Genomic DNA, 112899 nt, shown 5'->3' with positions numbered 1-112899 from the left:
GATTCGGCAGTGTTGGAAAATAAAGTGGTGCCACTGGATGGCGAATGGTTATTTTATAAAGATCAGCTATCGGATAGTAGAGATGGCGGTTTGTCGACAGCGGAAGCTCCCATACGGACGGAGGTTCCGAAAAACCGAAAGACTGACTTTTTCGATAGCGGAGCATCAGAGGTGTATGGGACATACCGCTTAAAAATATTATTGGATGAAAACCAGCCGGAGTCGTATGTCTTTTATTTTCAAGAGGTTGTTTCGGCATTTGCTGTGTATGTCAATGATGAAAAGATGTTGAAACTAGGGGAAGTCGCGTCGACCCCTGAGGAAGCAGTACCGGATTATCGGCCGATTGAATTGTTAGTGGATGGCCGTGCGAAGGAGCTGGATCTTGTCATTCAGGTGTCCAACTTCATGCCAAACCGAGCGGGCGGGATTGTGAAATCCATTGAATTCGGAAAACAGGGTGAAGTAAAAAGAATGATGACGGTCAATTACTTCCTGCAGTTTATGACAGTTACGATTGTTTTGCTGCATAGCTTCTATTCTCTTATCATTTTTTTGTTTTTTGATAGAAGACGGGAGACGCTTTACTTGGCTTTGGCATTCCTGATGATGGGCCTTTCGATTTTGGTGGATGATGATAAGATTCTGCTGTATTTGGTCCCTTCCATATCTTTTGAGATGTGGCGGGCCATGATTAGCATTTCTTACGTCAGTGCGGTGTTCTTTATTTTGTTGTTTTTTAGAGGCATTATAAAGGAATCCTTTCCAGGCTGGAAATTCGCCCGTCGCTATTTTGATATTTTAGTTGTGCTATATATCGTGTTCTTGGTTGAAAAGATAAAGGACGTCAATCTATTTCCGCCCTTTCCGGTATCTTCGATCATCATGCTCTTCCCAGTTGTTCTTCCATTTTTTCTCTTTAGGCTCGCCCTAATAGGTAGAAAGGATGTTGTCTATCTGTTGTTGGCAGTGACCGCTTTGGCGAGCAGCATTATTTGGGCTTCCATTAAAAACAGAATGTTCGCTTCGCTCCCTTATTATCCATTTGATTTGGTGATTGGCATTGTCCTGTTTGGGGTTTATTGGTTCAGGCGCTTTTTCCATGCAAGTGATATGAGCAATCGCTTGTCCGTACAATTGCAGAAGGAAATCGAGCGGAAAGACGATTTTCTTGCAAACACATCACATGAACTTCGGAATCCGCTGCATGGAATCTTGAATATTTCGCAAGCCATCCACGACAGTGGGAGGGATCAATTATCCAATGAGAATAAAAAGAATTTGGAAACGTTGATGGCTGTCGGACGTCAAATGGCCATGGTCTTGAACGACCTGTTGGATATGTCCAAGTTGAAGGATGCCTCCATCCGGCTGGACATAAAGGAAATTCACACTACTTCCGTAATTTCCAGCGTATTTGATACACTGCAATTTATGAAGGAAGGAAAAAAGGTTTCTTTTGTAAATGATATCCCGGCAGACTTCCCGCTTGTCATGGCGGATGAGAACAGATTATTCCAGATATTTTTCAATTTGATTCATAACGCGGTGAAGTACTCGGAAGAGGGGGGCGTACGGGTTTCCGCTACTGTGAGGAAAGGATGGGCTGTCATTGAAGTCTCCGATGAAGGCGTCGGAATGGATCAGGAGACCGCTGAATTGGCTTTTCACCCTTATGAACGTGCCGATGGCGGCATGACGGCGATGAGTGGGGGGATCGGTTTAGGGCTGAGCATTTGCAAGGAGCTTGTCCAGCTTCATGGAGGTACAATTTCAGTAAAAACAGAAGTTGGGGAAGGTTCGACTTTTACCTTTACTTTGCCTATCGTTGAAAAACAAAGTTCCGTTCCCCTTCCTTTGCAGCCTGCCCAGGAAAAATCAGAGGAGCGGATTGAACAGAATAACAGGTTGGAGCCTAATATAGGAACGTCCCGTTTTCTCGTAGTCGATGATGATCCACTCAATCTGGCTATTGTCGAACGGATTCTGACGATGGAACAGCATGAAGTGGTTACATGTGCTAGCGGAAAAGATGCGCTGGGATTATTGCAGCAAGGGCAATGGGATCTCGTCATTTCGGATGTCATGATGCCGAATATGTCCGGTTATGAATTGACAAGGAAAATCAGGGAGCGTTTTTCGATTTCCGAACTCCCTGTCATTTTATTGACGGCACGAAGCCAACTGGAAGACATTCAAACGGGCTTTTATTCCGGAGCTACCGACTATGTCACAAAGCCGGTGGAAAGACTGGAGTTGATAGCCCGGATACATGCCCAGACGGCGTTGAAACGTTCCATCGATGAACGCGTTCGAATGGAGGCGGCTTGGCTACAAGCACAAATCCAGCCCCATTTTCTTTTCAACACTTTGAATACCATAGCTGCTTTAAGTGAGATCAACCCTGCGAAAATGGTCAGGTTATTGGAGCAGTTCGGAACCTACCTGCATGCCAGCTTTGCGGCCCAAAATCTTGATCAAGTCGTTCCGTTGGTTAGCGAGCTCAGTTTAGTCCGTTCGTATGTTTTTATCGAGCGGGAACGTTTTGGTGAAAGGTTGAAAGTGGTGGAGGATTTTGAACAGGTCCCCGATATTCACATACCTCCCTTCACAATACAAACCATTGTGGAAAACGCCATTAAACATGGTATTTTAAAACGGCCAGAAGGGGGAACGGTCCGTATCGAGATTCTTGACCATCCGGAATCCGTAGACATTATTATTTCGGATGATGGGATGGGGATGAATGCGGATCAATTGCAAGGATTGCTGACAGAGCATTCTGGAGAAAGAAGAGGCATCGGGTTAAGAAATACGGAGAAACGCCTACACCAACTGTATGGGCAAGGGCTGCGTATTACAAGTACCCCATATGTTGGAACAGTTGTCCATTTTTCCATTCCGAAGAAGTGAGAAAGTCCAATAAGCCTCCCGTCGGGGGAGCTTATTGGACTTTTTGTGGTGAAGAATTACTGTGACTCCTCAAAACCGTTTCATATAATTCATTTGTGGAGGCATCCGGTAAAATACCCAAATCTTCCATCAAAAGCGACTTTAAATCATGATAAGCGGCCAACGCCCCGGCCCGGTTTCCGATATCGATATAATGCTGCATCAATTGGCGTACGCCATCCTCTGAGTAGGGGTTTAATTGACACATCCTCTGCAAATAGTGCTGTTTTTTATGCGACTCATGGTGGTTCGAATAGTAATGGACCATCGTTTGCAGCAGTTGCAAAATCGATAGGCGAAGCTCTTGCGCTTTCGTGATCGACCAGTCGTAGCTGTTGAGCTCCAGGAAATCCCCTTGGTATTGTTGGATGATGCGTTCAACTACTTGCACATTGTTTTCTTCCAGCTTGGGCATATCATCGACAAGCTGCTCCAGCTCATGTGCATCGCATTGAAATGCCGGTAATTGCAGAGAGTAGCTTTGATTTGAAAAAGTGATGGCATTCGGATAGCCAAGCGCATTCAATGTTTTTCGCAAATGGGAGATGGAAGTATGCAACTGGATTTTTGCCTTTTGATAGTCCGTTTCTGGCCATAACGTGTCAATTAGGCTATCCCGATTGATAGGTGAATTATAATTCATAATGAAAAAGGCAAAAAGCTCCTTCACCTTTGCCGTTTTCCACTTGATCGGTTCATTCTGATGGTACACGGCAAATTCACGGAAACACTCTATTCTCAACGAGGGAGGAATTTCTTGAACGGGGAGTTCTGCTGTCAAAAGAATATGGTCCCGTATCCGTGTAATCGTTTTATCAATCCGGTCTTTTATAATAGGTTTGAGAACATAGTCGATGGAGTGCAATTCAAAAGCTTGGATTGCATAGTCCCGATAGGCAGTAGCAAAAACAATATAAATAGAAGGATTCCATTCCTGAATATACTCTGCTAAATCCAACCCACTTAATCCGGGCATTTCGATGTCGAGAAAGGCGACATGGAAATCTAGTTTTTTCATTTCTTCTAAAGCGGCAAGCGGATTGAAAAAAGTTTGGATTACTTCAACATGGCCGGTTTCAATCAATTTTAGCTTCATATGCTGCAAGGCCAACGGTTCATCATCGACAATGATGGCACGAATCATAGAAACCCTCCCCCTGATAGCGACTTTTACCCTTCATTGTGCCAAAAAATTCCTGATGTTGCAACGATGGTGCCTATGGTGACAGTGTCACCTTTACAATTTTATCTTCCACAAGTGAAATGATTTCCTTCGTCAACCCGTTATACTTAGTGAAATACCCAAACGACTCATGCGCATGTTCGTTTACTGGAGAAAGGGGGATCTGCCCAATGGAAGAGGAGTTGCAGTGGATCCGAGAAGTGGTGGCGGGCAATAAACAAGCCTACGCCCACATTATCGATAAATATAAAAATCCTTTATACGCCACCATTTTACGTATGACAAAAAATCCGCAAGATGCACAAGATTTTGTACAGGAGGCATTCATCAAAGTCTATCAGCGATTGGATCAGTATAAGGAAACCGGTTCGTTTTCCAGCTGGCTATATCGGGTGGCCATCAATCATTGTCTGGACCAATATCGAAAAAAGTATTATCAATCGGCATCTCAGCAGATTGACGAGAACCAAGTTGTCAATCCGCAGCATCCGGAACTCATTTTTCTAAAAAAGGAAAAGAGCCGGCAATTGGAGCGGTTAATCGCGACTTTGCCGGAGGATGAGCGGTTGATCATTCTTTTACGCTATGCGAATGAATTGAGTTATGACGAAATTAGTGAATTGGCGGATGTCCCGGTCTCGACCGTCCGCAATAAACTGCATCGGGCGAAGAAAAAAATGAGGGCTACGGTAAAACGTGAAGGAGGGGATTACCATGAACTGTCCAACGGCGGATAAGTTGTCACAGTATGTAGACGGACTATTGCAGGAAAATGAAAAAAAGCAGATGCAGTCTCATCTTGCCGGCTGCTCATCTTGTCAAGAAGTGCTGGAAATGTTGCAAGGAGAACAGCAATTTATTAAAGACACCTTGCAAACCCCGGAATTGCCGGCGGATTTCACATCAAACATTTTAGATCAGTTAGATCCTTATCCGGCTCAACAGGTAAAAAAGAAAAAGCGATGGAGACGAATTGCCGCAACGGCAGCTGGTCTGTTGCTCGTTGCAGGTATCACGGTGTCTTATCCAAGTTTTGCGCAATTGATCGGAGGGATGTTCGCTACGGACCAAGTGGATGAGGGGTTGCGGCAGGCGACGGAGGAAGGCTTGGTCAACCGAGTGGATCTGTCCGTGACAGACCAAGGCCTCACTTTTAAAGTCGAAGACATCGTGGCTGATTCTTCGCGTGTATCGCTTTCTTATCTCATTTTGAATCAAAATGGAAAACCGCTGGACGCTTACTTGGATTTTCCTAATTTAAAAAGTAAAGTGACGGTGACGGATCAAAACGGCAATCCGATTGATTCCTTCAGTGGCGGCTGGAGAGACGACAGTGATTATGGACAGTTGGAATTCTCGCTGAGGGAGTATGAGAATGTTGAACAAGTGACGATTTCTTTTGATATTCGCGAAATGAAAGGGAAAACGGGGAATTGGCAACTGGACATCCCGGTGGATTTACGGGAAAATAGCCAACTGACCCAAACGATTTCATTAGAGAAAGAACAGGCGGAACATCATGGCGTCGCCATTCAACTGAAGAAGTGGCAAGCGGCCCCTTCTTCGAATGAACTAAAATATGAAACAATGCTGACTGAACAAGAGCAGCAGCGGATTGAGGAACAGGTCAACAAAATGCGGGAGAAGTTTAAAGGGAATGGGGATTTTCCCCCAATCCATACAGATACGGCTATTGCTTACCATATCGAAAATGCACAGCAGAAAATTATCTATCAATGGAACACCCTTTCACAAGGCAGCGAAGGCAGTATGCTCCAATCTACAGGGCAAAGCTTGGATAATATAGGGCATATGGCGTGGATTGATTCTTTTATTCCCCAAAAAGATCCGTCTCCGATGACGTTTGTACTGGAGGGTGTCTATAAGGCAGAGCCGGCGGATTTTTCGATTTCATTCAAGCCGAAGGTGCTCAAAAAAGAGCCGGTGTCGTTTGAGTATGAAGGGAATTTCCTGACAATCCAAAAGGCGGCTAAAAATAATACGTACGAACTGCGCAAATCATGGAACCCGATCGAGAAACAAACGACCTTCCTAATCGAAATGGAAGGCGGCAAAGAAGCGGGGGCGGCGGAGCTCGGCAATTGGATGCTGACGGATCCCCAAGGAAACGCCTATCCTGTGTATGCTAGCGGCTCAACATTGACGGAAACCGATGACAACGCTCGTTATAAAAAAACATTGGAACTGAGGGCATATGGACTGGACGCGGTCCCAGAAGAAGTGACACTGCACCTATTGTCGGTAACCCGGTACTATCCGGTTGAAAACGGATGGAAAGTCCCTCTGCAAAAGTGACAGGCACCCAAACAAACACGATAAACATGAAAGTATAAACAATCGTGAAAGTTTGAATAAACATGAATGTTTGAGTGCCTGGCACCAAAACAGGCAGGCCCAAAACAGAACCTCCCGAGGAATTTTTCCCCCGGGAGGTTCTCTTACTTCATATTGACGATCTTGCCTGGATTCAACAGGTTATTTGGATCGAGAGCTGTTTTGATCTTTTCCATGACATGGAACGCTTCGCCGTGTTCCATCGCTTGGTACTTTTGCTTTCCGACGCCTACGCCGTGTTCGCCTGTGCAGGTGCCGCCCCGTTCCAAGGCATACATGACGATTTTTTCATTAAATTGGTCCGCCGTTGCGACTTCTTCGGCATTTTCCATATCAATCATGACGAGAGCATGGAAGTTTCCATCGCCGACGTGGCCGACGAGTCCGCCCGGCAGTCCGGCTTCGTTCAATTGCTCCCGTGCGAATAAAACCGCATTTGCCAGTTCTGAAATAGGTACGCAGACGTCCGTCACCATCATTTTCTTCCCTGGATACCCGTGAATATACGCATACGCCAACGCATGGCGCGCTTCCCACAGTTTATTGCGGGCCGCATTATCCTTTTCGAAATCGATCCGACTGCAATTATGGTCTTCCACAATATCTCGCATGAATTCGATGTCCTGTTTCAAACCTGCTTCGTTCCCGTGGAATTCCATGAAGAGCGTCGGCACTTCCTCATAATCGGTTTCACTATGAATATTCGCCTGTTTCATCGACGCTTCATCTACCAGTTCCACGCGGGCGATTGGGATGCCGGCTTGTAAAATGGAGACGACCGCTTCGACGGCGTCTTTCATTGTAGAGAAGGACGCTCTTGCCGCGACGACATGCTCGGGAATTCCGTAGACGCGTAGTGTCAATTCGGTAAAGCAGCCGAGTGTTCCTTCCGAACCGACAAACAGTCCGTTCAAGTGGTAGCCCGACGAGGATTTGGCAGCCAAGCTCCCTGTCTGGATTACCGAGCCATCCGCCAAGACAACTTCCAAATTGCGCACCTGATCCCGCATGACGCCGTATTTGACGGATGTCGTCCCACTCGCGTTCGTGGCAGCCATACCGCCTAGCGTGGCGTCCGCCCCCGGGTCGACGGTGAAGAACAGCCCGTACTTTTTCAATTCCTGGTTCAGCTGGGATCGGGTGACGCCCGGCTGCACTGTGACAAGCAGGTCATCCTCCTTAATCTCCAACACTTTATTCATCAATGAAAAATCGATTGTGATTCCGTGGTTATACGGGATGACATGCCCTTCCAAGCTGGATCCGAGACCGAACGGAACGACGGGAATCTCGTATTGTTGGGCGATTTTCATCACTTCGCTTACGTCTTGAGTCGTCTCGGGGAACACGACGATGTCCGGCAGGCTCGGTGTGTGATAGGATTCATCCCTTCCGTGCAGCTCCCGCACCGTCTGGTTTACTGTCACTTGACTCACGGTCAGTACGTTTTGTAAGGATTGGACAATTTGTTCGATCGTTGCTGTCATGTTGCTACCTCCTTTGAAAATTAAATTGATTCAACGCCGTTCAATTACTTCAAAGCTTTCCAACATGTGATAAAATCGGCTGCCATGACCTTCTGCCGCTTCAAGGAAATAATTTGCCGTAATTAGAAAACTTCCTTCTTTTCCATCAGACACGATATATATGTCAATAATTTTGCTATTCCATTCGTTTCCGGCTGCACCATGCAGCCCGTACCCTTCGACGGGGGAGATGACAGTTTCAACAGGAATCGGTGCGATGTCCGGCAACTCCGTTTCCAAATCCATTTGACTTTGTTTGGCTACTTGTTCAGGGGTTTGATCTTCCAGATGTTTGACTTCTAGGAACACTTCAGGATAATTATCGGGCAGCGGTTCGATCGGAGTAATTTTATCGGATTCGGATTCTTTGCTCATTTGGTAGCGTGTTACATCCAAATATATGACATAATCCGCAACGGTTCCTTCATTTCTATGGACGTCGGTCTTCTCCTCCATTCCTTCGATCAATTGGGTGATCTCCTTCTTGGCTGGGAAGCGGTCCTGAACTCCTTGTATGAACTCCGTACCTGAATCCGTCAATAACGTGAAAAAGATAATCACGAATGCCGTGGCGATGATGAAGATAAGAAAGGAACGCTTTTTCAATTTATTCACTCCTCCTCTCTATGCGATTCATCATTACATCTCTCTCCATTTATATCCGGATGCGCTCGAATTGCTACCGGGACGGCAGGGATTTTCTCGATTTCAATCGCCGTTGCACAATGCTTGGCAAGACCATACCTCCTAGGATGATCAAGATACCGATCACCTGTAGGGAGGTGAGTGTTTCGTGCAGCAAGATAACGGAAGCCGTCACTGCAACCGGCAATTCCATAGCGCTTAAGATAGAAGCTGTTCCTGTCCCGACCCGTGGAACGCCGATTGAAAATAAGAAAATCGGGAGCACGATTCCGAATAAACCTAGGATCAAACCATAAACCCATAGGCCGTTCCCAAAACTGCCGTTCCACATGATTTCAGGCGATTGGAAGAACGTGATGGCAATTGCGGCGAAAAAGGACATGAACAATAACCGGGTAATCGTATCCATCCCCGCTACTTGCTTCTGATTCACCATGATGAAAGAGGCAAACGAAATGGCTGCTGCCATGCCCCATGCCCAACCTTGCCAAGGAATGGCGCTAATATCTGCATCGATGACCCCCGCCGCCAAAATCGTTCCGCCGAAGAGAAAGACCAAGGAAATGACTTCAATTCGTTTCGGCAATCGCCGGTTCGCCACGCAGTCGAATAACATGCCGATCCAAGTGAACTGGAATAGCATGACGACGGCTAGAGAAGCGGGCATATAGCTGACTGCTTGTCCATACACCGTACCTGTAAATGCTGTGAACAGGCCGGCGAGCACAAGCGTCCACCCACCGCCGAATTTCGGGAGTTTCCTGTGAATGACGGTGAAAATAAGGAGAGACAGGCAAAAGCCAACGTAGTACTGGCTCGTGACGGCTTCCGCTGCCGTATAGCCGTCCTGTATGGCGAGCTTGATAATAGTCGATAGAATTCCATAACAACTTGCTCCGATGACGATAAATATGGGGTACATCCATTGTTTCATGTGCCGTTATTCCTCCTGTTCCATCCATTAAGTATAGCACGGTTGCCTATGAAAAAAAGCAGGGTGAAGGAAGTCATTTCCTTTTCCCTGTCGAGATTTCCAAAACTTTATTACAGTAAAGTTAAATATTAAATTAATGAAAAAAATAAACCAATACAAATAAATAATGCGGTTCCCATTATTCAGTTTTTGTTGTATAGTAATTATGCTAGTCTAATAATTTGTAAAGCAGAAAGAGGGGGAACACAAAATGAACAAAAAACTACGATTAGTCTTTTCGCTAATGATGGCGTTCGCGCTTGTTGTTTTAGCTGCTTGTGGCGGCGGCAGTAATTCAGGCACGTCGGAGAGCGGCTCTGGAACTTCCGATTCAGCCGGTGAAGGGTCCAATGACTCAGGCGGAGTTGTAAAAGCCAAAGTTGGTGTCGTTTCTTATTTGACGGGACCAGGAGCTAGTTATGGTGAGGCTATTACGAACGGTCTAAAGCTTGCGAATAAAGAAATTACAGAAGCGGGCGAAGTTGAACTCGAGTTGAAAATTGAGGACTCCGCTGGTAAGCAAGAAGAGGCATTGTCTGCTGCCCAAAAATTGATGAACTCGGAAAACGTCGATATTATCGTTGGACCGACGTTAAGTACAGAAATGCAGGTTGTAGCGCCAGAAGCTGATTTGAATGGTGTGACAATCATTGGTACATCCACTACTGCAGCGGGAATTCCGCAGATCGGTGACTACGTATTCCGTAACTCCATCCCTGAATCTATGGCAATTCCTGCCGCTGTTCAAAAAGCAGTGGACGAGTATGACGTGAAAAAAGTCGCAATCCTATACGGAAATGACGATGTATTCACAAAAGCCGGTTATGACGTAATGAAAGAAGTTGCGGAAGACATGGGCTTGGAAGTTGTTACAACTGAAACATTCCAATTGGGCCAGTCCGACTATAAAGCCCAATTGACTAAAATCAAAAACTTGAACCCGGATCTTATCCTAGCATCCGCATTGTATAACGAAGGTTCCGTAATCTTGGACCAAGCCCGTAAGATGGGTATCGACGTGCCGGTTGTTGGAGGTAACGGATTTAACTCTCCTGAGGTTATTAAAATTGCGGGAGACGCATCCAATGGCTTGATCGTTGCTACACCTTGGTTTGGAAAGAAAGACGACGAAAAAGTCAAAAATTTCGTAGAAAAGTACAAAGCTGAATACGGCATGGAGCCGGATCAGTTCGCAGCACAAGCGTACGATGCTCTCTACCTTGTGGCAGAAGCTGTGAAAAATGCAGGCGAAGCAGATCGTGATGCGATCCGTGACGCAATGGCCGAAATCAGAGACTTCGAAGGGGTTCTTGGAACTATGTCCTTTGACGAAGAAGGGGACATCGTTATGGAACCGACTGTGTTAATTATTAAAGACAATGAATATGTCGTTTTTGAGTAATTCGTAGTTGCATGAATGTCACGATGCAATCAGGTTGGGGGGAGCACTCCTCCAGCCTGGTTGTTCTCATTTCAAAAATATACATATGGATAAGGAGGGGGAAACGTGCTAGTCGAACAATTGATAAATGGTCTGACGTTAGGGAGCATTTATGCCATTGTTGCTTTAGGATATACGCTTGTGTTCGGCGTATTGAACATCGTTAACATGGGGCATGGAGAAATTTTTATGTTTGGTGCCTTCATGGGTGTGGCGGTGACCAATATACTAGGTTGGCCTCTATACATCGCGTTTATTGTCGCTATCGTCGTGACAGCTATATTAGGATATTTTCTGGAGCGTTTTGCATTACGGCCATTAAGAGGTAAAGAGGGAGTTTCACACCTTGCCCCCCTTATTAGTACGATCGGTGTTTCCATTTTTCTTGAAAACCTCGCACATCAACTCTTTGGAGCCGGGAATCATCCATTCCGGACGTCTTTGTCAGAATTGAAAGTAACAATTGGTTCTACCACCATCTATTATGTCCAAATTCTCATTTTCATCATTTCCATTGTGCTTATGGTCGGTTTGATTTTCTGGCTTTCCAAAACGAAGGCAGGAAAGGCTTTACGTGCCAGTGCGGAAAATCTTGATGTGGCCAGCCTATTAGGTGTAAACACAAAGAGGATGATCACGAGTACGGTCATTATCGCTTCCGCAATGGGAGGGATTGCTGGGATCCTTGTCGGGATTGCCTTCAACTCGGTTAACCCGCAAATGGGATTATCATTCGGTTTGAAAGGGTTGGCAATTATTATTCTTGGTGGCCTTGGGAATGTCAAAGGCGCCATGGCGGGCGGATTGATCCTCGGATTGTCCGAAACGTTCGTTGTAGCATATGGTGATTCAGGCTATCGTGATGCCATTGCATTTCTTGCCATTATCGTCATCCTGATTGTCCGGCCACAAGGCCTTTTCGGGAAGTCGACAGAAGGTGCGAAGTGATGAATGGCGGTCGGGGAATGCCAAGCCTTTCCTGACTTGAGGATGGTTGAAAATAAGAATTAGGAAGATCAAAGCAAAAAAGAACAAATGCTTTGATGGATATTCATAGAAAGGGTGGAAATAGACTTATCACATTCCTTCCACATAAGAGAGAGATCATGTGGACTTCCTGTGACTAGGATCTGTAACTATATGCTAGGAGATATTGTAAATCCGTATTATCTACAAGTTGCATCTTTTATATTGATCAATATCATTCTCGGTGTCAGTATTTACATAACGCTTGCGACAGGCCAATTGTCATTGGGACATGCAGGTTTTATGAGTATCGGTGCCTATACTTCCGCCATTCTGACATTGAATTATAATGTGCCGATCGTGCTTGGATTGTTAGCCGCGGCTGTTCTTACCGGACTTGTCGGCGTGTTGGTCGGCTTTCCCGCACTACGGCTTCAAGGCGTCTATCTAGCCATTGCGACATTAGGGCTCGGGGAAGTTATCCGGGTTTTATTCATAAACTGGGAAGGTTTGACGAACGGGGCTGTCGGGATTGCCAAAATCCCGCATATGGGGCGTGAAATCCTCCAATTTAGTAAGGACATTGGGTTCGATCCAGGTGTTCTCGGTTTGAGAAGCAACCAGTTTAGCAGTCTTTCTGTATTTCTCGTGTTGTTGATCATTGCTATTGTCGTCATTTGGTTTTTCATCCGCCAAAACAATTCAAGGGTGGGTCGTGCGTTTGCCTCCATTAAAATGGACGAGCAGGCATCCGAAGCGATGGGGATCAATATCACTTATTACAAAATCCTCGCTTTCGGACAGGGGGCCCTTCTTGCAGGTTTTGCGGGCGGTCTCTATGCTCACGTGACGGCGTATATCAGCCCGTCTGACTTTGACTATCACCGGGCTGTTGAAATTTTGATCTTCGCAATTTTCGGAGGAAGCGAAGTCATTTGGGGTCCTATCTTCGGGGCTACGTTCCTATCGGCAGCGCCAGAGTTCCTGCGGGCTGTCAGCGAATACCGTTTTATGATCTACGGGGCATTGCTCGTCTTATTGATGGCCTTCCGTCCGCAAGGGATCATCGATGTCAATATGGTGAATCGTTTTAAACGGAAAAAGAAAAATAAGAAGAAGGAGGGGTAACATAACATGGTTCTGAATGTGAACAAGATCAGCAAAAACTTTGGTGGGATCCAAGCATTGACAGATGTGTCTTTTGCGATAAAAGAAGGCGAAGTGCTTGGCCTGATCGGTCCGAATGGCGCCGGAAAAACAACGATGTTCAATATGATTACTGCTATGTTTCCTCCCTCTTCGGGTGAGATTTCATTCAAAGGCGATACGTTAACTGGCTTGAAGCCGCATCAAATTACGGAAAAAGGCATTTGCCGTACATTCCAGAACATCCGTCTGTTCGCGGATATGACAGTCCATGAAAATGTCATGGTCGGCAATCATTGCCGCTTGACGACAGGCGTCTGGCGCAGTGTATTCCGCACGAAGTCGCAGAAGCAGGAAGAGGCTGCGGTCAACCGGAAGGCGGATGAGATTTTGGAAATCGTTGGACTCTCCGAGTTCAAGGATTCCATTGCCAAAAACCTTTCCTATGGTCAGCAACGGAGACTCGAGATCGGCCGGGCGCTCGCTAGCGATCCGCAACTGATTTTGCTGGATGAGCCCGCTGCCGGGATGAATGAAAAAGAGACGAAAGATCTTTTTGACTTGATTAAAAAAATCCAGTCCTTGAATATCACTGTCTTGCTGATTGAACATGACATGCCGCTCGTCATGAAAATCTGTGACCGGATCGTTGTGTTAAACTTCGGAAAGAAAATCGCGGAGGGTACTCCTGAAGAGATCCGAAACAATAAAGAAGTAATCGAAGCCTACCTTGGTGTCGAGGAGGAAGATGACATTGCTTAAGCTGAAAAACGTCAACACATACTACGACAAGATCCAAGCACTAAAAGGCATCGATATTGAAGTCGAACAAGGCTCGATCGTCACCATCCTCGGAGCCAATGGTGCCGGGAAAACGACGACGATGAATACGATCGCCGGCCTCTTGAAAGCAAGAGAAGGATCGATTCATTATTTGGGTGAAGACGTCACTAACCATCGTCCGGACCAATTGTTGCGGAAAGGGCTGGCCCTCGTACCGGAAGGTCGAGGCATTCTTTCGACGATGACTGTCATGGAAAATTTGGAAATGGGCGCGTATCACCGGAATGATAATGAAGTGGAAGCTGACTTGAAGAAAGTGATGGAGCGATTCCCAATCCTTGAGGAACGAAAAGAGCAGCTCGGTGGAACGATGTCGGGCGGTCAACAGCAGATGCTTACTATCGCCCGGGCTATCATGGCCCGCCCGAAGCTTCTCTTGTTGGATGAACCTTCGATGGGACTCGCACCATTGATTGTCGCGGACATTTTCAATATCATCAAAGAAATTAATGAAGCTGGTACGACTGTCCTGCTTGTAGAACAGAACGCGCGGCAAGCTTTGAAAATTGCCGATTACGCATATGTCCTTGAAACAGGCCGCGTAGTTGCCAGCGGAAAAGCGCAAGACTTGTTACAAGACGATACGATCCAAAAAGCGTATTTGGGTCATTGATCGGAAAAGTTGTCCCCCTATGCTGAAACACGGCAAGGGAGGCAGCTTTTTATTTTTGTCTGAATTCATTAGTATAGCAACAAACGTAAGGAAAGGGCCGGCTGGTGCAATGATGCTAGAGTGCAAGCGAATCGCTATTACTGGTAAATTCAGGAAACGCATTATCGAATGGTAAGCATTCCTACGTCAATCGAGAAAAATGAATTTTTTCTCTTCTTGTTCTATACAATATATAACAAAGGTGATATAGTTGTTATATACCTTATAGAACAAATAGGAGGCTAAAATTGTGATGTCGGAGCTCGCGAATATACCTTGGAGACTAATACTGCCTTTGATTGTTCTTCAACTCATCTTGATGGCGATTGCGCTGTTTGATGTCTTCCGCCATAAAAAGACGAATGGGCCTTATGTAATGTGGATTTTCATTATTATATTTGGGAATCTGCTTGGACCGATTCTGTACTTCGTGCTCGGGAGGCGGCAGGCGTGACGATTTTATTGCAAGTGGATCGGTTGTCGAAAAGATTTGGGGAGCATCAAGCTACGGAAAATCTATCTTTTGAACTGGAAGCGCACACTTCTACAGCGCTAATCGGGCCGAATGGGGCCGGGAAGACGACGACCTTGTCAATGTTGGCGGGTTTAGTGTCACCTTCTTCCGGAACGCTGCGCTTGCTGGGAGAATCACAGCAGGATTTCCGACCGTATATCGGGTTTCTCCCGCAGTATCCGAAATTCTTCCCATGGCTTTCCGCTTTGGAGTTCACCGAAATGGCAGCTCGATTAAGTGGGGTGGAGGCGCGAAGGGCTAGAATGGAGGCCCAAAAGACGTTAGAATTCGTTGGGCTTGGGGATGCGATGAACAAAAAGTCAGGTGTTTTTTCAGGGGGAATGAAGCAGAGGCTGGGGCTGGCGCAGGCGATTGTCCATAAACCGAAATTGCTTTTGCTGGATGAGCCGGTATCTGCGCTGGACCCGGTCGGCCGCCGTCAAGTGATGAATTTGCTGAAGGATTTGCAACAGGAAACTACAATCTTGTATTCCACCCATATTCTGAATGATGCGGAAGAGATGACGGATCAGCTGCTATTTCTTCGGAAAGGTTTGCTTGTGGAGCAAGGCTCGCTGTCTGATGTGCGGGATGCGTATGCGGAACCGCGAATTGTCATCGAGTTTGAAACTGCTCATGAACTGCGGCGTTTTGCGCAAGAGGCCCCGTGGAAGATGACGGCGTCCAGATGCGTGGCAACGATTGATGTCTTGTCGCAAAAGGTCCATATGTCGGATGTTCTATCGGTTCTCAACAAGGGTTCATTTTCCGTCCTAAAAGTAGAATTGCAAAAAGCGAGCTTGGAAGAAATCTTTATGAAGGTGGCATTGGCAGAATGAAAGAATTTACAGTGCTCGTTCAAAAGGAATGGCGGGAGCATATCCGGAACTTTAAGATACTTTGGATCCCGCTTGTCTTTATCATTTTCGGTATATTGGAACCTGTGACGAATCATTTCCTGCCGGAGATCATGAAAAGCGTCGGCAATCTTCCGGAAGGGGCGGAGTTTCCATGGCCGGAGTTCCGCGGAGAGGACATTTTCGTTTCGTTGCTCGGCCAATATCAATTGATCGGTGTTCTCGTTATCGTGCTCGCCTTCATGGGCTCCATAGCCGGTGAACGAAAAAGCGGCAATGCGACGCTGCTTTACGTACGCCCGATTTCCTTCGCAAGCTACTTTCTCAGCAAGTGGCTCGTTGTGAGCGTCATCGTATTACTCAGTGTCTGGAGCGGCTTCTTCGCTGCTTGGTACTATATTGATATTTTGTATAATCAGGTGGACGCCGGAGCTGTATTTGCTTTTATCGCGACATACAGTGTATGGATTCTCCTTGTCGTGACAGTGGTGCTCGCCTTGAGTGCTTGGCTCCCAACGGGCGGAGCCGCAGGTTTGTCACTCATTATTGTCTTGCTGTATCCGGTATTGGACTCCTTGATTGGCACGTATTGGACCATTTCTCCAGGGAAACTTGGATCGTATGCGGCATATTGGTTTGATCAGGATATGGATCAGAGCGGGCTTTGGGGCAGTATCGGGATGTCAATCCTGCTAATATTGCTGCTGACGGCATTTGGCATTTGGGTATCCAAGCGCAATGCCGCCAAAACGACAGTTTGATTTAGGTGCACGGTCGTTTGACACCATTTGTAAATTTGCTTCAAACGTGACAATTTCACCCGAAAGCAGGACCAGTTTCCCATGTTCTTATGCTATAATTCTCTTATTCTATTCATACGCGAGGGATTGCAAATGACAGCACGAAATTCGGATCGCTTTATCATTGCCTATAACCGAATTGAAAAGGCGATGGAGAAACTGTCCGGCACTAATGGGCATTTGCCGTTTTCCCGGCTGCTCGATAAATCGAAAAAAGTGAGCCCGATTATCCGGAAGTTCGAACAGGACCTCCGGGAGTATGGGGATTTGCGGAATGCCATCGTCCACCATCGTACTGAATTCAATTATGCCATCGCCGAGCCGCATGATGATGTGGTGAGATTGATGGAATATATCGAACAGGAACTTTCAAGGCCGCATACGGTTGGAGATTTATTTACACGGAAAGTGTTTACCCTCCGCGCTTCTGACAAACTGGCCACGGGTTTGAAGGTGATCCGAGAGAAGCGATTCAACCAGATCCCTATTTATGAGGGTGGTCATTTCATCGGACTTGTTACCGCGATGGGCATTACCTATTGGCTGGCTGATAAATCGACAGAAGAGAACATTTCCCGGGAAATGCCGACGCTGCTCGACATTTATCATCATGAAAAGCGGAAGAAAACTTATCGTTTCGTCCCGATGGGTTTGTCTGTTTACGGGGCGGAAGAGTATTTCAAGAAAGCGGTCGAAAGTGGCAACCGCCTGGAAGCATTGCTTATCACAGAGAATGGTCAGCCCCATGAAAAGCTGCTCGGCATCGTCACCCCATTGGATTTGATGCAAATTGACTGAAAAACAGCGTTCCCGCGGGAGCGCTGTTTTTCAGATTTAATATCTTCCTTGGTATTTCTCTTCCGTGGAGGAATTGCTTTTCGTATCATGGTGTCGCTTTTCCTCCTCCCATTCCATCCGCGCGTCTTCCATTGGGATCGCATCTACAGTCTGCATGTCTTCATGCATATCGTAGATGCTTTCCTTGTCTGTGCGAAGATGTTCAGGGTTATCCATATAGGGTCCATCCGCGTCTTTCCGATCGCGTTCCGTGAAAGATCTTTTCTTCTCATCCATGGGAATCACTCCTTTCGGATTTACGCTTCACGTGCCATTTTCACCAGCATATGGGCTAGCATATGTTGCTCCTCTTTATTTCCAACTCTCCAAAGCTCTTGCAGTAAATATTGTTCCCGATTTCGAGGTTCTTCGTTTTGGGATAAATAATTGGCGGCAATCTCAGCCGTTTTAGCCAATTGTTCTTCACTGAGCCCGAGACTTTCGCCTTTGCTTACTTTATCCGACAAAAATTGTTTGAATCGGTTGAAGTTCTCCAAAATCTCATCTTTCTTTTCGGTATCCAACTGATTCAGTTCCTTTTTGACCTCATCCTGCATGCCCAATCAATAACACTCCCTTAACGTTGTACTATATATAATTGACTTTTTGGAATGAAACTAAACATCCTGTTTGCCGGGGAGGTGTGTGAAGACGAGTGGGAGGGTAAAGTAACGGTAGGCAAAAAAATGAAAGGAGTTCGACTCATGGAGAAAATGAGGCATGTTGGTACATTTCATTCGATTGACACTGTATTGGCCAAGATTGTGGAATTGGAGTCACAAGGGTATCCGAAGAACAACATTTACGCGGTAAGCAATGTCCAGGATAACTTTGACATGCTCCAGGCGGATGCGGAAGTGAATCTTATGGATTTGTCGAAACGAAGTTTATTGGATCATACAAGGGAGTTGTTTGTCGGAAAAGGCCGGATGCTACAAGCGTTCGAGGAAATGGGGTTTTCGGAACAGCAGGCGCAGGCTTACTATAATGAGCTGGAAGAAGGCGGAGTGGCCCTTTTCATCGAGGCCCGTTGGAGTGGCCCCGGTTCCAGTATTATGATGGACAGCCAAGCGGAGAGAGGAATCAGCGGTGAAACGCTAGATGGACAAGCGGATGATGGAAAAGTGCATCAGAATGAAAATACGGTTCCTAAAATCAATACGACAAATCTATGAAGGCAGATGAAATGCCCGGACACTGGTAGTACCGGGCATTTCATCTGTCCGCAAAAGACGGGCCTGGTTACGGTTTCAACAGTTGAAGGACGGATTGGGCTTGCTGCATATGCAAGGAAAGGACATATTGACCGGCTTGATAGAGGATATTCGCTTTCGTCAAGGCCATCATCTCTTTGGCGATATCGACATCCCGGATCCGCGACTCGGCAGCTGTTAAATTCTCTTCCATTGTCAACGCATTGGAATAGGCATGTTCCAGTCGGTTGACATATGCACCCATGCGGGAACGTTCGGAGGAGACTTTTTGGATGGCACCGTCCAACAGGGAGATGGCTTCGTCGGCTTTCTCGCGGGTTGCGATGGAGGCATCCTTCAGATTTAAGGCATCGCTTCCCATATCTCCGATCGTGAACTCAATCGTCTGTCCCGCGTTCGCGCCAGCTTGGATCTTGATAGAACTTCGACTGCCATCCAACAAAGGCATCGTATTGAATTCTGTTTGCTTGGAGTTTCGCTCAATTTCTTTCTTTAATTCCTGAAATTCGAGGTCCAGTAATTTACGATCGTCATCCGTCAACGTATCACTCGCGGCTTGGACACTTAACTCACGCATCCTTTGCAACATAGCGTGGGTTTCATTCAGCGCCCCTTCAGCCGTTTGGAACATGGAGATGCTGTCCTGAATGTTCCGCTGGGCCACTTGCAGACCACGGATCTGGGCCCGCATCTTTTCTGAAATGGCTAGACCTGCGGGATCGTCAGCGGCCCGATTGATCCGTTTACCGGAAGATAGGCGTTCCATCGAAAGCGCAATCTGGTTCTGTTGGATACTCATGTTCCGGAGTATGTTTAATCCAGTCGCATTCCATTTACCAAGCATGCCCCTTCCTCCTTTTCCTCATTTATCCTTATATCGTCCTAATAACAGGAAAGATAAGTCTACTGAGTGGTTTTAAGGAACGGTCATAAGTATGGCGGTGGAGAAAGGGGGGAAGAATGCTTTCAAAACCGTTGCACAAATGGTGCCTACGGGAGATTCCTGACAACTAAGGGAGGCATCGGAAGTGGGTGGATTTGCAAGTATCGGAGTACCGGGACTAATTATCCTTTTGGTGATTGTGTTGGTTTTATTTGGCCCTCGTAAATTGCCTGAAGTCGGTTCGGCAGTCGGCAAAACGCTTGCAGAATTCAAGAAATCGACCCGGGACATTATGGATGACGAAGAGTCGCCAGCTCAGAAGGATCCGAAGAAAAAGGAATTGTCTTGATGGATTCGAAGAAAACAGACAAACGAAAAGGTGAACAGAAAGTGGTCGCACGCATTCAGCCGGCCATAAACGGGGAAGAAGCAACTATCGTAACGGTAAAAGAAGTGTTAGACGAACCGCCTTTGGTCGGGCACTTAATCGATTTGCGAAAGCAGCTGCTGAAAAGCGTCGGCATCTTCCTGTTCTTCTTCCTCATGGTTTTTTCGACTATCCTCTTAATGACGACGATACCAGTCGGCGTACTGTTTGAGTTGCCGATAGTCACCTTATTTCTATCGGCCCTCGGGTTATTGACAGCCGCTTCGATGAAGAAAGTCAGGAAGTGGTCCTATTTGGCGATTGTCATTATTTCAGCATTGATCACACCGCCGGATTTCATTAGTCAACTGATTGTCATGATCCCGATGCTGCTGCTTTACGAAGTGAGTATTTTCCTTGTTATTTTTGCGGAGAGACGCAAAATTCTTACGAAGTAAAACCGGAAACCGGGCAAAGGTTCCGGTTTTTTATCTTCTTAAAATTTTGACAGGTCTTTGAAAAACTCATGCTATACTAGAGGAATAAATGGTGGAGTCCTCGAACTAGGATTCCGTATATCCTTAGATGTACTTGATAGACGACGGGATGTGGCAATATGGCTCATGAAGGCTATTCGATAAGAGAGGTACAGTTTTGGAGGATTGTTTTAAGCTTGGGGTTTGCTTCCCTTTATATATTTGCGGCCATGTATGCTTTTCAGCCCCTTCTTCCTTTGTTCAAAGAAGAATTCTCCATATCTGTTTCCTATGCGAGTCTATCAATGTCGGCGTCTACGGTTGGACTCATTTTGGGTTTGATTATCCTCGGATTTTTTTCGGATCGAAACGGGAGGACCCTCTATATCAAGCTGTCCCTGATCGGTTCGACGTTGCCTTTCTTCTTGATGGCGGTATCGGATTCGTTCCTTTGGATGGTCATATTGCGGTTCATCCAAGGATTCGCGCTTGCCGGAGTCCCCGCCGCAGCACTCGCCTATATCAGTGAAGAAATACATAAACAGTTTATGAGTGTCGCTACGGCACTTTATATATCTTGCAATGGAATCGGCGGGATGATCGGGCGGTTTGTGACGGGCTATATGGGGGAACATTTCTCGTGGCAGCTGTCATTTCATATTCTCGGATTTACGGGAATCCTCATCTTTACCGCCATTCTCCTGACATTGCCGAAATCACGGAATTTCACCGCGAGCCAAGAAGGCTTTTCAAAGGACATAGAAGGATTTTTCTTCCACTTGAAAAATCCGAGTTTGCTCGTCGTTTTCGGACTTGGGGTTGTGTTGCAGTTATCATTCACAGGAATGTGGACATTCCTGCCGTTTCATCTTATTGCACCGCCGTATTCGATGTCCCTTGACGCTATCTCCTATACGTATTTTGCCTATAGTTTCGGGGTGATCGGTGCTCCGCTTGCTGGATGGTTGGCCGGATTCTTCGGCTTGCGAACGGTGCGGAGAGCCGGTGTCATAACGCTGTCTGCGGGACTTTTACTAACATTGGGGACCTCCTTGACGCTAATCGTGATAGGATTATGCATCGTCTGCCTCGGTTTTTTCACCGCACATTCCTTGACCGCCGCTTCTGTCGGGAAAGAGGCGGAGCATCACAAAGGGAGCGCCTCCAGCATATATTTGGTCTCCTATTATATTGGAGTGACAATCGGCAGTACGTTCCTTAGCCCGCTTTGGACCATATTCGGTTGGAACGGTCTCGTCACGTTCACGGCCCTCCTTCCGGTCGTGTATATCGCCATCATCCGCATGAGTCGGAGTAGGAAGGTCACATAACTGCAACTAAACCGTCTTGGCATGCTTCTCGAACAGTGCAGGGTTCAATTTGCCGTATTTATGCGTCCTTTGCAGAAATTAAGGCAATCAAAACTTATCGAAACTAAGCAGGTGCCCCAAGCTTTTGTTCATAAAAAACCGTCCCGCCAGCTGTATGACTGGGGGACGGTTTCAGGAACAATATTAGCTGAACAAGCTGCCGAGCAGGCCTTTGCGTCGTTCGGTAGGGTGGGTGGAACGGGAATCCATCGTGTTGGTATTCCGCGTTGGGGTCGTATTCCCTCCGAACTCACTGAACTGTTTGGACAACTTATCGCGTGAGTCTTTATTCCGCATCAAATAGGCAGCACCTAATCCAAGTGCCGTCAAAGCCATCTTTTTCCTCATCGTTATGTCCTCCTCGTTTGAATTGAAATGAAAAGCTTATCGGTTGTTTTCCCGAATTCTTTTGGACTAAACAAGTTCATTCGTCCCGACTGGAGGGGAAATCTGTAGGAAGTTCGGGTTCTGTATACGATTAGAGGAGAGTGGCTAAGTTAATAAAAATGAAACAGCCAGGCGATGAGCGGTCCGAACACGGATCCTGTAATGGCAGACAAGGTCATGGCGACGGAACTCATGGATGCTTCCTGCTCCCCGAATTCAAGCGCTTTTGAAGTGCCGAGCGCATGCGATGCCACTCCTAATCCGATACCACGGCCGAGCGCAGTATCGATTCGGGTGTAGCGCAATAGCAAAGGGCCGAACATGATGCCTGTCAATCCGGCGGTAATGACGAAAACGACTGCCAAAGTAGGATTGCCGCCCAACCCAGCAGCGATTTCCATGGCAATCGGGGTCGTGATCGATTTCGGTAAAATGGTCAGGACGAGTTCATCCGAAAAGCGGAGCAGCTTTGTTAGTAGGGAACCGCTTAGCATTCCGAACAGGCTGCCGATCACCACCCCGCTGAGAACAGGCAAGAGATGTATCCGTAATACGTCCCGCTGCTTATAAAGGGGGATTGCCAAGGAAACAATCGCCGGCCCCAATAGCAAGTCGATCCACTTCCCGCCGATCATATACGTGTCATACTTGACTTGGAAGAGGACCAGCACAAGTATAATGGCGATCGTGGCCGTGAACATGGGGATTAGAAGCGGATTCGAGTATTTTATGTATAAGAATGTTGCTAGAGAATATATCAGGATGGTCAAGGCGATATAAAGGAGAGTTAACCCTGCGATTTGCATTTGGCCTCCTCCTTTCTATTTGAAATTTTGGAAGCGATGGATTGGCTGACAAATCCGGCTACCCACATGGTTAGAAACGTGCCGATGATCGTGAGGGGAATTAACACCACGCCCCGGCTCAGAAAGAATGAGCCGAAGTTCATGACCCCGACAGTGGCCGGTATGAAAAAAATCGGCAGCACAGATAAGAAAAGATACGAACCGCCTTCCACCCACCTCAGCGGTATAACTTTCAGTAATAAAGTCATCCAAAGAAGCAGCAATCCAAGAATGCTTCCCGGCAATGGGATGTGAAGCAGCTGTTGAAGCCACTGGCCGACTGCGAAGAATCCCAATAATAAGATAACTTGAAGTGCGTATTTTCCCAATTTCATAGCTGACAGGGCGGAATCCCCCCTTCTGTTTGTTTGACAGGCTTATTGTATCATATTTAGAAAAGCGGCTCCCGCCGTTATTTTAGTCAGCCAAATTTTGTACTCTCTCAGATTTCGTATTTATTGATCTTTTTATAGAGCGAGGAGCGGCTAATGCCCGTAGCGGATGACACGCTTCATAACATGGACGCTCAATCGCTTGGATTGCTTGACCGTTACAGCGAAAAAGGGAGATTGAGTAAGAAGATCTAAACAAGGGAAAGCAGGTGGAATGGATGGAAAAAATCATGGTGATTGGAGTGTCGCCCGGGGCGGGGAAATCGACATTTGCCCGGCAATTGGGGGAGAGGACTGGTATTCCGGTGACACATCTGGATACGCTATACTGGAAGCCTGGCTGGGAGGAATCATCCAACGAAGAGTTTTTATTGGCTCAACAGGCGATTGTCCAAGAGGATAGATGGATTGTAGAGGGGAATTATTCGGGAACCTTTAGCATACGGGAACCCCGGGCGGATACAGTTATCTATTTGGAACTCCCGCGATGGTTATGTCTATATCGAGTGTTGAAGCGTCGAGTTCAATATCATGGAAAAACGCGTGATGACATGGCGGAAGGATGTCCGGAGAAGATTGATTGGGAGTTCCTGAAATTCATCCTATCCACATACGGACCACGCAAAGACAAGATGCGTCAGCGCCTGCAGCGCTATGCCAAAGAAGGAAAGACGGTTCACCAACTGAAGACTCGCCGTCACATCGATGGATTTTTAAACACATTTACGGGAATTGTGGAGATATAGTGAAACCATTTCCGATGCTATCCGTATAACAACGGATAGTGTGTAGTTGCTTTGAATAAACGGCATACATAAAAGGAAGTGAAACAGTGACGAAGAAATTATGGTTCCAGGTCGGAGTGGGAATCCTGCTGGCATTGCTCATCATTAAGTATTTTATGGAAATAAATAGTATTTTCGCTCCGATCGTCATTATCGCTAAAGCGATTTTCTTGCCGCTGCTGCTTGGCGGGGTTCTTTATTATGCTACCGAACCGATTCAGCGGTTTTTAGAAAGTAAAAAAGTGCCGCGTTGGGGAAGCATTTTATCCATTCTCATCGGGTTGGTGCTTGTCATCTGGGGATTCGGCTCCGTTGTCGGTCCACCCGTTACAGAACAGGTGAATACACTTGTGGAGAATGCCCCTGCCATTGCCAAAGAAGTCGATTACATCAAAGACATTGCGTTGCAACAAAAAGAGGATCTGCCTCCAAAATTGCAAGAATCTATTGACAGTGCAGCTGATTCCGTCCAATCCATCGCAGTTAAATTTACGAAATGGATTGTTCAATTTTTGCAGTCCTTCTTCCAAGCGATGTTCCTTCTTGTACTCGTCCCGTTTTTCTTCATCTTCATGTTGAAGGACCATGAAAAGCTCGCGCCATTCGTTTACAACTTCTTTTCAGGAGAAAGCCGGGAATGGGTCCGCAAAACATTGCATGACATTGACACCGTGCTCCGTTCATATATCCAAGGACAATTGCTGATCAGTGCGTTATTGGCAATACTGTTATTTATCGGCTATTGGGCCATCGGATTAGAGTACGCACTGTTACTGGCATTCTTCAATCTGTTCATGAATCTGATCCCATTCCTCGGGCCGTGGATCGGGGTGGCGCCCGCGCTGATCATCGCGCTGATTCAAGAGCCGAAATTGATCATTGGTGTGGCCATCGTCACATTGGTTGCCCAGCAGATTGAAAGTAATCTAATCACGCCAAATGTTATGGGGAAATCACTCGATATCCACCCGCTTACCGTTATCACGGTCATCCTGGCGGCAGGAAATATCGCCGGCTTTCTCGGCATCATCTTGGCCATTCCTACTTACGCGGTCGGCAAAGCCATCGTGAAAAACGTCTATGCGCGCCGGAAAGAAATCAAGCTTGCGGCGACGAAGACGGTGTAGACTGGCTATCCAACCCACTCTCTTTTTAAGGGGGTGGGATTTTTATGTACTGTGAAGGTTTTGTAGCATCAAATTCCTGACCATTTGGAAAAACACTTGCATTTAAGAAAAGGGGATGTTAGGATGCAAGTAACTACTTGCATTCCGTGGGAGCTGAAGTTATTGTCAACACAATCGACAGGGGACCGCATAGTGGACGCCGCTATCCAATTGATCAGTGAAAAGGGCTATGCGGCGGCTACGACCAGGTCCATCGCTGAGCTGGCCGGTGTCAATGAGGTGACCGTCTTTCGTCATTTCGGAAACAAACATGGTATTTTGCAGGCCATCGTCCGTAAATTTTCGTACGGCCCGATTCTGCAAAAAACAATCCAACTTGAAGTGACGTATGAATTGGAAGAAGATTTACTCCGCTTCGCCCATGAATATCTCCGTTACATGTTATCCATTAAAGACTTTGTGATGATCGCTTTTAAAGAAGCAGGTGCTTTTCCAGAAATCGATGAGGAAATCGCACAGGTCCCGCGCTTTATTAAAGGGGAGCTCATGGCTTATTTTGCGGAGTTGAAACGCAGGAAGCTGCTAGCGGAATTGGATGAAGAGGCGGTTGCGATGTCGTTTATTGCACTTAACTTTGGCCATTTCATATCCACTGCAAAGTTTGAATCAAAAGTGACGGAGAAGAAAATTGAGGAATTGTTAAAAACGAGCATTACTATTTTTTCTAGGGGTATCACTCCCTAGAAAAAATTTTAAGCAGTATGCAAGTAAGTACTTACAAACAAGGAAGGTGTTCATTATGAAAGGGTTAAAAGCATTACTTAAAGTGAGAGGGACGTACATCGGCATCTCCGCAGCCATTTTATTTCAACTCATTTTCTTCGCTGTCTGGCTGACCGCTTACATGGGGGTGCAGGATCGTACAGACCAATTGTCTGTCAGCATTGTAGATGAAGATGGAACGGGGGAGGTTGCAACTGCTTTGCAGCAAGGTCTTCCTTTTCAAGTGAAGGTGCACTCTCAATTGGATGAAGCACTAGAGGAAATGAACAAACGGGAAACGGAAATGGTTATTCAGATACCTTCCCATTTTATGACTACATTACAAGAAGGGAAGCAACCATTTATTTATTATTGGATCAACCAAGCCAGCCCGATTTTCAGTAAATCGATTATGGAGCAGGCGACCAACCAAGTGACAAACGAGCTAAATGCAAATGTATTCGCCAAGCAGACTGCAGCGGGAGCCGCAGTCATCACACAACAATTGCAACAGTTGCCGCTCGACCAGCCAACTGCACAAGGCATAGCCGCGGAGGTTCAATCGCTATTGTCCGCTTTGGAAACTGAACCGGTTAAAAAAAATATTAAGAAACCAAACGAAGATAGCGAATTTTCAGCCAATCTTGTTCCGCTTATGGTGATCATCTCTTCCTTTGTCGGTGCGATGGTCATGATCATGCAAATTCACGAAGCCTCCTCGTTTCTCCGGACGGCCCACTCCAAGTGGAGCCTGTTTCTCGGCAGACAGCTGATCAATGTTACTGTCGCTTTTCTGCTGCCTTTGCTAACGATCGGGTTAATGCACCTGTTCAGTGTTGAAATGAAGGAGCCGCTATATCTGGTGTATTTGTTTCAAAGCGTTATGTTCCTGACCTTCCTCCTATTTGCTCAAGTCTTCGTGTACTTGTTTGGCAATTATGGGATGGCGTTTAATATTCTGGCACTCTCCCTTCAGCTTGTAACGTCGGGTGTGCTCATCTCGAGAGATTTGCTTTCAAGCGGATATCGCACACTCTCTGCCTTACTACCAGCTACTTATGGGGCAGATGGTTATTATTCCATTATTTTTGGAGGAGCGGATGGCATGTTGCTGCAAAATATGACATCTCTCGCCTGGATTGCAAGTGTTGCTCTTATTATTGCTGCTGGGGCTGTAGTTGCTAGGAAGGAACCCTACTTTGTCAAGGCGATTCGACAAAACGGCATGGTGGAAAATTGACGTAACGGACAGCTAAGGTTTTTATTAATCCGTATATTGGAAATTAAGTAGAAATATTACTAATCGTATAGTATGCTAAATGAACAATGGTATAATGCTGATTCAAAACATAAACTTCATATGTGATTAACTCTTCCAAAACACATTAGGAGCGATGCGTGATGGATTTTCTAAAATTACGGTTTTATATCGAACTGTTTTCCATCACTTTAGGTTTGACGGGTATTTTCTACATTGTCCCAATGCAGGTTGCAGTGGAAGGGCAGCCCAGAATGCTGACTGTCATCCTTCTTCTATTCTTATGGTACGTCATTTTCACGACGAATCTTACCTTCCATGAATTATGCGAAAAGTGGTTTAAACGGAAGTGAGGGGATCAATACGCGATTTGCATCCATCTGCTTTTTATTCCTTCTGTTGGCTGGATGCGGCAAAGAGCTGGATTATACGGAAGTCGAACTGAACAGTGTCGGAGCCGATGTCCAGGAATTTATTCATAAAGTACGGAAGGACAATGGTTATTATTTGTTCATGGATGGGGAGGACACATACTACCTGTTCTTGAATGGAAGTATAGCCGAATCGGGAGAGACCACTATTCATTTCTCTGATCTTCAAATTGACGCACAGCAAGATGTGTTAAAACTTTCTATCCAAGAAAGTCGGATCGCCGAGGACTCTACGGAGATCGAGCCGAAATCAGCGGTGCTCTATCGGATTCAAAAAGACCGATCCTACGACACGCTTCTCTTGGAAGTCAATGGGGAGGAAACTAGCTTTGATGGTGTCGGGATGTAATAAAAGAGGATCGCTCCTAAACTAACGAGTTCGGTTGTTAGGGAGAAAACAATAAAAAACATAGTGTTCGGGGACACAATTCGGATATGAATTGGTGTCCCTTTTTTTGTTGTATCAACACTTAGATTCTTTATATAGACAAACTGACCACAATTAGCACGTGAAGTAGCAGCATCGCATAAATTTATGTGACTTTGTGAATTCCATTGTTAAAACAATTGTTAATTGGATATTAGTAAGAAAAATATTTGTAGAAGGAAAATGGGGAAGCTATGCTCGAATAAATTAAAGATTGTAAAGTGATGTTCTTCAACTAACGAAGCAGGATAGTTCAACAAGGAACAATTGAAATACAATAAATATGGTGTTTTGGGGGATAATGATATTAAACAAATTTAAGGAGAATCAGAAATGAAAAAATTGCTTTTTAGCCTTATCTTCATTTTAGTAATTCTTCCTTCACAAACCCATTCTGAGAATAAAATTGAAGAGTTGCCACCTTGTTCAGCAATACTTGAACCAACAAAAAACGTACCTAAAAATGCCAGAGGAGTAGCACTGATTTATAATATTGAAAGAAAGTTTAATGATGAACGGACAAGTCTTAGTGTTCATGCACTTCATTTACCAGAACCGTCCAACTTTGGGGATTATGATGGTTATGAAGTATTAGCATATATTCCGAAGGAAATAAGTTGGATTTTCTCGTTGTCCCCTTTAACTAAATATGGAGAAACTACTTGGGCTGGGAACCTGGATGAAGTTTCTCCTGTAATGCGACCTACTCGTATCAAAGTTCGGACAGTTAATACAACGACAAAGAGAACGGGTCCTATTGTACTTGAAAAAATACTAAAACCTTGTTGAACTAACGGGTGCATTTGTTGAATATTTGAATACCGGAATAATAAAAATTACTTATGTCAGTCGTTGTGCTAATATTTTCCTAATTAGAGTGCGATTTCAAATATTTGTTGTTCCATTACTGTGCTGAACGAGGTACATATTGACTATATAGAACGAACTAATGATTTGTAATGGGTGGCTCCAGTTGCTTGTAGTGGAAGGCGGCGACTCCAGCGGGAACAGCACGAGCTGAAAGCCCCGCAGGAGCGCAGCGACGAGGAGATTGAAGCCGTGCCCGCGGAAAGCGTCCGCCTGGAACGGAAAGCAACGGTTGGCTGGTAATCTCCACTTCTTTAGTACGTTTTATATAGGATGTTTTTTTCTAAAACAAAAAGTCACCATTTGGTTTCTTCAAGTGTGTTAGTAGTGAAAGGAGTTGAGGAATGTTGCAACAAGTAGTTTGGTCGGCTGAACTAGATGTAGAGCGAATTGTTGATACATATGGCAATATGCTATTTAGTATTTGTCTTGTTATTTTATGCAATGAGAAAGATGCAGAAGATGTCGTACAAGATACTTTTATTACTTATCTAACGAAATCTCCAACTTTTAACGATTCAGAACATGAGAAAGCATGGTTAATAAAGATTGCCACGAATCGCTGCAAGAATATGAGAAGGTACAATATTATTCGTAAACATATAGATATCAATGATTTACAGCTATATTCTAAGAATGATAAAAACAACGGTTTACTTGATCATCTAATGAAATTGCCAACTAAACATAAAGTTGTATTGTTACTTCATTATGTGGAGGGCTATAAAGTCGATGAAATAGCGAAAATCCTTACTATTACTACATCAGCAGTGAAAAAGCGGTTACAACGGGGAAGAGAGCTTCTTCGAGAAAGATATCGAAAGGAGAATAAATATGGACTTTGAGAAGATCAAAGATGCTGTTACTTCTATTGAAATGTCAAAAGCTATGGAAGATCGTGTGAAAGAGAATATGGGAAAGAAAAAATCGGTTCAAGTGAATTATAAAAGGTGGATTTCGGTAGCATGTGCATTTGGGATCTTTTTATCTATTATGATAGGCATGCCATATTTTAATAAGAATGGAGAGCTCCAAGTCGCAAATTTTGCAATCACAGCTTATGCATTGAGTGACGATGGGAAACAGTTTAATACAACTATTACATCAGAAGAAGCTACTATTGAATTAGCAACAGAAGATAGATTAGGTACTATAAGTATAAGTGGTGATGGAGCTAATTTAATTTTTACAAATGTTAGACTCAAGATAACTGGAGAACAGATCGACTCAATTACTTATACCTTAAGCGAAGGCAAGTTTATTGAGGATGTTACATTTACATCTAAAGAGTATGCAGACAGTGAATGGTTAAGATCGGAAAAGATAAATTTCATTACTGGTGTGCCTGGTTCGGATGTATATGAGGGTATAAAGGATTTAGGGAATACCTATAAAGTTAACTATAATGAACAGGAAAAACATAAATATACTCTTGCAATTCCTCATGACGGCAATGAAGTAATAGGTGATGATATTATCATTAAAGTAAATGTAAAATATGCAGATGGACATTCTGAACAGCAAGATATCATTGTAACTCAAGAATCAAATTCTATTTCATTAAAGCTTAATTAACACACATAATCAAGATGATGGTACCACAGGTTCTTAGTAGAATAAGCTACATGGTGGATCAAGAAACCAATCTTCCACGAACGGCTGCTTTCGTGAAATAAAGGTTAGTAAATATACGTAAAAAAACGCTTAGACTTCTGAGCATTTTTATTTGCAATTCATATCGTTAATTCGCTGTTGAAACATATGCAATTGATATGATATTTACTCTGTCAATAGCGTTTTTCTCCCCAACAACCGAACCCGTTACTCCCAAACGTAGTGGCCTTTTTTCATTTCTTAAAATACAAATGCCGATGCAGATTGCATCCCGGGTTGAAGGGGGCAGAGCACTGTGGGCATTCCGACTTGCATTCAAGGTATTCCGCAATGGTCAGTTCATGCCCGCATGCTCCGCAGAGGATTGCTTTTTCCCCGAACCTTTCCTTTGGCCACACATCCGGCTGCCCACAACCGATCTCCTGATGGCATTCATAGCAAGGATAATATATCCCGCAACAATGGAATCTGATCGCAATCCGATCGATTTCGGTATGGTAATGGACACAGCGTGTTTCCTCGTCCACTTGCCGTCCCCGTACCTCATGTCCTTTGATTAACAAATCTAGCACCGCCCATTCAAAAATGATAGAATTACAAGATAGCGATTGGAGGAATCCAGATGACTACTACTCAAACGATGTCGATCCATCGTGCCTTGTCCGAACTGAAAACCTTGAATGATCGAATTACCAAGGTGATCGGAGAGGCGGATTACATTGCGACCGATCGGAAATCCGCACAGAAGATCAACGGACTTTCCGTGGCGGACTATGAAAAAACGATACAAGCCGGTTTCGACAAAGCCGTTTCCCTAATTGAACGGCGGAACCGTATCAAAGACGCCATCGTCCAATCTAATGCCGTCACGGAAGTCGTAGTGGCAGGCGAGTCGATGACGGTTGCCAAAGCGATCGAGCGGAAGGCATCCATCCAGAACGAAGAATGGCTGCTTGCGTCCATGGTAGCGGCGCGCCGGACGGCTATCAATAAATTGACAAAAGAGAACGAGTCTTTGCCCAAGCGGTTGGAAGAGTATCTGACTGCCATTTTGGGCAATAAAGAGCATGCGAAAAAAGAGGAGGTCGAGCTCCATACGAAATCATTCATGGAGCGAAACGAATATGTCCTCATCGACCCGCTGCATCTTGACAAACGGATCGAGGAATGGGAAGAGCGCGTATCCAGTTTCAAAGCAGAGGTAGACGCCGTCCTATCCGAATCGAACGCCATCACGCAAATCACCGTGTAAACAACATATGAATTGCATGAGTAATCGAAAACGATATCCACAAGACCCTTCTTTTGCCGGCCTTTCTCTGGGTGAAAAGCAAAACCGGCACACTACCAACTAAAATAATTAGTCCATTTTATGAAATGAAAGATCAAACTTTACATCTCAAAGCTGCAAATCTTACGACTTAAAGTTCTTTACGATGTAAAGCTGAACGTTCAATGCTTAAGACTCTTTCAAACCTTGGAGAACCAGTTTCGGGATTCTTGCGTTCGCCCATCGTCATCTGCCAAGCTGATTATATCGTGCAATTCGATGCCCGTTAGGAGAATCAACTCTTAGCGGGTTTTCATGAGTATAATTCTGTCAGGCCGGAGCACGCTATCCTTAAAAAGGACTGATTCCCATGTTAACAGAATTTCCGGTGATCCATACGAACGTATGGGATGCTTTTTGGGCCGTGCCCGTTATCCTGCTTTCACTGTTCCTCATCCGTCTGTTCTTCAAACTGTCGGTCGCCTGGTTTTCCACGATTGCGACAGTCATCGGCTTGATCCTGTCAATTTTCATCAGCCATCCCCACAATCTCGCTGCAGGAATTTTCATGGGGTTCTTCTACGGCGGGGCGGCAATCGGCGTAATCTATTCTTTCAGTAAATCCTTCCGCGCATACCGGGCAAATTGAAGGCGGGGCGGATCTTCAACCGCCCTTTTTCAACGGACAAAACCCGCATTGCATGAGTCCCGACACGTCTTTTGAAAAACAGCATGTCGTCCGCACTTCCGTATTCAGTAACGCGGAAGGTTCACAGCCACGTAAATACGTGGCGAATAAAGAGCGGGGTGCGATGCCAGACCATAGAGCATCGTCTTTCCATAAATCGAGATCTTCCCTCGCTTCTTCGTCAGTGCCGGGATTCGACAGCAACACATGATATTGCCATAGCAGAAAGCCGAAGATGTTTTCCCACAACGTCAGTGGGGAGACAGAGGAGACAGACCGAATTTGACGGATGACGGAATTGGAGAATTCGAGGATGCCCCGGATGATCTCTTGCCGGTTGATCCCGTCAACATCTTGCCAGTCGCCCGCTGATGCAAACGTACTTACTGATAATTTACCGTACTCTTCCCTTGCTCCGAAACGCAACCGGTCCAAGTTGCCACTCCAGATTTCATCATATGCAGCCAAATTATAAGATTGCATGGCGATGAACATGCCGAGCCGCCGCATGAAATACGAGGCGGCTACTGTCCGGTTTGGACTTTGGCTTACAGTTTGGATAATGTCCAGGATGGATTCGGTTTGATTTGCATCCAAGAGTTCCTGTAAGGAGAATAGCGGATGGGCCGGTTCTTCGATATACACACTATACATATTCAACTGTCTGATTTGGTCGGTTGTAAGAGTTGTCATAATTCCATTATATGAAAATTATAGAAGATTAACAAGTTGAGCGAGCGCTCAGTCTGGTGTATAATATGGAATATACGGTAAGGAGGAGACAGTTGTGACGAAGCGACTGGAAACAGAAGAGATTCTTGGGTTGATAGATAAAGAAGCGGATATTATCCTCCCTTTGGCGGCAGGGGAACCCGTTCTTTTATTAGATATATTGGAGAAGCATTATCGGAAGTTGGACAACGTGAAAATTCATCAGATGTTACCCATTCGCCAACGGGATTATATGTGGGGCGAGATGAAAAACCATTTGTCGCATGTGTCCTACTTTTTAAGTGGCGTCAATCGCAAACCATATGAACAAGGGACAATTGAGCTGGTGCCGAATGTGTTCCACGAAATGCCTCGCATACTGAAGAAGACGACTAAGCTGTCCATGGTGTTAGCAGTGGCCTCTCCGATGGATGAACATGGGTATTTTTCGTTAGGGACACAGGCGGATTATATTGCCGACTTCATCGGAAAGGTGCCTTTCATTTTGGAAGTCAATAAGCATATGCCGCGAACGTTCGGGGAAAATCAGATTCATATTAGCCAGATTGCAGGGTATGTCGAGCATGATGCTGTGTTAATGGAAGCGGCGTCCGCACCGATCCAAGAGAAGGACCGGGAAATTGCCGAGTACGTAACAGCGGATATCGAAGATGGTGCTACGTTGCAGATCGGAATCGGAGCCATTCCGAACGCCGTCATGAAGATGTTGAAGGATCGACGGCACCTCGGCATTCATACCGAGATGTTGACAGATGGCATCGTCGACCTAGTGGCGGCTGGAGCCGTGGATGGGACGAGGAAGTTTACGAATAAAGGAAAAATCGTTGCGACATTCGCTTTTGGGACGCAGCAACTGTACGATTTCATCGACAATAATCCTTCCATCGAGTTTTTGCCGGTCGACGTGTTGAACGATCCCCGTGAAGTGGCGAAAGAGGAACATTTAGTCTCCATCAATGCGACGACCGAGGTGGACATGTATGGCCAATGTGCTTCGGAAACGGTTGGGGGCCGCTATTATTCATCAACGGGTGGCCAAGCCGATTTTGCCCGGGCTGTCCGCTTTTCTAAGTACGGCAAGGGGTATGTGTGCATGCACTCCACCGTTAAAAACGACATGATTTCCCGGATCAAGACATTTCTAGCACCCGGCTCGGTCGTGACAACATCCAAAAACGATGTTGATAATATTGTGACGGAATACGGGATTGCCCGGCTCTACGGTAAGTCTTTGTCTGAACGGGCCAAGGCGTTGATCGCCATCGCCCATCCGAAGTTTCGAGATGAATTGACGTTCGAAGCGAAAAAGAATGGATTTTTAATATGAACAGCATCCTCTTGGGGGTGCTGTTTTTAGTACTGGAACCTCGGTATTGTCGAGTATTAATACTTGCACAAATATACCCCTAGTGGTATATTTGGAATTAAGAAAAGAAACCGGGAGGGGTATATATGTATTTTACTTCATTCACAGATAAGAACTTGGCGCAGAATTCATATTTAATTGGTTGTCAACGGACGGGAGAGTCGATCATCATTGATCCGCCTCGCGAGTTCGGGCATATTTTGAAAGCTGCGGCGGCAGAAGGATTACGCGTCACGGCTGCTGCTGATACGCATATCCATGCGGATTACGTCTCCGGCGCCCGGCAATTGGCAGTGGAACATGGCGTGAAACTGTATCTGTCCGATGAAGGCGATGCAGATTGGAAATATGAATACACGGATGGAATCGACGTGGAACTGGTGAAGGAAGGGGACACTTTCTCCATCGGAAACATTGATTTTGAGGTATGGCATACGCCTGGTCATACCCCGGAGAGTATCTCATTCCTTTTGACGGATCGCGGCGGCGGTGCGACGGAACCGATGGGAATACTTACAGGGGATTTCGTATTTGTGGGCGATGTCGGCCGGCCGGATTTATTGGAAGAGGCGGCAGGTATGGTTGGTACGGCGGATAGCGGTGCCCGCGATATGTTCCGGTCGGTACAACGATTTAAACAATTGCCGGACCATTTAATCGTTTGGCCCGGGCATGGAGCAGGTTCTGCTTGCGGAAAATCGCTGGGCGCCGTACCGATTTCAACAGTCGGGTATGAGAAGAATTTCAACTGGGCGATGCAAATAAAGGATGAAGAAGCTTTTGTGGAAGCTTTATTGAAAGACCAGCCGGAAGCTCCGATTTACTTTGCGCAGATGAAAAAGTTGAATAAGCTAGGTCCGGCCATTTTGGAAAAAGAAGAGACAAACGTGATTTTCGACGCAGCTTCTTTTGAGCAAGCTATCGGTGAAAACCGTTTAATATTGGATACACGTGCCGCAGTGACAGCAGCACAAGGCTTAGTAAAAGGCTCGATCAATATCCCGTTTAATAAATCGTTTACGAACTGGGCTGGCTGGCTTGCGAAATACGAAGAACCGCTTCTTGTCATTGCAGACGAAACGACCCGTTCTGACGTAAAACAAGCATTGCAATCCATTGGGTTGGATCAAATCGAAGCCTTCGTCGATCCGGTCGCATTGGAAGGAATGGAATTACTAACGTATGAAACGTTGTCCGTCAATGAGTTCGTCGAGGAGATGAAAAATCCCGATGCGTTCGTCATTGATGTCCGCAATGACGCCGAATGGCAAGCGGGTCATCTCGCCGAAGCAACGCACCGATTTCTAGGCCATTTGCGTACACTCGATGTGTCGGCGGATCGGAAACTTTTGATTCATTGCCAAAGCGGGGCCCGATCCGCGATCGCGGCCAGCATCTTAAAAGCACGTGGATTTGATACGGTGAAGCATATGGCGGGCGGCTACAATGCGTATGTAACTACCGGTATGCCGGTAATCCGATAAAAGAGGGGGGACCTATGGATGGAATGGATTTTCATATTACTCATCGTCGGCATTTTCGCCTGGCGGATGATGCCGGCCAAAGGCGTTCGGACCTTATCCACCGATGAACTGAAAGGGATGCTCCCAGACAAGACCAAGCAGTTTGTCGATGTCCGGACACCGACAGAATACAAGGGGCGGCATATCAAAGAGTTTAAAAACATCCCGCTCCAAGCGTTGAAATCGCAGTTGGGAAGTTTGGATAAGGAGAAAGAAGTCATCGTCATCTGCCAAAGCGGCATGCGCAGTTCCCAAGCGGCAGGACTATTGAAAAAAGCAGGATTCGCCAAAGTGACCAATGTCAAAGGCGGCATGAACGCATGGCGCGGATAATAATTGTTATAGAAGGAAGCCGTTCCCCCGGGTAGTATGACTGGCCGGGAGAAACGGCTTTTTTGTTTTGCGGAATGAAATCGGGATGGGGAATTTTTGATGAAGTGATGAAGAAGTCTAACCATTCTCCCCCGATGTCCAACGAACGCCAAAACATATTAAAATCCTGTCGAAATCTCTCATCTTTCCGGCAGTGCCCAACACACTTCGTTAGGCATATACATACAATTTATATGAAGAGGTGGTGAACGTTGAAAAAAGAGGAGACGGCTGTACGATATGATCCATTTGAAATCGAACAGCGGGAGTGGAAACTGAAGCAAACGAAAGAGCGGTTAAAACGGATGCTAACGATCATTTCGCCCATTTTCCTCCTTGCCTTATGGGAACTTTTGTCGAGGACTGGAATGATTGACGTTCGTTTTTTCCCGCCGCCATCCGCAATTATAGGCACGTTTTGGCAGATGTTGACAAGCGGTGTAATGGCTAGCCATATCGGAGTCTCGCTATACCGAATCTTTGCCGGGTTCCTGGCTGGTGTCATTCCTGGCGTGGTCATCGGCTTGCTGATGGGATTGTATTCACCGATCCGGCACTTTGTTTCCCCGATTGTGATGGCCCTCATGCCGATCCCCACCCTGGCTTTGCTACCCATCATCATCATTTTATTCGGTATTGGTGATTTGTCGAAAGTTGTAACGATCGCGGGAAGCGTTTTTTTCCCTGTCGTCATCAATACAGCAGCCGGCGTCATCAATATCGACAAGATCTACCTTGATGTGGCACAAAACTATGGAGCTAGCCGATGGAATTTCTTCTGGAAGATCGCGCTGCCTGGCGCCATGCCGGTCATGTTGGAAGGGATCCAAATGGGGCAGGCGATTGCACTTCTGACGATTGTGGCTGCGGAAATGATGGGAGCGACTTCGGGAATCGGTTATTTGATATGGGTGTCGTATAAAGCATTCCTTCTTAAGGAAATGTATGTGGGCCTCATTCTGATATCATTTTTCGGGTATCTGTTCTCGTTAGTGCTTCGGGGAATCCAGAAGAAAATCCTGCCATGGAGGTGAGCGGATGGGTGGAAAAACAAAGATTGCAATACAGAATTTGACCAAAGCCTTCTATAAAAAGCAGGGGAGCGTCACAGCGCTTGATAATATCAACTTGACAATCGACGAAGGGGAATTCGTCTGTCTTGTCGGTCCGAGCGGCTGTGGCAAAACGACGCTGCTCCGAATTTTGGCCGGACTGGAAAGCCCGAGCATTGGAGACTTCACCATTGCCACGGCAGGAGAGGATCGGCCGCTTCAATCGATGGTGTTTCAGGAACGGGGAATCATCCCATGGCTCACCGTGGAGGAAAATGTGGCATTTGGTCTGAAAATGCGACATTTGCCAAAGAAACTCATACGAGAACGGACCGACTATTATTTGAAAAAGACGGGGTTACAAAAATTTTCGTCCCTCTATCCGAAAGAACTTTCCGGCGGGATGAAGCAACGGGTCAGCATCGCCCGAGCCTTCGCCAATGATCCAGAAATCTTGCTGATGGATGAACCGTTCGCCGCGTTGGATGAGCAAAATAAGTTCATCTTGCAGGAAGAGCTTTTATCAATTTGGGAAGAAACCGGAAAGACGGTGCTTTTCATTACCCATAGCATCGATGAAGCTTTGCTTCTCGGTGACCGCATCCTATTGATGAGCTCCCAGCCCGGCCGGATTGTAGAGGAGATCCGGATAGATATGCCGCGTCCCCGTACAATGGAAGACATTCGAAAAGATCCGATCATGGCCAGTCGGTTTGTTGACATTTGGCAACATTTGCAAGATGAAGTGCAACGGTCCAGACGAGAAAAAGCGTAAAGAGGAGAGATGATGTGACAAAGTGGTTGAAGAATGGTTGGTTGACGATGGTCGTCGGGCTTGTTCTGATCCTTGGGGCTTGTACTCCGAAAGAATCGTCCCAACCGAAACCCGCTCCTGCCCCTGTTCCGACACCAGAAACTCCGGCTGAGGAGGCAACCGATAAACTGACTCCGTTGGACGAACGGGTAAAAATCTTGATTGCCGAAGATGGCGCGGCTTCGGGTGCGGGATTCTATATCGCAAAAGAAAAAGGATATTTTGAAGAAATGAATATCGAAGTGGATTTCGCCGATTTTGCGAACAGTGATGATATGTTGCCAGCCCTTGCTGCCGGAGAAGTAGACATTGCGGGCGGCGTGTCAACTGCATCTTTCTTTAACGCCATTGCGCAAGGAATCGACGTGCGCATCATTGCGGATAAGGGCCATAATATGCCGGGGAAATCGTATTTCACGTTTGTCATCGGCAACCATATGGTCGATGTGATCAAGGATTATCCAGACTTCAAAGGAAAGAAAATTGCCGTCTCATCCCGTAACTCCATTGATGGATATATTTATGAAGAGATGTTGAAGCATGCCGGCCTCACAGAGGATGATGTGGAATACGTCCATATTGCGGACTTCGGGGCGATGTTGGGGGCGATTGACTCCGGTACGATTGATGCCGCGCTCAGTATCGAGCCGCTCATTGCACAAGGAGTCGCCAATGGGTTCCACCACCGGTTCAAAGATGCGACAGACTATGCGCCTGAATCACAGATCGCCATGGTTCTCGCCTCGCCGAAGTTCATGGAAAACGATCCCGTATCCTTGCGTTTCATGGCTGCTTATTTAAAAGGAGTCCGTGACTATAATGACGCGTTTTTCAAAGACATCGGCAAGGAAGAGGTCGTGGATATAATGGTGAAGCATACGGCCTTGAAAGACCCAGCCCTATGGGATCAGGTGAACGTCACCGGCCTAGATGCAAACGGCAAGATGTTCGTAGAGGATATAAAGAAACAATATGATACGTATAAGGCGAACGGGGCGATCCGGGGAGAAATCGATTTTGATAAAGCGGTTGACACTTCCTTGGCGGAAGAGGCCGTTGAAATATTGGGAGTGTATGAGTAAAGTGAGCAAGAAGCGGCGTCATGATTCGGTCAGAAGTTTGGTCGGGTTATGGCGTTTTTTAGCTTTATTCAGCGGAAGACTCCCACCTATATAGGTGGTAAGGTAAATGCGGTTTCATCTCCTGTTCGGCGGGTATTCAAATTCCCGCTGAATAGGGGAACTCAGACTAAAACCGCCGCATCCTGAAAGGTGCCTTAATTTCTGCAAAGATCGCAGAAATTAAGGCAAATCGAACCCTTCGCTGTTCGATTGTCAACGTCTAAGTGACCAACTTCCTGTTGGCCCTAAGCCTCCGACGCACAGGACGTGGCGTTTGTGTCGGCGGACGGGTGTCATGGATTTTTAAGGGAAGCCTAATTACAGTTTTTTCAGACAGCAAGAGATATAATTTTACTAGACAGATGAAAAAGGAGTTGATTGATGATGAATACGATTTTTATCGCTGGACATGCAAGGCTCCCATCAGGAATGGCGGCACAAAATATGTATGAAACACTCACGATTACGGCTGAAATTGATAAGAAGTACGGCGTAATCGTGACGGCTAGTTGTACGTTGGCGACACTTCACGGAAGGGATTTTTTTCAACAAATTTTAAAAGGCCATAGTTTGCAGGATGGTATTGAAAAGCCTATCGCGGATATTAAAAATCATTACTTGGGAAAGGCGAGCAATGCGTTGGTCTCTGCGCTGAAGGACTTACATAAACAATATGAAAATCTCAAAGGTTGAGAGATGGTAGATTAAATATTTGAATAAATTAGATATTTCTATTTACATTTCAGTTTAGTTGTACTACTATTACTAGTAACACATCATGCAGAAACGTTGCCACGTTCACCACGCATGAGTTATGAGAGAAATTAAAAAGCCAAAATCTGCCTAGTCTGCAAAAACCCTTCGCCAGGGGTTGTGACGTAGACATGAAGCCAGTTCAATTTGACTCCAGCATGCCTGAAGTCTATTTGAATTGGCTTTTTACATTTCCGATCAAAACGAAAAGGAGAATGGATATGAATTTTACTTTTACAGAAGAGCAGGAAATGTTGCGCAATACGGTACGAGGTTTTGTGGATAAGGAAATTATGCCGTACATCGGGGAATGGGATCGTGCCGGCCAGTCCGATCCAGCAATATTCAAACGGCTTGCCGAACTCGGTTTGATGGGGGTGTGCATTCCAGAAGAATATGGCGGAAGCGGGATGGACTATAATTCATTAGCCATCGTTTGTGAAGAATTGGAACGGGGAGATACCGCTTTCCGGACGGCTGTCTCCGTCCATACGGGATTGAATAGTATGACGTTATTGCAGTGGGGGACGGAGGAACAAAAGAGGAGATATTTAATTCCCCAATCGAAGGGTGAGAAGATTGGGGCCTTCGGTTTGACGGAGCCCGGGGCCGGTTCGAATGTCGCGGCTCTGGAGACGACCGCGAAGCGCGAGGGGGATCACTATATCCTCAATGGTCAGAAGACCTGGATCTCTCTCTGTGACATTGCGGACAACTTCATCGTGTTTGCTTATACGGGTGACCGTGCAGAAAAACATAAAGGGATTTCAGCATTTATCGTAGAACGTAGTTGGGAGGGGTTCTCATCAAAAGCGATCAAAGGGAAATTGGGAATCCGCGCGGGGAATACGGGGGAACTTTTCTTTGAAGATGTGAAAGTCCCGAAAGAAAATCTGCTTGGCAAAGAGGGCGAAGGATTTAAAATTGCCATGGCAGCACTGGATAACGGCCGTTTCACTGTCGCAGCCGGAGCTGTCGGGCAAATCATGGCTTGTCTGGAGGCGAGTGTGAACTATTGCCACGAACGTGAAACGTTTGGCAAAGAGATCGGCAAGCATCAGCTTGTCCAGCAGATGATTGCGAAGATGGAAGCGGGTTATCAGATGAGCAGATTGCTCGTGTACCGCGCCGGAGAATTAAAGAATGCGGGCAAACGGAACACGAGAGAGACTTCGCTCGCCAAATGGCAGGCATGTGATTTTGCCAATCAAGCAGCGGATGATGCCGTACAAATCCACGGGGCTTACGGTTATTCGGATGAGTACCCGGTCGAGCGTTACTTGCGAAATTCCAAGGCGCCGGTCATTTATGAAGGGACACGTGAAATCCATACGATCATGCAGGCGGAATACGTACTTGGGTACCGGGAAGATAAGCTGCTGAATCAAATGCTCCCTGCCTGGAAAGTCGAACAGACCATCTAGTCCGCGGTAAAGGGGGAAGCCCACTGACGATGCTTCCCCTTCCCAAAGACTTGATTGCAAACGGTTACATAACCCTTGGATCCGTTTAAATAAGACCATCTGATGGGAGTGTGGATGAAGATGAATTTTGATTTTGATATTGAACAGGTGTCTTTTCAGGAGATGTTGCGGGACTTTTCACTGAAAGAACTCCTTCCCCAGTATACGAAATGGGATCGAGACAATACCTTCCCTCGGCATTTATGGAAAAAGCTTGGGGAACTGGGCGTCAACGGACTTCGGATCCCGGAAGAATACGGGGGGAGCGGCGCGGATTGCGTCATGACCGGTATAGCTGCGGAGGAAATCGGCAGGGGAGATTTCAATTTGACGTATGCGGTCATGTTAAATGCCCTAGCGTCAGAGATCATTAGTAATCACGCGACGGAAGAATTGAAGAAAACGTGGCTTCCTCAAATTGCGAGCGGCGAAAAAGTGGTCGGTGTCGCCATTACCGAACCGGCGGCGGGAACAGATGCAGGCGGCATCCTTTCCACTGCTAGGCGGAAAGGGGATCATTATATCCTGAACGGTGAAAAGTCCGGAATCAGCGCGGCGACAATCGGTGATATGTTCATCGTGTTTGCCAAGACCGACCTAGATGCGGGAAGCCGGGGGATCAGCGCATTCATCGTTCCTACCGATCTCCCGGGGGTGGAATGCAAAGGCTATGACGATATGGGGAATAAGCTGATCGGAAGAGGCTCCGTTTATCTGAATGATGTGGAAGTGCCGGCTGAGAATTTGATTGGCCTAGAGAATCGCGGGTTTGCCCAAGTGATGAACGGTTTCGACTTAAGTCGTTTGCTCATCGGGCTCCAATGTGCCGGAGCGGCGTTCCAAAGCATTGATGAAACGATCGAACATGTGAAGAACCGGCATTCATTCGGAAAACCATTGGCGACCTACCAGGGCGTCTCCTTTCCGATCGTTACCCATTACACCAACTTGGAATTGATCAAATGGCAAGCCTATCGCGGTCTATGGCTGCGAGATCAAGGAAGAAAGCATTCCAAAGAAGCGTCATCCGTGAAATGGCTCGGCCCTAAAATGAGTCAAGAAGCTATTCACGAGTGCATGTTGCTAAATGGGCATTATGCCTATACGGAGGAGATGCCGCTGGAGCAGCGCTTGCGGGATGTGATCGGTTTGGAAATCGGGGATGGTACGGCCCAGGCGAATAAATTTGTCATTGCCAAAGAGATCATTGGAAAAGAGTATCGACCGTATTGATTTCTCAAAATAGGAAATGGAGGACGACAACATGGAATTACAAGATGTGATTTATAAAAAAGAGGATGGGGTGGCAACGATCACCATCAACCGACCAGAAGTGTATAATGCTTTTCGCTCTCTGACCGTAAAGGAGCTGATTTGGTCCTTTCGGGATGCGTGGGATGACAACCAGATTGGGGCCGTTATTTTAACTGGTGTCGGAGAGAAAGCATTTTGCACGGGAGGCGACCAAAGCAAAAAGGGGGATGATAGCGGATATGATGGTTCTGGCGGGCTTGGCGGCGGTATCGGAATGGAAATCGAAGCATTGCATCATACGATCCGGAATATTCCCAAACCGGTCATCGCGGCAGTGAATGGCTATGCCATCGGAGGCGGGCATGTGCTTCACGTCATCTGCGACCTGACCATTGCAGCCGAAACGGCTATCTTCGGACAGACCGGCCCGAAAGTGGGCAGCTATGACGCCGGCTTCGGCTCGGCTTATTTGGCCCGCGTTGTAGGAGAGAAAAAAGCAAGGGAAATCTGGTACTTATGCGAGAAGTACTCCGCAGAAGAGGCAAAGGAAATGGGACTGGTGAATAAAATCGTACCGGCTTCAGAATTGATGGCCGCTGCGGAGGATTGGGCGAGAAAAATTGCTGAAAAGAGCCCGACAGCCATCAAAATGTTGAAATACTCATTCAACGCAGATTCGGCAAACATCAGTGGTATTACACAAATGGCGATGGGCAGCCTAGCCATGTTTTACAACACGGAAGAATCCGCGGAAGGACGAGATGCTTTTCTGGAGAAACGCCCTGTGGACTTTAAAAAATTTAGAGGATAGCAAATAAGGAGGAGTAATAATGGGATATGAGACAATCTTAGACTCTGCTTATCTGAATAACTATCAATCAAAGTGGCCGAATAAAACAATTTTGGACTACCTAAATGAACAAATTGCAAAGTCTCCGGATAAAGTTGCGATTATTGATAAAAAAAGCCGCTATACGTATAAAGAACTTGGTGAACTGGTCGATCGCGTTGCACTCGGACTATTGGAAATCGGTTTGAAAAAAGGAGACGTCATTTCATTCCAACTTCCCAATTGGAATGAGTTCGTCATTTTATATTTTGCCGCTACGCGTATCGGAGCGATCAGTAATCCATTGATCCCGATTTACCGGGAACGTGAAATTGGTTTTATGGTGAAGATGGCAGAGTCCAAAATGATTGTCATTCCCGACGAGTTCCGAGGGTTCCAATATGCAGAGATGATTGGCAAACTACTGCCGCAATGGCCTTCCATGGAACATGTCTACGTACTGGGGGACAAGATCCCGCCAGGCATGAAGTCTTTCGATTCCTTACTTGCAGAGCCATGGGAAAAACGGAGGGATGTCGCCGTACTTGATGAAATTATCCATGATCCGAATGAAGTGACGGAAATCATCTTCACTTCAGGAACGACAGGAGATCCAAAAGGAGTTATGCATACGCATAATACGATTAATATCGCGGCTTCCTATTGGGTCGATCATCTATCGTTGACGCCTGAGGATACTATTTTCATGGCTTCGACGTTCGCGCATCAGACAGGATTTCTTTATGGTGTCAATTTACCGATCATCTATGGAGGAACAGGTGTCTTCCAGGATATTTGGAATCCGGAAGAGTTCCTTGAATTGATTGAGAAAGAAAACATCACCTTCACGGCGAGTGCTACGCCGTTTTTACAAGATACTGTCAAAGCGGCAAAAGCGAGCACAAATGATGTAAGTTCTCTTCGGATTTTCATTGCAGTCGGGGCACCGATCCCGCGTGTTCTCGTAAAGGAGGCGCGTAAAGCGTTGCCATGTGCCATCTTGACGGGTTGGGGGCAAACGGAAAATGGCATGGTGACCATCACCTTGGTGGACGATACGGAAGAAAAAATTACGGGTACGGATGGTAAAGCGTTTCCGGATATGGAAGTGAAAGTGGTCGATCCATCGGGGAACACATTGCCGCCTCATGAAGAAGGCTATCTGATGTGCAAAGGACCAGCTTTGTTTGTCGGCTATTTGAAACGAATTACAGAAACGAAAGCCGAATTCCAGGACGGCTGGTTCACTACGGGGGATAGCGCGGTGATGGATGAGGACGACTATATCCGAATTACCGGACGTGTCAAAGACATCATCATCCGAGGCGGTGAAAATATCCCAGTTGCGTACGTTGAAAATGTCCTCTATGAACATCCGGATATTGAAACTGTTCAGCTCGTGGCGGTCCCGGATGATCGTCTTCAAGAGAAGGCCTGCGCTGTCGTCAAGATGAAAGAGGATAGGGCTCCGCTGACGAAGGAGAAGATACAAAAATTTCTGGAGGAAAAAGGGATCGCAAAGCAATATTGGCCGGAATATCTTGAATTGATGGACGAGCTGCCGACTACTGCGAGTGGAAAAATCCAAAAATTCAAGCTTCGTGAAATGATAAATGAAAATATCTCTACTCATACGATGGGGTAGGCAAAGGATGGGGGAATGTCCGATGGAAAAGCGGATTGCATTTGTGACAGGTGGCGGGAGCGGCTTGGGAAGGGAGATTGCCCGAGTCCTTGCCTCGCAAGCGATGAAGGTCGTCGTGGCGGATATCAATAAAGAAAATGCCGAGGAAACAGTTGCGCTGATCGAGGAAGAGGGCAATGAAGCGAAAGCGGTCTATTGCGATGTCTCCGATTTGGAAGTCGTACAGAACGCCGTGAAGGAATCTGTCCAACATTACGGAAAAATCGATGTGTTGATCAATAATGCGGGATGGGACAAAGTGGAGCCGTTCCTCCAGAGTGAGCCTGACACTTGGCAAAAAATCATCAATATTAACCTGCTTGGCCAAATCAATACTTGCAAAGAAATTTTACCTCTCATGATTGAAAATGGCTATGGAAAGGTGGTCAATATCGCTTCGGATGCCGCCCGAGTCGGATCGAGCGGGGAAGCAGTCTATTCCGCCGCAAAAGGTGGTGTTGTAGCGTTCACGAAGACGTTGGCGCGTGAGATGGCACGTCATAAATTGAACGTGAATTGCGTCGCTCCTGGACCTGCCGATACACCTCTATTCCAAAAGATCGGGGAAGAATTCGAAGGGCTTGCCAACTCTTTGGAAAAAGCGATCCCCCTTCGCCGATTGGCACAGCCAAAAGATATCGCGGGGGCAGTCGCTTATTTCGTTTCGGAAGATGCGGAGTATGTGACAGGCCAAACGCTCTCCGTCAGTGGCGGTTTGACCATGATTTGATGTTGGGGGAGCCGTCACTACATTGGATAGTGCGGCTTTTCTTCTTTTGTAAGGTTCGTTCAAGCAGCTATGCACGCATGGGAGGGATGGAAATGGATCTTGGCATAAAGGGAAGGACAGTGTTGGTTACCGGTGCTGCAAAAGGAATCGGAAGAGCGATTGCGACAGCGCTGGCGGAAGAAGGGGCCCATGTGGCGCTTCACTACCAAACTTCGGAAGAGGAAGCGCAGGAAACGAAGGAAATGATCTGGAATTCAGGAGGCCAGGTTACCTTGGTGAAAGGGGATCTTGCTTCGCTGGAAGATGTGCAGCATATGAAGGATACGATTGAGTCGGAGCTCGGCTTTGTCCATTCGATTGTAAATAATGCCGGCTATGCACAGTACAAACCTTTTTTTAAATACAGCCCCGATGAATGGAGACGGGAGGTAGATGTGTGCCTCTATGGAGTTGTCCATCTGGCACATGTGTTCATTCCGGATATGATAGAACAAAAGGAAGGTAAATTGATAAATATTATAGGAGATTCTGCCCGTACCGGTGACCGGAATTTGATCATATCTGCAGCTGCCCGAAGCGGCGCGGTCAGTTTTCTAAAATCCTTGGCGCAAGAGGTCGGACGCCATCAGATTCAATGTAATACGGTTTCGCTAGGACTGATCGATCAAGGGCAGTCGTATGAAGCTGCTACATTGGATAAAATCTTAAAACAATATCCATTGAAACGGCTAGGAACACCGGATGATGTAAAGGGGGCCGTCCTTTTTTTATTATCGTCTTTGTCAGATTGGATCACAGGCCAAGTACTGTCTGTCAATGGAGGACAAAGCATGATGGATTAATCCATACACAAATAGAATGGAGGAATTGCAATGCTGGATACATTAGCGCCTGAAATCGATCAAATCAAACAAATGGTTCGAAACTTTGTGGACAAGGAGGTGGAGCCTCTTGCCCAACAAATTGAAGAGGAAGATCATATTCCTGGACACCTAGTGGAGACAGCGAAGGAACTAGGCCTGTTTGGAATGAGCATACCGGAAGAATACGGTGGAATCGGCTTAAGCGTTGTTGGAAAAGCAGCCGTCCTAGGGGAATTGGGACGTTCCAGTAATGGCTTTGCCACCTTGATTAGCGCTCACACCGGAATTGGAAGTGTCGGCTTGGTCCGATTGGGTTCCGAAAGACTAAAACAGAAGTATTTGCCGGATATGGCAATCGGTAAAAAGATCGGTGCGTTCGCCCTCTCGGAGCCGGGAGCGGGATCGGATGCGACAAACTTAGCGACGACCGCAGAAAAGCGCGGAGATAAATGGATACTCAATGGGACCAAACATTTCATCACCAATGCACCGATCGCAGATGTTTTTACAGTGTTCGCTTTGACGGATAAAGAAAAAGGGGCAAAAGGGGGAATCACTTCATTCGTCGTGGAAAAAGAGTTTCCCGGGCTGACCATCGGCAAGCAGGATAAAAAAATGGGGTTGCGTGGCTCCTATACGGCTCAGCTGATTTTCGATAATTGTGAGGTGCCGGAGGAGAATGTCATTGGAGAAGTCGGCATGGGGTATATGTCGGCATTGAAAATTTTAGGCGAAGGCCGGGTGGGGCTTGCCGCCAGAGCAGTCGGGTCCTGTAAAAAGTTAATTGAATTATCCGCTTCTTATGCGCAAGAACGAGAGCAATTCGGAAAACCGATTGCAGAAAATCAGGCGATTCAATGGATGCTGGCCGATATGGCGACGGAAACGGAAGCGGCCCGCATGCTAATGCTGAAAGCTGCGAACCTGTTGGACGCCGGAAAGAAAGCGATTAAAGAAGCCGCTATGGCCAAGTTATATGCCTCCGAAGTATTTAACCGGGTCGCCGATAAAGCGGTTCAGATCCATGGCGGCATGGGATATGTATCCGACTATCCAATTGAAAGGTTTTACCGGGATGCACGAATCACGACCATTTACGAAGGGACGAGTGAAGTGCAGCGGATTATTATCGCTCGGGATGTGTTGCAAGCAAACCAATAAAAAATGTCGGGTGAGATGGTTCTTAGTGTGAAGGATGGAGTGAATATAGAAAATGGAAATAAATAACGTAGCTGTCGCAGGTTCTGGCGCGATGGGGTCGCAAATTGCGATGGTCTGTGCGCTTGCGGGTTATCCAGTCGTGTTACAGGATATTTCACAGGAAAGCCTCCAGCATGCGAAGCATTTTCTGGAAAAGCAGATGGAACGGCGGGTCGAAAAAGGGAGATACTCAAGGAGAGAGGTCGGGGAGGCATTCAGGCGCCTCACCTTTACGACCGAAATTGAAGAAATGGAGAATGCCAATATTGTCATTGAAGCGATTGTTGAAAAATTGGATGCCAAGCGAGAGTTGTTTACGAAGCTCGACCGGCTTGTTGCCCCCGATACGATATTGGCAACAAATAGTTCGACCATCGTCAGTTCGAAAATAGCCGATGCTGTCAGCCGGCCGGAAAATGTTTGCAATATCCATTTTTTTAATCCTGCCCTTGTCATGGAGCTGGTTGAAGTGGTGAAAGGTCCTCATACTTCTGAGGGAACTGCTGCAAAAAGTGTGGAATTCGTGGAGAGCATCCGGAAAGTGCCCGTGTTGCTCAACAAGGAGATTTCAGGTTTCATTGCCAATCGAATTCTTGGAAAATTAACAGATGAGGCGATCTTTCTCTATGAAAATGGCTATGCGACGCCGGAAGAGATCGATCTTGCCTGCATGAAAGCATTGAATCATCCGATTGGTCCATTCGCACTGATGGATTTGACTGGCTTGGATGTACATTACCTCGTTCGGAAGCAGCGGTATGACGAAAGTGGTGATGAAAAGGATAAGCCGTCGCGGACTGTTACTGAAAAAGTGGAAAAAGGCGAACTTGGCAAAAAGACGGGAAAAGGATTTTATGATTACGACGCCCAAGGCAATCGGTTGGGCCGTTAAATGCAAACCACAGGCAGGAGGGAAGGGGAATGAAAAGCTATCGCAATATCATCGTCGAAAAAAAGAATAAACTAGCCTATTTGATCATTAATTTACCGGAACAACGAAATGCCTTGAGTAAGGAAACGCTGGATGAAATGAGGAACGCACTAGAATGGCTGAAAGAAGACGACGAGACCCATTGCGTCATTTTTACGGGACAAGGGGATACATCATTTGCGGCAGGAGCAGATATTAAACAGCTGGAAAACCGCCGGCCGATGGATGTCTTTTCCGTCGGAAGCATGCAGGACGTCTACGATTATATCGAAGCGTATGACAAACCAACTATCGCCATGGTAAATGGATTTGCACTTGGCGGTGGATGCGAGCTCGCGATGGCCTGTGATATTCGGATCGCTTCCGCTACTGCAAAATTTGGGCTTCCCGAACTGAATCTTGGCGTCATCCCAGGGGCAGGGGGCACACAGCGGCTGGCCCGTCTGATCGGTAAAGGAAAAGCGATTGAATTGATTCTGACAGGAAAAATTATCACTGCGGAAGAAGCCGAAAGAATCGGTCTGATTTCCGAATATGTTTCTCAAGATCGGTTGCAAGAGGCGGTGGAAGAAACGGCAAACTGCATCATAACAAAAGGTCCATTAGCTGTGAAGCTTGCTAAAATGGTTATTCACACAGGATTTGATACGGATATGAAGGCAGGTTTGCTCATTGAAAAGCTTGCACAAGCCGCCTTATATTCGACAGAAGATAAAATGGAGGGCACTCGTGCCTTTTTAGAGAAACGCACACCTGAATTTATTTCAAAATAGCTTTTTAGCTGGTAAATGAAGAAACAACCTGTACTTGTCCTAAGTCACAGGTTGTTTCTTTTTCGATACCGCGGTTTGATAGCTATGTAATCCCATGCCGATAACGATGATAACAACGCCGGCCAATGATATCGGGCCGGGCAGGGGGAGGCTGAGAATCAACATTTCCCCGATCATGGCGAAGATGAGTTCTGTGGATTGGGTCGCTTCCACAGCTGCCAACTTTCCTTGATCCTCTCGAACAAGGTCGGTTGCCATAAAGAACAGCGATGTCGCAATGACACCTGAACTGACTGCTACGATGAGAGATTGGACAACCTGGCTCCAAGACGGCGGCCCGACTGTCCATAAAGCGTAGATTGCAAATCCGATCCAAACGGGAAGCGTCATGAGTGTCATGGCGAGCACCCGTTGGAACATGTCGAGCCGCCCGCCGAGCAAGTCCATCATTTTCCGGTTCCCGAGCGGATAGGCGAAAGCGGCTATCAATAAAGGCAAGGTTCCGAGCCATAAGACTTGCGCCTCGACATTTTGCGCATTCGGAATCTGGATGATTACGACCCCGATGAAGATGATGGATGAAATGCCGAGCGACAATAGAGGAATGCGCTGACGTATATTTCGTTCGCCTTGACTCGTTTGCACCCTAACTGAAAAGAGCGGTGCCAGGAGAACACCAGCAACGATCGTCAATTGCCAAGTTCCGGCGAGCAGCCATCCGGGACTATAAGCAGCGGAGAAGGTGAGTGGTGCATAGAAAAGGACGAATGCTACGAAGCTCCAAAGAAAAAATGGAGTGGGTTTTGCGGACATCTCTTTTTTCACATCGCCGAGCCCTTTCCGGTACGCCACAATCGCCACCAAGAATGGAACCATGAAAAAATAGCGGAGTGAAGCGCTCCAGAGCCAGCTGCCGCCCGATAATTCCATCGAGCGGTTCAAGACAAAGGTGACTGCGAAGAAGAGGGAGGAGAGAATCCCGATCCAAATGGCTTTCATTTCAAACTCTCTCAGACGCGAGCTTCGAAAAGCTTCACGGCCTCAATGATGACCTCGGTCGCCTTCACCATATTATCAGCGGAGATATACTCGTATTTCCCGTGATAGTTTTCGCCGCCTGTAAAGATATTCGGCGTCGGCATGCCCATATAGGACAGCTGGGACCCATCCGTTCCTCCCCGGATTGGGATGATCGCCGGCTTGATATCCAATTGCTTGAATGCTTCCGCAATAATGTCGACAATTTCCATGACCGGCTCGATTTTTTCCCGCATATTGAAGTATTGGTCTGTCAGTTCTAGTGAGATGGCCTGCTCTCCGTACCGTGTTTGCAAATCCTTCACTGTATTTTCGAAAAGCTGCTTTCTTGCTCCGAACTGATTACGATCAAAATAGCGGATGATATAATGGAGTGTCGTTTCTTCAACCGATCCATCCACCTCCATCAGATGAATGAAACCTTCATATCCTTCCGTCTTCTGTGGAATTTCCTTCGCGGGCATCGCTGCTTGAAATTCGTGGGCGATCAATAGCGAATTCACCATCTTGCCCTTGGCGGAGCCGGGATGGATATTCGTGCCGTAGAAGGTGACTTTCGCTCCGGCTGCATTAAAACTTTCATATTGCAACTCGCCGAGCGGTCCTCCATCCATCGTGTACGCAAACTCGGCGCCGAATGCCTCCACATCAAATTTATGCGGCCCCCGTCCGATTTCTTCATCTGGAGTGAACGCGACACGCAGTTTCCCGTGCTTGATCTCCGGATGTTGAATCAAGTATTCCATCGCCGTCATGATTTCTGCGATGCCGGCTTTATTATCCGCACCTAGCAGGGTTGTCCCATCGGTGGTGATCAATGTGTGGCCGGCATAATTCGTGAGCTCGGGGAAATCGGAGACCTTCATAATCGTGTTTTCATTCAACCGGATATCTGTCCCGTCGTAGTGATCCACCCGCTGAGGATTCACATTCTTCCCTGTATAGTCCGTCGCCGTATCCACATGGGCAAGAAATCCGACGACAGGAACATCCCGGTCCGTATTGGCGGGCAAGGTGGCAAATAAATAGCCATTGTCGTCCAATGTGATTTCCTGCATGCCGATTGCCTTCAATTCCTTCTCCAGCTCATACAATAAATCCCATTGCCCTGGTGTGGAAGGGGTCGATTGGCTATCTGCGTCCGATTGTGTATCGATTTTGGCATACCGGATTAATCGTTCAATCAGGCGTTCTTTCATAACTGCATTCCTCCTTTATCGAATTTCCTCTTCATCCAGCTTAGGTTTTATCTTATCAGACTTTTCTGCCTCGCGGAATAGATGACGCCCCAGCTGCCGATACTCGCTGCAATAGGATAGTTGCACAACGGGGTTCAATCGCCGTACATCATTTTTAGTTCTTTGATAAACACTTCGACATGCCGTTTTTCACCCATCAACGGAGAGTGTAAAGTGGAAAACACTCTTTTTTGCGATATGACATCCACTTTCAATGGAACGAGCTCTCCCCGGTCCAGCGCTCTTTTTGCCGTATAGACCGAAACGGCGGCAATGCCGAGGCCGCTCAACAATGCCTGTTTCACGCCTTCATTGGATCCGAAAATGGTGCAGGACGGGTTGACCTGGCCGATGGAACGCAGCAGATAATCCGTAAATTGCCGGGTACCGGATCCCTTTTCACGCATGATCCAATGGGCTGATTGGAGATCGGCCAACTCGACATGGTCCAGTTTGGCAAGCGGATGTGTATTCACTGCCACCAGAATCAGTTCGTCAAACATGAACGGCTTGATAATCAATTCTTTTGCAGGCACACTTCCTTCGATGCAACCGACATCGCATCGCAGTTCGCGGACCGCCGTCTCCACATCCTCGGTATTTTCAATCGTTACTTCGGCCTGCAAATGGGGAAATTTCTGGTGGAGCACTGTCAATACTTCGGGCAATAAGTATTCCCCGATTGTATAGCTGGCGGAAATCCGTAGCTTGCCGCTCACTTCTTGATGTTTCCATAAAATTTCCTCTTTTGTTTTCTCCGCGAGTTTCAACAATTGGATTGCCCGTTCATAGAGCAGTTCCCCCTCTGGCGTGACGTGAAAGGTTCGATGGGAACGGACGAGCAGGGGGACATTCAACTCGCTCTCCAAGTTTTTAATATGAAGGCTAACGGTCGGCTGTGCGAGATTCAGCTCTTTTGCCGCTTTCGTGAAGTTCTGGTGTTCCACAACGGTTATAAAGGTTTTCAATTCTTCCAACAGCAATTGGATGGCCCCCTCCTTGCATCAGGAAAACTGATGGATTCTATTGGAAATACTCATTTTACTGATGATGGAATCCATTCTATCATGGAATAGAAGGAGAGGTTACTTTGAATAAAAATTTCTGGACAGGTATCGGCTTAACGCTAATCATCGCGGTGATCGCAAAACTGGCAACGTCGCTTCCTTATCTCTCGTTGATTGGCCCGTTAGTCATCGCGATTTTAATCGGAATTATATGGAATACCTTTTTCCCCGTCCGGACTACTTGGGAGCCGGGCATCCAATTTTCATCCAAGAAACTATTGCGCGCAGGAATCATTTTGCTCGGGATGCGTTTGAATCTGAGCGATATTGCGGCCGCGGGATGGCCTGCTTTTCTACTGGCGACGAGCAGTGTCGTCATTGGGATTTCGGCTGTATATGGGGTCGCTAAACTGCTGAAAGTGGATAGTACGATTGGCTTTTTGACAGCCTGTGGAACAGGGATTTGCGGCGCGGCAGCCATCGTTGCTGTTTCATCGCAACTGAAGGCAAAGGCCGAACAGACCGCGGTAAGCGTGGCAATCATCGCACTGCTCGGCACGTTGTTTACATTCCTTTATTCTATCTTCTATTCGGCACTGGGGCTGTCGAGTGAAGCATACGGCATGTTCGCAGGCGGCACGCTTCATGAAATCGCGCATGTCGTGGCAGCAGGAGATGTTGGGGGAGCCGCGGCTCTCGATTTGGCGTTGGTCGTCAAATTGACGCGCGTCATCCTGTTGGTTGTGGTCGCAGCAGGTGTCGGCTTCTGGATGGCGAAAAGAAATCGGCAGGAAGGGGAGGCTTTCAGCTTCAGGAAACTCCCGATTCCATGGTTCATTTTCGGCTTTTTGGCGATGAGCGCCATCTACTCGACGGGAATCGTACCTGAGCAAGTCGCTTCCATGCTCGTGTCATTGGCTTATGTATTAATGGCGATGGCGATGGCAGGTCTCGGATTGAATGTTAAATTGTCGGCATTTAAGCGGGCAGGCGCAAAACCTTTCATTGCCGGATTGGGCGGTACAATTATCCTAGTGGCAGTCGAATATGGGTTTATAAGCTTTTTATTTTAATTAAAACTCTTTTTAATGAAAGAAAAGGCTGTCCGAAATTTTTCCGGACAGCCTTTAAACGTTACACAATGGAGTAATTTTTATGGGAGACGACGGTCAAGTTGGATGCGGCACCGATCCGTTCGGCATCCGCCTCCGAAAGCTCAACAATGACGGAGTTCTCCAAAATTTTGAAGATCGTGCCATTAACTCTATGATCATTACGGACGAATGAAATCTCTTCGTCGATTTCGCGCGCGGCGACAAAATCGCATACATCCTTTTCCTTACGTGGAAAGGCCATTCAGATTCCCCCCAATGTCTAGTCTCATCTCGCAAATAAAAAAACTTAGGCAATACCTAAGCATGGAAGATGGTGACAACTATATACCTTTGGAAGTTGTCTTCCTATTATTGTATCATAGTTTTAACAACACCACGAAAGAAGTCTCCCTCTTCAAGCGTGTGAAGAGCGAAGCCCAACGGTAAGGGGGAGATGAATTTCGGTTGGCGGTAGCCAAAACCTCTTTTTTCTGCTATAATAAGAACATATATTCCCGTTGAAGTGGAGGAGCGAGGTGATATAAAGTGGCACACAAAGCATACAAATTCCGGTTGTATCCGACAAAGGAACAGGAGGAATTTCTAGCTAGGACATTCGGATGCGTCCGTTTTGTCTATAATAAAATGCTTGCCGAACGAAAGGAAACCTATGAGCGATTCAAAGACGACAAGGAATTGCTGAAGAAACAGAAGTTTCCGACGCCCGCCAAGTACAAGAAGGAGTTCGAGTGGCTCAAGGAAGTGGATAGTCTAGCACTCGCAAACGCCCAATTGAACCTGCAATCGTCGTTCTCCCGTTTCTTTTCCGGCAAATCCGGCTACCCGAAATTCAAAAGCCGCAAATCCAGGCAATCCTACACGACCAATCTGGTCAACGGGAACATCAAACTTCTGGATGGCTCCATCAAACTGCCGAAACTCCAACCCCTCAGAATGAAGCAGCATCGTAAGATCCCATCGCACCAAATCATCAAGTCCTGCACCATTTCCCGCTCCGCCACAGGAAAATACCATGTTTCCATTTTGACCGAATACGACCACACACCAAGTAAAAGAGAGATCCGAGAAGTGATCGGATTGGACTTTGCCATGCACGGCCTGTTTGTCGAAAGCGAGGGGGGTAAGAAAGCCAATTACCCGCGGTTCTACCGACAGATAGAAGAGAAGCTGGCAAAAGAACAACGGATTCTTTCCAAAAAGACAAGAGGCTCTTCTCGCTGGAACAAACAGCGAGTCAAGGTGGCTCAGCTGCATGAGAAAGCGGCGAAACAGCGAAAGGATTTCCTGCACAAGGCGTCCCGGAAATTGGCGGACCGGTATGACGGCGTCGTGATCGAGGATCTCCACATGAAAGGGATGTCGCAAGCCCTTCGCTTGAGCAAAAGCGTCGCCGACAACGGATGGGGGATGTTCACGGCATTCCTCCGTTACAAATTGGACGAACAGGGCAAGCCACTCGTCAAAATCGACAAGTGGTTTCCCTCAACCAAGACGTGTTCGGATTGCGGCAGCGTGAAAGACACATTGCCTCTTTCCGAACGGACCTTCTCCTGTGAATGCGGGTTCGTCCTGGACCGGGATTGGAATGCTGCCCGCAATATCAAGAAGGAGGGCCTTCTGCTAATCGGTCTATCCTGAAACAAAAACTCTTGGGACAAGAGGGTTAGCCCGGTCTATTTTCGTCGGCTGCCAAAAGCGGCGATAAGTCGGGAAGCCCCCACTTCAAACGCAAAGCGTTAAGTGGTGGGTAGTTCACATAATGTGGAAACTCCGATAGGTTTTTCAGTATTAGAAGAAGATTCTTTTAGCTTGTCGTGCGAACTGTCCGTCGCCGGATTATCGAGAGTTGACATTATACCTCGAGGGGTATATTATAAAGACAATGAACACGGAGAAAGGAGCTGATAACATGGAGTACAGCGATCAGGTGAAAAATCGGTTGAAGCGGATCGAGGGCCAAATTAAAGGCATCTTACGTATGATGGAAGAAGACAAAGATTGTAAAGAAGTCATTACACAATTATCGGCTTCCCGTTCGGCAATCGATCGCGCGATTGGCGTAATTGTCAGTACGAATCTGATTTCCTGCATTCAGAATATGGAAGAGAACGATGCAAGGGTGCAAGAGGATATTGTGAAAGAAGCAGTCGATCTTCTCGTAAAGAGTCGCTAATGACTCTTTCTTTTTCGGAATAAATTATACCCCGCGGGGTAATTATTAAAAAGGAGAGATTTTATTGGAAGAAACAAAAAAGACGACCATCGTCTTGTTCAGTGGAGATTATGACAAGGCGATGGCCGCGTATATCATTGCAAACGGGGCGGCGGCCTATGATCATGAGGTGACCATCTTTCATACGTTCTGGGGATTGAATGCACTGCGAAAAGACGCACCAGTACCTGTGAAAAAAGGAATCCTGGAAAGGATGTTCGGAAAGATGATGCCTCGCGGAGCCGATAAAATGGGCATCTCCAAAATGAATTTCGCGGGCATGGGACCGAAAATGATCAAACATGTCATTAATAAGCATAACGCCATGACATTGCCGCAATTGATCGATATGGCGCAGGAGCAAGATATCAAATTGGTCGCCTGTACGATGACGATGGATCTTCTTGGGTTGGATCAAAAAGAATTGATGGACGGTGTGGAATATGCCGGGGTTGGCGCCTATTTGGCAGATGCACAAGACGGCCAGGTGAACTTATTCATTTAAAAGGAGAGAGAAACAATGAAAGAAATCACGGCTACGGATCTACTAGAAGCGATGGAGAAGAAGGAACCGATCCATCTAATCGACGTCCGCGAAACGGATGAAGTCGCGGAAGGGAAAATCCCGGGGGCGGTCAATATCCCGCTTGGCTTATTGGAATTCCGTCTACATGAATTAGATAAATCAAAGGAATACGCGATGGTTTGCCGTTCGGGAGGGCGCAGCGGAAGAGCCGCACAGTTGCTAGAGAGCCATGGATACAAAGTAGTCAATCTGGCGGGCGGCATGATGGAGTGGGACGGTCCGACCGAATAATTTTTTTGCAAAAATAAATACCCATAGGGGCATAAGTAAAGGAGAACATGCAATGATCCAATCTCATGTAATACTTGATGCAAAAGGATTGGCGTGTCCGATGCCGATCGTCAAGACGAGGAAAGCGGTAAAAGAAATGGAACCTGGTGAAGTGATTGAAGTTCAGGCTACGGATAAAGGTTCGACAGCAGATTTGAAAGCTTGGGCGGACAGTTCGGGGCATCACTATTTGGGCACCATCGAAAAGGATGGCCATCTGAAGCATTATGTCCGAAAATCGGCAGGAGAAGAAATCGCAGAAACACGTCATCTGCATATCGTCTCCAATGAAGAACTCCAAGCTATCTTGGAGGACCATGCTGGCAATATCGTGCTGGATGTGCGCGAATCGGCGGAATATGCGTTCAGCCATATTCCGGGTGCTCTTTCCATTCCATTGGGGGAACTTGAGGACCAAATGGCGGCTCTTCCGAAGGGGGCACCAATCTATGTCGTATGCCGAACTGGAAACCGCAGCGACTTGGCTGCGCAACAGTTGACGGAAGCAGGTTTCACGGATGTCAAAAATGTCGTTCCCGGAATGAGTGCATGGAACGGGCCGAGTGAAAAATCTATTTAGAGAAGAAATACAACAGGGGGTATGAAAAATGTCACTTAAACCGATGACCGCAAGTGAAATGACGAAAAAGATTGTAAAGAAAGAACCGGTTTTCATTCTCGATGTACGAAATGAGGACGCATTTGCAGACTGGAAAATCGAAGGGGAGCACATCCAGCATCTCAATATCCCTTATTTTGACCTGTTGGATGGTGTGGAGGATATCATGGACCAGCTTCCGACCGATCAGGACATCGTAGTCGTCTGTGCCAAAGAAGGTTCTTCCGTGATGGTAGCGGAGATGATCGCAGAACAAGGCCGGGCCGCGTTCTATTTGGAAGGGGGCATGAAAGCTTGGAGCGAACATTTGGAACCGGTCAAAGTCGGTGATTTGGCGGATGGAGGTGAATTGTATCAATTCGTTCGGATCGGCAAAGGATGCCTTTCCTATATGATCGTTTCCCACGGGGAAGCGGCAATCGTCGATGCGACCCGGATGACGGATGTGTTCATAAGCTTTGCGGAAGAATTGGACGCAAAAATCACTCATGTGTTCGACACGCATTTGCATGCCGATCATATTTCGGGAGGACGTAAAATCGCGGAGCAGGTGGGCGGTACGTATTGGCTTCCTCCGAAAGATGCAGGCGAAGTGACATTTGCCTATGAACCGCTCGAAGAAGGACGGGACGTCCGGATCGGCAAGTCGACGATCGCCATCCAACCTCTTTACTCGCCGGGGCATACGATTGGTTCCACTTCCTTCGTGGTAGACAGCAAGTATTTACTGTCAGGCGATATTTTGTTCATCGATTCCATCGGACGTCCGGACCTCGCCGGTTTAGCAGATGACTGGGTCGGCGATTTGCGGGAGTCTCTCTATAAACGGTATAAGGAGTTGTCCGGAGAACTCCTCGTCCTTCCCGCTCACTTCATGATCATCGATGAATTGAAGGATGACGGCAGTGTCGCGGAGAAGCTAGGCGTTTTATTTGAACAGAATCATGGGCTGAATGTGGAGAGTGAAACTGAGTTTAGGAGAATGGTGACGGAGAATTTGCCGCCTCAACCGAATGCGTATCAGGAAATCCGGAAGACGAATATGGGTCGAATTACGCCTGATGAAGAGACGCAACGTGAAATGGAAATCGGCCCGAATCGATGTGCCGTACGATAAATCAACCAAAGGAGAAGATATAAATGAATTCAACAAAATTTTTAGATGCAAAAGGGCTTGCCTGCCCGGTGCCTGTTGTCCGTGCAAGGAAAGCGATCAAGGAATTGGCGGAAGGTGAGGTCTTGGAAATCCATACGACGGATAAAGGTTCGGTAGCGGATTTGACTGCCTGGTCTAAGTCAAGCGGCCATCAACTGCTGGAGCAATCCGAAGAGGCCGGCGTATTCCAGTTTTGGATTCAAAAGGGCTGATGTCTGAGAAAGGAGGGGGTTGAGATGGATTTCGCTTTTATTGTGACGATGTTCCTGATCGGATTTATCGGCTCATTCATTTCCGGGATGGTGGGAATCGGTGGATCCATCATCAAGTACCCGATGTTGCTCTATCTCCCGCCGTTGCTCGGGGTGGCAGCGTTCACCGCCCATGAAGTGTCAGGAATCAGCGCTATCCAAGTGTTTTTTGCAACAATTTCTGGCGTCTGGGCGTATCGGAAAAGCGGGTTGATCAACAAAGCGCTCCTCCTTTATATGGGAGTCAGTGTTCTGCTGGGGAGTTTCATCGGTGGATTCGGGTCGGACCTGCTGTCGGAGAATATGGTCAACCTGGTCTATGGTCTGTTGGCGACCATCGCCGCCATCATGATGTTCGTTCCGAAAAAAGGGTTGGACGATATTCCAGCCGAACAAGTGACATTCAATAAATGGGTGGCGGCAAGTCTCTCGTTTCTCGTCGGGATTGGAGCCGGAATCGTCGGTGCAGCGGGTGCGTTCATCTTAGTGCCGATCATGTTGGTCGTCTTGAAAATCCCGACCCGCATGACGATTGCCACATCGCTGGCGATTACATTCCTATCCTCTATCGGTTCGACGGTTGGAAAAGTAGTGACCGATCAAGTATTATATGGCCCTGCCGCCATCATGATTGTTGCCAGCGTCCTAGCCGCGCCGCTTGGAGCGAAAGTCGGCCAAAAGATGAATACTAAAATATTGCAAGGGATTTTGGCAGTTCTCATCCTGGGAACAGCTATCAAAATATGGTTGGATTTTTAATGAACAAGGGCTGGCATGGAAACGGAACTTCCATGCCAGCCCTTATCTGTTTTTCAAAGCATGAAGTGAACTAATGGTTGTCCAATCAATGGATAGAAGAATTTTTGGCAGCTTTAGAAGGTAAAGCCAGAGAAAAAATAGCGCATACGAGCGAGACTATCACTACACCGGCTCCGACGCTGGCCGTGCTGACCACAGAACCGGTAGAATCTAGCACCGCTCCGCCAATCCCCGAGCCCAAAGCAATCCCGATTTGAAGGGCAGAGTTATTTAGGCTCTGGTGTATATCGGAAGAATCGGGATCGGTGTTGATCAGATAATTCTGCATAGGAGGCGCCAAAGCCCAGCTTAATGCGCCCCACAGCATCATCACAGCAAAAAATACTATATGGGAAAATGTAGAGTAGGGTAGTGCGAAAAGGATGAAAGCAAAAGAGCCAATGACAATCAAAATGCTTTTCGGCGATCCGATTTGATCAGCCAATGTTCCCCCTAAAGCGCCGCCACTTACCGCTGCAATTCCAAAAAGAAGATAGCTGATGCTGATCCAATACGGGTTGAAATGCAAAGTGGTTTCTAGAAAAGGTGTAAAATACGCATAAACTGTATAGTGGCCGGCTAACATGAACATCATCGCTAAATGTGCGCCTACAATTTTAAAATTTCCGAGGGATTTCATCTGTTCCGATAGCGGCAGGATGTTCCCCGAGGGGACTTTCTCCAAAAGTGTATAAACCAGTACAGCGGAACCGATTGAAAGAACAGCAATCCCTAGAAATACAGTACGCCAGCCAAACGCCTCGGTCACCACAATCCCGATCGGCACCCCCAACACGAGCGAGGAGCTGATCCCCATATAGATGATGCCCAATGATTTGGCGCGGTGCATCGGCTCTACAATCCGGGAGGTAATGGTCAGGGAAAGTATGATAACTAAAGATGCACTCATAGCGGTAATAATCCTAGCGACCATGACGAGCGAAAAAGTAGGGCTGAAATACGTCATTAGATTTCCAATGAAAAATACTGTCAACGCGATAAGATACAACTTTTTTCGCTCTATTTTTGCGGTTACCGATAAAAGGACAGGACCGGAAATGGCATACACAAGAGCAAAAACGGTAATAAGTTGTCCAGCAGCATGAAGGGACACTTGTAAATCCTCCGCGATGATAGGCAAGATCCCACCAACAATCAATTCCACCAATCCTACAGTGACAGCGGCTGCTGCCAGTATGAAAACTTTAAAATTCATGAAAAATACCTCCGATATATATAAAGATGCTCTGTAATTAAATTTCTAGGCATAAAAAAATCCCGACTACAATTGAATTATGTAGTCAGGATGTAACGGTTCCTGGTAGAGACCCTCAAACCATATTATTGAGGTTATACATACAGAGCTTATAAAAAATTTCTGTTTTCAAACCTACCATACTTATTTCGATTTATCAAGTCTGGGAAGGCCGAATTGGTTTCTATACCGTTTTTTTCTTTTTAAATACGGCTGAAACCCGGTTTTCCTGTCCATTTCGCAGACGTTTAAAGTTTTCAAGATGCTTCCAAATAGCCAAAAGGAACAACAGCGCGGCCAAGCCGACTTCCCAAACACCGCCGATCCAGAAAGCAGTGAAAAGAAGGACGACGTATAACGCCATCACTCCGAAGACGATAAAATCCGTTATGCAAGTGACTACGATGAAAAGGAGTAGACCAATAAGTCCTAATTTCCAATCAAGGGCGAGCAGAATCCCAATCAGTGTAGCTGTCCCTTTCCCGCCATCGAATCCCATATGGAACGGGAAGATATGCCCGATGACCGCTGCTGTACCTGCAAGAAATAACAAGGCGGAGCCGATGCTTGCGGATAATCCCGCAAACTCGATAGCCCAGCCTGCGAGCCAGACGGCCAGCACGCCTTTCCCGATATCAATCAAAGCAACAAGCGCGCCGAATTTCTTGCCTAAGACGATGGTGGCGTTAGAGGCACCTGCATTTTTGACACCAGTCTCTTTCAAATTGACTCCGGATAGCTTTTGAGCAACAACCGATCCATGCAAGCATCCGATGGCATATCCCCATAGTAAGATTCCGAATAACCAAATACCCATAAAAAATTCCCCCATAATCGGTATATCTAGAGTATAGCATCTTTAATTAAGCACAAGTTTCAGAAATTTTCCAACAAACTCTTGACAAAGAAACCGAGCAACCTCTATACTGTTTCACAAGATGGAAAACTGAAATCTACACAACTCTTATCAAGAGCGGCGGAGGGACTAGGCCCTGCGATGCCCGGCAACCGGCAAGTCAACCACTTGTTAAGGTGCTACTTCCTACAGATTCGTGCAAACGATCTGAAAGATAAGGGGAGGAATAGCGAAAGCCTAACCCTCTTCTTAAGCGAAGGGGGTTTTATTTTATCTAAATCTAGCAGGTGTTAAAACAGCTACTGGATTTAGAACAAGCCTGCGGCGGATATCGTCATAGATCTTTAGAAGAGCTTTTCGAGCAAGCTCGAGAAGAATCAGAAATCAATTGCATCAATTGTTTCCGAACCCTGCCGTGCCTGTAATTCCATCTAAACCACTACACTTTTGGAGGTAATCAATTATGTCAAGTTTGCATCCTGAAACACTTTTACTGCATGGCGGTCAGAAGCCTGATCCGGTAACGGGATCCCGCGCGTTGCCGATCCATCGTACGACTTCTTATGTCTTCCGTGACACGGAGCATGCACAAAATCTGTTTGGCCTTCAAGAAGCAGGCAATATTTATACACGTATTACAAACCCGACTGTATCGGTCTTTGAAGAGAGGATTGCTCTTTTGGAAGGCGGTTCCGCAGCGGTTGCACTATCCTCCGGGATGGCGGCCATCGCGTTCTCCGTTATGAATATTGCAGGTGCGGGAGATGAAATTGTTGCGGCAGGCAATCTCTATGGCGGAACATACAATCTATTCGCCGTCACATTACCGCGCTACGGCATTAACGTGAAATTTGTCGATGCAACTGACCCTGAAAACTTCCGTGAGGCTATAACCGATAAAACGAAAGCATTGTTTGCTGAAACGATCGGTAACCCGAGTCTCCACGTCTTGGATATCGAAGCGGTGGCGAACATTGCGCATGAGAATGATATTCCGCTATTGATCGACAATACATTTGCTTCCCCTTACGGTTGCAATCCGGCTGAATTCGGAGCGGACGTCATCATTCATTCGGCTACAAAATGGATTGGCGGTCATGGCACGACTATCGGCGGCGTAGCGGTCGATGCGGGAAAATTCGATTGGACGAAAGGCAAATTCCCTGGATTCACAGAACCGGATGAAACCTATCACGGACTCCGCTATGGCATCGATACGGCAGGCGCCGCATTTGCAACGAAACTGCGTGTACAACTGCTGCGTGATTTCGGACCTTGCTTGGATCCGGACAGTGCATTCAACTTCCTGCAAGGATTAGAAACACTTCATCTGCGTGTGACGAGACATAATGAAAACGCACTGAAAGTAGCGGAATTCCTGCAAGAGCATCCTTCCGTCGAATGGGTGACCTATACAGGGTTGGAAGATCATCCATCCTATGGGGCAGCGAAAAAGTATTTAAAACACGGTGCGGGTTCTATTATTGTATTCGGCATCAAGGGCGGCCGTGAAGCAGGACGGAAAGTGATCGACAACGTGAACATCTGGTCACATGTAGCCAATGTGGGGGACGCAAAATCTCTTATTATTCATCCTGCTTCGACGACTCATCAACAATTGAGCGCAGAAGATCTGATTACCTCCGGAGTTACAGAAGAACTCATCCGTCTATCTGTCGGATTGGAATCGGCAGACGATATTATTGCTGACTTGAAACAAGCCATCGAAAAAGCGACAGTTGAAGAAGCTTGATAACCAACCAAAAGAGCGATTTCCCATTCGAAATTGCTCTTTTATTTTGGTTATTTAAAGCATTTATAATTATATGAGTATAACTTATTAATAGAAAAATAGGTATGTAGGACTATCATTTTATTCGTCTTCGGATGGGGTTATTTGGATTCATTTTCAAAGCTATTGGATTTGCAAACAAGTAAAAAATAGCTCAAAACCATAATGAAAGAGCTTCCAAACCGCAACTTTCAGTAGTGAATTATCAGAAATTAGTATTGACTTTATATAAAATATGTATTAATCTAATGTTTATATTACAGATAAACGTGAATTCGTTTATTATTTGTTATATTAATTGCAACTAAACTACTATGCAATTGGGAGGAAAGGCTATTATGTATAATCCAGAAATTGAATCAGCCTCACGCACTCAGATGGAAGAGTGGCAGTTGAGCGGTCTGCAGTCAACTGTGAAAAGTGTCTATGAGAATGTGGAATTTTACAAAAAGAAATTTGATGAACTAGGTATCAAGCCAGAGGACATTCAATCTATAGATGATATTGTAAAACTTCCTTTCACGATCAAGAAAGATTTCCGTGACCAATATCCATACGGACTATTCGCTGTGCCGATTGAAGAGGTAACCCGTATCCATGGTTCTTCCGGGACAAGTGGAAAGCCTACAATTGTCGGCTACACCGAACAGGACTTGAAAAACTGGGGAGTAATCGTAGCTAGAGCACTCGTTGCGGCGGGCGGTCAAAAATCGGATGTCTTCCATAACGCATACGGATATGGATTGTTTACGGGCGGACTGGGCCTTCATCAAGGTGCTGACGAACTGGGTGTTGCGACGGTTCCGATTTCGGGAGGAAATACAGAGCGCCAAATTACACTTATTAACGACTTGAAGCCTAGAGGGATCTGTGGTACGCCATCTTACATTTTAAGTATCGTTGAAAAGATGGAAGATCTGGGCATGAACCCACGTGAGACCGAATTGAAGTACGGTATTTTCGGTGCGGAAGCTTGGTCTGAAGAAATGCGTGCGACTCTTGAAGAGAAATTGGATATTAAAGCAGTTGATATTTATGGCCTAAGTGAAATCATGGGACCGGGCGTCGCCGTGGAATGTCATGAAGCGCAAGACGGGCTGCATGTAGCAGAAGATCATTTCCTAATCGAAATTATTAATCCGGACACACTTCAACCAGTACCGGATGGCGAAGATGGAGAAGTCGTCTTTACTAGTCTTCAAAAGGAAGCGTTACCAGTCATCCGTTACCGTACAGGTGATATCTCTTCCATTACTCGCGAAAAATGTAAATGTGGCCGTACGACAACTCGGATGTCCCGTGTGAAAGGCCGTACGGACGATATGTTGATTATCCGCGGTGTAAACGTTTTCCCTTCCGAAATGGAAAGAGAGCTTCTGAAAATCGAGGGATTGTTCCCGGTTTATCAAATCCACCGGATCCGCAAAGGGGCCATGGATGGTATCGAGCTTCATGTTGAATGCGATTCTGCTTTGTATGCGGAAGTGGGAGAAGATCTGACTCATGGATCGATTGCCGCGCTTAAGAAAAAAATCCAACATCAAATGAAATCGACATGCCTCATTTCAGTTGATGTCGTCATCAATGCACCAAAAACAATTCCACGTTCGGAAGGAAAAGCGATCCGTTTGATCGATAAGCGGGAATCGAACCCGATCGGTGTCTAAGGGTCCGCTAGAAAAGGAGTGTAACATATGGGGGATCTTTTGCAGTTTACGTTGACTGGAGTGACAATTGGCAGTATTTATGCCATTGTCGCTCTCGGTTTCGTCACAATTTATAGTGTTACGAAAGTGATCAATCTGGCGCAAGGTGAGTTTGTCATGCTGGGCGGGTTGACGATGTTCTCTTTGACAACGGCCGGGCTTCCGTATTGGGTCGCTTTTTTTGTCACCATATTCTTTGTTCTCATTCTCGGTTGGATTATGGAATTCATTTTGATTCGACGGGCAAAGGGAGCGGACGCAATCAGTTTGATCATCTTGACGATCGGTGCGTCTATTTTCATCCGAGGAATTGCAAGTGTTGTATGGGGGAAGGATCAATTGCGGGTCGCCCCGTTCACAGAAAATACGCCGGTCAATATCATGGGGGCTACCATCACGCCGCAAGCGATGTGGGTTGTGCTGATCATGCTATTGGTTGTATTCCTTCTTTATATTCTGATTGATAAAACAATGGTCGGAAAGGCATTCCAAGCCTCTTCAGTGAACCCGTTGGCAGCGCGATTAATGGGTGTCAGCCCGATTAAAATGTCATCGCTTTCATTTACATTGAGTGCAGCGCTTGGCGCATTGGCTGGACTTGCTGTTGCCCCGATCATGTTCCCTGCTTATGATATGGGGGCGATGCTCGGCATCAAAGGATTCTCCGCAGCTATCCTGGGTGGACTTGGTAGCGCACCAGGTGCTGTAGTCGGCGGTCTCTTGATCGGTTTATTGGAGTCATTGGGCGCTGGGTATATCAGTTCCGGTATGAAAGACGCGATTACGTTCTCGGCGATCCTGCTGATCTTGTTAATCCGTCCAAGTGGAATTCTTGGTGAAAAAAGTGTCGGAAAAGGAGGATTGTAATGAAGCTTCATGGTGTTCAACAGACCAAGTGGTCGGGCGTACTGATTTTCGCTTTATTAATCCTGGTCTTTCCTATGATCGTAACGCAATCATTCTATCTGACTCAGGCAACATTTGCAGGAATCTACGCGATTATCGCAATTGGACTTGGATTGTTGATGGGATATGCCGGCCAGATTTCATTGGGGCAGGCCGCCTTTTACGGAATCGGGGCCTATACGACATCGGTTTTGACGGCGACGATGGGATGGAGTCCATGGATCAGCTTGCCGGTCGCTATATTAGTACCAGCGGTTGTCGCTTTCTTCATGGGTTATACGATGTCTAGATTGAGCGGTTATTATTTAGCGATGGCAACTCTCGCATTGGGGATTATCGTCCATACCTTATTAGTGGAATGGCGCGGAGTGACGAAGGGGGCATCCGGATTCTTCGGGATTCCTCAACTGAACTTGTTTGGCTTTACCATTACCCAGGGCGTTCCTTATTATTATCTAGTTTGGTTCTTTGTCCTGGTTGTGCTAGTCCTTTCATTAAATATTGTTCATTCACGGGTTGGTAGAGCGCTCCGTTCCATTCACGACAGCGAAATTGCTTCTAGCGCAATGGGTGTGAATACGGGGAAATATAAGATGCAAATCTTCATTTTGAGTGCCATGTTTGCCGGCTTGGCTGGGTGGCTATTCGCACATATGAGTTATAGTATTTCTCCAGCGGCCTTTACAATGGATGCGTCCATTCTCTTTTTGGCAATGGTCGTTCTTGGAGGAAGCGGTAGTGTTTGGGGCGCTTTGATCGGTACATTGCTGATCCGAGTAGTCGGAATCGTCGTTCACGCACTTGGGGAAAAGTTTCCTTTCATTACAAGTGACTTTGAACATGTCATTTATGGTCTGATCTTGATGCTTGTTGTCATTTTCATGCCACGCGGCCTATTCCCTTCGGTTACGGGCTGGTTTGAATCGTTGGCGACTAAACGGTCGAGTAAGAAATCAATGCTGGAAGTGGCAGCAGCAAAACGGGAAGTGTAACATTATTTTTCGGAATAGAAGGACAAAGGGGAGGGTTCCCTCTCCTGGGCCTTCATACTGGCAGTATTTGAAGTGGGTTTGGTAAGGGCCAGTGACATTATGTCAAAGTGTATTTGATTGAAAGCGAGGCGGTATGAGTTGTTACAAGTGGAATCTATTACAAAAAGATTCGGTGGGGTCGTGGCGAATAGCGATGTGACTTTTTCGGTTCAAGAAGGGCAGATTGTCGGATTGATCGGTCCGAACGGGGCTGGGAAAAGTACGATGTTCAATATGATCTCGTCCGTTTTTCCGCCTACGGAAGGAACGATTACTTTCCTGGGACAGCGGATTGAAAAGCTGCCTTCCTTCCAGGTTGCACCATTGGGTATTTCACGTACGTTCCAAAACTTGCAGGTGTTCAAAAATATGACAGTCATCGAAAATGTGATGGTCGGTCAACATATGAAAACGAAAACCAATTTACTTGGAATGGCATCCACGCTGCTTGGTTTGACGAGAGGCGAACGAAAAATATATGACCAAGCAATGAGTTATTTAGAGTTTTTCGGCTTGGAAGACCTCTACGATCAAAAAGCAGCAAGCCTGTCGCTAGGAAAGTTAAGGCTATTGGAATTCGCCCGGGCGTATGCAACGGAACCGAAGCTGTTATTGCTCGATGAGATTGCAGCGGGCTTGAATCATAAGGAGACGTTGGAAATGAGTGCACTCATTGAAAAGGTCCGTGATTCAGGAGTTACCGTACTCGTTGTAGAGCATGATATGGACTTGGTCATGAGCATTTGCGACAAGCTTGTCGTGCTGGACCAAGGCGTGAAAATCGCAGAAGGGACACCGAAGGAAATACAAGAGAACGAAGCGGTTATCACTGCCTATTTAGGTGCTGATATAGATGAAACTGAAGCTGAAAAGGTGGAGGAGGCGATATGAGCACGGACAAATTATTGGAGATCATTGATCTCTCGGTTAGCTATGGACCCATCCAAGCCTTGGACAAGGTCTCCCTGTCGGTCAATAAAGGGGAGATCGTGGCACTGTTAGGGGCGAATGGGGCCGGGAAAACCACATTATTGCAAACGATTTCAGGACTCTTGAAGCCGACTGGCGGAAAAGTGATGTATCAAGGAACGGATATTACGGGGATGGAAGCCGAAAAAGTGGTGGGCAAGCATTTGGTGCATGTCCCGGAACACCGTCAAGTTTTTTCTACAATGACTGTGTTGGACAACCTCTACCTAGGGGCGTATCATCACCGGAAAAAATCAAAAATGAAAACGATCGAGGAGAATATCGAAAAAGTTTTTGATTTATTCCCAATCTTGAAAGACCGGAAAGACCAACTTGGTGGAACGATGTCCGGCGGTCAGCAACAGATGTTGGCAATTGCGCGAGGTGTGATGGCTGAACCTGAACTGCTTTTGCTTGATGAACCGACATTGGGGCTTGCTCCAATCATCGCAAAAGATGTTCTGGAATTGGTCCGTGATTTGCGTGAGGAATTCGGCACGACGGTTCTCTTGATAGAACAGAACGTTACGGCATCCTTGAAAATCGCTGATCGGGGTTATGTCATTTCACATGGTGAAATTGTGAAGAGTGGGAAATCCAGTGAATTGTTAAACGATCCTGAAGTGAAAGAAGCGTATCTTGGTCATACAGTAAACTAAAATGGGGGATTTTTGATGAAGAAATTATTTTTGCCATTTCTGATGGCTATCATGGCTGCTTTGCTTCTCGCAGCATGCGGCAGTGATTCGGGCGCCGGTACAGAGAAAGAAAAAGGCGGTTCAACAGGCGGTAACGAGGGTGCTGGAGAAGTAACTGAATACAAAATCGGTGCGATTTATTCTAAAACAGGTCCGAACAGTCCACTCGGCGAGCCGGAGTGGAATGCAACAAAATTGATCGAGGAAAAAATCAACGCTGAAGGCGGCATCAACGGTGTGCCGTTGAAAATCATCCTTGCAGACGATGAGTCTAGCCAAGAAAAAGCGACACAAGAAGCAAACCGTCTGATCAATGATGAAAAAGTCATCGCGATTCTAGGTTCTTCAGGTAGTGGTGAAAGTTTGGCAATGAAAGGGATTGCTATGCAGCAACAAGTGCCGATGGTCTCAGCAGCAGCTAGTGCTCATGTTGTTGAGCCGGTAGAAGATTCAAAGTGGGTATTTAAAACACCTCAATCCGATAAACTTGCGGTAGAGCGGGTGTATATGTATTTGAATGAACAAGGGATCAGCAAAGTCGGTTTGATTACAGACTCCAACGCATTCGGTTCAAGTGGTCTTGAGTATCTAGAAGCTTTGGAGGAAGAATACAAACTTGATATCGTTGCAAAAGAAAGCTTTAACACACAAGATCCAGATATGAGTGCGCAATTGACAAAAATCAACAGTGCTGGTGCAGAAGCAATCATCGTTTGGGGAACAAACCCTGGACCAGCAGTTATCGCAAAAAATACACGTGACCTAGGAATCGACCTTCCGATCATCGGAAGCCACGGGATTGCAAACCAAAACTTCATTACACTAGCGGAAGCTGCAGCAGAAGGTGTTGTTATTCCAACAGGTAAACTTCTATTCCCAAGCGAAATTCCTGCAGACGATGCGCAGTATGATGTCATTTCAACATTCTACGAAGAGTACACTGCGAAATATAGCAGCGAACCAACTAACTTCGGTTCATACGGCTATGATAATATCATGCTTGTAATCGAAGCGTTGAAAAACGGTGCAACAGACCGTGAATCAATCCGCGACTACTTGGAAACAAACATTACTGATTGGGTCGGAACGACAGGAGTATTCAACTTCACCGCAGAAGACCACAACGGCTTGACGCCAGACAGCTTGGTCATGGCAGTTGTCAAAGACGGCAAATGGACGTTTCTTGAGTAATTCAGTAGAGTAACAGAACGAGGTGCTTTAGCGAGCGCCTCGTTTTCGTTTGGGGAAAAACGGTCGTTTTGTTAGATAGAGATGGTCGCTTTCTCGGAGTTTTGATCGGTGTGCTGATGACAGGAACGTTTGGGGAGTCAGAGGTGGGAGTCTGACATACGATTAGAAATCATCTCCTGGACAACCCTATTATATAGTAGAGATTTATTCAGAACGAAAACGCCCCTTGCTGGCAAGAGGCGGTTCGATCAGTTTTCCACAGGAACAAAGTATTCGCTTTTCCGATAAACCATAGCCTGCATAGTGGCGATCAATTCTTTTCCATTGTTGATTTCAATTGTGTACCAGGCGAGGCGATGGTTGCGTTTGTCTTCGCGGGCAGTTGCGGTGATTTTTTCTCCTGCAAAGGCAGCCGACATGAAGTTCATCGTCGTCGTTACGCCGACCGCCGTTTTTCCGTACGAGTTGCTCGCCACGGCGAATACATAGTCAGCCAATGAGAAAAGAACTGCACCGTGCACGGTGTTGTGGGCATTGACCATGTCTTTGGTTGGCACCAATTCGGCAGTTGCGGTTCCAAGACCTAGGTCGACTAATTTCATGCCCAAGTATTGTGCATAAGGTTCCTGTTCAAGAAATGAACGGATCTCTTCATAATGTTGTTCGTGTATTTCTGTTTCGTCTATACGTTTTGTCATTCTATCCACTTCCTATCTTTCATTATAAAAATTTAATGGAAAGCGATTACATTTTTAAAAAAGCAAAACACCTCTCTCTTGTATATGCTGGGCGTATAATATACTACAAAAATTGAACGGTACAAGAAAAAACAGATATATTATACTCTAAAACAGTACCATAAATAATTCGTAATGTGAATAAGATTCTGTCAATTACTTAAAGGCTTATACAGGAAAGGTGTCTGCAAGCATTTAATAAAGGATATCAAAGAGGCTCCAAATATGTTAAAGAGTTTTCAGAAACTAGTGTTGACAGTGAAGAAAGAATAGTTTAAAATACTTTATATCACAGGAAATGCGATACCCGTTTAAATTCTGTTATACGAGGGTAAATAAAGGATACAAACATACACCAAAAAATTGGAAAAGAGGGATTGTTTCATGCAAGAAGAACAGATCTTCGACGTGACGGTAATAGGAGGCGGCCCGGTCGGATTATTCACGGCTTTTTACGCGGGAATGCGGAAAATGTCGGTCAACCTGATTGAGAGCCTACCACAATTGGGCGGTCAGCTTTCTGCATTATATCCAGAAAAATTCATTTACGATATCGCTGGATTCCCGAAAGTCAGTGGACAGGAGCTAATCGACAACCTAGTCGAGCAAATGTCTCAATTCAATCCGACAATCACTCTGGAGCAAGATGTTCAACAAGTGGAAAAATTGGAGAACGGCGTGTTCAAGTTAACGACAAACCGTGAAATCCACTATTCCAAAGCGATTATCATCACAGCAGGGAACGGTGCTTTCCAACCGCGGAAGATTGAGTTGGACGGCTCGGAAAAATATGAAGGCAAAAACCTTCACTACTTCATTAAAGACTTGAATCAGTTCTCGGGCAAAAATGTTCATGTATACGGCGGGGGCGACTCGGCGGTTGACTGGTCCCTTATGTTGGAACCGATTGCAGAAAAAGTGACACTTATCCATCGTCGCGATAAATTCCGTGCGCATGAAGCAAGTGTTGAAAACCTCATGAAATCGAAAGTTGAAGTGAAAACTCCTTACGTTCCTATCGGTTTCGTCGGCGAAGATGGAATTGAAAAAGTTGTCTTGGAGAAAGTGAAAGCAGACGTCACAGAAGAAGTGGAAGTCGATGACGTAATCGTCAACTATGGTTTCGTTTCATCACTCGGCCCGATTGCGGATTGGGGACTTGAAATCGAAAAGAACAGCATTGTCGTCAACTCTAAGATGGAAACGAACATTGAAGGGATTTACGCGGCAGGCGATATTTGTACGTATGAAGGAAAAGTGAAATTGATTGCTAGTGGCTTCGGTGAAGCACCGACCGCAGTCAGCAATGCGAAAGTATATATTGACCCGACGGCAAGAGTTCAGGCCGTTCACAGTACGACACTCATGGAACAAAAAGAAGATAAAAAAGTGAAAGTCGGACAATAATCCAGCTTCACGTACAAAGGAGGACACGGCCATATGGCTAAATATACATGTGTTGACCAATCCACGTGCATCGCTTGCGGTGCTTGCGGAGCAAGTGCACCGGATATTTTCGATTATGACGATGAGGGCTTTGCATTTGTCCATCTTGATGACAACCAAGGAACTGCGGAAGTTGATGAGGACCTTTACGATGATCTAGAGGATGCACTAGAAGGCTGCCCAACGGATTCAATCAAAGTGTCGGAACATCCGATTGTTTTGGAAGAAGTCTAAGTTAGCAACCATAACGAAAAACACATAGTTTTCTTGCTTTTTGAAATATGGAATAGGCCGGACCCGCCTTTTGTAAAAGAGGCGGGATTCCTATGCTCTAATTCTTCCATGCGAGTCTTTCAGGGGGGGCTAGGGAGCATTAGGTATTTTATTGAATATACTAGTGTAATGGCATTTGAAAGCGTTTGCTGAAAAATGGACAATTGGCAGCTATATTTGTCAGAATACATTTGCTTTATATAGCGTAATGTACTATACTAAACTTATATATAACGATAAGTAGTCATGTCGTTTGGATGTTGTTATACCAAGTGAAGGCATATTGAATACAATCAATATGAAGGAGGAAAACAAAGATGGTTACATTGACAACGATGACAGAAGAAGAAAAAATGGCACGCTTCATGGAGCGTATCGAAGCAGGAGAGAAGATTGAAGCGGATGATTGGATGCCGGATGATTACCGTGAAACACTTATCAAATTGATCTCCATGCACGGTATCAGTGAAATTATGGGAGCGCTTCCTGAAAAAGAATGGGTACCTAAAGCGCCTTCCCTATATCGTAAACTTGGCATCATGGCAAAAGTTCAAGACGAAATGGGCCATGGCCAACTTCTACTTCGCGTAGCGGAAGATTTGATGAAACCTTACGGCAAGACACGCGGCGATCTCATGCAAGATCTTTTCAATGAAGATCTGAAATTCCACAACGTCTTCCATATGGAAACGAAAACTTGGGCAGATGCTGGATTGATCGGTTGGCTCGTTGACGGTGCAGCAATCATTTCCCAAACGAATATGCTTGGCGCTTCCTACGGTCCATACGCAAAAGCTTTGCAGCGGATCTGTGCAGAGGAAGTTTTCCACGCACAGCATGGTGAGGCAATCATCATGGCATTGGCAGAAGGTACGGAAGAGCAAAAAGCGATGATTCAAGATGCGTTGAACCGCTGGTGGCCATCCCTTCTTATGTTCTTCGGCCCTGCAAGCAAATCGACGACAGGCAGCTCGAAACAAGATACGACGATCAAATATAAAATCCGAATCAATACGAACGAGGAATTGCGCCAAAGCTTCCTGGATAAATATATCCCGCGGATTCTGTCTCTTGGCCTGACGATCCCTGATCCGACACTTCACTATGACGAAGAGAAAGGCGAATGGGTCTATCAGCAGCCTGACTGGAACGAGTTCAAGAAAATCATCGGCAACCAAGGACCGAGATCACAGGCTCGCCTAAATCTGCGACGCTCTTCATATCAAAATAACGCATGGGTACGTGAAGCGTTAGCTGCGGTAGTAAATTAACGGGACGTTAAGGGAGGAAAGAAGATTATGTCAGAGAAAACTTTTTATCAGGAATTTGAAGTGTTCAGCAAGAGAACACCGACTTCTTCATTTCAACATCAATTTGACCTATTGGCTCCAAACGAAGATATGGCTCTCATCTTGGCGCAAGAGAACTTCATGCGCCGGGAGCCTGTAGTCGATATCTGGGTCGTCAACAAGAAAGACGTACGGAAAATGGATGAAGAGGAGAGATTGTCTCTTCAACGTTTGGATAATAAAGATTACCGGACTACGAAAGGGTACGGATATCTTCGCAAAAAATGGCGTGAGTACGAACAAGGCATGCTGGACGAGAAGGAAATACTGTCATGGGCGGGAGGAAGAAAGAAATGAGCAATACGGAAAAAGTACTAACTACAGAAGAGAAAGACGCACTAAAAGCACTTTTATTCCAACTGGCTGATGACGACTTCCTGTTTTCTTATCGTGCATCTGAATGGCTTGGCCTTGCTCCACACATCGAGGAAGACGTAGCATCTTCTTCCATCACGCAAGATACGATGGGCCATGCGGCAATGTACTATAAACTATTGGAAGACCTTGGTGTAGGAAAAGCGGATGATTTGGCTCATCTACGTCCAGCGGGAGAAAGACGCAACAGCGTATTGGTGGAACGTGTAAACGGTGAAGGGTATTACATGGAGACGCCACAATACGACTGGGCGTATACTGTCGTGAGAAGTTATTTCTACACACAAGCGAAAAAAGTGAAAGTCGATTCTTTACGCACAAGCACTTATGAGCCATTAGCGGACGTAGCCATCAAGGCGAATATGGAACTCTATTATCACTTGATGCACTGGAAGCTTTGGTTCGAGCAGCTACTCAGCTCAACAGATGACGCAAAGAATCGCATGAAGCAGGCGATCGAACTGGTTGTCCCAGACTTCGGCGACGTGTTCTCATATGGTAATGAAAAAGAAAACATTGAAAAAGCAGGATTCATTGCATCGGAAGAAGAATTGAAAGCTAACTGGGTTGCTGCGCTTACCCCTGTTTTCGAGAAATTAGGACTCGATCTTCCAACAATCCCTGCAAAAGCTGAAATGAACGGACGTAACGGCGAACATACAAAAGACTTGGAAGATGCAATTGCGACTCTTTCTGAAGTCTATCGATTGGACACTGCAACTGCCTGGTAATTAACAAAATTCAGCAAAGCCCTTCTGCTTCTATAAGTGGTAAGGTGGACGTATAGACGGCTCGAATTTAGTATGTTTCAGATCCTGCTGAATTTAGTTAATGCCTCCGGCGGATGTCACAGATTTTTAAGGGAGCTTTTCGAGCAAGCTCGAAAAAATCTGGACGCAATTACGCCGAGGCGTAATTGATCTATAGAAAGAGGTGTCCGTAATGGTACTATCTACAAATCCGGAGGTTGAGGCGGTGCTCCAAATTCTTGGGACTGTCAAAGACCCGGAAATCGATACGGTAAGCATTGTGGATCTTGGAATGGTAGAGAAGATCGAGACGGAAAACAATAACGTCACCGTGACTTTATTGCCCACATTTTTAGGCTGCCCAGCGCTTGAAATTATTCGAGAGAACACTAGAAAAGCTGTCTCAGAGCTTCCTGACGTGGGTGAAGTAACGGTGGACTTCATTTACAGCCCGCCTTGGACTTCAGACCGTGTGACGGAGCAAGGGCGTGCGGGACTGAAAGAGTTCGGGATCGCAGCCCCGCCTCGTCACATCGAAGAGGACGGTTCGTGGCATGTGGATTGCCCGTATTGTGAATCGACGTATGTGACGATGGAAAACATTTTTGGCCCGACTGCTTGCAGAAGCATTTTATATTGCAAAAACTGCAAAACCCCTTTCGAGGCGATGAAACCTGTTTCAACATTAATGTAAAACGGAGGAGAACAATGGCTAAACTGATCGCTCTTTACAAACATCCAGAAAACAAGGAAGAATTCGACGAACACTATTTCAACGTTCACGGCCCGATCACTGCAAAGATTCCGGGATTGCGTGAAATGAAAGTGACAAAATTCAACGGAACTCCAATGGGTGGAGAAGCTCCCTACTATTTAATGTGCGAAATGATTTACGATGACATGGAATCACTTCAGGCAGGACTTCGTTCAGACGAAGGAAAAGCATCCGGCAAGGACTTGATGGGCTTTGCTGGTAAACTAGTAACACTCATGATTGGCGAGGACAGCTAATGAGCGGTTATGAGTTCATTGAGACGTCGGTTGACAATATGACAGGTGTCATCGAACTCAATCGGCCGCGTCAATATAATTCAATAAACCGTAAAATGGTAAGCGAAATCTTACATGCCATGCAAACATTTGACCAGGATGACGAAGTGCGCGTCATCCTAGTTGCTGGCAAAGGGAGAGCCTTCTCCGCAGGTGCCGATATCGATGAGATGGCGGAAGCCGATTCCATGAGCTTGGAATTATTGAACCAATTTGAAGACTGGGATCGCTTGGCCCTTATTAAGAAACCGGTCATCGGTGCGGTCCATGGCTTCGTATTCGGCGGGGGCTTCGAATTGGCTCTCTGCTGTGATGTGATCCTGGCAGCAAAAGGAACGGAGTTTTCATTCCCGGAAGTGAGCCTTGGTGTCATGCCAGGCGCAGGAGGAACACAACGGTTGACGAAACTGGTTGGCCGGGCGAAAGCAATCGAATGGTTGTGGACGGGAGAACGGATTCCTGCGGAAGAGTTATTGAAATATGGGGCTATCAATCGGATCGTTTCACCGGAAGTGCTGCGGGAAGAAGCTCTTCGATTCGCAAACCGGATCGCCAAGATGCCGCCGCTTTCCCTTCGGTTGATCAAAGACTCGGTGAATAAGGCAGTCGATTATTCACTGTATGAAGGAATGCAGTACGAGCGTAAGAACTTCTATTTACTATTTTCTTCGGAAGATCAAAAAGAAGGCATGAACGCCTTCATTGAAAAGAGAAAACCGAATTACAAAGGGAAATGATGGAGGTGCGGCTTCGTGTTTGAAACGATTACGTATGAGATAAAAGACGGTGTAGCATGGCTTACGATGAACCGGCCAGACAAATTAAACGCATTTATCGCCCAGATGAACCGTGAGATCAAAGATGCCATTCGATCTGCTTCTCAGGACGAGACAGTGCGCTGTATTGTTCTGACAGGTGAGGGCCGTGCCTTTTGTTCTGGACAGGATCTTTCGGAAGTGACGGAAGACATGGACTTGGGACAAGTATTACGGGATCATTACGGGCCTATGATACTTCAAATCGAAAAATGTGAAAAGCCGATCATCGCGGCAATCAATGGTGTAGCGGCGGGGGCTGGCTTCAGTCTGGCTCTAGCATCCGATTTCCGCCTCATTTCAGAACGTGCCAGCTTAGTGAACGCATTCATCCATGTTGGATTGATTCCGGATTCGGGGAATTTGTTTTATTTAACACAATTGGTCGGACCGGCAAAAGCTGCCGAACTTTCAATCCTTGGAGAGAAAGTGACGGCCGACCAAGCGGTTGAGTGGGGCTTGGCCAACCGCAAGATTGCGGAAGATGCGTGGGAAGAGGAAGTTACTGCCTTTGCAGCACGCATTGCGGCGTTGCCAACGAAGACAATCGGTTTGATCAAACGCGGACTGAAAGACGCAGCGGCACTTCCCTTTGAAACTTTCTTGGAAAGGGAAGCGGAAGGCCAGCGCATCGCAGGCCTGACAGAAGATCACCGCGAAGGCGTCACCGCATTTTTGGAAAAACGGAAACCTGTATATAAAGGAAAATAAGAGGAGGATCTATTCATGACTAAAACACAAGAAACAGCAGTTGAAACTCAATCCATGAAGCGCGACTACTACAAGCTTTTCATCAACGGCGAACAAGTCGATGCGAGCAACGGTGCCCGCACGAAAGTCGTTAACCCTGCCACAGGGGAAGTTTTTGCTGAAGTAGCCAAAGCGACGCAAGAGGATGCTCAACGTGCTGTTGAAGCAGCTAGAGCAGCATTTGACAATGGGAAATGGAAACGTACTCCTACAGGACGCCGTGCCCGCGTTTTGAACAAAATTGCGGCGATCATGCGCAGCCGTTTCAACGAACTCGTTGAATTGGAAGTTCTGAACACAGGTAAATCAATCGGTGCTGCCCAAGCACAGGTCAACCAAGCGGTAGAAGACTTCGAATTCTACGCAGGCGCGATTGTTGCTCACCGTGGTTCTGTCAATAACGTCCCTGGACAATTCCACAACTACACGGAAAAAGAGCCGATTGGCGTTGCTGCGCAAATCATCCCTTGGAACTATCCATTGATGATGGCTGCTTGGAAAATAGCGCCGGCAATCGCTGCGGGCTGTTCCGTTATCATTAAGCCAGCATCTTTGACTCCATTGACAGCGATCATCCTAGGGGAAATCTGTCATGAAGCAGGTGTTCCAGAAGGTGTCGTCAACATCCTTCCAGGTTCTGGTTCTGAAATTGGAAACTTCCTAGTCGAACACGAACTAGTCAACAAAGTGGCATTCACAGGATCAACTCCAATCGGTAAAGATATCATGGCGCGCGCTTCCAGCACTTTGAAACGTGTAACACTCGAACTTGGCGGTAAATCACCGAACCTCGTATTCGAAGATGCAGATATCGATGCAGCAGTAGACGGTTCTATCTACGGTATCTTCAACAACACGGGACAATCTTGTGAAGCAAGGTCACGTCTGTACATCCACGAAAGCATTTATGATGAGTTCATGGAGAAATTCATTGAGAAAACGAACCGAATCGTTCTGGGCGATCCATTCAGCCAAGAGACGCATGTTGGCGCGGTGATCGACCAAGGTCAATTGGACACAGTGAAATATTATGTTCAATCCGCAATCGATGAAGGTGCTGAAATCTTGGCGGGCGGAAAACAACTACACCCAGAAGGCTTCGAAAACGGCTTCTGGTATGCGCCGACTATCATCGGTAATGTCACACAAGACATGAAGGTCGTTCAAGAAGAAATCTTCGGACCAGTTGTTGTCGTTTCGAAATTCTCTGATGAGAAGGAAGCGATCAAATTGGCGAACGACACAGAATTCGGTCTTGGCTCTGCGATCTGGTCGAAAGACGGAGCGAGATGTACTCGTGTGGCGAATCAGATTGAAGCAGGAATCGTCATGGTCAACTGCCCATTCTCCGCATTCCCTGGAACACCATTCGGCGGATACAAACAATCCGGTTTCGGCCGCGAGCTAGCAATTGAAACATTGGACCTTTATTCAGAAACGAAGAGCATTATGTCTTACTTCGGTGCACGTCCACTGAATCCGTTTGGACTATAAAATGGGCAATGAGGAACAGGGGCCAGTCGGCCACCTGTTCCTTGCTCATTCAACACATAGGGGGAAAACTGATGATCAAGAATATTGTAGTTGTCGGATCCGGCGTCATGGGCAGAGGAATCGCCTATGTTGGAGCGACAGGCGGATACTCCGTCACCATCGTTGATATCAATCAAGACGCTCTGCAAAACGCGGAAAAAGAAATCGACCTGATTTTTGACAAAGGGCTGGAGCGAGGCAAAATTACAAATGAAGCGGCTGAGCAGGCGCGCGAAAATCTGTACTATGCAACGGATCTGGCGGAAGCCGCCAAATCAGCGGACCTTGTTATTGAAGCGGTTCCTGAAATTGCGAATATTAAAAAAGGTGTATTTGAAACGATCGAAGAACATGCTCCGGCACATTGCTATTTCGCAACAAACACATCGACGATGAGCCCGACGGAAATCGCATCGTATGCAAAACGTCCGGAAATGACGATTGCGATGCACTTCTTCAATCCTGTACATAAAATGCCGTTAGTCGAAATCATCCGTGGACTCGAAACAAGTGATGAAACTGCTGACGTAATCCGGCAGGTCGCTATCAATATGGGGAAAGAGACAGTTGTCATCAACGAGTTCCCGGGATTCGTTACAAGCCGGATCAGCGCTCTAGTTGGAAACGAAGCATTCTATATGCTGCAGGAAGGACTCGGAACTCCGGAAGAAATCGATAAGGCAATCAAATTAGGTTTGAATTACCCGATGGGACCTTTCGAGCTCGTCGACTTGGTCGGCCTCGATGCCCGTCTGAACAATCTGAGATACATGCATGAAAAACTGGGCGAAAAATATCGTCCGGCGCCGTTGCTCGAACAATATGTCAAAGCGGGACGCCTGGGCCGGAAAAGCGGCAAAGGGGTCTATGACTATACACAGAAGGAGAAGGGTGACAAATGAAGGAAGTCGTAATCGTTGATGCCGTCCGCACGCCGTTCGGCCGATATAAAGGTGCATTGAAGTCGGTAAGGCCCGATGATTTGGGCGCAGTCGTCATTAAAGCTTTATTGGAACGAAATCCGAAATTACCGCCTGAGCAAATTGAAGAAGTCGTCTTCGGAAACGCCAATCAGGCAGGAGAAGATAACCGGAACGTCGCGAGAATGTCTGCATTGCTCGCGGGGCTTCCAATCGAAGTCGGCGGCACGACAGTGAACCGTCTATGCGGTTCGGGCCTTGATGCAGTCATGTACGCTGCAAGAGCAATCATGGCAAATGAAGGGGACATCTATATCGCGGGTGGAACAGAAAGCATGACGCGCGCTCCATTCGTCATGGGAAAACCAGAAGTGGATTACCCACGTGGCGATATGAAAATGTTTGACACGACTATCGGCTGGCGTTTCACAAACAAAAAGCTAGAAGCGATGTACGGCTCCGACACGATGCCGAAAACGGCTGAAAATGTAGCGGAACGTTTCAATATCACACGCGAAGAGCAAGATGCGTTCGCTTTGGAAAGCCAGCGACGCGCAAAAAAAGCGATGGAAGAGAATGCATTCAAAGATGAAATCGTCCCTGTCGTCTACAAAGACCGGAAAGGAAATGAAATTGTCGTCGATACCGATGAACATCCACGTCCGGAAACGACACCAGAAGCTTTAGGCAAACTGCGTCCAATCTTCGAAGGCGGCACGGTAACTGCCGGTAATGCTTCCGGAGTGAATGATGGTGCTGCGGCCCTACTCGTCATGAGTGCAGAAAAAGCGAAAGAGCTAGGTTTGAAACCGTTAGCAAAATACGTAGTCGGTGCAACAGCTGGACTGGAGCCAGCTGTCATGGGTCTAGGCCCAATCTACGCATCCCAAAAAGCAATGCAGCGCGCTGGTTTGACAGTAGACGATATCGGCCTAGTCGAACTGAACGAAGCCTTCGCTTCCCAATCATTGGAGTGTATTCGCCAACTGGAATTGGATACGGAAAAAGTCAATGTCAACGGCGGAGCAATCGCATTCGGCCATCCACTCGGTGCAAGTGGTGCGCGTATTTTGACTACTCTTATCTATGAAATGAATAAGCGTGATACCCAATACGGTCTGGCAACGATGTGTATCGGCGTCGGCCAAGGTATTGCTACGATCGTAGAAAAAGCATAAAAATGAGTGAATGGAAAGGGACTGTCTCATAAGTCGCTTGCCCAAGTATATTACCGCAAAAAGCAAGGGCGGCGGGAGACTCCTGCGGGAAAGCCGGCCGGCAAGACCCCGCACGGCTGCAAGCCGCAGGAGGCTTGGCGGCTGGCCCGCGGAAAGCGACCAGAGCCCTTGCTTTTTGATTGTTCAACGGTAAGGTTGGCTTTTTAAGATAGCCCTTTCTTTCAACAAGGAGTGGGAACAACATGGAACCTATTTTATATGAAAAGAAAGACAATATCGCTTATGTAACGATCAATCGCGAAGAAGCGCTAAACTGCTTTAACTATGAGGCGCTTCAAAAATTACAGGAAGTAACCGATTCCATCGCTTTGGATCCGGAAGTCCGTGTTGTCATTTTCACAGGTGCCGGGGAGAAGGCTTTCAGTGCGGGAGCCGACTTGAAAGAGCGGAAAACTTTGAATGATACTGAAGTAAGACGGAACGTAAAAGCAATTCGCAATGCCTTCAACAGTATTGCCGAACTACCACAGCCAACGATTGCGGCGGTTAATGGATATGCACTTGGCGGCGGGTTCGAACTCATGGTGGCTTGCGACTTCCCGATTGCCGTGAAAGAAGCGACACTTGGTTTAACGGAAACAAGCTGGGCGATCATCCCGGGAGCGGGCGGTACACAGCGCTTGCCACGCCTGATTGGTGAGATGAAAGCGAAGGAATTGATCTTCACGGCGAAACGGTTGACGGCAGAGGAAGCATATGACATCGGCCTCCTCCTGCAAGTGGTGGAGAAAGAAAATCTGATTTCCAGCTGTGTGCAATTAGCCGAAAACATTTTGAAAAACGGACCGGTTGCCATCAAACAAGCAAAATATGCAATTAATGAAGGTATGAATACCGACTTGCGGACGGGTCTTGCAATCGAGTCAAAAGCATACGAATTGACTATCCCGACAGAAGATCGGATGGAAGCTCTTCACGCCTTCAGTGAAAAGAGAAAGCCCGTATTCTCAGGCAAATAATCTTGTCTGCCACTCTCCCTCATTGCTATAATGGAAAGGAGAATACGGAGAATAACAGATGAAAGCGTGGTTAGTTCCATTTCAAATACACAATCAATGATTTTCACGATATTTGGTGATTACATTCGTCATTATGGAAACAAAATATGGATTGGCAGTTTAATCAGGCTGATGAAGGAATTCGGTCACAATGAGCAATCTGTGCGGGTCGCTGTTTCACGTATGATGAAATTGGGATGGTTCAATACCGAAAGGCAAGGGAAAAAGAGCTACTATTATCTGACCCCTCGGGGTGTGTCCCGGATGGATGAAGCGGCGTCGCGTATCTTTAAACTGGATCCACATGCGTGGGACGGGAAATGGCGGATGCTCATGTATACGATTCCGGAAGAGAAGCGACAAATCCGGGATGAACTCCGGAAGGAATTGCTATGGAGTGGATTCGGCAGCTTCTCCAATGGGTGCTGGATTTCTCCGAACAACCTGGAAAAAGAAGTGAATCTCTTAATTGAGAAGTATGAGATCAGTGAGTATGTTGATTTCTTTATTTCAGAACATCGAGGTCCGCAAACAGACCGATCCCTTGTGGAGAGGAGCTGGCCGTTGGAAGAGATTGAGGAAAAGTACGAAGAGTTCATCTCCACGTACAGTAAGAAATATATCATCTCCAACAGCCAAATGGAGAGCGGCCAGATGACAGATGCTCAATGTTTCGTGGAAAGGACGAATCTTGTCCACGAATATCGGAAATTTCTATTTACGGACCCGGGCCTTCCGAAAGAACTTCTTCCCGATATGTGGAATGGGAACCACGCGGCACTTTTATTTGCTCAATATTATAAACTGCTTGCCCAACCCGCAAGCCGTTTTTTCGAAGAGGTTTTTCGAAAAGACAATGATTTGAGCCATAAAGATGAATCCTACGATGCAATCGATCATCCGATGATTATCCGATAGGATGGCCGGCGAGACGACGCCCGGCTGGAGTAACCTCCAATGCTTTCGGGACTGTCGCATCTGTAAAGTGGAGATGAAAAAACCGGGAGCTTTTGTGCAGCTGCCGGTTTTTTTGTTAAGCTTGTTCGGTTTCGTCTTTCAGGATTTCATTAAAATCATATCCTTTTTGGACGTATGTGTCGATGGAAAGCTGGATCAGGTCCAAGTCTTCTTGCGTCAGTTCACGGACGACCTTACCAGGAGAACCGACAACCAATGAGCGGGGCGGGATGACTTTTCCGGATGGGATAAGGGTATTCGCTCCGATAATACATTCTTCGCCAATTTCTGCATTGTCGAGAATGGTGGTTCCCATCCCAATAATAGAGCGCTTTCTAATTGTGCACCCATGCAGGATGACGTTGTGGCCGACCGTCACTTCGTCTTCGACTAAGACAGGAGCTCCTTCATATAAATGGATGGTGGAGTTGTCCTGGATGCTGCATCGTTTCCCAATCGTAATGGAGCCTTCATCTCCACGTAATACCGCATTGAACCAGATGGTGGACTCTTCGTCGATGGTCACGTCCCCGATCAGATAGGCACCCGGGGCGACGAATACCGATGGATGTACATCCGCTTTTTTGCCGTTGTATGGAATAATCATCACTATTACCTCCGTTTGCTGGAAAAGCATTCTATCATTCTATTTTAACACAAATTACTTAATCTATAGAGGGGAGAGCTTGCCGTATGAATGAACTCTGTACAGTATTATCAATCCGATACCCAATCCTTCAAGGAGGAATGGGGAATATTAGTAGTACGAAGTTGGCAATCGCTGTTTCGGAAGCTGGAGGACTCGGGACGATCGGTTGCGGAACATCGGAAGTCGAGGAAGTCGAAGAAAAGATCATTGAAATCAAAAAGGGCACATCCAAAAGTTTTGCGGTCAATATCGCCATCGGTGTAACACCACATACCGACGAACTGATCGACTTGGTCATTAAACATAAAGTGCCTGTCGTATCGCTGTCGGCCGGTAACCCAGCACCCTACATACCGCGTCTTCATGAAAACGGGATCAAAGCCATTGCTATCGTAGCAGCAGTTAAACATGCGCAAAAAGCGGAGCAGGCGGGAGCGGATGTGTTGGTGGCGGAAGGATTTGAAGCGGCGGGTATCAATTCAAACTTGGAGTTGACCACATTTACGTTGATTCCACAAATTGCGGCGAGCGTGAATATTCCAGTCGCGGCAGCAGGAGGAATCGGAGATGGAAAAGGATTGGCCGCTGCGCTTGCTTTAGGTGCATCCGGAGTGCAAATGGGCACTCGTTTCATCGCAACTCAGGAAATGCCGGTCCATGATGTCTATAAGCAACGGCTGATCGATGCTTCGGACACGGAGACGATGATCATCGGCCGTAACGTCGGGCGGGTCCGCCGCGTATTGAAAAACGATTACGCGGAAGAGCTGTTCAAACGGGAACGGGAAGGTTTGACATTGGAACAATTCAATGAGCTGACGACAGAGAAGCAACATATCCAAGGGGCCATCGACGGTGATATGAAACAAGGCTTCATCAATGGCGGACAAGTGTCCGGGCTCATTTCGGATATCCCGACCGTCAAAGAACTGCTGGACGGAATGATCCGTGATGCCCAAGATACGCTGAGCCGTTCCCTTGATGGAATCAAGAGTATATAGGATGATGGGGCCAACTAGATTCAGCCAACGTACTGAAGGGGGGAAGAGACATGTTGCAGAAATTAGAAGAGATTAAAAACAATCTGCCTTATTTTCAACAAACCTATCCAGAAGATACATGCATGATCTTATGTGATAAGGACACGATCATCGGATACTTGCCTGGAGAGAGGGTCGACTTGAAATTAAAAGTCGGTGAAAAGATGGAAAAGTATAAGGGAGCTGCCACTTATAAAGTGTTGCAGAGCGGAAAACAGCTTCGGGAGGAAGTCCCCGCCAATTTCCTGGGGATACCTTATATTTCATCATGCATCCCACTATATGAAAATGGACAATTGATAGGCGCCTTGGCGGCAGTCACCTCAAACGAAAAAATTGAGAACTTGCGGAAAAGCGCGGATGAACTAAGCAAAGTGATCGAACAAATGACAGTATTTTCGGAAGAAATTACGAAAGCGACAGACACTTCCGCCTCTCGGTTGCAAGAGCTGTCCCAGCAATCTGAAACGATGAAAGATAATATGAAAAACATCGAACGGATCATTGGGCATGTGAAAGGGATTGCTCAAAAGTCGAATATCCTTGGGTTAAACGCAGCTATTGAAGCCGCTCGATCCGGAGAAAGCGGGAAAGGATTCGCTGTCGTGGCTGATGAAATCCGAAAGATGGCGGCCAATAGCAATACCGCCGCAGAGGACATTCAAAAGCAACTGGAGCTCACGGAACAAGATATCCTGAATATCAATAACTCCGTCCAAGATGTGGCTGCGCAAACGGAGGAATATTCGGCAAGTATCCAGGAATTCCATTCGATGCTGGAACAAGTCTCGGCTACGGCCAGTTTGCTAAGCGATCAGGGGAAAGTGTAAGCAGTAAATTAGGATTCTTTCGATTCTCCCTATAAAATAGGTATATAGTTAGTATGGGGAGATGAATATCTTGAGCATTTACAACTACTTGGTACGGAAGCCGAATGGGGAAATCCTATCGATGGAAACGTACCGGGGAAAAGCGATCTTGATTGTCAATACGGCCAGTCAGTGCCGATTTACGTATCAGTTTGAAGAGCTTCAGAAAATGTACAATCAGTACAAAGAGCAAAATTTTGTCGTATTGGGATTTCCTTGTGATCAATTCGGCCAGCAGAATCCGGAAAACGGGGAAGAATCCGTTCAATTTTGCCAATTGAACTATGGGGTCAACTTTCCGGTCTTCGATCTTGTACAGGTGAACGGGGAGGGGATGGATCCGCTCTTCTCCTATTTGAAACATGAAGTGCCATTTCGGGAACTGGACGAATCGGTGATGACGGAAAAAATGCTGAAGATGAGATTGCAGGAAGAATATCCTGATTATTTAATCGGCAGGAACATTCGTTGGAACTTTACGAAATTCCTAGTGGATGCGAATGGAAAAGTCATCAAACGGTTCGAGCCGACCGATTCTGCGTTGGATATCGAGGAGGAAATCGAACGAGTTCTGCCTCAAGCTGCTCTGTCATAAGGCGAGCAGGCAATAGACGAAGAAAGGGCTATCCGCGACGACAGCAGATAGCCCTTTTTCAATCTTCGTCTTTTATATCGAGATCAGGCGGAAGCGGTTCGCTCCAATAATCCTCAATCAGTTGTTTTGCCGTTTCCAACTGCTCGAAATAGAGGCTGAATTGGGCTTGATTGACTAGGAACTGATCGCCGTCGTGCACTGCACGGATACGGCCGTCCAAAATATACTTTTCCACTTGTTCGACGGGCATGCCCAAGTATTCGGCAGTTTCCTCGATAGTTCTATACATAGAAATCGACTCCTCGATAGAGTGGATTTTAGATTAGTTTTTCCAGCTTTAACCGTTTATTGAGCGCCAGCATGAGGGGGATGCCCACTGCCATGACGACGAATTCCCCAACCGCGACGAACAGCCACGTGAGAAGGAAAGGGAAGCCTAGTACTAAATTCAATTCGAACGCGATGATGCACATCGTGAAGGTGAAGACCAATGTGTTGACGATCATCCGCTTGAACGGGCTGGCTATGAAACGGCCGGCCAGAATGGTGATGCCCAAAGAGAGGATAGAATGACCGACGCCGAACACCAAGTCGATCGGCCCCAAGTCGGAAAACAGCATATTCGCGACAAAGACCCCGAGCACCACGCCGTAGATGTATTTCTTGTTAAACACGACGAGGTGGTTGAATATCTCAGAAACCCGGAATTGGACATTCGTAAATCCAAACGGCGCTACCAAAAACGTGACAGCGACATACAACGCAGCGATAATTCCGCTCGTTGCCAAGGTTTTGACTTTCATTATTCTGTTCCTCCTAGTTTTTTTACGTGGGATGGTTTCGAACCACGGGCAAAAAAGCCTGCCTTTTAATGTAGCATAGTTTTACGGTTACGTACATGCTTTTAGAGGATTATATCATTATTACTCATTGGGCCCATACAATCGTTTGGCCGGATTGCCTGAATCGCCAAGTTGGACACGCTTGTTCAGTGTATTTTTCCAGTTGGTCGCGAGCCATTCGCATGCGGCTAGCGCGGCAGCCTGTTCTATGTCTTCTTTATTAACGTGCATGACGTGATTGCAATTGGCGATTGTCCATTCCGGAGCGGGCCGGCTGACTAATGTCAATGTCTGTCCGGCGTGGATAAACCCTTCTTGAAGCACGCGGAAATACCAGCCGGTTTTACCGGAGTTTTGGATAAGCAAGGAAAGATCCTTTCGTTTAAACCGCCGTGCAGGTTTCCAGCAAGGCTGCCTCGGTTGTGAGACTTGAATCAACGCACCTCCGATTTCATATGTGTCCCCTATGCAAACATCCCGTTCCAGCATGTTTAACAAGGATAGATTTTCACCCATCCCGCCCGCCTGCATCGCCGTCAAGCCATATTCCTGATGAAAAAAGGAATAGTGTTCAACTGGATAGGCAAATACCGCTTTCTCGGGTCCTCCATGATTTTTCAGATCTGCTTGGCCGTCTCCCTCCAAGTTTGTTCGACCGACCCAGATTTCACCTGAAATCGCTTCTTTGAAAATCCCGCTTTTCCATTCCCGTTCCATTGGCGATGCCGCCTCTTTTTCTCCAACCGTTTTCGGTTTGCCTGTAAATATCTGTTGTACTAGAAAATTCAAAGCCGTTCCCCTCTTTCTAATCTTCTACAAACAGTATATAGTAACGGTAAACTAATTCGTAATAAAGCAAGCCTGCCGTTCATAGCAAGGGGTGGCTTTGCGCAATGGAGGAGAATTTGAATGGAAAAGGATAAGACAGTCGCTTGGACGGAACTTCATCTCGAACAATGGAAGCTTCATATCGCTGCTACGCCAAAAGGGCTTTGCTATGTCGGGTCCCCCGGGGCACCATTTGAGGAGCTGGCGGAATGGGTTAGCAAACGGCTTCCTGATTATGAAGTGGTGGAGGATGAAAAAACACTGGAACACTATGCAAGGGAATTGAAGGAGTATTTAGAGGGGCGGCGCAAAGACTTTTCGATGGCAGTTGATTTGCACGGGACTGCTTTCCAACAATCGGTTTGGGAGGCGTTGCTGGGGATTCCGTTTGGCGAAACCGTCACCTATTCCAAAATGGCAGAACGACTCCAAAAACCGAGCGCCGTCCGGGCGGTTGCTTCGGCAATTGGAGCCAATCCAGTCATGATCGCCGTGCCATGCCACCGGGTCATCGCAAAAAATGGGAAGCTCGCTGGTTTTCGAGGCGGCTTGGAAATGAAGGAAAAATTGCTTTTATTAGAAAGTTGAGCTTTTTATGCGCTATTGTGTTCTGTTTTGTATATGATAAGAGCGGCATCGTTGGAATGCACTATGAACCAAAGGAGTATGCATTATGACTATTAACGTAAAAGCCATTATCGGAAGCACGAGTTCCACGTCCCATAACTTGAAAGTGGTCGAGTTTATGAGAAAACGGTATTCGGAACAATTACAGATCACGCCGGTCTTCATCAACGATCTCGAAACGTTTTCCATCGATATTGAAAATGAAGCACCCCCTGCAGTGCAGGGGTTCAAGGAGGATGTAAAAGACTCGGATGCTGTGTTAATTGCGGTTCCTGAATACAATTACTCCATCCCAGGCGCCTTGAAAAACGCGATTGATTGGTGTTCGCGGGGAGATTTGGTACTGCAAGGGAAACCGACCTTTTTAATTGGAGCTTCCATAGGAGCATTGGGGACCGTCCGTGCGCAGCTTCACTTGAAAGAAATTCTAACCAACCCGATGCTTGCCCCGGTCATCTTACCGGGCAATGACGTGTTCATCGGTACTGTGCAAAATAAGTTGGATGCAGAGGGCGATATCACGGATCAGGCGACCATTGATTTTCTTGATAAGGTTGTACAGAACTTTGTCGAGTTTTATAAGAAGAACAGGGCAGGAGCATAAGGAAGGAAAACAGATCACACCGGACCGAGACGTTCGATGAGATCTGTTTTTTCATATTTTCTAGGTTTTCTTGCACCCGGCCGACGTTTGCTTGCAAGAATGGGTAAGTTGCTTGCACTGGACTTTGGTTTCATTGCGTGCACCGCTTGTTTGCTTGCAACTCAAGCTTATCCGCCAGTTAAGCATAGGAATGCAAGCCGGCGATAACGAGGTTTACAAATACTTGATTGAACACAATAAGGCCAAAACCGATAATGGACATCCAGGCGGTTCGTGTTCTTTCCCATCCTGAAGATAACCGTAAATGCAGGAAGCCCGCATAGAACAACCATGTGATGCGTGCCCACACTTCCTTCGGATCCCATCCCCAGAAACGCCCCCATGCAATATGTGCCCAAATCATCGCGAAAAGTAAGCCGCCTAATGAGAATAAGGGGAAGCCGACAATTACAGAGCGATACGAGATTTCATCCATAATGGTGGGACTTACTTTCTTGGTGAGCGGCTTCAATAATTGGAGAATCCGTTTTCGCGTCGCCATCCGGGTTATCCAATATAACACGGTGCCTACAAGGAATGCCCAAAGAATCGTATTGCTCTTTTGGGCATCAATTGAATTTGTCACCTTGATAACCCCGACGGATTCCTCCCGATCTACCAACACAGCTCCTTCATTCACGAGAATCGCTGGAAGGATATATGTGACTTTCTCTAGGATTTGCTCCTTGTTCTCAAACCGTATGACTTTCTCCTCCGTCATGCTGGAAGAGATGGCAAGCGGAAATGGTACAAATAAAAGTCGGCGAGCGTATTAAAAATATAAAAATTGAGGATGTTTACTATATAGAAACATCCGCCATACCGCATAGATTGACCTTGTATGAACGGCATGGGTATTATGAATTCTACGGTAAACTGATAGATTTTGAAGCACTGGGCGAGCCCTTCTATCGAAGTCATAAAAGCTTTCTGATCAATTTATGCCATGTGAAAGAACTGAATAAAAAAGAACGGACTGTCACCATGGCAAATGGGGATAGATGTCTGATTTCATTTCGTGCATTTCGTGAATTGGGACGCAGGCTATCTCATAAGGATAATTAGCAATAGGCGGACAAGTTATTGCGTGAGGGGGAAAAATCAAAAATTATAGAAGAAATTGGGGTGTATTCAAAATGAGGAAGAGTTCAAGAAAGGTATTGAAAGCATAGATGGTGTTAAGTTGGGGATAATCAAACACTAAAAAGGGACAGGATATGCATGACATTAGAAATTGCTATTTTTTTATCAATGAATGGAAAAGCAAAGGAAGCAATTGACTTTTATATACGTAATTTAAACGCCGAAAAGTTAATGATTGTTACGTATGAAGATATGGCTAAAAGAGATAATTCAATTGAACTCACTAGCGAAAATAAAAATCATATTACTCATTCCGTATTGCAAATCGGAAAAACGAAGCTAATGATAGCAGAAGATACAATGGACCTAAGTGAAAGTTATAAGGTTGGAAATAATACGTCCCTTTGCTTACAAAGCGCCAACTTAGAAGAAATACAACGATTTTATAGTAATTTAATTTCTGATGAGAGAGTAAAAATAATCACTCCATTAGAAAGAAATGTTTTTAGTGAAGCCTATGGTATTATAGAAGATCCTTTTGGGATACTAATTCAATTAATGTATGATCAACGATTAAAGAAATAGGGTACTACCTTGTCCTATTAAATGGGCGCTTTAAAGGAAGTACTAAAAATGATCCAACTTTTTTATAATAAGATAATTCAATAGATTAAAGGTTTGTTTTGATCATATTTTTTTCAAAACAAGCCTTTTTTGATTCATTTATCAAGAGTATTAGCATCAATTTAATTAATTTTTATTTTAGAGCAACAACCGGAAAAGTAGATGAGATGATTACTTTTTCTAATAAAATCTTCATTTTACCGACCAACCTTCTTCCGAGCGGATGTTGGCTGCATCGACCGGGTGTTAGCGCACGCGGTCTTTATTCGGGGGATATACGTCAGTCCTGTCATCTAACACAATATTTCCATTTAATTTGTAAGATGGTTATTTGTACTTGTTAGAATTTTGTAAACTATCGTTGATATGATACCAATACATCGCTTAAAGCGATAGTCATACAAACAAAAGGAGAATTCCCTATGAGCCGTTACGAAAATGAGTTTACTCACCAGTTTGCGAGTCTGGAAAAGCAGATTGCGAACACTGAAAATCCCCTGCACCGAAAGATTTTGAAAAATTACCGCATGCACGGTCTTCTGGAAGTATCAGGCCGGTACAAGGAGTTGCTCGCGCCGGACATGACTGTCGAGCATCCGCATTATCGCATACACGAAGGCGGAAAGTCGATTATCCTAGACGGAATGGACCAGGTTGCAGATTTCTACCAGTCGCTGATCGATGCGAAAGCTACCGTCATGTGGGTAAGGGAACAGAACATTGCCGTTAACGACAACGGGTTTGCAGGCGAGGCAGTGTTCTGTCAGTTTGTACCTTCTACGATGCTTGGCGAGAGCGTGTTCGACTCGGTGGAAGCTGGGGACGACTCCGATGACATCTACCTGATCAAACGCACTTTGGCGTTCGTCTGGCTCTACAATGAGGAGGGCCTTCTGATCGGCGAGCACGTCTATGAGGACCATGCTTCCAAGGAGATCACAAAACCCGATCCAGCTGACATTATCACTCCTGAACGGGCTATCGAGTTACTCGCGCCGGAGATTGCAAAAGAGCTGCCTTGAGAGCGTCAGGTACCGAACATATTTGGCTAGGAGTTCTTCAAGAGAATTGTAGAGAATAAAAGCAAGGAAAAGGCATAACTGTCTAGAAATCAGGCGGCAAATTGAAGGAGGGGATATTGATGGGGAGTCTGGATGGTAAAGTGGCGATCATTACTGGCGGGTCGCGTGGAATGGGAGCGTCCCATGTGCGAAAATTTGTTAGTGAAGGTGCAAAAGTAGTCTTCACTGATATTCTGGTAGAAGAGGGAGAAGCATTGGCCAAGGAGCTAGGCGAAAATGCAAGATTCATTAAACAGGATGTGTCCAGTGCTACTGGATGGGATCAAGTTGTTGCTGAAGCCGAAGACAAATTCGGGCCAGTCAATATACTTGTAAACAATGCAGGTATCGCCATTAATAAGCTAATCGAAGAAATGACTGAAGAAGAATATCGAAAAGTAATAGATGTCAACCAAATATCAGTATTTCTAGGGATGAAAGCAGTTTACCCTTCAATGAAAAAAACAAAAGATGGATCCATTATAAACATCTCCTCGTTAGGTGGACTTGTTGGTCGAGAAAACCTGATAGCATACGGAGCTTCAAAGTTTGCGGTCAGAGGCATGACAAAAGTGGCGGCTATAGAATATGGACCTGACGGAATTCGAGTGAATTCTGTTCATCCTGGAATAATAGAAACCTCTATGACAGTCGCTGACGAAGGAACAAAAGCTATTGTCGAGGAAGCAGTAAAACAAATTCCATTGAGAAGAACTGCTAAACCAGAGGAAGTATCTGATCTTGTCCTATATCTTGCTTCTGATGGTTCTAAGTATTCCACTGGTTCGGAGTTTGTCATTGATGGTGGTCTGTTTGCTATATAAGGTTGGATTAATGGACACGTTGTTCGATAATGAAGAAGAGGTGTCACAATCTTGGCCCGGATATTTTATTTCGATAAATTTAGAGACAAGTATGGCACGGCAGTCCAGTTCCTCCAAGTGTGATTGAAGTATTAAGAGTAATTGTCCTCCAATAAACTAATGGTCAGATTATCGATAAAAGACTTCGGAATTTTTTTCGAAGTCCTTTTACAATTTTCTAGGTCTTTTCCCATAAATGAGGGGCTCTATCTAGTTTGCAACAATCTTGCGTTACATACATATTACATTCGTGTTGAATGCGGTTTGATTGCATCCAATCTGGAATTGCATGCACTTGGCCATCCTTTGCTTGCAAGAATGGAGAAGTTGCTTGCACTCACCGAAGGTTTGCTTGCGAAACAAGGCTTTTAGACTTATGCTTGGTGCGTGTCTCAAGTAAATATCCACAAGGAACCCCCCCTACTCAGGCAAGCTCCATCTGTGTTATGTTTTAGATAAAGATTGTGAGAGGGGGAGGGCGGTGTCTCAACGGATTTCTTTTGTGGCGGTGTTGCTCGGAGCGATGCTGTGGGGAACGACAGGAACGGCGCAGACGTTCATGCCGCAAACCGTGCATCCGCTGGCGGTCGGTGCGTCCCGGCTGGCGGTCGGCGGATTCACGTTATTGCTTGTCCTTTTGTTGATGCGGAAAATTCAACTCCGCCACTGGCCTTGGAAAGCGACCATCCTTTCGGCGTTGGCGATGGCTATTTTCCAGCTATGCTTTTTCACTTCCATCCGGCTGACAGGCGTGGCCATCGGAACGGTCGTGGCGATTGGCAGTGCACCGATGTTTTCTGGCGTTATTGAATGGCTGTTTCTGAAACGCCGCCCGACTAAAGTATGGGTTGCTGCGACATGCCTCGCGATTGTCGGGTGTGCCTTATTGTTTTCCAATAAAGAAGGGATGGTCGTCCATCCAATCGGCGTCTTGCTTTCCTTATGCGCGGGCCTTCTGTTTGCGCTTTATACGTTCTTTAATAAAGATGTACTGGAACAGGAGGAAGCGGTCGCTTCCGTCGCAGTCATCTTCTCCGTCAGTGCCGCCATGCTTCTCCCTTTTCTGTTCATTTTCGAAACGGAGGGGCTGCTGACAGGACGCGGGGTGGCGACAACGATTTACTTAGGTATCGCAGCGACAACAATTGCTTATATTCTTTTTTCGAAGGGACTTCAAAACATCCCATCTTCCTCGGCTGTCACGCTCTCACTTGCAGAACCGCTTACTGCCGCGGTATTAAGTGTATTGATCGTTGGCGAACGGCTTGATCTGTTTTCGTGGTTGGGCGTTTCGATGTTGCTTGGGGGGATTCTTGTTTTGACCTTGAGAGGACGCGCTGACCGGGGAACTTCCTGATCAGCGCGTTTTCAAGTTTCTTTTAAAAAGGCGGGCCGAAGAGGTGCAGCACGCCGGATGGTCCCGACAAGCAAGAGGAACGCAATATCCATGACGATCAAGAAGATGCCAAGCAAAAAGCTCACCGTCATCCAAGCATCCCCACTAGCATTCATAGAGAAGGAACTGAGCGCCAGCACGGCAAGATGGACGCCGATATGAAGCCTGAAAACGGTTTGCGTCCTGCCAACCAAGGATTTATTATCAAAATCTCCAACAACTTGAAGCAAAACAGTAAACAAATAATAAGCGACAATCGTTTTCAAGAAGAGCAGCACGTACGCATACAATCCCCACCATCCGAATAGCTGCTCCGACAAGTTGACGAATACCCCTGGCAGGGAAATGAAAATCCCGATCGCAGCCCAAATCCCCGCTTTTTTTGCGGGCGGATAGGCGTTGGACAGCTTTGTACAGGCGGTCGCGATCATGAGATAACCGAGCGGGTCCGCCAGCCAGTCAATTCCGATCTGCACGCGGAAAAAGATGAAGAGATAACCCCAGAATAAGGTTCGCATCGCTTGATTGGTCATGAAGCAGGCGCCTCCTCTTTCTTCTTCTCCTTGATGATTTCATTGACTTGTTCCTGTGTGAGATGGTGAAAAGGTGCAAAACTGCTGTACATGCCGCCGTGAAATTCTTCTCCGGAATGGGTCGTTCCGGAAATGGACAGCAGGGGCTCCATAGCGTCCGACATCCTTTTTCTGAACACGTATAGGCTGTCATCCACCTCCATCGTCATCGGCAATTTAAATTGGCGATAATCCGTTCCCGGCAATGAATCCCACTCGGTTATAAATCCGGGGAAGGATGCGCCTTGTACGACCTTGACGATGGTTTCTTCTCCGACATCGGGAATGACTTCGAATTTCTCGATGACTAGTGGTCCTGTCGCTTGGAACTCTTCCTCCATCCAATCCGAATTACTGCCCGATGACATATGACGCAGCGCATCTGGTGTCTCCTCGGGCGCTTGCAAAATAATCGCCCCAATCGGCGCCTCCATTTCGCCGCCGGTGGAGAACCAAACTTTCATTGTTGTGAATGAAAAGGTTCCATCCTTCATCAAAGGCTCCAGCACATGAGAGCGAAGTTCCACTTCCATTTTACGCAGTACGTGATGCGTAAACGTTTGCACGTTCAAATCGGACCGGTCCCGTTCGTAGGAAGAGTGCGTTCCGCTTGCAAACGTCTCAACGCCTTCGATGCGGACGGCGGATGCCGAGCTCCTGTCGTCCTTGTTGGTCAGATAATAAAAGGTGAGGATGGGTGTTTCCTCCGTCGTATCGACTTTTGTGTATTGTTTTAGAAAGATCGGTTCATCCAACTTTTGGGAGTGGGCGTAAAGAGAATTAGCAATCCAACTTAAGCCGATGAGACCGAGGGCAATCCAAAAAAACGAAGACCTCATCTGGTATTCTCCTTTCATTTCCCCAAATTATCTCAATTCCTTCCAGTATAGCATTCTGTGTATTATTCTCAAAATATGTCTGAAGATGTGCAAATGTCCTTCTTAAGAATTTCTTCATAATTGCGATGGGGGAAAGTTAAGATTTGGCGACTACAATTGGTATCATAAGAGAAAAGAGAGGTGCGCAAGGATGGCAACATTCACAGTACTCGTGGCGGATGACGATCAGGACATCCGCGACGGCATCGAGATCTACTTAAAAAATGAAGGCTATCTAGTATTGAAAGCGGCGGATGGGAAAGAGGCGTTGGAATTGCTGGCATCCCAAGAGGTCCATCTGCTCATTCTCGATATTATGATGCCGAATATGGACGGAATTACGGCGACATTCAAAATCCGGGAGGCGCGCAATATCCCGATTATCATGCTGAGTGCCAAGGCGGAGGATTCCGATAAGATTCACGGCTTGTCGGTAGGGGCGGATGATTATGTGACGAAGCCGTTCCATCCGATGGAGCTGATGGCACGGGTCAAGTCGCAATTGCGGCGCTATGTCCAGCTGGGTACATATGATGGGCAGCGGAAGATTGAAATCGACGGGCTTGTATTGGATGAAGAGTCGAAGGAAATCACCGTAGATGGGAAACCGGTGAAGCTGACGCCGATCGAATATAAAATCACCGAATTGCTCATGAAGCACGCAGGTCGGGTCTTCTCCATCAATGAAATTTACGAGCGAGTTTGGAATGAAGAAGCATATAATGCGGAAAACATCGTGGCAGTCCATATACGGAAAATCCGGGAAAAAATCGAAGCGGATCCGAAAAATCCGAGATACGTGAAGGTGGTGTGGGGCATTGGTTACAAAATCGAAAAATGATTGGGCTCTGTTCTGGTCGCTTGTTGCGATTTTCATCGCCTTGCTCAGTATCGGCTACTGCTTTTCTCACATTATGGAGTTGGTCAGTGAGGGCGTCGAGCGTGCAAGCCGGATCATCGCCTACTTTACACGTCTTGTCAAAGGGAGTATTTGATGATGAAAAAACATAATGGCATGACCTTGTTGGTATGGTCAGCATGTGCTGCTGTTGTCCTGCTGACGCTATTGACCTATTTTCAGGAAGGCTCTCGATATATCGGGAAAAGTTATGTCGATCTGGATGATTTCCAAATGAAGATGGATGAATTTTATGAAAATCTAGGGGCGACAGTTCTCAATCCGATCAATATTGAAGCGGAAAAGAAGCGAATTACAGTTTCCAAAGCAGAAATCGAAGAGCATCGTAATCGGTACGGTACATTGAGTTATCAAATTGAGAATATCGAGATGCAATACGAGGAACGGATTGCCGATGCAGAAGCTGCCAAGAGTGAAAATCTGAAAGAGGCCTTGGTGAAGGAGCGGGATGCGAAAATTCGGGATATCCGCCAAAACTTTGAAGACGATTCCCATGTGGAAGCGAAAGTCCGCGCTGAGAAGGAGGTGGAGCTGGAGTCGTATTTGAGAGATTATATTAATAATCTGGAAAGTCGTCCGCCGTTTCCGGTTGCTTATGAATTGAAGGACATCGAAACGGGGGAAGTGTTCTCTTCGGGGAATATGAATGCCCCTGCTGCCTATCAAAAAGATTTCATTGAGGACAATGGATATCTCAGAGCGGAGGGCGTCCGAATGGATAATTGGAATCCGGTTTATTTCGGTGGAGAGCGAACCGAGGTGGTCCAGGAATATGCGGTCAATCCATTCAGGGACAGTGTTACGACGTCGACGTCGGAAACTAGGGCAGTGGACACACAACTGCAGGTGAAGCCCGCTGTCCGATTGTTCGAAGGGAAGGTGATCGTCCCGAAAAGTGCATTGGCAAAAGGCGACCTTGGAAGGGACGTACAGCATTTTAATCGGACGAAAACCGGAATGTATATTTTATGGGGACTTGGTGTGCTAGCTTTAATCGCGATCTTGACGTTTTTCCGCTTCAAAAAGGAATGGGTGACGGAGAGTCGTCTAATTGATCGATATAATGCGTGGAAGATCGACTTCCGAGCGGCACTATTATTGTTCTGCGGATTTTGGGCGTATGCTGTGCTTGAAATGCTTCCAGGGCGATATTCTTGGTTCTTTTTTCAGCCGAGTATAGAAAACACCATATCTTTAGGTGGTCTAACCGCCTTTTGCGTTTTATTAATAGCAGCCATTGTTTTTCAGCTTGTTGCCTTTTGGGAGCAGGTGAAAGTGGAAGGGGCTTTTGAAAGGGAGCTGAAAAACAGTTATTCGGCAAAGTTTTTGAAGGCGTTGCAAGACATGTTTTTGAACCGGAGAATCGGGACGCAGATGTTTCTGCTGCTGATTGGATTTTTCTTGGCGGGGATTGGATTTGCCGGTGTACTGCTCCAGCCATTTTTGATAGTGATTTATGCCCCGCTTGCGTTGTTTGTCGGACTTCCTTTTATTTATATCTTTGTCCGGAGAACCGCTTATCTGAACCGGATTATGATTGCTACAGAAGCGATGGCGGAGGGGCGGCTCCAGAAGGAAATCGAGGTGGAAGGCAAATCTCCATTGGCCAAGCATGCCGCCAATTTGAACAACGTCCGGGAAGGCGTCCGGATTTCCATGAACGAGCAGGCGAAAAGCGAGCGGTTGAAAACGGAGCTTATCACGAATGTCAGCCATGACTTACGGACACCGCTCACCTCCATTATCACGTATACCGATCTGTTGAAGAATGAGGAGTTATCCATTGAGGAGCGAATGAAATATGTCGATATTCTTGATAAGAAATCCCAGCGTTTGAAAACGCTGATCGAGGATCTGTTCGATGTGTCCAAGATGGCGAGCGGCAATATGGAGTTGACGAAACAGCGGGTGGATTTAACGCAGTTATTACAACAGGCACTTGCGGAGCACGCTGCCGAAATCGAAGAGTCGGGTCTGGATTTCCGTCCGACCATGCCCGAGTCGCCATTAATTGCCTATGTCGATGGGCAACGGTGGTGGCGCGTGCTGGATAACTTGATTGTCAATGCGATCAAATACACATTGCCGGGCACCCGGGTGTATATTTCGCTCCGGCAAGTGGGAAGCCAATCCGAGTTCGTCGTGAAAAATGTGACGAAATACGAGCTGGGTGAAAATGTGGACGAATTATTCGAGCGTTTCAAACGGGCGGACACCTCCCGCCATACGGATGGTTCGGGCCTCGGTCTTGCCATCGCACAATCCATTGTCGATCTGCATGATGGGACAATGAAAATCGAGGTTGACGGGGATTTGTTCAAAGTGACTGTAACGGTTCCCGCGCTGCCGCTGTAAGTTTAGATGGTACGCGTTTGCCGTTTGGATAGGCAAACGCGTTTTTTATTTAAAATAAAATAGGTATGCTCCGATGAGCAGAATGCCGGCATCGGCCCACATATGAACAATCCAGGAGGGAAGGATGACGCCGCTTTTTTCATTCAGCAATTGAAAAATGATTCCGCCCGCCCAGAGTCCACCGATGGCAAGCGCCAGAAGTGGCGGGGTGAACCACGGGAGAAAAATGGCAATATGGTAAATAGCGAAAAAGAAGGAGGGCAAGAAAAGACGAGACCGCGATTGCCGTAACAGGTCCGGTAAAATCCCCCGGAAGAAAAATTCTTCAATAAAGGAGTTCCCTAACAAGATATAAAATGCTATAATGGGAAATATCAAACTATTCACACCAGAGTCTTCTAAATCGAGTCGCAAGGATTCGAGATCGATGTAAGGTTGTAGTAGGTTGAATGTCCCAATGATGATGGCAAGCATCCCGATTCCCGCCCCGCTGGAAATCAGGATGCTTTTTCGGTCAATTTTCCTGAACTGTAAAAAGGGAAGGCGCGTCGGCCGGAATAGGAAAAATGGGATGAGTAGGAAAAGAATAATTTTGGCGGCCGTTTTCCAACCGTAGGAAATTTGGAGCCCCTGCTCAATCCACAATAGGATGGCTATATTGGCAAAAGGCAATCCAAAAGCGGCTATTTTTTTCATTCGATGCACCTCCCAAGTTATGTTAAAGGACGATTAGGGATTATTTTTGTTTCAGATAATCTTTTTTCGAAAAAAAGGTTTAGGAATGAAGAAGATGGGGAATAGTAAACAATAGGAAAAGTATGTGAAAGGCGAAATCGATGGAGTTTAGTTGAATCGCCGTTCGAAAAGGAGGAATGTTGGATGATTACGAACAAAGATAAGTATCCGAACAAAGAGGACTATGAACCAAGAGGCGTTGTGCGTTCCGGAGAACTTCCGCTTTCGGATCCTTCTGACTCGAACGTTTCGGACGTATTCCGCAAAAATGAGTTGACGAAAACCGGTGCCAACAAGCCTTCCGCATTCAATGAAAATAAAAAAGAATCGGCCAAGGAAACGATACAGCCCAACCTGTCCGTAGAATTTGGAATGGAGCAGCCGTCATACACATTCAATAAAGACGTCCACAAAAAATGGAATGATTTGAATCCGAAAGAAAACCCAGTTAGGGAATAGAGAAAGCAGAAACGACCCCTGAGAAGGGGTCGTTTTTTATGGTCCCCAGTTGATTGGGTGACAGTCACCCGTGAATTCAGGGGCAATTCTGATTAGTGTCTGAATTGTATGGGTGCCTGTCACCAACGCCGTTTGCTTTTCTTCTTCGTTGACTTAGGATAAAGTTGTAATTAGAAAAGGGGGAAGATTCAAATGTCTACATTACAACAGTTGAGCTTTGCCAGAATGTACACGCTTAGCCAAGTCAAGCAATCGCCGGAAGCAGAATGGGATGTCCAGCCAGAGGGATTTAGCAACACAATCCGGTGGAATATCGGGCATATTTACGTCGTCATGGAGAACTTCATTTCAAAGGCGCTGCCTGGTTATGAAGTGGTGAATGCCGAATGGATGCCGCTTTTTGTTCCGGGTTCCAGCCCCACAAAATGGGAAACGGAAGCACCATCCAACGAGGAATTATGGAACGCCTTGAAAGAACAGGAGCAACGAGTGACTTCGGCGCTGGAAGGCAAGTTGAACGAACCGCTGCCAGAGCCAGTGCAGATTCGAGATCATAAGATGGAAACGGTCGATGCCCTCGTCCAATTTACAGTGTGGCATGAAGGTGTCCATGCCGGCGTTATCTCCGGGTTGAACCGTGTCGTATCCAAGTAAGCTTAGCGTGAAAGACTGTCTTGAAGGAATTTCGAGATGGTCTTTTTTTGTTTATGATTGAGGCTCAGATTTTGATTGTATTCGATAGGGAATTGCTTGCGTTTAAAGTCGGTTTCCTCGTGCTCGGACATGGTTTTCTAGCGTTCAACGTTCGTTAGCTTGCAAAAAGGATTTTAATCGGGTAATTGAATTTTCCAGGGAGGGTGAAGGAAGCTGCTAATTGGTACTCCTTGGTTTGGTGCTAAAGATCCGACTTGGGAATAAAATTGTGAACTTGACGGATAGATGTGCGGAAGTGACGGATATTCATTCAAAAGTGACGGATAAAACTACAAAAGTGAAGAATAAATCGCCAATAGTGACGATTATCCACCGATCCCACCGTACGATAAACAAAAAAAGCCGCCCTCAACGGACGACTTTTCAACGTGGTACGACTGATTCCTTTTCGAACCATTGGATCGTGTCGCGCAAACTGACGACGCTGCCGACGACGATGATGGCGGGGTGGGTGATGGCTGCCTCGGCAGCGATGCCTTCAATTGTTTCCAATGTCCCGGTCACGGTGCGTTGCTTTTCCAGCGTGCCCCATTCGATAAGGGCGACCGGGGTTGTCTCGTCTTTCCCGTGCTCGACCAGCTGGCTGCAAATATAGGATAGGTTTTGGACGCCCATATAGAAGACGAGCGTGTCAATCCCCGTCGCATAGGCTTTCCATTTCTCCTCGACAAAATTGCCTTCGTGCAAATGGCCGGTGATCATGGCAAAGGAAGAACTGTGTTCCCGATGCGTTACGGGAATGCCTGCGAACATCGGAGCCGCGATTCCTGCGGTGACTCCGGGGACGATTTCATACGAAATGCCAGCGTGCTTCAAGACTGCTGCCTCTTCGGCGACTCGTCCGAACACTGCCGGATCGCCGCCTTTCAAACGGGTGACGGTCAGCCCTTGGGACGCCTTTTCCACGAGCAAGTCATTGATTTCCTCTTGCCGCAATGTGTGGTGTTTCGGCAATTTTCCGCAATAAATGAGCTCTGCCTCGGGCTTCGCATGCTCCAGTAACTCCGCGTTCGCCAAACGGTCGTAAACGATGACATCCGCTTCTTGAATGCATTCCAATCCCCGGACTGTGATTAGTTTGACATGGCCGGGTCCTGCTCCGACGAGATAGACTTGTCCTGTTGCCATTTCGGTTCCCTCCCATCAAATGTTTTCCGTGCAATCGATATCGTGACATTGCCGTTTTTCTTCTTTTCTAGGAGCAATGTATCCGTACTAGCGGATAGTTTCGCTGCTGGCTCGCTGACGCCATAAGCCCCTGTGAATTTGAATACGGTCTCCGACGGGTTTTCAATCAGTACGGCGTTCAATTGGTCCGGTGCATACCAAGTGAACTCCCACCCGTATTTCTTACACACTTCCAACAGGCCTTCTTCATCTTTTTTCAGCTCAATCGTCGAAATGCCTTTGACGGATTGAAGGGACAGTTGCTGTTCCGCCAAAGTGGATACGATCACTTCTTCTATCTCTTCCGCAGAAGTGCCGCGGTTACAGCCGATTCCCAGATGAATCGTTTTCGGCCGATAGATGACCCAGTTTTTCGAGAGGGGACCTGTCGCTAAATGTTCAGGGATAATCCGGTCTGTAATGACCAGGGCCGCTTTAAATTCTCTCTTCAGTGCCTCTTCACAAGAGTCGACCACTTGAATGTGGGCGGGAATCGCGCGTTCATGTTTCCACCAATTCCGTTCCCCGGCTTCTTGGACAACGACGAGCGGTTCTTCATTCACAACGGAAGCGCTGGCCGTGACAATATGGGCATCATCCTCGATCGTCCAGCCGAAATCCCGTCCAAAAATATCAACTGGAATCGTCTTCTGCACATCGGATGCGGTCGTGATGACAGGGAGGGCGCCGAGTTTTTCGGCGACGAGATTGGTCAGATCATTTGCTCCGCCGACATGTCCAGAGAGGACGCTGATCGCAAATTGTCCGCGGTCATCGACACACACAACCGCCGGGTCGACCTTTTTATTTTTCATAATGGGCCCGATCATCCGTACCATCGCGCCCAAGGAAATGACGGAAACGATGCCGTCATATTTGGCGAACATGTCTGGCAATAACAGGCGGATCGAGCCGTCAAATAATGTGAATCCTTTTTCCTCTTCATCTCCGTACGCGAATTTCCTCATATAATACACATCGGCCGTTGGCATTTTCTCCTTCAGTTCCCGGATCAGCTGGACGCCGTGTTTCGTGATGGCGACGAGGACAACATTATCCATCGGCCGTCACTCCTTTGCGGAATCCGTGCGTGAAGGTTTTATCATACAGCTTCGATTCATAGCCGCCTTGTTCTACGAGTTTCGGATCGACCGCCGGGCTGATGATGACCATCGCCTGTTTGGTGATCCGATTGGCGCGCATGTCTTCGCCGACTTTGTCGAGTGTCGTCCGGAGAATTAATTCATCCGGCCAAGTCGCTTTATAGACGACGAGCACCGGAGCATCCTCCGCCCAGCCTGCTTCGTAGAATGATTTGACGACTTTCTTAATGAGCGTTGCACTGAGGAATAAAGAGACGGTGCAATGGTGCCGGGCCAAGTCCACGAGCTGTTCCTTTTCGGGAACTGGCGTCCGCCCCTCTGCACGGGTCAAGATGACCGTTTGCGTCAATTCCGGCACAGTGAGTTCAACACCTGCACGTGCTGCCGACGCGAAGACGGAACTGACACCCGGAATCACTTCATAGGAGATGCCGCGGTTGTACAGCCGGCTCATCTGCTCCAAAATTGCCCCATAAATCGCGGGGTCTCCCGTATGGATGCGGGCTACGCTTTTTCCTTCTTCGACGGCGCCCGCCATAATGTCAATCTGCTCTTCCAATGCCATGCCGGCACTTTTTAGTACAAGTGCACCCTCTTTCGTCTCGTCCATGAGCTTTTCATTGACGAGCGAGTCGGTGAACAAGACGACATCTGCGGTCTGTAACAGCTTCAAACCTTTCACCGTAATCAATTCCGGGTCTCCCGGGCCAGCGCCGACAAAATAGACTTTTGCTTCGATGTTCAAATGGATTCCCTCCTTATTTCCGGACGAGCATAAGCGATAGGTAGTTCAGTTCCGCCGTTTTTAATTCCCGTACATCGTACCAGACATTTTCTTCGCCGGACGTCACTTTTGTCGTGACGACGGCTTTATCGACCAAGTCCATTTCCTCCAATAAATCAATCATTTCGGGAAGCACTTTCGCCACTTTCAAAAAGGCGACTGCGTCATGATCCTCCAAAGCTTTCCGCATTTGCTCGCGGTCATCGGTCGCCGGGATGATGGCGAACCATTCATCGCCGTCCGCCAACGGCATCTTGAAGCGGGACGCGGCTGCGTTGACGGATGAAATGCCGGGGACGGAAATGCACTCCACATCTGGATACAGCTGTTCCATCCGTCGCATGAGGTGCATGAATGTGCTGTAGAGCATCGTGTCGCCTTCCGTCACGAAAGCCACGTCTTTTCCTTCTTTGACCTTTTCATAGACTTGGTTGGCCACATTCGTCCATTCTGTCTCCAAAATATCCTGTTCGCGGGTCATCGGAAAGACGAGGGGAAGCATTTCCTTTTCGGCCGGGTTGACGTAATGGTCGATGATTTGCTGGGCATAGCTTTTGCTGCCCCGGCGTGGTTTCGGGAATGCGACCACATCGGCCTCTTTCATCACCCGGTAGGCTTTGACGGTGATGAGCTCCGGATCGCCGGGTCCTACACCGACGCCAATTACTTTTCCTAGCATTCTGCTGTCTCCTTCCGCTTTGCTTGAATGATATAGACAGGATTTAATCCTTCAAAGCGTGTCATATGTAAAATCGGTTTGCTGCGTGAAATTTGGGCTAGTGTAATATTGACGGCAAATCCTTCCGCTTCGAATGCTTTCACTGCGTTGTGCAGGTTTTCAATCGTCACCGCATTAAGAACAATCGTGCCGTTCGCTTTCAGCCGGCTGCAACAGATATGAAGCAGTTCCTTCATCTCGCCGCCCGAACCGCCGATGAAGACGGCATCCGGATCGGGGAATTCATTCAGCCGTTCCGGCGCTTTTCCATGGACGAGCATCACATCGGTGCGGAATTTTGAGAAATTCTCCCGGCAATTGTCCAGGTCGGCTTCATTTTTCTCAATGGCAAAGACAGCGCCATCCCGGCAAATTTTCGCCGCCTCAATTGAAACGGAACCGGTGCAGGCGCCGATATCCCAAACGGTGCTTGTCCGGGTTAATTGCAATTCCCCGATGCTCAGCACCCGGATCTCTTTTTTTGTAATCAATCCTTTATCGGGCTTTCGTTGTGAAAATTCCGCATCGGGGATGCCGAGCGGCCAGACAGGGGCCTCCTGTACACGTTTGAGAATGACGACATTTAATGGATTCGCTTCATAGTCTTGAAGTTCATGTAAATCAAACCAGCCGATTTTCTCATCTGGTCCACCAACTGCTTCTGCGACGAATGCACGGTACTCATCCATCCCAAATGAGAGAAGATACTTTGCAATTGCCTGCGGGCTGTTTGTATCGTCCGTCAACAGGCAAACTTTTGATTGGCCATCAATTTTTTGGGCCAGTCCTGTCATCGGACGACCGTGGACGCTGAGGAAAACACTGTCTTGCCAAGATTCTCCCATGCGGCTGAACGATTCCTGAATGGAACTCAGTGCCGGATAGATTTCGATGTGCTCGAGTTTATTTGCCAAGTAACCGCCGATTCCATAGAATAACGGGTCACCGGATGCCAAGACGACGGTTTCTTTGTCGTCCTTCTGCAAATTGGCAACAACCGTGGAAAGCCCGCCGGTGACGGATAACTTCTCTCCTGCATAGTCGGGGAAGAAGGCGAGTTGACGGTCTCCGCCGACGAGCCGTTCACTCTGTTCGATCCATGTTTTATAAATTGGCAAGAGGGAGTCTTGTCCTGCTTCGCCAATGCCGATCACTTTAATCGCTTTCTTCGCCACAATACGTCTCCCTCCCTAAAATTTCTTTTTTCATCGAAATGACGATCACTTCCACTTCCAAACCGCCGCCCACTTCTTCATAACAATTTTTCGCGATGCGCTGGAGTAATAAAGTGAAAAACTTTGTATTGCCTGCTGCCATCACCATATCTCCGACTTGGGACGCGGTGTTCGCCTGGCGTGCTTCTTCGACAAGTTCAGGCGACAAACCCGCTTGTTCGACGAGATCGGCTAAAAAGTTGAAGTCGACGGGAGCACTTTTGGAATGCACCATCATGACGCCTTGCGCCACTTTTGAAAATTTCCCCATCATGCCGACAAGCGTCACTTTTTTCATCTTCCGGGCTTTGCATTGTTTCATCGTAAATCCGATGAAATCGCCCATTTCGATAAACGCATCTTCTTGAATATGGGGATGAAATTCGATGGCGAAGTCTTCGCTTCTGCCGCCGGTGCAGGCAACGACTTCTGTACAGCCGTTCTCCTTCGCAACATTGATCGCCTGGGCGATGCTGGCGCGGAAAGCGGCGGTTGAAAAGGGGACGACGGTGCCTCGCGTCCCAAGAATAGATATGCCGCCGATGATGCCGAGCCGGCTATTCAATGTCTTTTTGGCAATCTCTTCTCCATCCGGGACGGAGATGACGATTTTGATGCCGCGCCCGATACCATACTCGTCCAAGATTTCTTGCGCGGCCCGAAGGATCATCCTCCTAGGGACTGGGTTGATGGCAGCTTCGCCGACAGGGACGGGGAGGCCGGGCTTCGTCACACGACCGACGCCGGTCCCGCCATCAAGTTCAATGCCAGGTGCGTCATTCCAGGAAACGGTTGAAATGATCCGGGCGAGATGCGTCGCGTCCGGATCATCACCGGCATCTTTAATGATTTCCGCTGAAACCGACTTCGGGCCGAGCAAAAGTTTATCCATCGTAAACGGGACCGTGTCGCCAATTGGCAAGGTGACAGTCACCTTTACAATTTGTTCCTGAAGAATAAGGGAAAGAAGAGCCGCTTTCGTTGCTGCCGTGGAATTGGTGCCGGTCGTATAGCCATGCCGAAGTTCTTTCTTCTCTTCCGTTTGTTTCTTCATATCAATCGAGTTGAGTCGCCATGAGCGAGATGGCATTGACCGCCGCAACAGTGACAGGGCTGCCGCCTTTTCGCCCGATGTTCGTAATGAATGGAATATCTAGCTTCGCCAATTCGGCTTTGGATTCTTCGGCAGATACAAAGCCGACCGGCATTCCGATAACAAGTCCGGGACGTGCTTCCCCATTTTTCACAAGACGAATCAATTCCAGCAGGGCAGTTGGGGCATTACCGATCGCAAAAATGCCGCCTTCCGCTTCCTTTACGGCTTTCTGCATCGAGATAATCGCGCGGGTCAAGTTCTGCTTTTTCGCTTCCGCCATGACATCCGGATCGGAAATATAGACTCGGACATCTCCGCCGTATTTTTCGATCCGCGGCTTGCTTACGCCGACTTGCACCATCTGGACATCCGCAACAAGCGGTTTCCCGCTGCGGATCGCTTCGATGCCGGCACGGATGGCATCTGGATGGAAGACCAGGCTTCTGCCTAGGTCGAAATCGGCCGAAGCATGAATGACCCGCTGGACGACCGGATACTGTTCTGCTGTAAAGGGATGCTCCCCCAGTTCGTCTGTGATGATCTTAAAGCTCAAATCCTCGATTTCCTGCGGCTGGATTGTCGCCGGTTTAAACTCTGTCTGGAAATTCATTTCACACTCTCCTCTAATGTCGTTTGTAGTTGTTCAATAAGCGGGGCGAATGAAGAATAAACTTCACCGTAATCGATTTTCGGACGGCGGATCATGACGACCGGGATGCCGAGTTCCAAGGCGGCTTCCACTTTTTCATCGACTGATCCGACTTTTCCGCTTTCTTTCGTCACCATTAGGGTTACGTCAAACTGTTGATAGAGTGCCCGATTCAGCTCATACGAGAAGGGGCCTTGTATCGCGACGATGTTTTTCTGCTCGACACCGAGTGCCGCGCATTTCTCCATATTGTCCAAGCGAGGGAGCATCCGTGCGATGAGGCGGACGCCTTCCACACCGATAAGCTTTTTGGCAAACGTCTCCAATGTTTTGCTGCCGGTCGTAAGCATGATATTGCCCTTTCGTTCCAGTGCGACGTCGGCAGCCTCTTCGTAAGTGGAAACGGAGACGACCCGATCGTCGTACTGATCGATCTGCTCGCGTTCATAACGGAAATAGGGGACTCCTGCGTTTGCTGCCGCTTCGATCGCGTTTTTGGATGCTTCTTCTGCGAACGGGTGGCTTGCGTCAACGATGGCTTTCATATTTTCTTCCTGGATGATTGCAGCCATCTCTTCGGCAGTCAGTCTTCCGATATGGACACGGAGGCCCGCTTCCAAGAGGGCATAGCTTGCATTTTCTGTCACCACCGTCGTGAGTGGATCAAAGCCTTTTTCTTTTAATTCGATCGCCAATTCCCGGGCATCGCTCGTTCCCGCTAAAAACAGGATCACGGTGCGACCTCCTCGTGTGCATGATGATGATGGTGGTGATGGTCGTGATCATGATCGTGGTCATGATGGTGATGATGATGGACGTCCATATGTTCCAGAGCATGCAGACGGAATTCGCAGACATCGCAGTTCAATTTGGCTGCGCCAAGCAACGCTTCTTCCACTCGGTCTTGGAACACATCCTTCACTTCATCCCGGAAACCGAAGTAGTCGGTCATCTGCAATTGATGCGCAGGATACTGCTCTTTTAGCGCAGCGAGTTTATCATGCATGCGGTTCATCAGGACACCTGTGAAGAAAAGATAAGGGACGAGAAAAACCTGCTTCGCTCCGAGGGTGACGGCACGGGCCACGCCGTCTTCCACGGTCGGTTTCGTTACGCCGATAAAGGCCGATTCGACGGTAAGATGGTCAAAACGTTCAGATAACAGGCGCCCGATTTTGTAGAGATCGCTATTGGCATCAGGATCGCTGGAACCGCGGCCGATGAGCAGGATGATGGCATCTTCCGTTTCGTTCGTCAGACCTTGCTCCCGTAGGCAGTTCTCCAACATATCAATGATTCGATTGTGGATACCGACCGGTCGTCCGTAATTGAACGTGACGGTTGGATATTTGACTTTCGCTTCATCGATGGCAGCAGGGATATGCAGTTTGGAGTGGCCTGCAGCAAGGAACATCATCGGAACGAGACTGACAGACGTCGCTCCGCGCTCAATGCAGCGGTCAATGCCTCGGGAAATATCGGGCTGGGCGAATTCGAGATAACAGGTTTCGATGATAGGTTCCGAGAATCTCGGTCTGATCTGGTCGACGAACTGAAGAATCTCCTTGTTTCCGTTTGGATCTTTACTGCCATGACCGACAAATAGAATTGCTTGCATTTATATTCCTCCGTTTCAATTTTGTTGGTGACAGTCACCAAAACAATTCGGAAACGATTCTGAATTGTTTAGAAGTTGTATGGGTGACTGTCACCTTAACAAAGATCCGGTTCCAGGACGACTAATGTCGGTACTTCCTGATACGGGAATCCTTGGATACTTTGGACGCGCTTGAAAAATTTATAGAATCGTTCGTTTGGCAGTCCTTCATTCCGGAATTGTTCGACGATGGCGACAATGAGAGGGACGAGTTTTTCCCGCTCCAATCCTTCTACAACCGGTACGCCGACATGCGCATTGCGTCCCATCGCCTTTGCCCCGAGGAAGACGTCGAATTTCTTGCGGCGATAGACGATCCCGATATCTTCCGCAACTGCTCCATAGCAGGCCATGCCGCAACCGTTGAAGCCAATTTTTAATTCTTTCGGCACACTGAGGCCGCCGAGCTTTTTCATTAATTCCTCCGCATAAGGAATCGGATCTTGCTTGTCTCCATCACAAAAATCGCAAGCTTTCACTTTGACGACATTGCCGGCAGGGGCGAGCAGCCATCCTTCTTGTTTCAAACGGGATGTGATCGCTTCTGGATCCTCGGTTTGCAATGAAATTTTAAATTCATGATCCGGTGTGTATTCGATTTCGCCGTTGTTGCCGACAATTTCCGCCAAAGCCGCCAGTTGGCTTGGAGACATCTTTTTATTGGCCACGCCAGGGGAGACGGTGAATTCAAATAGTCGGTGCTCTTGGAATAGCGGACTGATCGCAACCGGTGTTGTGCCATCCAATTGAGCGAGTGCTTGCTCGGCAAGCTCTAAAACGCTATTGTTTTGCGGTTCGGTTTGTATTAATTTAGTTTTTTTTTCCGCTAATACAGGTTCGTCCTCTTTTTCACCGCCGTGCAGTGCCCATGGCTCATTTTCTTCTTTCAGCCGTTGATGGGGTTTGAGTGGTTGCTTCTCGTCGCCGAGCGTATATTTACGCTGGTAGCCGCGAGGTGTGATGATTTTGCCATCGTACAGAAATGTCGTGCTGTTTCCGATGATCACTGTCGTCAGCATGCCGATGTCATGGTCCAACATATGCTCGAGATCGGTGATGACGATATGCTGCCGGTCCCGATAGGCGCTTTTTACAAGGCCGACTGGTGTTTGAGGCGACCGGTATTGGAGCAGGATTCTTTGCGTTTCCTCGATTTGACGTGTCCGTCTGCCGCTTTTTGGATTGTAGAGCGCGATGACAAAGTCGGCCATTGCCGCCGCTTCCACCCGTTTTTTAATCCATTCCCATGGGGTCAAATGGTCGCTCAAGCTAATTGTGCATGAATCATGCATGACCGGAGCGCCGAGTAGGGAAGCGCATGCTTGAATAGCGGAGACGCCTGGAACGACTTCCAATCCGACGCCCGTCTCTTCATTCCATCCTTTTTCGACGAGCACTTCGTAAATGAGGCCCGCCATGCCGTAAACTCCGGCATCGCCGCTTGAGATGACCGCGACGGTATGGCCAGCTTCCGCGAGTTTTACCGCCTCCTGTGCGCGGCCCACTTCTTCCGTCATACCGGTGCTGACGATTTGCTGTTCCGGTGTCAGCAGATGGCGGATCAGCTCGACATATGTTTTATAGCCGATGATGATGTCGCATTCCGCAAAAGCATCCCGGGCTCGCTGCGTCATATGTTGTTCACTTCCAGGACCAAAACCGATTGCAATCAATTTACCTTTCTTCATCCTGCATCCTCCTTTTTATGTATCGAAAATGAAAATAAAAAAAGCATCTCCAACCAGGGATGGTTAGAAATGCTTTTGTTTTCGACAAATGGAAAGTGTGAAAACCGTACAGTCCTAACACTTCCCCATTTCCCGTAGGTCAAGCAGTGCTGTTAGAAAAGGCAGGTCTCCTGACTTATGGTCATCGTGTTCCGCTCCTTCCCGTCTGAGACAGTGGATTCTGCGGAAAACTACCAAATTACAGTGGCGGGACCGTGCCGGATTTAAACCGGACTTCCCTTTTAAGCGCAACCAAGGCGCACCTTTTCCCGTTCATATGAAATTTAGTAACCTCGTAATCTATACTCAGTATTCATAACTTTACCGCAATTGTCAACCTGCTTTGAAAAATCAATGATGTCTTGGCGCAATTTGCCACGGAGTAGTTTGGACTACTTAGGAAGACCCTCAATAGCCGCCGTCTCTAGTCCACGAAGCCTTTATTTAAGAAGAAGGTGAGGGACTTCTCTGTCTGCCGCTCCGCTTGCGGGATAAATAACTTTGCTGAATTTAATGGGCCGGAAATGCGGAAAGGTAGGTAATGTGAATGTGGCCGGTTTTCGGGTGCCGTTCAATTTCCGCATTCACTTGGAAAACCGTAGCCAACATTTCTGCAGTCAACACTTCTTCGGGCGTTCCGGAACGGACGATTTGCCCATCTTGTACCACATAAATCCGATTGCAATACGTGGCCGCGATATTCAGGTCATGCAGAGCGGAAATAACCGTCAGTTGAAGACTTTTTGCTAAATCCATCACCTGAAGCTGGTGATGAATGTCAAGGTGATTGGTCGGCTCGTCCAAGATTAATATTTTGGCTTGCTGGGAAATGGCT

The 112899-nt window shown here is 46.9% G+C and carries 126 protein-coding genes, 1 pseudogene and 4 riboswitches (2 of these 131 only partly in view); of the genes and pseudogenes, 88 read left to right on the top strand and 39 right to left on the bottom strand.

The genetic code is table 11. The annotated features are described in order from the left end of the window. On the top strand, positions 1 to 2913 hold the 3' portion of the coding sequence (locus MKY41_RS13080; protein ID WP_340745429.1) for an ATP-binding protein. It extends 177 nt beyond the left edge of the window; only the last 2913 of its 3090 coding nucleotides appear in the window; its start codon lies beyond the left edge, outside the window; the stop codon is at positions 2911 to 2913. Between the two features lie 31 nt (positions 2914 to 2944). On the opposite strand, the gene MKY41_RS13075 is transcribed toward MKY41_RS13080, so the two are convergent. After that, positions 2945 to 4096, bottom strand: coding sequence for a response regulator (locus tag MKY41_RS13075; RefSeq protein WP_340745428.1), 1152 nt, complete (start codon positions 4094 to 4096; stop codon positions 2945 to 2947). A gap of 209 nt (positions 4097 to 4305) precedes the next feature. Here MKY41_RS13075 and MKY41_RS13070 point away from each other — a divergent pair, with 209 nt between their 5' ends. Further along, entirely contained in the window at positions 4306 to 4872 is a 567-nt protein-coding gene (locus MKY41_RS13070) for an RNA polymerase sigma factor (RefSeq protein WP_340745427.1), read from the top strand. Then, positions 4850 to 6451: a DUF4179 domain-containing protein gene (locus tag MKY41_RS13065; protein ID WP_340745426.1), complete on the top strand. Its 1602-nt coding sequence runs from the start codon at positions 4850 to 4852 to the stop codon at positions 6449 to 6451. The genes MKY41_RS13070 and MKY41_RS13065 overlap by 23 nt, the downstream gene beginning before the upstream one ends. 143 nt (positions 6452 to 6594) lie before the next feature. Here MKY41_RS13065 and MKY41_RS13060 read toward each other — a convergent pair whose 3' ends face one another. The 3 genes from MKY41_RS13060 to MKY41_RS13050 form a co-directional block, all read right to left on the bottom strand. Further along, complete coding sequence (locus MKY41_RS13060; RefSeq protein ID WP_340745425.1) at positions 6595 to 7977, bottom strand: FAD-binding oxidoreductase; 1383 nt, start codon at positions 7975 to 7977, stop codon at positions 6595 to 6597. A 30-nt stretch (positions 7978 to 8007) separates the two neighbouring features. Beyond that, a complete protein-coding gene (locus tag MKY41_RS13055; RefSeq protein ID WP_340745424.1) occupies positions 8008 to 8631 on the bottom strand; it encodes a hypothetical protein in 624 nt (207 codons plus the stop codon). A 64-nt stretch (positions 8632 to 8695) separates the two neighbouring features. Further along, the gene (locus MKY41_RS13050) at positions 8696 to 9595 is read right to left on the bottom strand and encodes an EamA family transporter (RefSeq protein ID WP_340745423.1); all 900 of its coding nucleotides are present in this window, start codon (positions 9593 to 9595) and stop codon (positions 8696 to 8698) included. A gap of 250 nt (positions 9596 to 9845) precedes the next feature. Here MKY41_RS13050 and MKY41_RS13045 point away from each other — a divergent pair, with 250 nt between their 5' ends. From MKY41_RS13045 to MKY41_RS13005, 9 genes are all read left to right on the top strand, one after another. Further along, positions 9846 to 11036 (top strand): ABC transporter substrate-binding protein, encoded by a 1191-nt coding sequence (locus MKY41_RS13045; protein ID WP_340745422.1) that lies wholly within the window; start codon positions 9846 to 9848, stop codon positions 11034 to 11036. Positions 11037 to 11141: 105 nt separating this feature from the next. After that, complete coding sequence (locus tag MKY41_RS13040) at positions 11142 to 12023, top strand: branched-chain amino acid ABC transporter permease (protein WP_340745421.1); 882 nt, start codon at positions 11142 to 11144, stop codon at positions 12021 to 12023. Between the two features lie 192 nt (positions 12024 to 12215). Continuing rightward, positions 12216 to 13169 (top strand): branched-chain amino acid ABC transporter permease, encoded by a 954-nt coding sequence (locus MKY41_RS13035; protein WP_340745704.1) that lies wholly within the window; start codon positions 12216 to 12218, stop codon positions 13167 to 13169. 6 nt (positions 13170 to 13175) lie between these two features. Further along, the gene (locus MKY41_RS13030) at positions 13176 to 13949 is read left to right on the top strand and encodes an ABC transporter ATP-binding protein (protein ID WP_340745420.1); all 774 of its coding nucleotides are present in this window, start codon (positions 13176 to 13178) and stop codon (positions 13947 to 13949) included. Continuing rightward, complete coding sequence (locus MKY41_RS13025; RefSeq protein WP_041072645.1) at positions 13942 to 14643, top strand: ABC transporter ATP-binding protein; 702 nt, start codon at positions 13942 to 13944, stop codon at positions 14641 to 14643. Before MKY41_RS13030 ends, MKY41_RS13025 begins: the two co-directional genes overlap by 8 nt. A 292-nt stretch (positions 14644 to 14935) precedes the next feature. After that, entirely contained in the window at positions 14936 to 15136 is a 201-nt protein-coding gene (locus MKY41_RS13020) for a PLD nuclease N-terminal domain-containing protein (RefSeq protein WP_340745703.1), read from the top strand. Further along, complete coding sequence (locus MKY41_RS13015; protein WP_340745419.1) at positions 15133 to 16035, top strand: ABC transporter ATP-binding protein; 903 nt, start codon at positions 15133 to 15135, stop codon at positions 16033 to 16035. Before MKY41_RS13020 ends, MKY41_RS13015 begins: the two co-directional genes overlap by 4 nt. Further along, on the top strand, positions 16032 to 16814 hold the full coding sequence (locus tag MKY41_RS13010) for an ABC transporter permease subunit (RefSeq protein ID WP_340745418.1): 783 nt from the start codon (positions 16032 to 16034) through the stop codon (positions 16812 to 16814). The genes MKY41_RS13015 and MKY41_RS13010 overlap by 4 nt, the downstream gene beginning before the upstream one ends. 132 nt (positions 16815 to 16946) lie before the next feature. Next, complete coding sequence (locus tag MKY41_RS13005; protein ID WP_340745417.1) at positions 16947 to 17651, top strand: CBS domain-containing protein; 705 nt, start codon at positions 16947 to 16949, stop codon at positions 17649 to 17651. A 36-nt stretch (positions 17652 to 17687) separates the two neighbouring features. On the opposite strand, the gene MKY41_RS13000 is transcribed toward MKY41_RS13005, so the two are convergent. Beyond that, on the bottom strand, positions 17688 to 17927 hold the full coding sequence (locus MKY41_RS13000) for a hypothetical protein (RefSeq protein ID WP_340745416.1): 240 nt from the start codon (positions 17925 to 17927) through the stop codon (positions 17688 to 17690). 20 nt (positions 17928 to 17947) lie between these two features. After that, a complete protein-coding gene (locus MKY41_RS12995; protein ID WP_340745702.1) occupies positions 17948 to 18247 on the bottom strand; it encodes a DUF3243 domain-containing protein in 300 nt (99 codons plus the stop codon). Positions 18248 to 18394: 147 nt separating this feature from the next. On the opposite strand from MKY41_RS12995, the gene MKY41_RS12990 reads away from it, so the two are divergent. Next, complete coding sequence (locus MKY41_RS12990) at positions 18395 to 18865, top strand: general stress protein (protein ID WP_340745415.1); 471 nt, start codon at positions 18395 to 18397, stop codon at positions 18863 to 18865. Positions 18866 to 18932: 67 nt separating this feature from the next. Here MKY41_RS12990 and MKY41_RS12985 read toward each other — a convergent pair whose 3' ends face one another. Then, positions 18933 to 19748, bottom strand: coding sequence for a flagellin N-terminal helical domain-containing protein (locus tag MKY41_RS12985; RefSeq protein ID WP_340745414.1), 816 nt, complete (start codon positions 19746 to 19748; stop codon positions 18933 to 18935). Positions 19749 to 19932: 184 nt separating this feature from the next. Here MKY41_RS12985 and tatA point away from each other — a divergent pair, with 184 nt between their 5' ends. The 3 genes and pseudogenes from tatA to MKY41_RS12970 all read left to right on the top strand — a co-directional run bounded on the left by tatA (position 19933) and on the right by MKY41_RS12970 (position 21961). After that, complete coding sequence (gene tatA / locus MKY41_RS12980; protein ID WP_340745413.1) at positions 19933 to 20136, top strand: twin-arginine translocase TatA/TatE family subunit; 204 nt, start codon at positions 19933 to 19935, stop codon at positions 20134 to 20136. 212 nt (positions 20137 to 20348) lie between these two features. Next, a pseudogene (locus MKY41_RS20785) lies at positions 20349 to 20612 on the top strand (twin-arginine translocase subunit TatC); the annotation flags it as partial. A 158-nt stretch (positions 20613 to 20770) separates the two neighbouring features. Next, entirely contained in the window at positions 20771 to 21961 is a 1191-nt protein-coding gene (locus MKY41_RS12970; protein ID WP_340745411.1) for an MFS transporter, read from the top strand. A 183-nt stretch (positions 21962 to 22144) separates the two neighbouring features. Here the strand turns inward: MKY41_RS12970 and MKY41_RS12965 are convergent, their stop codons facing one another. From MKY41_RS12965 to MKY41_RS12955, 3 genes are all read right to left on the bottom strand, one after another. Continuing rightward, positions 22145 to 22348, bottom strand: a complete 204-nt coding sequence (locus MKY41_RS12965; RefSeq protein WP_340745410.1) for a hypothetical protein — start codon at positions 22346 to 22348, stop codon at positions 22145 to 22147. A 149-nt stretch (positions 22349 to 22497) separates the two neighbouring features. After that, positions 22498 to 23193: an LrgB family protein gene (locus MKY41_RS12960; RefSeq protein WP_340745409.1), complete on the bottom strand. Its 696-nt coding sequence runs from the start codon at positions 23191 to 23193 to the stop codon at positions 22498 to 22500. After that, on the bottom strand, positions 23175 to 23567 hold the full coding sequence (locus tag MKY41_RS12955) for a CidA/LrgA family protein (RefSeq protein ID WP_340745408.1): 393 nt from the start codon (positions 23565 to 23567) through the stop codon (positions 23175 to 23177). The genes MKY41_RS12960 and MKY41_RS12955 overlap by 19 nt, the downstream gene beginning before the upstream one ends. A gap of 275 nt (positions 23568 to 23842) precedes the next feature. Here MKY41_RS12955 and MKY41_RS12950 point away from each other — a divergent pair, with 275 nt between their 5' ends. The 9 genes from MKY41_RS12950 (at position 23843) to MKY41_RS12910 (ending at position 30856) form a co-directional block, all read left to right on the top strand. Beyond that, positions 23843 to 24370, top strand: coding sequence for a topology modulation protein (locus MKY41_RS12950; protein ID WP_340745407.1), 528 nt, complete (start codon positions 23843 to 23845; stop codon positions 24368 to 24370). An 86-nt stretch (positions 24371 to 24456) separates the two neighbouring features. Next, positions 24457 to 25536 (top strand): AI-2E family transporter, encoded by a 1080-nt coding sequence (locus tag MKY41_RS12945; RefSeq protein ID WP_340745406.1) that lies wholly within the window; start codon positions 24457 to 24459, stop codon positions 25534 to 25536. A 123-nt stretch (positions 25537 to 25659) separates the two neighbouring features. After that, positions 25660 to 26280 carry a TetR/AcrR family transcriptional regulator gene (locus MKY41_RS12940; protein WP_340745405.1) on the top strand — a complete coding sequence of 207 codons (621 nt, stop codon included), beginning with the start codon at positions 25660 to 25662 and terminating at the stop codon, positions 26278 to 26280. A 55-nt stretch (positions 26281 to 26335) separates the two neighbouring features. After that, positions 26336 to 27538 carry a YhgE/Pip domain-containing protein gene (locus MKY41_RS12935; protein WP_340745404.1) on the top strand — a complete coding sequence of 401 codons (1203 nt, stop codon included), beginning with the start codon at positions 26336 to 26338 and terminating at the stop codon, positions 27536 to 27538. Between the two features lie 161 nt (positions 27539 to 27699). Then, complete coding sequence (locus MKY41_RS12930; RefSeq protein ID WP_340745403.1) at positions 27700 to 27909, top strand: hypothetical protein; 210 nt, start codon at positions 27700 to 27702, stop codon at positions 27907 to 27909. After that, a complete protein-coding gene (locus MKY41_RS12925) occupies positions 27875 to 28336 on the top strand; it encodes a hypothetical protein (RefSeq protein WP_340745402.1) in 462 nt (153 codons plus the stop codon). Before MKY41_RS12930 ends, MKY41_RS12925 begins: the two co-directional genes overlap by 35 nt. A gap of 411 nt (positions 28337 to 28747) precedes the next feature. Further along, positions 28748 to 29203, top strand: coding sequence for a hypothetical protein (locus MKY41_RS12920; RefSeq protein ID WP_340745401.1), 456 nt, complete (start codon positions 28748 to 28750; stop codon positions 29201 to 29203). Positions 29204 to 29625: 422 nt separating this feature from the next. Further along, positions 29626 to 30126 carry an RNA polymerase sigma factor gene (locus tag MKY41_RS12915; RefSeq protein ID WP_340745400.1) on the top strand — a complete coding sequence of 167 codons (501 nt, stop codon included), beginning with the start codon at positions 29626 to 29628 and terminating at the stop codon, positions 30124 to 30126. Beyond that, positions 30116 to 30856: a hypothetical protein gene (locus MKY41_RS12910; protein WP_340745399.1), complete on the top strand. Its 741-nt coding sequence runs from the start codon at positions 30116 to 30118 to the stop codon at positions 30854 to 30856. The genes MKY41_RS12915 and MKY41_RS12910 overlap by 11 nt, the downstream gene beginning before the upstream one ends. Positions 30857 to 31128: 272 nt before the next feature. Here MKY41_RS12910 and MKY41_RS12905 read toward each other — a convergent pair whose 3' ends face one another. Beyond that, a complete protein-coding gene (locus MKY41_RS12905; protein WP_340745701.1) occupies positions 31129 to 31422 on the bottom strand; it encodes a CHY zinc finger protein in 294 nt (97 codons plus the stop codon). 95 nt (positions 31423 to 31517) lie between these two features. Here MKY41_RS12905 and MKY41_RS12900 point away from each other — a divergent pair, with 95 nt between their 5' ends. Beyond that, entirely contained in the window at positions 31518 to 32147 is a 630-nt protein-coding gene (locus MKY41_RS12900) for a hypothetical protein (protein ID WP_340745398.1), read from the top strand. Positions 32148 to 32535: 388 nt separating this feature from the next. After that, complete coding sequence (locus MKY41_RS12895) at positions 32536 to 32814, top strand: hypothetical protein (RefSeq protein ID WP_340745397.1); 279 nt, start codon at positions 32536 to 32538, stop codon at positions 32812 to 32814. Between the two features lie 15 nt (positions 32815 to 32829). On the opposite strand, the gene MKY41_RS12890 is transcribed toward MKY41_RS12895, so the two are convergent. Further along, entirely contained in the window at positions 32830 to 33546 is a 717-nt protein-coding gene (locus MKY41_RS12890) for a hypothetical protein (protein WP_340745396.1), read from the bottom strand. Positions 33547 to 33640: 94 nt separating this feature from the next. Here MKY41_RS12890 and MKY41_RS12885 point away from each other — a divergent pair, with 94 nt between their 5' ends. The 16 genes from MKY41_RS12885 (at position 33641) to MKY41_RS12810 (ending at position 50313) form a co-directional block, all read left to right on the top strand. Beyond that, a complete protein-coding gene (locus tag MKY41_RS12885) occupies positions 33641 to 34912 on the top strand; it encodes an acetyl-CoA hydrolase/transferase family protein (RefSeq protein WP_340745395.1) in 1272 nt (423 codons plus the stop codon). 125 nt (positions 34913 to 35037) lie between these two features. Further along, on the top strand, positions 35038 to 36435 hold the full coding sequence (locus MKY41_RS12880) for a rhodanese-like domain-containing protein (protein WP_340745394.1): 1398 nt from the start codon (positions 35038 to 35040) through the stop codon (positions 36433 to 36435). Between the two features lie 18 nt (positions 36436 to 36453). After that, the gene (locus tag MKY41_RS12875; RefSeq protein ID WP_340745393.1) at positions 36454 to 36807 is read left to right on the top strand and encodes a rhodanese-like domain-containing protein; all 354 of its coding nucleotides are present in this window, start codon (positions 36454 to 36456) and stop codon (positions 36805 to 36807) included. 344 nt (positions 36808 to 37151) lie between these two features. Further along, positions 37152 to 37880 carry an ABC transporter permease gene (locus MKY41_RS12870; RefSeq protein ID WP_445683333.1) on the top strand — a complete coding sequence of 243 codons (729 nt, stop codon included), beginning with the start codon at positions 37152 to 37154 and terminating at the stop codon, positions 37878 to 37880. Positions 37881 to 37884: 4 nt separating this feature from the next. Further along, a complete protein-coding gene (locus tag MKY41_RS12865) occupies positions 37885 to 38673 on the top strand; it encodes an ABC transporter ATP-binding protein (protein WP_340745391.1) in 789 nt (262 codons plus the stop codon). A gap of 47 nt (positions 38674 to 38720) precedes the next feature. After that, positions 38721 to 39794, top strand: coding sequence for an ABC transporter substrate-binding protein (locus MKY41_RS12860; protein ID WP_041076355.1), 1074 nt, complete (start codon positions 38721 to 38723; stop codon positions 39792 to 39794). A gap of 423 nt (positions 39795 to 40217) precedes the next feature. After that, the gene (locus tag MKY41_RS12855; protein WP_041076357.1) at positions 40218 to 40526 is read left to right on the top strand and encodes a DUF3870 domain-containing protein; all 309 of its coding nucleotides are present in this window, start codon (positions 40218 to 40220) and stop codon (positions 40524 to 40526) included. 281 nt (positions 40527 to 40807) lie between these two features. Continuing rightward, positions 40808 to 42010, top strand: coding sequence for an acyl-CoA dehydrogenase family protein (locus MKY41_RS12850; RefSeq protein WP_340745390.1), 1203 nt, complete (start codon positions 40808 to 40810; stop codon positions 42008 to 42010). A gap of 120 nt (positions 42011 to 42130) precedes the next feature. Continuing rightward, positions 42131 to 43282 carry an acyl-CoA dehydrogenase family protein gene (locus tag MKY41_RS12845; protein WP_340745389.1) on the top strand — a complete coding sequence of 384 codons (1152 nt, stop codon included), beginning with the start codon at positions 42131 to 42133 and terminating at the stop codon, positions 43280 to 43282. Positions 43283 to 43313: 31 nt separating this feature from the next. Next, complete coding sequence (gene menB, locus MKY41_RS12840) at positions 43314 to 44114, top strand: 1,4-dihydroxy-2-naphthoyl-CoA synthase (protein WP_340745388.1); 801 nt, start codon at positions 43314 to 43316, stop codon at positions 44112 to 44114. Positions 44115 to 44133: 19 nt separating this feature from the next. Next, a complete protein-coding gene (locus MKY41_RS12835; RefSeq protein ID WP_340745387.1) occupies positions 44134 to 45777 on the top strand; it encodes an AMP-binding protein in 1644 nt (547 codons plus the stop codon). Positions 45778 to 45799: 22 nt separating this feature from the next. Beyond that, positions 45800 to 46546 (top strand): SDR family NAD(P)-dependent oxidoreductase, encoded by a 747-nt coding sequence (locus MKY41_RS12830; RefSeq protein ID WP_340745386.1) that lies wholly within the window; start codon positions 45800 to 45802, stop codon positions 46544 to 46546. A 92-nt stretch (positions 46547 to 46638) separates the two neighbouring features. Then, complete coding sequence (locus MKY41_RS12825; RefSeq protein WP_340745385.1) at positions 46639 to 47388, top strand: SDR family NAD(P)-dependent oxidoreductase; 750 nt, start codon at positions 46639 to 46641, stop codon at positions 47386 to 47388. Between the two features lie 30 nt (positions 47389 to 47418). Continuing rightward, positions 47419 to 48570 carry an acyl-CoA dehydrogenase family protein gene (locus tag MKY41_RS12820; protein ID WP_340745384.1) on the top strand — a complete coding sequence of 384 codons (1152 nt, stop codon included), beginning with the start codon at positions 47419 to 47421 and terminating at the stop codon, positions 48568 to 48570. A 52-nt stretch (positions 48571 to 48622) separates the two neighbouring features. Then, positions 48623 to 49501: a 3-hydroxyacyl-CoA dehydrogenase family protein gene (locus MKY41_RS12815; RefSeq protein WP_340745383.1), complete on the top strand. Its 879-nt coding sequence runs from the start codon at positions 48623 to 48625 to the stop codon at positions 49499 to 49501. A gap of 29 nt (positions 49502 to 49530) precedes the next feature. Then, the gene (locus MKY41_RS12810) at positions 49531 to 50313 is read left to right on the top strand and encodes an enoyl-CoA hydratase/isomerase family protein (protein ID WP_340745382.1); all 783 of its coding nucleotides are present in this window, start codon (positions 49531 to 49533) and stop codon (positions 50311 to 50313) included. Between the two features lie 39 nt (positions 50314 to 50352). On the opposite strand, the gene MKY41_RS12805 is transcribed toward MKY41_RS12810, so the two are convergent. The 3 genes from MKY41_RS12805 to MKY41_RS12795 all read right to left on the bottom strand — a co-directional run bounded on the left by MKY41_RS12805 (position 50353) and on the right by MKY41_RS12795 (position 53572). Then, the gene (locus MKY41_RS12805) at positions 50353 to 51312 is read right to left on the bottom strand and encodes a DMT family transporter (RefSeq protein ID WP_340745381.1); all 960 of its coding nucleotides are present in this window, start codon (positions 51310 to 51312) and stop codon (positions 50353 to 50355) included. An 11-nt stretch (positions 51313 to 51323) separates the two neighbouring features. Further along, on the bottom strand, positions 51324 to 52550 hold the full coding sequence (gene pepT / locus MKY41_RS12800) for a peptidase T (RefSeq protein WP_340745380.1): 1227 nt from the start codon (positions 52548 to 52550) through the stop codon (positions 51324 to 51326). Positions 52551 to 52684: 134 nt separating this feature from the next. Beyond that, positions 52685 to 53572 (bottom strand): LysR family transcriptional regulator, encoded by an 888-nt coding sequence (locus MKY41_RS12795; protein ID WP_340745379.1) that lies wholly within the window; start codon positions 53570 to 53572, stop codon positions 52685 to 52687. 107 nt (positions 53573 to 53679) lie between these two features. Here MKY41_RS12795 and MKY41_RS12790 point away from each other — a divergent pair, with 107 nt between their 5' ends. Beyond that, on the top strand, positions 53680 to 54669 hold the full coding sequence (locus MKY41_RS12790) for a YeiH family protein (protein ID WP_340745378.1): 990 nt from the start codon (positions 53680 to 53682) through the stop codon (positions 54667 to 54669). Positions 54670 to 54730: 61 nt separating this feature from the next. Here the strand turns inward: MKY41_RS12790 and MKY41_RS12785 are convergent, their stop codons facing one another. Beyond that, complete coding sequence (locus MKY41_RS12785; protein ID WP_041072713.1) at positions 54731 to 54952, bottom strand: DUF2187 family protein; 222 nt, start codon at positions 54950 to 54952, stop codon at positions 54731 to 54733. A gap of 284 nt (positions 54953 to 55236) precedes the next feature. Between MKY41_RS12785 and MKY41_RS12780 the strand changes: the two genes are divergently transcribed. From MKY41_RS12780 to MKY41_RS12745, 8 genes are all read left to right on the top strand, one after another. Then, entirely contained in the window at positions 55237 to 56349 is a 1113-nt protein-coding gene (locus tag MKY41_RS12780) for an RNA-guided endonuclease TnpB family protein (RefSeq protein WP_340745377.1), read from the top strand. A 271-nt stretch (positions 56350 to 56620) separates the two neighbouring features. Then, on the top strand, positions 56621 to 56884 hold the full coding sequence (locus tag MKY41_RS12775; RefSeq protein ID WP_340745376.1) for a metal-sensitive transcriptional regulator: 264 nt from the start codon (positions 56621 to 56623) through the stop codon (positions 56882 to 56884). A 58-nt stretch (positions 56885 to 56942) separates the two neighbouring features. Further along, complete coding sequence (locus tag MKY41_RS12770; RefSeq protein ID WP_340745700.1) at positions 56943 to 57428, top strand: DsrE/DsrF/DrsH-like family protein; 486 nt, start codon at positions 56943 to 56945, stop codon at positions 57426 to 57428. Positions 57429 to 57443: 15 nt separating this feature from the next. Continuing rightward, positions 57444 to 57740: a rhodanese-like domain-containing protein gene (locus tag MKY41_RS12765; RefSeq protein ID WP_340745375.1), complete on the top strand. Its 297-nt coding sequence runs from the start codon at positions 57444 to 57446 to the stop codon at positions 57738 to 57740. 52 nt (positions 57741 to 57792) lie between these two features. After that, positions 57793 to 58359, top strand: coding sequence for a sulfurtransferase TusA family protein (locus MKY41_RS12760; protein WP_340745374.1), 567 nt, complete (start codon positions 57793 to 57795; stop codon positions 58357 to 58359). Between the two features lie 28 nt (positions 58360 to 58387). Next, positions 58388 to 59515 (top strand): MBL fold metallo-hydrolase, encoded by a 1128-nt coding sequence (locus tag MKY41_RS12755; protein ID WP_340745373.1) that lies wholly within the window; start codon positions 58388 to 58390, stop codon positions 59513 to 59515. A 23-nt stretch (positions 59516 to 59538) separates the two neighbouring features. After that, the gene (locus tag MKY41_RS12750) at positions 59539 to 59766 is read left to right on the top strand and encodes a sulfurtransferase TusA family protein (RefSeq protein WP_340745372.1); all 228 of its coding nucleotides are present in this window, start codon (positions 59539 to 59541) and stop codon (positions 59764 to 59766) included. A gap of 24 nt (positions 59767 to 59790) precedes the next feature. Continuing rightward, positions 59791 to 60564 carry a sulfite exporter TauE/SafE family protein gene (locus tag MKY41_RS12745; protein ID WP_340745371.1) on the top strand — a complete coding sequence of 258 codons (774 nt, stop codon included), beginning with the start codon at positions 59791 to 59793 and terminating at the stop codon, positions 60562 to 60564. Positions 60565 to 60649: 85 nt separating this feature from the next. Here the strand turns inward: MKY41_RS12745 and MKY41_RS12740 are convergent, their stop codons facing one another. Beyond that, positions 60650 to 61819 carry an MFS transporter gene (locus MKY41_RS12740; protein WP_340745370.1) on the bottom strand — a complete coding sequence of 390 codons (1170 nt, stop codon included), beginning with the start codon at positions 61817 to 61819 and terminating at the stop codon, positions 60650 to 60652. 62 nt (positions 61820 to 61881) lie between these two features. Next, positions 61882 to 61981: riboswitch (purine riboswitch) on the bottom strand. Between the two features lie 61 nt (positions 61982 to 62042). Further along, positions 62043 to 62675, bottom strand: coding sequence for a glycerol-3-phosphate acyltransferase (locus tag MKY41_RS12735; RefSeq protein ID WP_340745369.1), 633 nt, complete (start codon positions 62673 to 62675; stop codon positions 62043 to 62045). 144 nt (positions 62676 to 62819) lie between these two features. After that, positions 62820 to 62935, top strand: a riboswitch (SAM riboswitch). 242 nt (positions 62936 to 63177) lie between these two features. Between MKY41_RS12735 and MKY41_RS12730 the strand changes: the two genes are divergently transcribed. The 7 genes from MKY41_RS12730 (at position 63178) to MKY41_RS12700 (ending at position 71007) form a co-directional block, all read left to right on the top strand. Next, positions 63178 to 64467 carry an O-acetylhomoserine aminocarboxypropyltransferase/cysteine synthase family protein gene (locus MKY41_RS12730; protein ID WP_340745368.1) on the top strand — a complete coding sequence of 430 codons (1290 nt, stop codon included), beginning with the start codon at positions 63178 to 63180 and terminating at the stop codon, positions 64465 to 64467. Positions 64468 to 64844: 377 nt separating this feature from the next. Then, positions 64845 to 66173 (top strand): phenylacetate--CoA ligase family protein, encoded by a 1329-nt coding sequence (locus tag MKY41_RS12725; protein WP_340745367.1) that lies wholly within the window; start codon positions 64845 to 64847, stop codon positions 66171 to 66173. Positions 66174 to 66200: 27 nt separating this feature from the next. Beyond that, positions 66201 to 67079, top strand: a complete 879-nt coding sequence (locus tag MKY41_RS12720; protein WP_340745366.1) for a branched-chain amino acid ABC transporter permease — start codon at positions 66201 to 66203, stop codon at positions 67077 to 67079. After that, positions 67079 to 68110 carry a branched-chain amino acid ABC transporter permease gene (locus tag MKY41_RS12715; protein ID WP_340745365.1) on the top strand — a complete coding sequence of 344 codons (1032 nt, stop codon included), beginning with the start codon at positions 67079 to 67081 and terminating at the stop codon, positions 68108 to 68110. Before MKY41_RS12720 ends, MKY41_RS12715 begins: the two co-directional genes overlap by 1 nt. Before the next feature lie 138 nt (positions 68111 to 68248). After that, entirely contained in the window at positions 68249 to 69040 is a 792-nt protein-coding gene (locus tag MKY41_RS12710; RefSeq protein WP_340745364.1) for an ABC transporter ATP-binding protein, read from the top strand. Continuing rightward, positions 69037 to 69777 (top strand): ABC transporter ATP-binding protein, encoded by a 741-nt coding sequence (locus MKY41_RS12705; RefSeq protein WP_340745363.1) that lies wholly within the window; start codon positions 69037 to 69039, stop codon positions 69775 to 69777. The genes MKY41_RS12710 and MKY41_RS12705 overlap by 4 nt, the downstream gene beginning before the upstream one ends. Positions 69778 to 69792: 15 nt before the next feature. Continuing rightward, positions 69793 to 71007 carry an ABC transporter substrate-binding protein gene (locus tag MKY41_RS12700; RefSeq protein WP_340745362.1) on the top strand — a complete coding sequence of 405 codons (1215 nt, stop codon included), beginning with the start codon at positions 69793 to 69795 and terminating at the stop codon, positions 71005 to 71007. Between the two features lie 137 nt (positions 71008 to 71144). Here MKY41_RS12700 and MKY41_RS20780 read toward each other — a convergent pair whose 3' ends face one another. Together MKY41_RS20780 and MKY41_RS12695 are read right to left on the bottom strand one after the other, a co-directional pair. Continuing rightward, positions 71145 to 71243 carry a hypothetical protein gene (locus tag MKY41_RS20780; protein WP_445683310.1) on the bottom strand — a complete coding sequence of 33 codons (99 nt, stop codon included), beginning with the start codon at positions 71241 to 71243 and terminating at the stop codon, positions 71145 to 71147. A gap of 12 nt (positions 71244 to 71255) precedes the next feature. Next, positions 71256 to 71705 carry a hotdog fold thioesterase gene (locus MKY41_RS12695; protein ID WP_340745361.1) on the bottom strand — a complete coding sequence of 150 codons (450 nt, stop codon included), beginning with the start codon at positions 71703 to 71705 and terminating at the stop codon, positions 71256 to 71258. A gap of 423 nt (positions 71706 to 72128) precedes the next feature. Here MKY41_RS12695 and MKY41_RS12690 point away from each other — a divergent pair, with 423 nt between their 5' ends. The 14 genes from MKY41_RS12690 (at position 72129) to paaX (ending at position 84158) form a co-directional block, all read left to right on the top strand. Further along, complete coding sequence (locus tag MKY41_RS12690; protein ID WP_340745360.1) at positions 72129 to 73151, top strand: NAD(P)/FAD-dependent oxidoreductase; 1023 nt, start codon at positions 72129 to 72131, stop codon at positions 73149 to 73151. A 33-nt stretch (positions 73152 to 73184) separates the two neighbouring features. Then, on the top strand, positions 73185 to 73424 hold the full coding sequence (locus MKY41_RS12685; RefSeq protein WP_340745359.1) for a ferredoxin: 240 nt from the start codon (positions 73185 to 73187) through the stop codon (positions 73422 to 73424). A 356-nt stretch (positions 73425 to 73780) separates the two neighbouring features. Then, the gene (gene paaA / locus MKY41_RS12680; RefSeq protein ID WP_340745358.1) at positions 73781 to 74734 is read left to right on the top strand and encodes a 1,2-phenylacetyl-CoA epoxidase subunit PaaA; all 954 of its coding nucleotides are present in this window, start codon (positions 73781 to 73783) and stop codon (positions 74732 to 74734) included. Positions 74735 to 74761: 27 nt separating this feature from the next. Further along, complete coding sequence (paaB, locus tag MKY41_RS12675; RefSeq protein ID WP_041072754.1) at positions 74762 to 75109, top strand: 1,2-phenylacetyl-CoA epoxidase subunit PaaB; 348 nt, start codon at positions 74762 to 74764, stop codon at positions 75107 to 75109. Continuing rightward, a complete protein-coding gene (paaC, locus tag MKY41_RS12670; protein ID WP_340745357.1) occupies positions 75106 to 75918 on the top strand; it encodes a 1,2-phenylacetyl-CoA epoxidase subunit PaaC in 813 nt (270 codons plus the stop codon). Before paaB ends, paaC begins: the two co-directional genes overlap by 4 nt. 211 nt (positions 75919 to 76129) lie before the next feature. After that, entirely contained in the window at positions 76130 to 76630 is a 501-nt protein-coding gene (gene paaD / locus MKY41_RS12665) for a 1,2-phenylacetyl-CoA epoxidase subunit PaaD (RefSeq protein WP_340745356.1), read from the top strand. A 14-nt stretch (positions 76631 to 76644) separates the two neighbouring features. After that, complete coding sequence (locus MKY41_RS12660) at positions 76645 to 76947, top strand: EthD family reductase (protein ID WP_041072759.1); 303 nt, start codon at positions 76645 to 76647, stop codon at positions 76945 to 76947. Beyond that, positions 76947 to 77723 (top strand): enoyl-CoA hydratase/isomerase family protein, encoded by a 777-nt coding sequence (locus tag MKY41_RS12655; protein WP_340745355.1) that lies wholly within the window; start codon positions 76947 to 76949, stop codon positions 77721 to 77723. Before MKY41_RS12660 ends, MKY41_RS12655 begins: the two co-directional genes overlap by 1 nt. A 15-nt stretch (positions 77724 to 77738) precedes the next feature. Continuing rightward, positions 77739 to 78512: an enoyl-CoA hydratase-related protein gene (locus tag MKY41_RS12650; RefSeq protein WP_340745354.1), complete on the top strand. Its 774-nt coding sequence runs from the start codon at positions 77739 to 77741 to the stop codon at positions 78510 to 78512. Positions 78513 to 78527: 15 nt separating this feature from the next. Continuing rightward, positions 78528 to 80045 carry an aldehyde dehydrogenase family protein gene (locus MKY41_RS12645; RefSeq protein ID WP_340745353.1) on the top strand — a complete coding sequence of 506 codons (1518 nt, stop codon included), beginning with the start codon at positions 78528 to 78530 and terminating at the stop codon, positions 80043 to 80045. Positions 80046 to 80116: 71 nt separating this feature from the next. Further along, positions 80117 to 80986 carry a 3-hydroxyacyl-CoA dehydrogenase gene (locus MKY41_RS12640; RefSeq protein ID WP_340745352.1) on the top strand — a complete coding sequence of 290 codons (870 nt, stop codon included), beginning with the start codon at positions 80117 to 80119 and terminating at the stop codon, positions 80984 to 80986. Continuing rightward, positions 80983 to 82182, top strand: a complete 1200-nt coding sequence (locus MKY41_RS12635; protein ID WP_340745351.1) for a thiolase family protein — start codon at positions 80983 to 80985, stop codon at positions 82180 to 82182. Before MKY41_RS12640 ends, MKY41_RS12635 begins: the two co-directional genes overlap by 4 nt. A 242-nt stretch (positions 82183 to 82424) precedes the next feature. Next, positions 82425 to 83201, top strand: a complete 777-nt coding sequence (locus MKY41_RS12630; RefSeq protein ID WP_340745350.1) for an enoyl-CoA hydratase-related protein — start codon at positions 82425 to 82427, stop codon at positions 83199 to 83201. Between the two features lie 96 nt (positions 83202 to 83297). Next, positions 83298 to 84158: a phenylacetic acid degradation operon negative regulatory protein PaaX gene (paaX, locus tag MKY41_RS12625; protein WP_340745349.1), complete on the top strand. Its 861-nt coding sequence runs from the start codon at positions 83298 to 83300 to the stop codon at positions 84156 to 84158. A gap of 115 nt (positions 84159 to 84273) precedes the next feature. Here paaX and MKY41_RS12620 read toward each other — a convergent pair whose 3' ends face one another. Then, on the bottom strand, positions 84274 to 84804 hold the full coding sequence (locus MKY41_RS12620; protein WP_340745348.1) for a gamma carbonic anhydrase family protein: 531 nt from the start codon (positions 84802 to 84804) through the stop codon (positions 84274 to 84276). Positions 84805 to 84890: 86 nt separating this feature from the next. Here MKY41_RS12620 and MKY41_RS12615 point away from each other — a divergent pair, with 86 nt between their 5' ends. The 3 genes from MKY41_RS12615 to MKY41_RS12605 all read left to right on the top strand — a co-directional run bounded on the left by MKY41_RS12615 (position 84891) and on the right by MKY41_RS12605 (position 87350). Beyond that, entirely contained in the window at positions 84891 to 85847 is a 957-nt protein-coding gene (locus MKY41_RS12615; RefSeq protein ID WP_340745347.1) for an NAD(P)H-dependent flavin oxidoreductase, read from the top strand. A 50-nt stretch (positions 85848 to 85897) separates the two neighbouring features. Further along, complete coding sequence (locus MKY41_RS12610; RefSeq protein WP_340745346.1) at positions 85898 to 86716, top strand: methyl-accepting chemotaxis protein; 819 nt, start codon at positions 85898 to 85900, stop codon at positions 86714 to 86716. 70 nt (positions 86717 to 86786) lie between these two features. Further along, a complete protein-coding gene (locus tag MKY41_RS12605) occupies positions 86787 to 87350 on the top strand; it encodes a glutathione peroxidase (protein WP_340745345.1) in 564 nt (187 codons plus the stop codon). 58 nt (positions 87351 to 87408) lie between these two features. Here MKY41_RS12605 and MKY41_RS12600 read toward each other — a convergent pair whose 3' ends face one another. The 3 genes from MKY41_RS12600 to MKY41_RS12590 form a co-directional block, all read right to left on the bottom strand. Further along, the gene (locus MKY41_RS12600; RefSeq protein ID WP_340745344.1) at positions 87409 to 87639 is read right to left on the bottom strand and encodes an excisionase family DNA-binding protein; all 231 of its coding nucleotides are present in this window, start codon (positions 87637 to 87639) and stop codon (positions 87409 to 87411) included. Between the two features lie 28 nt (positions 87640 to 87667). Continuing rightward, the gene (locus MKY41_RS12595; RefSeq protein ID WP_340745343.1) at positions 87668 to 88153 is read right to left on the bottom strand and encodes a QueT transporter family protein; all 486 of its coding nucleotides are present in this window, start codon (positions 88151 to 88153) and stop codon (positions 87668 to 87670) included. Between the two features lie 7 nt (positions 88154 to 88160). After that, positions 88161 to 88205, bottom strand: a riboswitch (PreQ1 riboswitch). A gap of 68 nt (positions 88206 to 88273) precedes the next feature. Next, entirely contained in the window at positions 88274 to 88981 is a 708-nt protein-coding gene (locus MKY41_RS12590; RefSeq protein WP_340745342.1) for an MOSC domain-containing protein, read from the bottom strand. A gap of 120 nt (positions 88982 to 89101) precedes the next feature. Between MKY41_RS12590 and MKY41_RS12585 the strand changes: the two genes are divergently transcribed. Together MKY41_RS12585 and MKY41_RS12580 are read left to right on the top strand one after the other, a co-directional pair. Beyond that, positions 89102 to 89608 (top strand): methylated-DNA--[protein]-cysteine S-methyltransferase, encoded by a 507-nt coding sequence (locus MKY41_RS12585; RefSeq protein ID WP_340745341.1) that lies wholly within the window; start codon positions 89102 to 89104, stop codon positions 89606 to 89608. An 85-nt stretch (positions 89609 to 89693) separates the two neighbouring features. Further along, on the top strand, positions 89694 to 90251 hold the full coding sequence (locus MKY41_RS12580; protein ID WP_340745340.1) for an NADPH-dependent FMN reductase: 558 nt from the start codon (positions 89694 to 89696) through the stop codon (positions 90249 to 90251). A 178-nt stretch (positions 90252 to 90429) separates the two neighbouring features. Here MKY41_RS12580 and ccsA read toward each other — a convergent pair whose 3' ends face one another. After that, positions 90430 to 90912: a cytochrome c biogenesis protein CcsA gene (gene ccsA, locus MKY41_RS12575; protein WP_340745339.1), complete on the bottom strand. Its 483-nt coding sequence runs from the start codon at positions 90910 to 90912 to the stop codon at positions 90430 to 90432. 122 nt (positions 90913 to 91034) lie between these two features. Here ccsA and MKY41_RS12570 point away from each other — a divergent pair, with 122 nt between their 5' ends. From MKY41_RS12570 to MKY41_RS12550, 5 genes are all read left to right on the top strand, one after another. After that, positions 91035 to 91355: a LytR/AlgR family response regulator transcription factor gene (locus MKY41_RS12570; protein ID WP_340745338.1), complete on the top strand. Its 321-nt coding sequence runs from the start codon at positions 91035 to 91037 to the stop codon at positions 91353 to 91355. Between the two features lie 156 nt (positions 91356 to 91511). After that, positions 91512 to 91958 (top strand): VOC family protein, encoded by a 447-nt coding sequence (locus MKY41_RS12565; protein ID WP_340745337.1) that lies wholly within the window; start codon positions 91512 to 91514, stop codon positions 91956 to 91958. A 461-nt stretch (positions 91959 to 92419) separates the two neighbouring features. Then, complete coding sequence (locus tag MKY41_RS12560; RefSeq protein ID WP_340745336.1) at positions 92420 to 93019, top strand: hypothetical protein; 600 nt, start codon at positions 92420 to 92422, stop codon at positions 93017 to 93019. A 119-nt stretch (positions 93020 to 93138) separates the two neighbouring features. Continuing rightward, positions 93139 to 93882 carry an SDR family NAD(P)-dependent oxidoreductase gene (locus MKY41_RS12555; protein ID WP_340745335.1) on the top strand — a complete coding sequence of 248 codons (744 nt, stop codon included), beginning with the start codon at positions 93139 to 93141 and terminating at the stop codon, positions 93880 to 93882. Positions 93883 to 94402: 520 nt separating this feature from the next. Beyond that, on the top strand, positions 94403 to 95278 hold the full coding sequence (locus tag MKY41_RS12550; RefSeq protein WP_340745334.1) for a DMT family transporter: 876 nt from the start codon (positions 94403 to 94405) through the stop codon (positions 95276 to 95278). A gap of 11 nt (positions 95279 to 95289) precedes the next feature. Here MKY41_RS12550 and MKY41_RS12545 read toward each other — a convergent pair whose 3' ends face one another. Then, complete coding sequence (locus MKY41_RS12545; protein ID WP_340745333.1) at positions 95290 to 95850, bottom strand: hypothetical protein; 561 nt, start codon at positions 95848 to 95850, stop codon at positions 95290 to 95292. Then, complete coding sequence (locus MKY41_RS12540) at positions 95847 to 96728, bottom strand: hypothetical protein (protein WP_340745332.1); 882 nt, start codon at positions 96726 to 96728, stop codon at positions 95847 to 95849. Before MKY41_RS12540 ends, MKY41_RS12545 begins: the two co-directional genes overlap by 4 nt. A 190-nt stretch (positions 96729 to 96918) precedes the next feature. Here MKY41_RS12540 and MKY41_RS12535 point away from each other — a divergent pair, with 190 nt between their 5' ends. The 3 genes from MKY41_RS12535 to MKY41_RS12525 are packed head-to-tail and all read left to right on the top strand — an operon-like array spanning position 96919 to position 100041. Further along, entirely contained in the window at positions 96919 to 97608 is a 690-nt protein-coding gene (locus MKY41_RS12535; RefSeq protein ID WP_340745331.1) for a response regulator transcription factor, read from the top strand. Further along, entirely contained in the window at positions 97586 to 97762 is a 177-nt protein-coding gene (locus MKY41_RS12530; protein ID WP_340745330.1) for a hypothetical protein, read from the top strand. Before MKY41_RS12535 ends, MKY41_RS12530 begins: the two co-directional genes overlap by 23 nt. Positions 97763 to 97764: 2 nt before the next feature. Beyond that, positions 97765 to 100041 carry a sensor histidine kinase gene (locus MKY41_RS12525; protein WP_340745329.1) on the top strand — a complete coding sequence of 759 codons (2277 nt, stop codon included), beginning with the start codon at positions 97765 to 97767 and terminating at the stop codon, positions 100039 to 100041. 45 nt (positions 100042 to 100086) lie between these two features. On the opposite strand, the gene MKY41_RS12520 is transcribed toward MKY41_RS12525, so the two are convergent. Next, positions 100087 to 100737 carry a CPBP family intramembrane glutamic endopeptidase gene (locus tag MKY41_RS12520; protein ID WP_340745328.1) on the bottom strand — a complete coding sequence of 217 codons (651 nt, stop codon included), beginning with the start codon at positions 100735 to 100737 and terminating at the stop codon, positions 100087 to 100089. A 183-nt stretch (positions 100738 to 100920) separates the two neighbouring features. Between MKY41_RS12520 and MKY41_RS12515 the strand changes: the two genes are divergently transcribed. Both MKY41_RS12515 and MKY41_RS12510 read left to right on the top strand, forming a co-directional pair. Then, positions 100921 to 101235, top strand: coding sequence for a hypothetical protein (locus MKY41_RS12515; protein WP_340745327.1), 315 nt, complete (start codon positions 100921 to 100923; stop codon positions 101233 to 101235). 192 nt (positions 101236 to 101427) lie between these two features. Further along, positions 101428 to 101889: a DinB family protein gene (locus MKY41_RS12510; protein ID WP_340745326.1), complete on the top strand. Its 462-nt coding sequence runs from the start codon at positions 101428 to 101430 to the stop codon at positions 101887 to 101889. Positions 101890 to 102312: 423 nt separating this feature from the next. Here MKY41_RS12510 and cobA read toward each other — a convergent pair whose 3' ends face one another. From cobA to MKY41_RS12455, 11 genes are all read right to left on the bottom strand, one after another. Then, positions 102313 to 103077 carry a uroporphyrinogen-III C-methyltransferase gene (gene cobA, locus MKY41_RS12505; RefSeq protein ID WP_340745325.1) on the bottom strand — a complete coding sequence of 255 codons (765 nt, stop codon included), beginning with the start codon at positions 103075 to 103077 and terminating at the stop codon, positions 102313 to 102315. After that, the gene (locus MKY41_RS12500; RefSeq protein ID WP_340745324.1) at positions 103023 to 104177 is read right to left on the bottom strand and encodes a cobalt-precorrin 5A hydrolase; all 1155 of its coding nucleotides are present in this window, start codon (positions 104175 to 104177) and stop codon (positions 103023 to 103025) included. The genes cobA and MKY41_RS12500 overlap by 55 nt, the downstream gene beginning before the upstream one ends. Further along, a complete protein-coding gene (cobM, locus tag MKY41_RS12495) occupies positions 104170 to 104964 on the bottom strand; it encodes a precorrin-4 C(11)-methyltransferase (RefSeq protein WP_340745323.1) in 795 nt (264 codons plus the stop codon). The genes MKY41_RS12500 and cobM overlap by 8 nt, the downstream gene beginning before the upstream one ends. A 13-nt stretch (positions 104965 to 104977) precedes the next feature. Beyond that, positions 104978 to 105682, bottom strand: coding sequence for a precorrin-2 C(20)-methyltransferase (cobI, locus tag MKY41_RS12490; protein WP_340745322.1), 705 nt, complete (start codon positions 105680 to 105682; stop codon positions 104978 to 104980). Next, entirely contained in the window at positions 105676 to 106896 is a 1221-nt protein-coding gene (gene cbiE / locus MKY41_RS12485) for a precorrin-6y C5,15-methyltransferase (decarboxylating) subunit CbiE (protein ID WP_340745321.1), read from the bottom strand. Before cbiE ends, cobI begins: the two co-directional genes overlap by 7 nt. Then, positions 106877 to 107989, bottom strand: a complete 1113-nt coding sequence (locus MKY41_RS12480) for a cobalt-precorrin-5B (C(1))-methyltransferase (RefSeq protein WP_340745699.1) — start codon at positions 107987 to 107989, stop codon at positions 106877 to 106879. Before MKY41_RS12480 ends, cbiE begins: the two co-directional genes overlap by 20 nt. A 1-nt stretch (position 107990) precedes the next feature. Further along, positions 107991 to 108641 (bottom strand): precorrin-8X methylmutase, encoded by a 651-nt coding sequence (locus tag MKY41_RS12475; RefSeq protein WP_340745320.1) that lies wholly within the window; start codon positions 108639 to 108641, stop codon positions 107991 to 107993. Continuing rightward, complete coding sequence (gene cobK, locus MKY41_RS12470) at positions 108638 to 109414, bottom strand: precorrin-6A reductase (RefSeq protein ID WP_340745319.1); 777 nt, start codon at positions 109412 to 109414, stop codon at positions 108638 to 108640. The genes MKY41_RS12475 and cobK overlap by 4 nt, the downstream gene beginning before the upstream one ends. Then, the gene (locus MKY41_RS12465; protein ID WP_340745318.1) at positions 109411 to 110298 is read right to left on the bottom strand and encodes a sirohydrochlorin chelatase; all 888 of its coding nucleotides are present in this window, start codon (positions 110296 to 110298) and stop codon (positions 109411 to 109413) included. The genes cobK and MKY41_RS12465 overlap by 4 nt, the downstream gene beginning before the upstream one ends. 95 nt (positions 110299 to 110393) lie before the next feature. After that, positions 110394 to 112025 carry a precorrin-3B C(17)-methyltransferase gene (gene cobJ, locus MKY41_RS12460; protein WP_340745317.1) on the bottom strand — a complete coding sequence of 544 codons (1632 nt, stop codon included), beginning with the start codon at positions 112023 to 112025 and terminating at the stop codon, positions 110394 to 110396. 143 nt (positions 112026 to 112168) lie between these two features. Further along, positions 112169 to 112346: riboswitch (cobalamin riboswitch) on the bottom strand. A 228-nt stretch (positions 112347 to 112574) separates the two neighbouring features. After that, positions 112575 to 112899: the end of an ABC transporter ATP-binding protein gene (locus MKY41_RS12455; RefSeq protein ID WP_340745316.1), read on the bottom strand. It continues 452 nt past the right edge of the window; 325 of the gene's 777 nt are visible here — the last part of the coding sequence; its start codon lies off the right edge, out of view; the stop codon is at positions 112575 to 112577.

The organism is Sporosarcina sp. FSL W7-1349 (genome assembly GCF_038003045.1).
Classification (GTDB): domain Bacteria; phylum Bacillota; class Bacilli; order Bacillales_A; family Planococcaceae; genus Sporosarcina.
Note: the sequence above shows the minus strand (reverse complement) of the source record. Positions and strands in the feature narration are given on the sequence as shown.

Excerpts from the sequence above, each read along its gene's own strand:
- MKY41_RS13070 (WP_340745427.1), top strand. The coding sequence starts at position 4,306 with ATGGAAGAGGAGTTGCAGTGGATCCGAGAAGTGGTGGCGGGCAATAAA.
- MKY41_RS12860 (WP_041076355.1), top strand. The coding sequence starts at position 38,721 with ATGGTCGTCGGGCTTGTTCTGATCCTTGGGGCTTGTACTCCGAAAGAA.
- MKY41_RS12535 (WP_340745331.1), top strand. The coding sequence starts at position 96,919 with ATGGCAACATTCACAGTACTCGTGGCGGATGACGATCAGGACATCCGC.
- MKY41_RS12765 (WP_340745375.1), top strand. The coding sequence starts at position 57,444 with ATGAAAGAAATCACGGCTACGGATCTACTAGAAGCGATGGAGAAGAAG.
- MKY41_RS12555 (WP_340745335.1), top strand. The coding sequence starts at position 93,139 with ATGGGGAGTCTGGATGGTAAAGTGGCGATCATTACTGGCGGGTCGCGT.
- MKY41_RS12955 (WP_340745408.1), bottom strand. The coding sequence starts at position 23,567 with ATGAAATTGGGAAAATACGCACTTCAAGTTATCTTATTATTGGGATTC.
- MKY41_RS12540 (WP_340745332.1), bottom strand. The coding sequence starts at position 96,728 with ATGAGGTCTTCGTTTTTTTGGATTGCCCTCGGTCTCATCGGCTTAAGT.
- MKY41_RS12995 (WP_340745702.1), bottom strand. The coding sequence starts at position 18,247 with ATGCAGGATGAGGTCAAAAAGGAACTGAATCAGTTGGATACCGAAAAG.
- MKY41_RS12870 (WP_445683333.1), top strand. The coding sequence starts at position 37,152 with ATGCTAACGATCATTTCGCCCATTTTCCTCCTTGCCTTATGGGAACTT.
- MKY41_RS12745 (WP_340745371.1), top strand. The coding sequence starts at position 59,791 with ATGGATTTCGCTTTTATTGTGACGATGTTCCTGATCGGATTTATCGGC.
- MKY41_RS12700 (WP_340745362.1), top strand. The coding sequence starts at position 69,793 with ATGAAGAAATTATTTTTGCCATTTCTGATGGCTATCATGGCTGCTTTG.
- MKY41_RS12610 (WP_340745346.1), top strand. The coding sequence starts at position 85,898 with ATGTTGCAGAAATTAGAAGAGATTAAAAACAATCTGCCTTATTTTCAA.
- pepT (WP_340745380.1), bottom strand. The coding sequence starts at position 52,550 with ATGAAAGAACGCCTGATTGAACGATTAATCCGGTATGCCAAAATCGAT.
- MKY41_RS12645 (WP_340745353.1), top strand. The coding sequence starts at position 78,528 with ATGACTAAAACACAAGAAACAGCAGTTGAAACTCAATCCATGAAGCGC.
- MKY41_RS12655 (WP_340745355.1), top strand. The coding sequence starts at position 76,947 with ATGAGCGGTTATGAGTTCATTGAGACGTCGGTTGACAATATGACAGGT.
- MKY41_RS12850 (WP_340745390.1), top strand. The coding sequence starts at position 40,808 with ATGAATTTTACTTTTACAGAAGAGCAGGAAATGTTGCGCAATACGGTA.
- menB (WP_340745388.1), top strand. The coding sequence starts at position 43,314 with ATGGAATTACAAGATGTGATTTATAAAAAAGAGGATGGGGTGGCAACG.
- MKY41_RS12755 (WP_340745373.1), top strand. The coding sequence starts at position 58,388 with ATGTCACTTAAACCGATGACCGCAAGTGAAATGACGAAAAAGATTGTA.
- MKY41_RS12515 (WP_340745327.1), top strand. The coding sequence starts at position 100,921 with ATGATTACGAACAAAGATAAGTATCCGAACAAAGAGGACTATGAACCA.
- MKY41_RS12715 (WP_340745365.1), top strand. The coding sequence starts at position 67,079 with ATGAAGCTTCATGGTGTTCAACAGACCAAGTGGTCGGGCGTACTGATT.
- MKY41_RS12685 (WP_340745359.1), top strand. The coding sequence starts at position 73,185 with ATGGCTAAATATACATGTGTTGACCAATCCACGTGCATCGCTTGCGGT.
- MKY41_RS12480 (WP_340745699.1), bottom strand. The coding sequence starts at position 107,989 with ATGAAGAAACAAACGGAAGAGAAGAAAGAACTTCGGCATGGCTATACG.
- cobJ (WP_340745317.1), bottom strand. The coding sequence starts at position 112,025 with ATGAAGAAAGGTAAATTGATTGCAATCGGTTTTGGTCCTGGAAGTGAA.
- MKY41_RS12875 (WP_340745393.1), top strand. The coding sequence starts at position 36,454 with ATGGAATGGATTTTCATATTACTCATCGTCGGCATTTTCGCCTGGCGG.
- MKY41_RS12820 (WP_340745384.1), top strand. The coding sequence starts at position 47,419 with ATGCTGGATACATTAGCGCCTGAAATCGATCAAATCAAACAAATGGTT.
- MKY41_RS12810 (WP_340745382.1), top strand. The coding sequence starts at position 49,531 with ATGAAAAGCTATCGCAATATCATCGTCGAAAAAAAGAATAAACTAGCC.
- MKY41_RS13010 (WP_340745418.1), top strand. The coding sequence starts at position 16,032 with ATGAAAGAATTTACAGTGCTCGTTCAAAAGGAATGGCGGGAGCATATC.
- MKY41_RS12695 (WP_340745361.1), bottom strand. The coding sequence starts at position 71,705 with ATGACAAAACGTATAGACGAAACAGAAATACACGAACAACATTATGAA.
- cobA (WP_340745325.1), bottom strand. The coding sequence starts at position 103,077 with ATGGCAACAGGACAAGTCTATCTCGTCGGAGCAGGACCCGGCCATGTC.
- MKY41_RS12895 (WP_340745397.1), top strand. The coding sequence starts at position 32,536 with ATGTTAACAGAATTTCCGGTGATCCATACGAACGTATGGGATGCTTTT.
- MKY41_RS12825 (WP_340745385.1), top strand. The coding sequence starts at position 46,639 with ATGGATCTTGGCATAAAGGGAAGGACAGTGTTGGTTACCGGTGCTGCA.
- paaA (WP_340745358.1), top strand. The coding sequence starts at position 73,781 with ATGGTTACATTGACAACGATGACAGAAGAAGAAAAAATGGCACGCTTC.
- MKY41_RS12475 (WP_340745320.1), bottom strand. The coding sequence starts at position 108,641 with ATGAATTTCCAGACAGAGTTTAAACCGGCGACAATCCAGCCGCAGGAA.
- MKY41_RS12620 (WP_340745348.1), bottom strand. The coding sequence starts at position 84,804 with ATGATTATTCCATACAACGGCAAAAAAGCGGATGTACATCCATCGGTA.
- MKY41_RS12565 (WP_340745337.1), top strand. The coding sequence starts at position 91,512 with ATGACATTAGAAATTGCTATTTTTTTATCAATGAATGGAAAAGCAAAG.
- MKY41_RS12890 (WP_340745396.1), bottom strand. The coding sequence starts at position 33,546 with ATGACAACTCTTACAACCGACCAAATCAGACAGTTGAATATGTATAGT.
- MKY41_RS13005 (WP_340745417.1), top strand. The coding sequence starts at position 16,947 with ATGACAGCACGAAATTCGGATCGCTTTATCATTGCCTATAACCGAATT.
- paaD (WP_340745356.1), top strand. The coding sequence starts at position 76,130 with ATGGTACTATCTACAAATCCGGAGGTTGAGGCGGTGCTCCAAATTCTT.
- paaB (WP_041072754.1), top strand. The coding sequence starts at position 74,762 with ATGTCAGAGAAAACTTTTTATCAGGAATTTGAAGTGTTCAGCAAGAGA.
- MKY41_RS12730 (WP_340745368.1), top strand. The coding sequence starts at position 63,178 with ATGTCAAGTTTGCATCCTGAAACACTTTTACTGCATGGCGGTCAGAAG.
- MKY41_RS12720 (WP_340745366.1), top strand. The coding sequence starts at position 66,201 with ATGGGGGATCTTTTGCAGTTTACGTTGACTGGAGTGACAATTGGCAGT.
- MKY41_RS12615 (WP_340745347.1), top strand. The coding sequence starts at position 84,891 with ATGAATGAACTCTGTACAGTATTATCAATCCGATACCCAATCCTTCAA.
- MKY41_RS12510 (WP_340745326.1), top strand. The coding sequence starts at position 101,428 with ATGTCTACATTACAACAGTTGAGCTTTGCCAGAATGTACACGCTTAGC.
- MKY41_RS12525 (WP_340745329.1), top strand. The coding sequence starts at position 97,765 with ATGAAAAAACATAATGGCATGACCTTGTTGGTATGGTCAGCATGTGCT.
- MKY41_RS12830 (WP_340745386.1), top strand. The coding sequence starts at position 45,800 with ATGGAAAAGCGGATTGCATTTGTGACAGGTGGCGGGAGCGGCTTGGGA.
- MKY41_RS12735 (WP_340745369.1), bottom strand. The coding sequence starts at position 62,675 with ATGGGTATTTGGTTATTCGGAATCTTACTATGGGGATATGCCATCGGA.
- paaC (WP_340745357.1), top strand. The coding sequence starts at position 75,106 with ATGAGCAATACGGAAAAAGTACTAACTACAGAAGAGAAAGACGCACTA.
- MKY41_RS12950 (WP_340745407.1), top strand. The coding sequence starts at position 23,843 with ATGGAAAAAATCATGGTGATTGGAGTGTCGCCCGGGGCGGGGAAATCG.
- MKY41_RS12500 (WP_340745324.1), bottom strand. The coding sequence starts at position 104,177 with ATGGATAATGTTGTCCTCGTCGCCATCACGAAACACGGCGTCCAGCTG.
- MKY41_RS12970 (WP_340745411.1), top strand. The coding sequence starts at position 20,771 with ATGGCTCATGAAGGCTATTCGATAAGAGAGGTACAGTTTTGGAGGATT.
- MKY41_RS12965 (WP_340745410.1), bottom strand. The coding sequence starts at position 22,348 with ATGAGGAAAAAGATGGCTTTGACGGCACTTGGATTAGGTGCTGCCTAT.
- MKY41_RS12585 (WP_340745341.1), top strand. The coding sequence starts at position 89,102 with ATGGAAAAGGATAAGACAGTCGCTTGGACGGAACTTCATCTCGAACAA.
- MKY41_RS12705 (WP_340745363.1), top strand. The coding sequence starts at position 69,037 with ATGAGCACGGACAAATTATTGGAGATCATTGATCTCTCGGTTAGCTAT.
- MKY41_RS12960 (WP_340745409.1), bottom strand. The coding sequence starts at position 23,193 with ATGCAAATCGCAGGGTTAACTCTCCTTTATATCGCCTTGACCATCCTG.
- MKY41_RS12520 (WP_340745328.1), bottom strand. The coding sequence starts at position 100,737 with ATGAAAAAAATAGCCGCTTTTGGATTGCCTTTTGCCAATATAGCCATC.
- MKY41_RS13075 (WP_340745428.1), bottom strand. The coding sequence starts at position 4,096 with ATGATTCGTGCCATCATTGTCGATGATGAACCGTTGGCCTTGCAGCAT.
- MKY41_RS12855 (WP_041076357.1), top strand. The coding sequence starts at position 40,218 with ATGAATACGATTTTTATCGCTGGACATGCAAGGCTCCCATCAGGAATG.
- MKY41_RS12595 (WP_340745343.1), bottom strand. The coding sequence starts at position 88,153 with ATGAAAGTCAAAACCTTGGCAACGAGCGGAATTATCGCTGCGTTGTAT.
- MKY41_RS12990 (WP_340745415.1), top strand. The coding sequence starts at position 18,395 with ATGGAGAAAATGAGGCATGTTGGTACATTTCATTCGATTGACACTGTA.
- MKY41_RS12985 (WP_340745414.1), bottom strand. The coding sequence starts at position 19,748 with ATGCTTGGTAAATGGAATGCGACTGGATTAAACATACTCCGGAACATG.
- MKY41_RS12560 (WP_340745336.1), top strand. The coding sequence starts at position 92,420 with ATGAGCCGTTACGAAAATGAGTTTACTCACCAGTTTGCGAGTCTGGAA.
- MKY41_RS12900 (WP_340745398.1), top strand. The coding sequence starts at position 31,518 with ATGACTACTACTCAAACGATGTCGATCCATCGTGCCTTGTCCGAACTG.
- MKY41_RS12925 (WP_340745402.1), top strand. The coding sequence starts at position 27,875 with ATGAATTATGCGAAAAGTGGTTTAAACGGAAGTGAGGGGATCAATACG.
- MKY41_RS13020 (WP_340745703.1), top strand. The coding sequence starts at position 14,936 with ATGTCGGAGCTCGCGAATATACCTTGGAGACTAATACTGCCTTTGATT.
- MKY41_RS12545 (WP_340745333.1), bottom strand. The coding sequence starts at position 95,850 with ATGACCAATCAAGCGATGCGAACCTTATTCTGGGGTTATCTCTTCATC.
- paaX (WP_340745349.1), top strand. The coding sequence starts at position 83,298 with ATGATTTTCACGATATTTGGTGATTACATTCGTCATTATGGAAACAAA.
- MKY41_RS12635 (WP_340745351.1), top strand. The coding sequence starts at position 80,983 with ATGAAGGAAGTCGTAATCGTTGATGCCGTCCGCACGCCGTTCGGCCGA.
- MKY41_RS12465 (WP_340745318.1), bottom strand. The coding sequence starts at position 110,298 with ATGCAAGCAATTCTATTTGTCGGTCATGGCAGTAAAGATCCAAACGGA.
- MKY41_RS12920 (WP_340745401.1), top strand. The coding sequence starts at position 28,748 with ATGAAAAAATTGCTTTTTAGCCTTATCTTCATTTTAGTAATTCTTCCT.
- MKY41_RS12910 (WP_340745399.1), top strand. The coding sequence starts at position 30,116 with ATGGACTTTGAGAAGATCAAAGATGCTGTTACTTCTATTGAAATGTCA.
- MKY41_RS12815 (WP_340745383.1), top strand. The coding sequence starts at position 48,623 with ATGGAAATAAATAACGTAGCTGTCGCAGGTTCTGGCGCGATGGGGTCG.
- MKY41_RS12930 (WP_340745403.1), top strand. The coding sequence starts at position 27,700 with ATGGATTTTCTAAAATTACGGTTTTATATCGAACTGTTTTCCATCACT.
- MKY41_RS12740 (WP_340745370.1), bottom strand. The coding sequence starts at position 61,819 with ATGAATTTTAAAGTTTTCATACTGGCAGCAGCCGCTGTCACTGTAGGA.
- MKY41_RS12760 (WP_340745374.1), top strand. The coding sequence starts at position 57,793 with ATGATCCAATCTCATGTAATACTTGATGCAAAAGGATTGGCGTGTCCG.
- MKY41_RS13035 (WP_340745704.1), top strand. The coding sequence starts at position 12,216 with ATGCTAGGAGATATTGTAAATCCGTATTATCTACAAGTTGCATCTTTT.
- MKY41_RS12725 (WP_340745367.1), top strand. The coding sequence starts at position 64,845 with ATGTATAATCCAGAAATTGAATCAGCCTCACGCACTCAGATGGAAGAG.
- MKY41_RS12805 (WP_340745381.1), bottom strand. The coding sequence starts at position 51,312 with ATGAAAGCCATTTGGATCGGGATTCTCTCCTCCCTCTTCTTCGCAGTC.
- MKY41_RS13030 (WP_340745420.1), top strand. The coding sequence starts at position 13,176 with ATGGTTCTGAATGTGAACAAGATCAGCAAAAACTTTGGTGGGATCCAA.
- MKY41_RS13000 (WP_340745416.1), bottom strand. The coding sequence starts at position 17,927 with ATGGATGAGAAGAAAAGATCTTTCACGGAACGCGATCGGAAAGACGCG.
- MKY41_RS12580 (WP_340745340.1), top strand. The coding sequence starts at position 89,694 with ATGACTATTAACGTAAAAGCCATTATCGGAAGCACGAGTTCCACGTCC.
- MKY41_RS12630 (WP_340745350.1), top strand. The coding sequence starts at position 82,425 with ATGGAACCTATTTTATATGAAAAGAAAGACAATATCGCTTATGTAACG.
- MKY41_RS12750 (WP_340745372.1), top strand. The coding sequence starts at position 59,539 with ATGAATTCAACAAAATTTTTAGATGCAAAAGGGCTTGCCTGCCCGGTG.
- MKY41_RS12935 (WP_340745404.1), top strand. The coding sequence starts at position 26,336 with ATGAAAGGGTTAAAAGCATTACTTAAAGTGAGAGGGACGTACATCGGC.
- MKY41_RS12600 (WP_340745344.1), bottom strand. The coding sequence starts at position 87,639 with ATGTATAGAACTATCGAGGAAACTGCCGAATACTTGGGCATGCCCGTC.
- MKY41_RS12570 (WP_340745338.1), top strand. The coding sequence starts at position 91,035 with ATGGTACAAATAAAAGTCGGCGAGCGTATTAAAAATATAAAAATTGAG.
- MKY41_RS12845 (WP_340745389.1), top strand. The coding sequence starts at position 42,131 with ATGAATTTTGATTTTGATATTGAACAGGTGTCTTTTCAGGAGATGTTG.
- MKY41_RS12880 (WP_340745394.1), top strand. The coding sequence starts at position 35,038 with ATGTATTTTACTTCATTCACAGATAAGAACTTGGCGCAGAATTCATAT.
- MKY41_RS13060 (WP_340745425.1), bottom strand. The coding sequence starts at position 7,977 with ATGACAGCAACGATCGAACAAATTGTCCAATCCTTACAAAACGTACTG.
- MKY41_RS12660 (WP_041072759.1), top strand. The coding sequence starts at position 76,645 with ATGGCTAAACTGATCGCTCTTTACAAACATCCAGAAAACAAGGAAGAA.
- MKY41_RS12690 (WP_340745360.1), top strand. The coding sequence starts at position 72,129 with ATGCAAGAAGAACAGATCTTCGACGTGACGGTAATAGGAGGCGGCCCG.
- MKY41_RS12940 (WP_340745405.1), top strand. The coding sequence starts at position 25,660 with ATGCAAGTAACTACTTGCATTCCGTGGGAGCTGAAGTTATTGTCAACA.
- cobI (WP_340745322.1), bottom strand. The coding sequence starts at position 105,682 with ATGCTAGGAAAAGTAATTGGCGTCGGTGTAGGACCCGGCGATCCGGAG.
- MKY41_RS13065 (WP_340745426.1), top strand. The coding sequence starts at position 4,850 with ATGAACTGTCCAACGGCGGATAAGTTGTCACAGTATGTAGACGGACTA.
- MKY41_RS12915 (WP_340745400.1), top strand. The coding sequence starts at position 29,626 with ATGTTGCAACAAGTAGTTTGGTCGGCTGAACTAGATGTAGAGCGAATT.
- MKY41_RS12865 (WP_340745391.1), top strand. The coding sequence starts at position 37,885 with ATGGGTGGAAAAACAAAGATTGCAATACAGAATTTGACCAAAGCCTTC.
- MKY41_RS12785 (WP_041072713.1), bottom strand. The coding sequence starts at position 54,952 with ATGGCCTTTCCACGTAAGGAAAAGGATGTATGCGATTTTGTCGCCGCG.
- MKY41_RS12835 (WP_340745387.1), top strand. The coding sequence starts at position 44,134 with ATGGGATATGAGACAATCTTAGACTCTGCTTATCTGAATAACTATCAA.
- MKY41_RS12775 (WP_340745376.1), top strand. The coding sequence starts at position 56,621 with ATGGAGTACAGCGATCAGGTGAAAAATCGGTTGAAGCGGATCGAGGGC.
- MKY41_RS12640 (WP_340745352.1), top strand. The coding sequence starts at position 80,117 with ATGATCAAGAATATTGTAGTTGTCGGATCCGGCGTCATGGGCAGAGGA.
- MKY41_RS13045 (WP_340745422.1), top strand. The coding sequence starts at position 9,846 with ATGAACAAAAAACTACGATTAGTCTTTTCGCTAATGATGGCGTTCGCG.
- MKY41_RS13050 (WP_340745423.1), bottom strand. The coding sequence starts at position 9,595 with ATGAAACAATGGATGTACCCCATATTTATCGTCATCGGAGCAAGTTGT.